Annotated in this window: 87 protein-coding genes; 51 read left to right on the top strand and 36 right to left on the bottom strand. The window is 40.1% G+C overall.

What is annotated here, in order from left to right; translation table 11 throughout:
* Positions 1–248 precede the first annotated feature (248 nt).
* From OO007_RS19765 to OO007_RS19715, 11 genes are all read right to left on the bottom strand, one after another.
* Positions 249–581 carry a hypothetical protein gene (locus tag OO007_RS19765; protein WP_325810120.1) on the bottom strand — a complete coding sequence of 111 codons (333 nt, stop codon included), beginning with the start codon at positions 579–581 and terminating at the stop codon, positions 249–251.
* 232 nt (positions 582–813) lie between these two features.
* The gene (locus OO007_RS19760) at positions 814–1,080 is read right to left on the bottom strand and encodes a hypothetical protein (RefSeq protein WP_325810117.1); all 267 of its coding nucleotides are present in this window, start codon (positions 1,078–1,080) and stop codon (positions 814–816) included.
* Between the two features lie 101 nt (positions 1,081–1,181).
* Positions 1,182–1,631, bottom strand: coding sequence for a DUF6985 domain-containing protein (locus OO007_RS19755; RefSeq protein WP_325810116.1), 450 nt, complete (start codon positions 1,629–1,631; stop codon positions 1,182–1,184).
* Between the two features lie 95 nt (positions 1,632–1,726).
* On the bottom strand, positions 1,727–2,005 hold the full coding sequence (locus OO007_RS19750) for a hypothetical protein (protein WP_325810119.1): 279 nt from the start codon (positions 2,003–2,005) through the stop codon (positions 1,727–1,729).
* A gap of 98 nt (positions 2,006–2,103) precedes the next feature.
* The gene (locus OO007_RS19745; RefSeq protein WP_325810118.1) at positions 2,104–2,484 is read right to left on the bottom strand and encodes a DUF3592 domain-containing protein; all 381 of its coding nucleotides are present in this window, start codon (positions 2,482–2,484) and stop codon (positions 2,104–2,106) included.
* Positions 2,485–3,207: 723 nt separating this feature from the next.
* Positions 3,208–3,474 carry a hypothetical protein gene (locus OO007_RS19740; RefSeq protein WP_325810117.1) on the bottom strand — a complete coding sequence of 89 codons (267 nt, stop codon included), beginning with the start codon at positions 3,472–3,474 and terminating at the stop codon, positions 3,208–3,210.
* Positions 3,475–3,575: 101 nt separating this feature from the next.
* Positions 3,576–4,025, bottom strand: a complete 450-nt coding sequence (locus OO007_RS19735; protein ID WP_325810116.1) for a DUF6985 domain-containing protein — start codon at positions 4,023–4,025, stop codon at positions 3,576–3,578.
* 433 nt (positions 4,026–4,458) lie between these two features.
* Complete coding sequence (locus OO007_RS19730; protein WP_325810115.1) at positions 4,459–5,709, bottom strand: hypothetical protein; 1,251 nt, start codon at positions 5,707–5,709, stop codon at positions 4,459–4,461.
* A gap of 275 nt (positions 5,710–5,984) precedes the next feature.
* Positions 5,985–7,217: an NADH:flavin oxidoreductase/NADH oxidase family protein gene (locus OO007_RS19725; protein ID WP_325810114.1), complete on the bottom strand. Its 1,233-nt coding sequence runs from the start codon at positions 7,215–7,217 to the stop codon at positions 5,985–5,987.
* A gap of 109 nt (positions 7,218–7,326) precedes the next feature.
* The gene (locus OO007_RS19720) at positions 7,327–7,713 is read right to left on the bottom strand and encodes a hypothetical protein (protein WP_325810113.1); all 387 of its coding nucleotides are present in this window, start codon (positions 7,711–7,713) and stop codon (positions 7,327–7,329) included.
* 299 nt (positions 7,714–8,012) lie between these two features.
* Entirely contained in the window at positions 8,013–8,909 is an 897-nt protein-coding gene (locus OO007_RS19715; RefSeq protein WP_325810112.1) for an EamA family transporter, read from the bottom strand.
* A 126-nt stretch (positions 8,910–9,035) separates the two neighbouring features.
* On the opposite strand from OO007_RS19715, the gene OO007_RS19710 reads away from it, so the two are divergent.
* The 5 genes from OO007_RS19710 to OO007_RS19690 all read left to right on the top strand — a co-directional run bounded on the left by OO007_RS19710 (position 9,036) and on the right by OO007_RS19690 (position 14,624).
* On the top strand, positions 9,036–10,466 hold the full coding sequence (locus tag OO007_RS19710; protein WP_325810111.1) for an aminotransferase-like domain-containing protein: 1,431 nt from the start codon (positions 9,036–9,038) through the stop codon (positions 10,464–10,466).
* A gap of 351 nt (positions 10,467–10,817) precedes the next feature.
* Positions 10,818–11,726, top strand: coding sequence for a glycine betaine ABC transporter substrate-binding protein OsmF (osmF, locus tag OO007_RS19705; RefSeq protein WP_325810110.1), 909 nt, complete (start codon positions 10,818–10,820; stop codon positions 11,724–11,726).
* Positions 11,727–11,734: 8 nt separating this feature from the next.
* Positions 11,735–12,937: an ABC transporter permease gene (locus OO007_RS19700; protein ID WP_325810109.1), complete on the top strand. Its 1,203-nt coding sequence runs from the start codon at positions 11,735–11,737 to the stop codon at positions 12,935–12,937.
* Positions 12,934–13,866: an ABC transporter ATP-binding protein gene (locus tag OO007_RS19695; protein ID WP_325810108.1), complete on the top strand. Its 933-nt coding sequence runs from the start codon at positions 12,934–12,936 to the stop codon at positions 13,864–13,866. The genes OO007_RS19700 and OO007_RS19695 overlap by 4 nt, the downstream gene beginning before the upstream one ends.
* A complete protein-coding gene (locus tag OO007_RS19690; RefSeq protein WP_325810107.1) occupies positions 13,866–14,624 on the top strand; it encodes an ABC transporter permease in 759 nt (252 codons plus the stop codon). The genes OO007_RS19695 and OO007_RS19690 overlap by 1 nt, the downstream gene beginning before the upstream one ends.
* A gap of 8 nt (positions 14,625–14,632) precedes the next feature.
* Here OO007_RS19690 and OO007_RS19685 read toward each other — a convergent pair whose 3' ends face one another.
* Positions 14,633–15,397, bottom strand: coding sequence for a hypothetical protein (locus OO007_RS19685; protein ID WP_325810106.1), 765 nt, complete (start codon positions 15,395–15,397; stop codon positions 14,633–14,635).
* 260 nt (positions 15,398–15,657) lie between these two features.
* Between OO007_RS19685 and OO007_RS19680 the strand changes: the two genes are divergently transcribed.
* Complete coding sequence (locus OO007_RS19680; RefSeq protein ID WP_325810105.1) at positions 15,658–16,203, top strand: cysteine hydrolase family protein; 546 nt, start codon at positions 15,658–15,660, stop codon at positions 16,201–16,203.
* A gap of 68 nt (positions 16,204–16,271) precedes the next feature.
* Here the strand turns inward: OO007_RS19680 and OO007_RS19675 are convergent, their stop codons facing one another.
* From OO007_RS19675 to OO007_RS19650, 6 genes are all read right to left on the bottom strand, one after another.
* Positions 16,272–16,706 carry a PaaI family thioesterase gene (locus OO007_RS19675; protein WP_131905778.1) on the bottom strand — a complete coding sequence of 145 codons (435 nt, stop codon included), beginning with the start codon at positions 16,704–16,706 and terminating at the stop codon, positions 16,272–16,274.
* 139 nt (positions 16,707–16,845) lie between these two features.
* Complete coding sequence (locus OO007_RS19670) at positions 16,846–18,042, bottom strand: dimethylsulfoniopropionate demethylase (protein WP_325810104.1); 1,197 nt, start codon at positions 18,040–18,042, stop codon at positions 16,846–16,848.
* 37 nt (positions 18,043–18,079) lie between these two features.
* Positions 18,080–19,765, bottom strand: a complete 1,686-nt coding sequence (locus OO007_RS19665) for an AMP-binding protein (RefSeq protein WP_325810103.1) — start codon at positions 19,763–19,765, stop codon at positions 18,080–18,082.
* A 9-nt stretch (positions 19,766–19,774) separates the two neighbouring features.
* Entirely contained in the window at positions 19,775–22,129 is a 2,355-nt protein-coding gene (locus OO007_RS19660) for a 3-hydroxyacyl-CoA dehydrogenase/enoyl-CoA hydratase family protein (protein WP_325810102.1), read from the bottom strand.
* Positions 22,130–22,168: 39 nt separating this feature from the next.
* Positions 22,169–22,960: an alpha/beta fold hydrolase gene (locus OO007_RS19655; protein WP_325810101.1), complete on the bottom strand. Its 792-nt coding sequence runs from the start codon at positions 22,958–22,960 to the stop codon at positions 22,169–22,171.
* Positions 22,961–22,963: 3 nt separating this feature from the next.
* Positions 22,964–24,289: an O-acetylhomoserine aminocarboxypropyltransferase/cysteine synthase family protein gene (locus OO007_RS19650; RefSeq protein WP_325810100.1), complete on the bottom strand. Its 1,326-nt coding sequence runs from the start codon at positions 24,287–24,289 to the stop codon at positions 22,964–22,966.
* Between the two features lie 389 nt (positions 24,290–24,678).
* Here OO007_RS19650 and OO007_RS19645 point away from each other — a divergent pair, with 389 nt between their 5' ends.
* A complete protein-coding gene (locus OO007_RS19645) occupies positions 24,679–25,113 on the top strand; it encodes a PaaI family thioesterase (RefSeq protein ID WP_325810099.1) in 435 nt (144 codons plus the stop codon).
* 41 nt (positions 25,114–25,154) lie between these two features.
* Positions 25,155–25,931: an enoyl-CoA hydratase gene (locus tag OO007_RS19640; RefSeq protein WP_325810098.1), complete on the top strand. Its 777-nt coding sequence runs from the start codon at positions 25,155–25,157 to the stop codon at positions 25,929–25,931.
* Between the two features lie 17 nt (positions 25,932–25,948).
* Here the strand turns inward: OO007_RS19640 and OO007_RS19635 are convergent, their stop codons facing one another.
* Positions 25,949–26,689, bottom strand: coding sequence for a Crp/Fnr family transcriptional regulator (locus OO007_RS19635; protein WP_325810097.1), 741 nt, complete (start codon positions 26,687–26,689; stop codon positions 25,949–25,951).
* A 358-nt stretch (positions 26,690–27,047) separates the two neighbouring features.
* Between OO007_RS19635 and tssB the strand changes: the two genes are divergently transcribed.
* The 22 genes from tssB (at position 27,048) to OO007_RS19525 (ending at position 57,793) form a co-directional block, all read left to right on the top strand.
* The gene (gene tssB, locus OO007_RS19630) at positions 27,048–27,575 is read left to right on the top strand and encodes a type VI secretion system contractile sheath small subunit (protein ID WP_131905769.1); all 528 of its coding nucleotides are present in this window, start codon (positions 27,048–27,050) and stop codon (positions 27,573–27,575) included.
* 2 nt (positions 27,576–27,577) lie between these two features.
* Positions 27,578–29,074: a type VI secretion system contractile sheath large subunit gene (tssC, locus tag OO007_RS19625; RefSeq protein WP_325810096.1), complete on the top strand. Its 1,497-nt coding sequence runs from the start codon at positions 27,578–27,580 to the stop codon at positions 29,072–29,074.
* Positions 29,075–29,132: 58 nt separating this feature from the next.
* Complete coding sequence (locus tag OO007_RS19620; RefSeq protein ID WP_325810095.1) at positions 29,133–29,615, top strand: Hcp family type VI secretion system effector; 483 nt, start codon at positions 29,133–29,135, stop codon at positions 29,613–29,615.
* A 69-nt stretch (positions 29,616–29,684) separates the two neighbouring features.
* Positions 29,685–30,491, top strand: coding sequence for a type VI secretion system accessory protein TagJ (locus OO007_RS19615; RefSeq protein WP_325810094.1), 807 nt, complete (start codon positions 29,685–29,687; stop codon positions 30,489–30,491).
* 5 nt (positions 30,492–30,496) lie between these two features.
* On the top strand, positions 30,497–31,129 hold the full coding sequence (gene tssE, locus OO007_RS19610) for a type VI secretion system baseplate subunit TssE (RefSeq protein WP_325810093.1): 633 nt from the start codon (positions 30,497–30,499) through the stop codon (positions 31,127–31,129).
* Between the two features lie 40 nt (positions 31,130–31,169).
* Positions 31,170–33,038, top strand: coding sequence for a type VI secretion system baseplate subunit TssF (gene tssF / locus OO007_RS19605; RefSeq protein WP_325810092.1), 1,869 nt, complete (start codon positions 31,170–31,172; stop codon positions 33,036–33,038).
* Entirely contained in the window at positions 33,035–34,024 is a 990-nt protein-coding gene (gene tssG, locus OO007_RS19600; RefSeq protein WP_325810091.1) for a type VI secretion system baseplate subunit TssG, read from the top strand. The genes tssF and tssG overlap by 4 nt, the downstream gene beginning before the upstream one ends.
* 54 nt (positions 34,025–34,078) lie before the next feature.
* Complete coding sequence (gene tssH, locus OO007_RS19595; protein ID WP_325810090.1) at positions 34,079–36,895, top strand: type VI secretion system ATPase TssH; 2,817 nt, start codon at positions 34,079–34,081, stop codon at positions 36,893–36,895.
* Positions 36,896–37,038: 143 nt separating this feature from the next.
* Positions 37,039–39,240, top strand: coding sequence for a type VI secretion system Vgr family protein (locus OO007_RS19590; protein WP_325810089.1), 2,202 nt, complete (start codon positions 37,039–37,041; stop codon positions 39,238–39,240).
* A 19-nt stretch (positions 39,241–39,259) separates the two neighbouring features.
* Positions 39,260–39,607 (top strand): hypothetical protein, encoded by a 348-nt coding sequence (locus OO007_RS19585; RefSeq protein WP_325810088.1) that lies wholly within the window; start codon positions 39,260–39,262, stop codon positions 39,605–39,607.
* Positions 39,608–39,650: 43 nt separating this feature from the next.
* Complete coding sequence (locus OO007_RS19580) at positions 39,651–42,317, top strand: DUF2169 family type VI secretion system accessory protein (RefSeq protein ID WP_325810087.1); 2,667 nt, start codon at positions 39,651–39,653, stop codon at positions 42,315–42,317.
* A gap of 1 nt (position 42,318) precedes the next feature.
* Positions 42,319–43,368 carry a pentapeptide repeat-containing protein gene (locus OO007_RS19575; RefSeq protein ID WP_325810086.1) on the top strand — a complete coding sequence of 350 codons (1,050 nt, stop codon included), beginning with the start codon at positions 42,319–42,321 and terminating at the stop codon, positions 43,366–43,368.
* Positions 43,369–43,396: 28 nt separating this feature from the next.
* Positions 43,397–44,062, top strand: a complete 666-nt coding sequence (locus OO007_RS19570; protein WP_325810085.1) for a DUF3540 domain-containing protein — start codon at positions 43,397–43,399, stop codon at positions 44,060–44,062.
* Between the two features lie 11 nt (positions 44,063–44,073).
* On the top strand, positions 44,074–44,463 hold the full coding sequence (locus OO007_RS19565) for a DUF4150 domain-containing protein (protein ID WP_325810084.1): 390 nt from the start codon (positions 44,074–44,076) through the stop codon (positions 44,461–44,463).
* 401 nt (positions 44,464–44,864) lie between these two features.
* Positions 44,865–47,273 (top strand): serine/threonine-protein kinase, encoded by a 2,409-nt coding sequence (locus OO007_RS19560; protein ID WP_325810083.1) that lies wholly within the window; start codon positions 44,865–44,867, stop codon positions 47,271–47,273.
* 211 nt (positions 47,274–47,484) lie between these two features.
* Positions 47,485–48,510: a type VI secretion system protein TssA gene (tssA, locus tag OO007_RS19555; RefSeq protein ID WP_325810082.1), complete on the top strand. Its 1,026-nt coding sequence runs from the start codon at positions 47,485–47,487 to the stop codon at positions 48,508–48,510.
* Positions 48,511–48,633: 123 nt separating this feature from the next.
* Complete coding sequence (gene tagH, locus OO007_RS19550; RefSeq protein WP_325810081.1) at positions 48,634–50,199, top strand: type VI secretion system-associated FHA domain protein TagH; 1,566 nt, start codon at positions 48,634–48,636, stop codon at positions 50,197–50,199.
* Positions 50,200–50,218: 19 nt separating this feature from the next.
* Positions 50,219–51,556, top strand: a complete 1,338-nt coding sequence (gene tssK, locus OO007_RS19545; protein WP_325810080.1) for a type VI secretion system baseplate subunit TssK — start codon at positions 50,219–50,221, stop codon at positions 51,554–51,556.
* 68 nt (positions 51,557–51,624) lie between these two features.
* A complete protein-coding gene (gene icmH, locus OO007_RS19540; protein ID WP_325810079.1) occupies positions 51,625–52,929 on the top strand; it encodes a type IVB secretion system protein IcmH/DotU in 1,305 nt (434 codons plus the stop codon).
* Positions 52,930–52,945: 16 nt separating this feature from the next.
* The gene (gene tssM, locus OO007_RS19535) at positions 52,946–56,338 is read left to right on the top strand and encodes a type VI secretion system membrane subunit TssM (protein ID WP_325810078.1); all 3,393 of its coding nucleotides are present in this window, start codon (positions 52,946–52,948) and stop codon (positions 56,336–56,338) included.
* Positions 56,335–57,069: a type VI secretion system-associated protein TagF gene (gene tagF / locus OO007_RS19530; protein WP_299873428.1), complete on the top strand. Its 735-nt coding sequence runs from the start codon at positions 56,335–56,337 to the stop codon at positions 57,067–57,069. The genes tssM and tagF overlap by 4 nt, the downstream gene beginning before the upstream one ends.
* Complete coding sequence (locus OO007_RS19525) at positions 57,050–57,793, top strand: PP2C family protein-serine/threonine phosphatase (RefSeq protein WP_165874672.1); 744 nt, start codon at positions 57,050–57,052, stop codon at positions 57,791–57,793. Before tagF ends, OO007_RS19525 begins: the two co-directional genes overlap by 20 nt.
* A gap of 32 nt (positions 57,794–57,825) precedes the next feature.
* Here OO007_RS19525 and OO007_RS19520 read toward each other — a convergent pair whose 3' ends face one another.
* Positions 57,826–59,049, bottom strand: a complete 1,224-nt coding sequence (locus OO007_RS19520) for a polyhydroxyalkanoate depolymerase (protein WP_131905746.1) — start codon at positions 59,047–59,049, stop codon at positions 57,826–57,828.
* Positions 59,050–59,542: 493 nt separating this feature from the next.
* On the opposite strand from OO007_RS19520, the gene OO007_RS19515 reads away from it, so the two are divergent.
* The 3 genes from OO007_RS19515 to phaC (OO007_RS19505) all read left to right on the top strand — a co-directional run bounded on the left by OO007_RS19515 (position 59,543) and on the right by phaC (OO007_RS19505) (position 63,195).
* Positions 59,543–59,959: a MaoC family dehydratase gene (locus OO007_RS19515; protein WP_325810077.1), complete on the top strand. Its 417-nt coding sequence runs from the start codon at positions 59,543–59,545 to the stop codon at positions 59,957–59,959.
* Positions 59,960–60,132: 173 nt separating this feature from the next.
* Positions 60,133–60,627 carry a phasin family protein gene (locus tag OO007_RS19510; RefSeq protein WP_131905744.1) on the top strand — a complete coding sequence of 165 codons (495 nt, stop codon included), beginning with the start codon at positions 60,133–60,135 and terminating at the stop codon, positions 60,625–60,627.
* 81 nt (positions 60,628–60,708) lie between these two features.
* Entirely contained in the window at positions 60,709–63,195 is a 2,487-nt protein-coding gene (gene phaC, locus OO007_RS19505) for a class I poly(R)-hydroxyalkanoic acid synthase (protein ID WP_325810076.1), read from the top strand.
* Between the two features lie 136 nt (positions 63,196–63,331).
* Here the strand turns inward: phaC (OO007_RS19505) and OO007_RS19500 are convergent, their stop codons facing one another.
* From OO007_RS19500 to phaR, 5 genes are all read right to left on the bottom strand, one after another.
* The gene (locus tag OO007_RS19500) at positions 63,332–64,429 is read right to left on the bottom strand and encodes a GNAT family N-acetyltransferase (protein ID WP_325810075.1); all 1,098 of its coding nucleotides are present in this window, start codon (positions 64,427–64,429) and stop codon (positions 63,332–63,334) included.
* A gap of 237 nt (positions 64,430–64,666) precedes the next feature.
* A complete protein-coding gene (locus OO007_RS19495) occupies positions 64,667–65,851 on the bottom strand; it encodes an acetyl-CoA C-acetyltransferase (protein WP_131905741.1) in 1,185 nt (394 codons plus the stop codon).
* Between the two features lie 332 nt (positions 65,852–66,183).
* Entirely contained in the window at positions 66,184–66,933 is a 750-nt protein-coding gene (phbB, locus tag OO007_RS19490; RefSeq protein WP_131905740.1) for an acetoacetyl-CoA reductase, read from the bottom strand.
* Between the two features lie 150 nt (positions 66,934–67,083).
* The gene (locus tag OO007_RS19485) at positions 67,084–67,500 is read right to left on the bottom strand and encodes a phasin family protein (protein WP_131905739.1); all 417 of its coding nucleotides are present in this window, start codon (positions 67,498–67,500) and stop codon (positions 67,084–67,086) included.
* 399 nt (positions 67,501–67,899) lie between these two features.
* Complete coding sequence (phaR, locus tag OO007_RS19480; protein ID WP_131905738.1) at positions 67,900–68,379, bottom strand: polyhydroxyalkanoate synthesis repressor PhaR; 480 nt, start codon at positions 68,377–68,379, stop codon at positions 67,900–67,902.
* Between the two features lie 191 nt (positions 68,380–68,570).
* On the opposite strand from phaR, the gene OO007_RS19475 reads away from it, so the two are divergent.
* The 10 genes from OO007_RS19475 (at position 68,571) to OO007_RS19430 (ending at position 80,578) form a co-directional block, all read left to right on the top strand.
* Positions 68,571–69,569 carry a poly(R)-hydroxyalkanoic acid synthase subunit PhaE gene (locus OO007_RS19475; protein ID WP_325810074.1) on the top strand — a complete coding sequence of 333 codons (999 nt, stop codon included), beginning with the start codon at positions 68,571–68,573 and terminating at the stop codon, positions 69,567–69,569.
* A gap of 4 nt (positions 69,570–69,573) precedes the next feature.
* Positions 69,574–70,674 (top strand): class III poly(R)-hydroxyalkanoic acid synthase subunit PhaC, encoded by a 1,101-nt coding sequence (gene phaC, locus OO007_RS19470; protein ID WP_325810073.1) that lies wholly within the window; start codon positions 69,574–69,576, stop codon positions 70,672–70,674.
* A 200-nt stretch (positions 70,675–70,874) separates the two neighbouring features.
* Positions 70,875–72,560 carry a formate--tetrahydrofolate ligase gene (locus OO007_RS19465; RefSeq protein WP_325810072.1) on the top strand — a complete coding sequence of 562 codons (1,686 nt, stop codon included), beginning with the start codon at positions 70,875–70,877 and terminating at the stop codon, positions 72,558–72,560.
* Positions 72,561–72,721: 161 nt separating this feature from the next.
* A complete protein-coding gene (locus tag OO007_RS19460; RefSeq protein WP_131905734.1) occupies positions 72,722–73,636 on the top strand; it encodes a LysR family transcriptional regulator in 915 nt (304 codons plus the stop codon).
* Positions 73,637–74,148: 512 nt separating this feature from the next.
* The gene (locus tag OO007_RS19455; RefSeq protein WP_325810071.1) at positions 74,149–75,186 is read left to right on the top strand and encodes an amino acid ABC transporter substrate-binding protein; all 1,038 of its coding nucleotides are present in this window, start codon (positions 74,149–74,151) and stop codon (positions 75,184–75,186) included.
* A gap of 79 nt (positions 75,187–75,265) precedes the next feature.
* Positions 75,266–76,522 (top strand): amino acid ABC transporter permease, encoded by a 1,257-nt coding sequence (locus tag OO007_RS19450; protein ID WP_325810070.1) that lies wholly within the window; start codon positions 75,266–75,268, stop codon positions 76,520–76,522.
* A 1-nt stretch (position 76,523) separates the two neighbouring features.
* Positions 76,524–77,852, top strand: coding sequence for an amino acid ABC transporter permease (locus OO007_RS19445; protein WP_325810069.1), 1,329 nt, complete (start codon positions 76,524–76,526; stop codon positions 77,850–77,852).
* A gap of 80 nt (positions 77,853–77,932) precedes the next feature.
* Positions 77,933–78,727 carry an amino acid ABC transporter ATP-binding protein gene (locus OO007_RS19440; protein ID WP_442784353.1) on the top strand — a complete coding sequence of 265 codons (795 nt, stop codon included), beginning with the start codon at positions 77,933–77,935 and terminating at the stop codon, positions 78,725–78,727.
* 115 nt (positions 78,728–78,842) lie between these two features.
* Complete coding sequence (locus OO007_RS19435) at positions 78,843–79,646, top strand: hypothetical protein (RefSeq protein WP_325810068.1); 804 nt, start codon at positions 78,843–78,845, stop codon at positions 79,644–79,646.
* 317 nt (positions 79,647–79,963) lie between these two features.
* Positions 79,964–80,578 (top strand): DUF2238 domain-containing protein, encoded by a 615-nt coding sequence (locus OO007_RS19430; RefSeq protein ID WP_325810067.1) that lies wholly within the window; start codon positions 79,964–79,966, stop codon positions 80,576–80,578.
* A 50-nt stretch (positions 80,579–80,628) separates the two neighbouring features.
* Here the strand turns inward: OO007_RS19430 and OO007_RS19425 are convergent, their stop codons facing one another.
* From OO007_RS19425 to OO007_RS19390, 8 genes are all read right to left on the bottom strand, one after another.
* Positions 80,629–80,970 carry a Fis family transcriptional regulator gene (locus OO007_RS19425; protein WP_131905728.1) on the bottom strand — a complete coding sequence of 114 codons (342 nt, stop codon included), beginning with the start codon at positions 80,968–80,970 and terminating at the stop codon, positions 80,629–80,631.
* A 279-nt stretch (positions 80,971–81,249) separates the two neighbouring features.
* Positions 81,250–81,519 (bottom strand): hypothetical protein, encoded by a 270-nt coding sequence (locus tag OO007_RS19420; RefSeq protein WP_131905727.1) that lies wholly within the window; start codon positions 81,517–81,519, stop codon positions 81,250–81,252.
* Between the two features lie 128 nt (positions 81,520–81,647).
* A complete protein-coding gene (locus tag OO007_RS19415) occupies positions 81,648–82,472 on the bottom strand; it encodes a sterol desaturase family protein (protein WP_325810066.1) in 825 nt (274 codons plus the stop codon).
* Positions 82,473–82,511: 39 nt separating this feature from the next.
* A complete protein-coding gene (locus OO007_RS19410) occupies positions 82,512–83,114 on the bottom strand; it encodes a midcut-by-XrtH protein (RefSeq protein WP_325810065.1) in 603 nt (200 codons plus the stop codon).
* A gap of 270 nt (positions 83,115–83,384) precedes the next feature.
* Positions 83,385–83,798, bottom strand: coding sequence for a hypothetical protein (locus OO007_RS19405; protein ID WP_325810064.1), 414 nt, complete (start codon positions 83,796–83,798; stop codon positions 83,385–83,387).
* A gap of 251 nt (positions 83,799–84,049) precedes the next feature.
* Positions 84,050–86,116, bottom strand: a complete 2,067-nt coding sequence (locus OO007_RS19400; protein WP_325810063.1) for a DNA topoisomerase III — start codon at positions 86,114–86,116, stop codon at positions 84,050–84,052.
* 227 nt (positions 86,117–86,343) lie between these two features.
* A complete protein-coding gene (locus tag OO007_RS19395) occupies positions 86,344–86,943 on the bottom strand; it encodes a hypothetical protein (RefSeq protein WP_131905724.1) in 600 nt (199 codons plus the stop codon).
* 6 nt (positions 86,944–86,949) lie between these two features.
* Positions 86,950–87,933: a hypothetical protein gene (locus OO007_RS19390; RefSeq protein ID WP_325810062.1), complete on the bottom strand. Its 984-nt coding sequence runs from the start codon at positions 87,931–87,933 to the stop codon at positions 86,950–86,952.
* Between the two features lie 145 nt (positions 87,934–88,078).
* Here OO007_RS19390 and OO007_RS19385 point away from each other — a divergent pair, with 145 nt between their 5' ends.
* The 8 genes from OO007_RS19385 to OO007_RS19350 all read left to right on the top strand — a co-directional run bounded on the left by OO007_RS19385 (position 88,079) and on the right by OO007_RS19350 (position 95,610).
* On the top strand, positions 88,079–89,008 hold the full coding sequence (locus tag OO007_RS19385; protein ID WP_325810061.1) for a LysR family transcriptional regulator: 930 nt from the start codon (positions 88,079–88,081) through the stop codon (positions 89,006–89,008).
* A 136-nt stretch (positions 89,009–89,144) separates the two neighbouring features.
* Positions 89,145–89,936 carry a putative hydro-lyase gene (locus OO007_RS19380; protein WP_325810060.1) on the top strand — a complete coding sequence of 264 codons (792 nt, stop codon included), beginning with the start codon at positions 89,145–89,147 and terminating at the stop codon, positions 89,934–89,936.
* A gap of 150 nt (positions 89,937–90,086) precedes the next feature.
* The gene (locus OO007_RS19375; protein ID WP_325810059.1) at positions 90,087–91,061 is read left to right on the top strand and encodes a TRAP transporter substrate-binding protein; all 975 of its coding nucleotides are present in this window, start codon (positions 90,087–90,089) and stop codon (positions 91,059–91,061) included.
* A 264-nt stretch (positions 91,062–91,325) separates the two neighbouring features.
* Entirely contained in the window at positions 91,326–91,823 is a 498-nt protein-coding gene (locus tag OO007_RS19370; protein WP_325810058.1) for a TRAP transporter small permease, read from the top strand.
* A gap of 10 nt (positions 91,824–91,833) precedes the next feature.
* Entirely contained in the window at positions 91,834–93,150 is a 1,317-nt protein-coding gene (locus OO007_RS19365) for a TRAP transporter large permease (protein ID WP_325810057.1), read from the top strand.
* A 1-nt stretch (position 93,151) separates the two neighbouring features.
* The gene (locus OO007_RS19360) at positions 93,152–93,901 is read left to right on the top strand and encodes a 5-oxoprolinase subunit PxpA (RefSeq protein WP_325810056.1); all 750 of its coding nucleotides are present in this window, start codon (positions 93,152–93,154) and stop codon (positions 93,899–93,901) included.
* A gap of 50 nt (positions 93,902–93,951) precedes the next feature.
* Positions 93,952–94,644 carry a 5-oxoprolinase subunit PxpB gene (gene pxpB, locus OO007_RS19355; RefSeq protein ID WP_325810055.1) on the top strand — a complete coding sequence of 231 codons (693 nt, stop codon included), beginning with the start codon at positions 93,952–93,954 and terminating at the stop codon, positions 94,642–94,644.
* The gene (locus OO007_RS19350) at positions 94,645–95,610 is read left to right on the top strand and encodes a biotin-dependent carboxyltransferase family protein (RefSeq protein WP_325810054.1); all 966 of its coding nucleotides are present in this window, start codon (positions 94,645–94,647) and stop codon (positions 95,608–95,610) included. It begins immediately after the preceding gene.
* Between the two features lie 170 nt (positions 95,611–95,780).
* On the opposite strand, the gene OO007_RS19345 is transcribed toward OO007_RS19350, so the two are convergent.
* From OO007_RS19345 to OO007_RS19335, 3 genes are all read right to left on the bottom strand, one after another.
* Entirely contained in the window at positions 95,781–96,077 is a 297-nt protein-coding gene (locus OO007_RS19345) for a hypothetical protein (protein ID WP_325810053.1), read from the bottom strand.
* A 109-nt stretch (positions 96,078–96,186) separates the two neighbouring features.
* On the bottom strand, positions 96,187–96,507 hold the full coding sequence (locus OO007_RS19340) for a hypothetical protein (protein WP_325810052.1): 321 nt from the start codon (positions 96,505–96,507) through the stop codon (positions 96,187–96,189).
* Between the two features lie 171 nt (positions 96,508–96,678).
* The gene (locus OO007_RS19335; protein ID WP_325810051.1) at positions 96,679–97,278 is read right to left on the bottom strand and encodes a hypothetical protein; all 600 of its coding nucleotides are present in this window, start codon (positions 97,276–97,278) and stop codon (positions 96,679–96,681) included.
* Positions 97,279–97,465: the final 187 nt, after the last annotated feature.

The raw sequence follows: 97,465 nt of genomic DNA, 5'->3' as shown, positions 1-97,465 counted from the left end.
TCCTCAGCCACCATGGCTTGAGTAATACCCGGTTTTTCGGAGCGCTTTACGGCTTCCTTACGGAATTCTTCAGTGTATGCGTGGTTCTTTTTTCTTCCCATCATAATTGTCCTCTATTTCAGTAAGTATAACTAATTTAGAGTGGCTATTTTTCGTGGGGAACACGGACACATAACGCCGCAATAAACGGCGAGCGTTAGCGAGTCCAGCACAACGTGTTTTTGTTGTGCGATTGTTTAATTGCCTTGTTATGCGCGACCAAGTTTACTTTTCCATTCTTCTAACCACAACTGCTCACCAACTGCATTTAGTGAATCTTTATTAGCTAGTTCTTGGACTATGTTGAAGCATTTATCTTCTACGTCTTTAGGCAGTGAGTGAAGCTCAACAAGCTGATGAGCAAGCCATTTTTTTGCTGCTGAATTTTCTAGTAACGTAATTAAACTCATAAGATCATCTTCGCCTGCATCCCGAACAATAGAATACATACTATTGACAGCAGAATTAGAGCCTTGCACTGATTTTGAATCTTCATAAACAACAGAATCAGCTAACTTTGCTAATTTTAAATATTGATCCAATTCTTAATCCTTTGCTTACGCATAACGCCGTAATAACGGGGCGCTGATTAATTAATTTGCACACAATCATAAGCTAAATTAAACCGAAACTGCAAACCTGCAATAGAAACCCAACGTAAGCGCTCCAAGTTAATTACCTTGTTATATTTTTATTTAAACAAGGGCTTAGATTGTCTTGAAGAATTTCAGAGAAGAAACCTAGAAAGAGCAGATATTGATCTAAATTTTCAAATTACGATGAGTTAGATTTTTTTAAATACTTACCAAGAAATAAAAATATTATTCCGAAACAGAAAGGCACAATGAAATAGTAGCTAAGACCTTGATCTGGAACTACTTTGTAATAAGTATAATGCAGCTTTTCAGTATCATTAGTAAATATAAACCATAGCTCATCTATTAAAGGTAAAAAATTTATAAAATAATCACCCAAAGGAGTAATAGCTATTAATGAAATTAGAATTAATAAGTATCCAATTCTAACAAACCACTTTCCCATAGTATTTCTCTTTTAGGGTTTGGAATATAACGCCTTAATAAAAGGCGAGCGTTAGCGAGTCCAGCACAACGTTTTTTGTTGTGCGATTTTTAATTAACTTGTTAGCCATTTTTTTTAGTAAAGCTATCAATCTCACTATCTTTAAAATGAACTGCAAAACCATGTTCATCCTCCCAAGGAATGTCAAAAAACACACTGCAATAACTAGTTTCAGTTTCAAAGTCATGAAAATAAACTTCAGTTAGTTTAGCTTTTTTATAAGTACACTCCTCATCAAAGCATCCAAAGTAAATTTGGTTTGCTTTTGTATTACCATGTTCTTCTATAAGCTCATCTGGTACACAGCCATAACCTATATTAACCATACAAGTATTGTAGTGCTTCCAAATTTCTGATTTGATAATTTGTAGATTGGAAGTATCAATTCGTAAAAAGGCATTAATACTTTCATCTATCCTTCTACTTACATCTTCATTGTTTTGGCTTTGATCTTGGTAAACTGATAGCGTAACTTCCTTATCAAAGAGTTTTGAATATATAGTTTTATTCATATTCTTAGCCCTTGGCTGGCTAACGCCTTGCACAGTGGAAAACGACGAGCGCCAGCGAGTTGGTTTTCCAATGCTGCAACTTGTTATGAGTATGATTAATAAAGAACATCAAAATTAAATTCACTATAAGACTCATGAGACATACCCAAAGTAAAACGACCATATTCAATTTGAGAGTTTTTTTCTTCTTTTATCCATATCCTTTCTGCTTCTAAGAGATCACAAAGGTTATAGGTGTCTCTTACGCCACTTAGCTTTACTTTGAAAGAGCCTTCCGTTGAAGTGAATTCAAAGTAAACAGAATATTCCTCTCCTTCACGTTTAAGGGTAAATTCGTTAATTTCTATATTTTGATATGTAGTACCAATTATCATATGTGCTTATGTTTAAGATTCATAACGCCTTGCACAGTGGAAAACGACGAGCGCCAGCGAGTTGGTTTTCCAATGCTGCAACTTGTTATATTTAATAGTCAAAGCCCATTATAGATACATGTCGTAGCAAATAGTAATAAAATGAGCACCATAAACCAACGATTCCAAGTTTTAATTACAGCATTTTGAGGGTTTGATTTTTCATACTCAATTGCAATAGTTTGGCCTTGTTTTAAATTATTTTTGTATGAACCCTCATTTTCAAATACCACTTTATTGTCAAACAGGTCATCAAATTCTATTTTGGGAATGAAAAGCTCGCTAGGGACATGACCATCTGAGTTCATATGTGACTCCTTACGAATTGATATAATTCGTCCGACTGTTTCTACTTTGTTTTTACTGAACTTTATTTCATCTATGGTTAATTTTACGCATAAGATAAGTAAAAAAAGTCCAATGAGTAAAGCAAATGACATTAAAATCCCTTTAATATAAAAGTACGCTACTAATAAGAAATATAACGCCTTGCTAAGCGGAAAAATGCGAGCGCCAGCGAGTAGTTTTTCCGATTAAGCAACTTGTTAGGTGATTAATTAATTTTAAATAATAGCAGATGCCAACCAAAAACTAACAAACAAAATAACAGCCAGCCAAAGCAACGTAAACCAAACCCAAGCAAGCACACTGTTAAAACCCAAACGCTATTTGAAAACAAAACCAATGTTAAAACAAACAAAAATCTAAATTTTCATTGCCCAAGTAATTCGCTGTTTTGTACTAGCAAATCTCACCAACAAAAACACAAATGACTCAAAAACGTAACCACATCAGTGCGGATTACTGTTTGAACTAGCGATACAAAGAACCCAAGTTATACACCGTTTTGTACTAGAAATTTTACTTAACCGAATGCAATGAAAACAGGTAATAAGTGGGGGGGGGTCTTTTTTAACTGATTAAACACCCAGAACCAATTCTTGGTGTACACATAACGCCGTAATAACGGGGCGCTGATTAATTAATTTGCACACAATCATAAGCTAAATTAAACCGAAACTGCAAACCTGCAATAGAAACCCAACGTAAGCGCTCCAAGTTAATTACCTTGTTATATTTTTATTTAAACAAGGGCTTAGATTGTCTTGAAGAATTTCAGAGAAGAAACCTAGAAAGAGCAGATATTGATCTAAATTTTCAAATTACGATGAGTTAGATTTTTTTAAATACTTACCAAGAAATAAAAATATTATTCCGAAACAGAAAGGCACAATGAAATAGTAGCTAAGACCTTGATCTGGAACTACTTTGTAATAAGTATAATGCAGCTTTTCAGTATCATTAGTAAATATAAACCATAGCTCATCTATTAAAGGTAAAAAATTTATAAAATAATCACCCAAAGGAGTAATAGCTATTAATGAAATTAGAATTAATAAGTATCCAATTCTAACAAACCACTTTCCCATAGTATTTCTCTTTTAGGGTTTGGAATATAACGCCTTAATAAAAGGCGAGCGTTAGCGAGTCCAGCACAACGTTTTTTGTTGTGCGATTTTTAATTAACTTGTTAGCCATTTTTTTTAGTAAAGCTATCAATCTCACTATCTTTAAAATGAACTGCAAAACCATGTTCATCCTCCCAAGGAATGTCAAAAAACACACTGCAATAACTAGTTTCAGTTTCAAAGTCATGAAAATAAACTTCAGTTAGTTTAGCTTTTTTATAAGTACACTCCTCATCAAAGCATCCAAAGTAAATTTGGTTTGCTTTTGTATTACCATGTTCTTCTATAAGCTCATCTGGTACACAGCCATAACCTATATTAACCATACAAGTATTGTAGTGCTTCCAAATTTCTGATTTGATAATTTGTAGATTGGAAGTATCAATTCGTAAAAAGGCATTAATACTTTCATCTATCCTTCTACTTACATCTTCATTGTTTTGGCTTTGATCTTGGTAAACTGATAGCGTAACTTCCTTATCAAAGAGTTTTGAATATATAGTTTTATTCATATTCTTAGCCCTTGGCTGGCTAACAGCTTATTATACAGACGCAAATAATATCTTACTATACGGATTAGCTCAATTTATGCGAGTTTACGGCGCTACAAGTGGATGTTTTAAATAGTTAGGCATTAATTATCTTACTATACAGAAACCAATGATTTTAAAGCAGAGCAGTCTATTGAGAGGTAATGTGGTCATTTTATATTATTAAGTCATTACCTGTTTTTAACAGTGGGGTGTATGCAAGAATTGTCTATAACTGATTTATTCAAGTAACATTAGTCAATATTCATGAGTATCTTACTTAAAAAAAATATATTGAAACGTAGCTGAAAATACTTTTATTTTTGCCTAAAAAAAACTGAAAAAAGCCTCTATAAGTGGGGGGGTGACTTATAAGTATCTTTTACACTTATCTTAGATAGGAAGCGTTTCAGTATTATTGAATCTCTCCATTCAGATAGATTGTTGATACGATTTCTGTTTCATCTTCAAAGGCTTCGCCTGCAAAACACATCTGTAGTGATTGATTAAAAAACTTATTGGCGTTTTCTTCGGAGACTTGTCCTTTGATTACAATTTTTGTAATCACTTTGTCGGCATAACCCGCCATTTTTGGCGTCATGAAATTCTCTGTTCTGTAGTTAATCTGCTGTTCTACGCGATAGTCTTCAATATGATGTTTAGAAAAGCTTTTGTTTATTATCCGAAAAAAATTGAAGTTTAAATCTAGCTGAGAGGTCAGGCAAAAAGCAGTTCCGGCGGTTAGGTAATCCAGGGATGTAGGTGCTTTATCCAAGCCGTCATAGCCATAGCTGTCATCTGCATAGAGCTCCCAAGATGCATAGTTTTTCTGAATAGCTCTGACTTTTATTTTTTGTAGATAAGGTCTTTGTGTATCGTTAGCCAATTCTGTGATTGCCACTACTGCGAATTTAATATCTTTCTTTAGCAATGATGTTGGGCCTATGCCGACATCTTCCCCAACTTCCAGAGTTTCAGGTTTTAGCATAGACGTTTTGGTGGTAAGTGTCAGATCATTATCGACTGAAACGTCGTCTGGGACACTGCCAGCCATTGAATGTTTGTTGTCCCAATGTTGTCCATTGATCACAAGCTCCGGTTCTATGTCCGTGTTATTCGCCAAGACATCACCAGCAGCCCAGGAACGCAGCGCTAGTTCTTTGAGTTCAGTTATTTTTTTTGCAGGTTCTTTGCTTACGATTAAAATATTAGCAACCACCTTATCCGTAAACCCAGCCCATTGTGTTGACATTGGGGCGTGAAACCTAAAGAAAACTTTTGCCTCAACCTTTAGGCTATCAACATCCAGATTGAGGATCTCTATGCCACGCTGCAGCTGAGTGTGTAGATTGGATGTGATTCCGGTTGTTAGATAGCTTAAGGGATTAGGGGAGGATTGTTCATAACTGATTCCGCCTTCATCGCAGGTCATCTGCCAAGCACTGAATTTATCTGTACCGATGGGTTGTACTGTGCCTTTCTTCAGCATCGAAGAGTCTTTATTTAAAACCCTTTCAACGACTACAGCGATATTTTCATTAACAGATCCCTCAGGGGATTCTGCTTTTGTGGGTTGTAATGCGGTTGGTTCAGGGCCTTTATTAGCTCTGATTTGAACATGGTATTCGTTGATAAGAGCATCTTTCACTTGGGTTTTTGTGTCCATTTTATCAATTCTTTGTTGGGTTGTTTTCTCGGTCTTTTCACGGTAAGTCCTTCAGCTATTATCTAACAGCCGTCAAATTTATTGCTTGAGATTGCTCAATAACCAAGACTTACTTAAGAATTTAAAATGGTAGAACTCTTCTTCTATTTTTATCTCTCTTCTTGTTTTTCTTCTGCTTTTTCTTTTGAGTAATAATTGGGCACTTTCAATTTATCTACATAATTAAATAAATAGATAGATAAATAAAACAGCGCTCTGTATTAGTAACAGTGTGCCTAAGCTCTTCTCTGCTTAAATGCCGACCACCCCGATGCCAGTAATGTATCAAAAACCGTTCTCCATGCTGAGAGATTTCCATCTGGGGATTTGCCTTTGGCGATGCGGTGAATTTGTGTTTCAAACCATGTAAGACCTAGCATGACCATGCGGTCTATCTTAGGTTTGCCTGTGGTGGGTTCAGGCAGTGTCATGCGATAGTTGGGGTCAGCAAGTACTCTGTTTGGCATATCCGGTACCACGGCGAGAGGCCGCGCTAGTCCCACCATATCTGTGGCACCGCTCGAAATAGCATCGCGCATGGCTGCGCTACTACGAAAGCCTCCTGTTACCACTAATGGCGTTTTTACTACTTCGCGTAAACTCTCTGCATAGCTTAAAAAATACGCCTCACGTTTGATCGTGCTTTCGGCAAGTTTGTGTCCCATCATCGAGGGGCTTTCATAGGTGCCACCCGAGACTTCTATCAAATCTATACCTAGTTGTTCCAACTCTTTAACTACAGCAGAGGATTCTTCTTCACTAAAACCATCTTTCATGAAATCTGCGGAATTGAGCTTGATGCCAACGGGGTAATCAGAGCCCACGGCGGCCCGCATCGCGGTGTAGACCTCACGTACAAAATTCATACGGCGATCGGCGTCACCACCCCAGTAATCATCGCGTTGATTGTGACGAGGTGACAGAAATTGGCTAACTAAATAACCATGCGCGCCGTGAATCTGGACACCATCAAAACCTGTTTGCTTAGCTAGTGAAGCTGCTTGTGCGAAGCGTTGCACAATGTCACGCACCTCGGCGTCTTCCAGTGCCCGAGGTTCGTTGAAGCCTTTTGCTAGTCCTCCGCCCAATGGGATAGCCGAAGGGGCAACAGGTTTTTTTACCAGGAAGTTTGGAATTTGTTTGCCGGGATGATTGAGCTGCGCCCAGATCGCGCAACCACCCGTTTTTCCCGCTGAACTCCAGCGACGAAAGGCTTCTAGATCACTCTGTTCGTCGAGCACCACATTGGCGGGCTCTCCAAGCGCAGAACGGTCGATCATGATGTTACCAGTGACTGCAATGCCTAAACCACCTTCGGCCCAGGTGCGGTAGAGTGTTTCCAGACCGGGTTTGGGATTGTGGTGTTTATCGCCAAGTTGTTCACTCATGGCTGATTTCATTAGTCGATTACGGATGATTGCTCCGCAGGGCAGAGTCAGTGATTGGTCAATCTCGACGTGCGTACTCATGGATGATTCCTGTGATAAAGATGGGTGATTAGTCTTCTTGATACTTCTAAGAACAAGTGGAGATAGTGATGACTATAAAATTGTGAAAGTACATATAGACCCCATAATTTTATACTTTACTAAACCAATAATACTCAGGCTTTGCGTCGAAACCTTTTTTGCCATAGAAAATAAACAAACCCTTACTATCCTTTGGCAGTTCTTTCGAGTTATTGCACCAGCCCACTTTAAATTTGAGGGCGTCGGGATAATCATGAGGGTTCTTTTTCCATGTCTCGATGTTTAAAACAAAACGGGATAAATTCTTATTGATAGGGTTACCAACTTGGTCATCAACTATTTGATTGATGCGACCAATCGCCACCCATTCAGACTTTTCCAAACAGACGTTTTGATTAAATTTTCCTTCAACAAAACAGGGGGAAGGAGGGCATGGCTTGGTTGCATAAGCCCCTAAACATAATACGAGGCAACTGATTAAAAATAACACTTTCATAGCTTTACCTTTTTTCTTGCTCTGTCTCTTGTTCTGTCGCTTATCTGCTTTTCATCTTACTGCAAAAGTACGCAGGCGTATTGATTCAAATTTATATTAACTGACGCCGTTGTAAAAAGCAGTTGTAAAAAGCCTTTGTTAAATGATTTCGTTAAATACAGTAATTTAACGATTAATCAATAAACGATAAACTAAAAAAAGTGCCCCAAAGCCGGGGGGTGTATAAAGGATTTTAAAAGGTTGTTAAAAATCACTTTTAAACCACCGATTACGGCTTTTTAGGTAAGGTAGCATTATCCTTATTTGTATTCGCTTTTTAATTTCGCGGATGTGATTTCCACTTTTTTTGGTCGCCATTGGCTAATAGCTAGACCGCTCAATATCAAAGCAAAAGCGAGTAGTTTCAATACGCTCACATCTTCATGGAAAAAGATGATACTTCCTATCAAACCGAAGATTGGCGTTAATAGCGTGAAGGGTGCCATGGTGGAAAGAGGGTATTTTATCGTCAGTCTATTCCACACCCAGTAACCCAGTAAGGTGGTCGGATAGGCTTGAAATAATATTGAAAACCAGACTTCAGAATTGAGCTGAGAAGGCAGGTCTATAAACGGTTGTGTTCCGTTGAATATAAACACAAATAGAATCAGCGGAAATAGGGCAAAGAACATCCCCCATACGCTAAAGGCAAACACGTGTTTTGTTTTCGATTGCTTGACCACGAATGACATTAAACTCCAGCTTAATGCAGCGATAAGTGTCAGTGGAAGCGCTTTTAATGGCACAGAACCATCTGTGATTGTAATACTGGCTAACAGACCGGCAATCGCCAGTGCCGCACCAAGAATTTTGTAGGGCGTTAAGTGTTCTTTTAGTAAAAAATAGCCAATCGCCAAGCTGGGTATGATGCTCATATTCATCAATAAGCCTGCCATGCCAGCAGACACGCCAAGGTTGATCGACCAAACCATCATGCCCCACACACCCAGACCAAATACGATGCCATAAGCGATCAGGTAACGAATCGCTTCGGGTGGTCTGCGTACAAAGAAAATTGCAGGGAATACGGCAAAGGTAAAACGTAATGCCGTAAGCAAAATAGGGTCTGTTTGCATGGCGCCGAGTTTGATTGCGGAGAAGTTAAATCCCCATAAGCACATTAGCGCCAAGCTGATGAATATATCTCTTTTTGTCATGGTATTAGTTTCCTGTCGAAAGACCTTGTCTGATGCTTATCTATTATCGTTTCATCTAAAACAAATAACAGATACAATATTTTTAAATAAAAAAGATACAGATGTAATAGGAGATTGAATGACGTTATGAAATATAAAGACATTGCAGAGCTGATTATTGTTGATATTCAACGTCATAAATTAACGCCTGGACAACGTTTGCCATCATTACGCCAGCTAACGAAACAGATGGGTGTGAGCATGACCACCGCGCTGAATAGTTACCACAATCTGGAACAAAGGGGCTGGGTTGTGGCGCATCCCAAGTCAGGATTTTTTGTATCAAAACCGGTGAGTCAGGGAGATATTCCCACACAACCGCAATTCAAAAGCAGTTCTCGGCAAGTATCAAAAAATCTGGAGCCAGGCGAATACCACAGAAGTAATTCGACATCAGGGCCATTCGGAATTACGCATTTGTGCCCTTCAAATGTTCCGCTACTTTCTTTACAGCGAAGTATCAAACGTAGTGTTCAACGAAATGATTCGTTGTTACACGCTTATTCAGACCCGCAGGGTATTCACGAATTGCGTCAAGCACTGGTAGATCATTTTGGGGGTAATGGATTTACCATGACGCCAGAGGATATTTTTATCAGTGGCGGCTGTATGGATGCGATACGCGTGGCGTTATTAGCCACCACTAAACCCGGAGATGCCGTCGCAATCAGTTCTCCCTGTTTTAATGGTTTACTCAAATTATTATCTAGCATGTCGCGTTTGGTGGTTGAAATTCCGAGCCATTCTGATGGTGTGGATTTGCAACAGCTTGAACAGAAATTTAAGAATAAAGAGATTCAAGCCGCCTTGTTTAGTAGTTCTTATATGAATCCTCATGGCATCAGCCTGTCTATTGAACAGAAGCAAAGTCTGGCGCAGATGGCGAATAAATATCGAATCCCAATCATTGAAGATGATGTGTACAGTGAATTAGGTTACGAGCATACCTTTCCGTTACCTATCAAGTATTGGGATACCGATGGCTATGTGCTTTGGTGTTCGTCTGTCTCGAAATCATTAGCCAATGGTTTACGCATAGGGTGGTGTTCGGCAGGTCGATACCTTGAGTCGTGCGTGGAGATGAATGCGACCGAACGGTTCTGTCAAAATGGCTTGCTGCAAGCGAGTCTGGCGGACTTTATGAATTCTGGTCAATACCGAAAACATCTGCAAAATATTCGTAAAATCATTTTTGCCAATGCCTGCGCCTTTCGTGATTTACTGTTACACCATTTACCCAAAGGTTCAGCCGTTAGTGCCCCGAGTGGAGGGCTTGCCCTGTGGATTCAGGTTCCCGATTTGCAGGATGTAAAACTGAAAGCATTTGCGGATGAAGCAAACATTGAGATTCGTTTGGGTTCTCAATTCACCACGAGAAAACTCTATCACGATTACTTCAGGCTCAATTTAGGATGGGGGCTTTCCGAGATGCATGATTCTAAACGAACCATTGAACAAGCCTTGATTGAGTTATCTACTGGGGTACATAAGGCACTGGGTAAAAGTAAGACATCCTAAAAATAAAAGCAGAGAAGCCGTCGCTATAACCACACAAATACTAACTATTCTCTAGCTGTTAGAAGACAAATTTATAGAATTTAATAGTTGACGCTTTGCTTGTCCTTATCTGTACGTCTGATGCGTTAGATTGCTGTAAACATAGGTAATTTTTGGAGGTAACTATGCTTCTTTTGGGATAATGAAAGAGTGAATTTGGCTACTTTGGTGATCACTGTTATTATGTTGTACGCTGTATATGTGCATCTACATCCTAATGTTCAGGCGGAGATTTTTCTCTAGTAAAAAGGCATTAATTATTGGATCACGTGTTCCACTTTTAACTTAATTTTATTCAGAGAGTACCTTAACATGAACATCAAATTTGCTTTTTTTGCAGCCAGTATAAGTCTTGCTTTTACCAGTGTTGCACAAGCTGACATCGTAGTCTCATCTAAAATCGATACAGAAGGTGGTTTACTTGGCAATGTTATTGCATTGGCTTTAGAAGATGCTGGTTTACCCGTTGAACGTCGATTACAACTCGGCGGAACACAAGTCGTGCGCGAAGCGTTGCTGGCTGATCAAATTGATATTTACCCTGAATACACGGGTAATGCTGCATACTTTTTCAACGAGGCCGATAGCCCAGTCTGGAAAGATGCAAAGGCGGCTTATGCACGTGCCGCTGAATTAGATGCGGAGAAAAATAAACTAACCTGGTTACAATCTGCACCTGCTAATAACACCTGGGCGATTGCCGTAACAGCAGCAGTAGCTGAAAAAAACAAGTTAAGCACAATGTCTGAATTTGGTGCATGGGTAGCAGGCGGTGGCGAAGTAAAGCTGGCAGCATCAACGGAGTTTGTTTCTTCTCCCGCGGTATTACCTGCGATGCAGGAAGCCTATAAATTTAAAATGACTCCTGATCAAACCGTGGTGCTTTCAGGTGGTGATACAGCTGCAACGATTCAAGCAGCTGCGCGTGGTACTTCGGGCGTAAATGCGGCGATGGCTTATGGCACTGATGGTGGTGTGGGCGCTGCCGGCTTAGTAGTGATGAGCGATGATAAAGGTGTACAACCAGTGTACGAACCTTCTCCTGTGGTTCGTGATGCGGTGTTAAAAAAGTACCCATCAATTGCGACCGTGCTTAACCCAATCTTCGCTGAACTCACAATGACAACGTTGCAAAAATTGAACGGTCGCATTCAAGTGGGTGGCGAACCTGCGGAAGCTGTGGCGCGTGAATACCTGAGTAAAACAGGCGTACTAGACTAATCTCAGCTGTGATTCCAGCGCGAGCAGGAAGGTTTGGTCTCTCTGCACCAGGCGTATTGCTCGCTTTATTCGGCTTTGCTTCACTGCTAGCGCCATTTATGACGCTAGCCGCCAATCGTATTGTCGAAGGCAAGGGGTTAACTGCATGGCAGTTGGCAGGGCCAGAAGTCATATATCCCGGATTGCTATCTATCATCACTGGTTTAATTCTCGGTCTGTTTGCATCATGGCCTCGCGTGCGTTTAGCGGGTGCAGTGCTTGGATTAGCGGGGCTGTTCTGGTTACTTTCTCAAAGTGCGCCGCAATTACTGCAAGGTGCAGGAGAATACGCCCGGGTTTCTCCCGGATTAGGTTTTTGGTGTCTGCTCGCGGTTTTAATCCTGTTAATGGCTGATGCTTTAACCCAGCTTTCTCCGGGACCTATGACGCGCTTAGGGCTGTTACTCACCATAGTCACTGTACTCTTTATATTGTTGGGTTCTGGCGCATTGTCCGATTTATCGATAATGAAAGAATATGCCAGTCGTCAGGGGGCTTTTTACAATGCAGCGCTGCGGCATCTTGGTCTTGCCTTTGGTTCATTAGCGGCGGCTACGGTCATAGGTATTCCGCTTGGCATACTGTGTTACCACCATGCTGGGCTACGCCGAATTGCACTTCCGGTTCTGAGCTTTCTACAAACCATTCCATCATTGGCGATGTTCGGTATTATGATTCCTTTGTTAGGCTGGATTGCAAGTACAGTCCCAGCCGCTAAAGCAATTGGTATTGCGGGAGTGGGTTTTGCTCCCGCTTTTTTAGCCTTATTGCTGTATTCACTGTTACCCGTTGTCGCGAATATGGTTAGCGGATTACAAAGTGCGCCAGAATCCGTTCGTGATGCAGCCAGAGGAATGGGTATGACGCTAATGCAACGCTTGTTTCGTGTTGAGTTACCCCTTGGATTGCCCGTTATTCTCGCAGGTCTTCGAATTGCCTTGGTACAAAATATTGGCTTGGCTGTAATCGCCGGATTAATTGGCGGCGGTGGTTTTGGCACATTTGTTTTTCAGGGACTCAATCAAACGGCTACAGACTTGATACTGTTAGGTGCATTACCTACTGTGGCATTAGCGCTAACCGCCGCTATCGTTATGGATGTGTTGGTCGAAGTGACTCAACCCTCACAATCCACACAACACACACAAGGGATGCCAAGGAAACCCTCATGATCGAGATAGATAAGATTAGCAAACTCTATGATGGTGTGGCTGCTGTAGATGAGGTCTCAATGACAGTCGATACCGCGACTATCACAGTAATCGTAGGTACTTCAGGTTCTGGTAAAACAACATTGCTGCGCATGATCAATCGCCTGGTTGAACCAACTTCCGGTGAGGTAAGGATTAACGGTAAATCGACCCATTCAGTTTCTAAAACAGATTTACGACGACGCATTGGCTACGCCATTCAAGGTCATGGCTTATTTCCGCATTACACGGTTGCACGTAATATCGCAATTGTCCCGACACTGTTAGGTTGGTCATCAGAAAAAATCGATGATCGCGTAGATGAGCTATTGAGTTTGTTTGCACTAGAGCCGGACCAGTATCGCGATCGTTTTCCTGCCGAATTATCGGGTGGACAATTGCAACGAGTGGGAGTGGCAAGGGCACTGGCTTCACGACCAGATTTATTATTGATGGACGAACCCTTCGGTGCACTTGATCCGATTATTCGCGCCCAAGCGCAAATAGATCTGCGCCGTATTCAGCAAACGCTGGGCTCCACTATTATGTTGGTGACGCATGATATGGAAGAGGCAATGCAACTGGGTGACCGGGTAGCAGTTATGGATCAAGGACGTCTGGTGCAATACGGAACACCTGCAGAAATCATCCAGAAACCTGCGACAGAATTTGTGGCAAATATGGTGGGTGGCGTGGATCGATCGTTACGACTTTTATCTCTGTTTCCTGTTTCAGAATTTATTGAAGATGGTTCAGCAGAAGGTGAATCTGTCGAAGCAAATACAAGTCTGAGAGATGCGCTTTCAATCTGTCTATGGACAGGTCGGGATGCATTGCCAGTGGTACAAGACGGCTCATTACTGGGTCGAGTAACATTGGATGCTATTCGTAAACGCGCTGCAATTTCTTGATGAAAAAAAACGCAATAAAGTGGTCGACGATAGTACGCGTATTACTTGTCGTCTTGTTAATAAGCCTAGTGGTAATGCCAACGTGGTTTAGCTGGGCGTTCCAGCCTTTTGCGCCAGAGAATGGCCCCATAATCTACGAGAGAGCCTCACTGTTATCACTATCGTTAAGTCATCTAGGGCTTGTAGCACTGGCTTCTATTGCGGCAACGCTGGTGGCTGTTTCATTAGCCATTCTTGTGACACGACCATCGGGGGCTGCTTTTTTACCTTTGTCACGCACCATTACCAATATGGGGCAAACGTTTCCACCTGTGGCCGTATTAGCATTAGCGGTGCCTGCTTTGGGGTTTGGCACTGGGCCAACACTGGTTGCACTTTTTCTGTATGGGCTATTACCGATTTTTGAAAATGCAATTACAGGGTTTTCAACCTTGCCCCCCGCCACCATGGAAGCCGCGAGAGGGCTAGGTTTGAGTCGTTGGCAAAGATTGATTCGCGTCGAAATTCCACTGGCCTTACCTGTCATACTTACAGGGGTTAGATTATCCGTAGTCATCGCTTTAGGTACCGCTACCATCGGTTCGACCGTTGCCGCAAAAACCTTAGGTGAAGTTATTATTGCGGGTTTGCTGACGAACAATACGGCTTATGTTTTACAGGGTGGTTTAATCGTTGGTTTGTTTGCGGTATTGATTTATGACGCTTTAGTGCAACTCGAAGCGTTACTCCTTGCCAAGTATTCAATATCAAATGACTAATTTTTCGTTTATTTCTCGATAAAACGTAGCTGATATTCACCGAGCCCATCATAAGTGACTGTTGTGGGTGCATCGAATTCGACTTCGACAATGCCACAAAAAGACCCTGTGATAATGGCTTCACCCGCATGAAAACTTACTCCACGCAGTGTCATGTAATTTATCAGCCAATAGACTGGACTATGCGCCGCCGCATTTGGGTGAACACCCGCAAAAGATTGTGTTTTATTTTCCTGTGTTACGGTAATGTCGATTTTGGCCGTATTGAAGGCTTTTTCTCGTTCTATTTCTGGGCCAATGAACAGTCCTTGGTTGACTAAGCCATCGGCGAGTTTCTCGTAGAATTCTATACCACTATCATCCGCAAAACGATCCTGCATTAATTCTAATGCCATGTGACATGAGACAATTGCTTCGTTAATTTGATCTTCACTGTAACCATCTGGATTGGCTGGTAAATCTTTGCCAAGTATAAATGTGATTTCCGGTTCGATACGTGCAACGCCATTATCTTTAAACAGGGTACAGTTTTCTCCGCGCTGTATGGTTTCTGAAAATATAGGTGCAACCACAAACTCATCATCAGAAAGCGGTAATAAACACTTCCAACCACCGACCTTGTCGCTGTGTTGTTCCATCATGGAGGATTGAATCTGCAAAGCTTCTTCCATATTGCGTGGACGCAGATGCTCGCTTAATCGGGCTGATTTAGTACCAGCTACGCGCAGGCTTAACAGTTTTTTGGCGGCTTCTTTAACATTTAAATCGGTCATATTATATTCACAGTGATTTGTATGCATTGATGATAGATTAATTTACTCAAAAATGTGCTTTAAAGTAGGGGGGTGACTTTAAATCTTCTACAATAGAGTGAATGACTATTTAACTAAGTATCTAACTAAGTATCTAACTAAGTATCTAACTAAGTATCTAACTAAGTATCTAACTAAGTATCTAACTAAGATGTTTAGTTAAGTACTAAAAATAAAACATTTTGAAAATAACATTTAACAAAAATTGATGAGGAGTAAGTATGACGCAGGGTTTAATTATTGTAGATGTACAAAATGACTACTTTACGGGTGGCACGATGGAGCTTGTTAACATGTCTGCTGCGTCTGAAAACTGTAAAGCATTGCTAGAGAATTTTCGAAATAAGAATGCACCACTGTTTCATATTCAACATCTTGCTGCCCGAGAAGGGGCTACTTTCTTTATTCCTGGAACAAAAGGTTGTGAAATTCATTCTGACGTTTCGCCAAATGATGACGAGCCTGTATTCGTAAAACACTTTCCGAGTGCTTTTAGAGGTACCGATCTAGAAAAAGAGCTTAAAAGTAGGGGGGTGACTGAGGTGATTATTTGTGGTGCGATGACGCACATGTGCATCGATACCACGACGCGTGCGGCGTTTGACCTTGGTTTTAAATGTCAGGTGATTCACGATGCGTGCGCCACCAAAGATTTGGAGTTCAATGGTGAGTTAGTCAAAGCTAAAGATGTACAAAATTCCTTTATGGCGGCGTTAAGCGTGCCATTTGCGCAGATAGTATCAACCAAGGAATATCTGGAAAGTTAAAAGCTATCTTTCTGCTGGCACCCCCCCTACTTACAGGCGTTTTTTTAAAGTAGAGGGGGACTATTTGTTTAACGAGTAGTCGGCGGAATAGAATAAGTCCCGGTCGAATGTGCAACGATTTCATTATCTGAACTGCTGTAAATACTGACTTCCATAATCGCCAAACGTTTCCCCAGTTTGATGATTTCACCTTCTGCGATTAAGTCGCTTTCCGACGGCTTTCTGAGAAAGTTGATATTGAAATTGGTGGTCACTGCTAATTGCACTTCACCAATCATGCTTAGTACCACGGCATACATGCAGGCATCGGATAGCATCATCATGTGTGGGCCGGAGATTGTGCCACCGGGTCTAGTCGATTTGTCGTGATAAGGCAGTCGCATAGTTGCGAAACCATCGTAGACGCTTTCTAAAATGATTCCTGTCTCGGCAGCCCAGGGTAATCCTTCAGCCAGTAAACTATTAAAGTCGTCTAGTGTGATTTTTGATGGTTGTTTTGACATAACGCTTTCTCCCAAAGTTGCCAATATTTCTGATGTTACTTTTACTATTGCTGTTGCTGCTGTTGTTGTTGATGAAGCTGTCAGGGCTTCCTTATCTTGTTGTAAGGTTTCTGATTTTTATTACTTATGTTTCCTGTATTTAAAGGTTTAACTCAGACTCAAGTTCCAATTCGAGTTCTAGCGCCAGCTCAGTAAAGTTAAAGGGTAAAGTTGCCAATGTCGCTTTCGCCTTGCCTGTGTCTGAGTTGGTATCTACCATGAATTCTGTTTTCCCTTCGATGCCAGAAAGTTGGCACATGGCAAATGCTAAATGGACTTGATAGCGTGGAGACCAGACCTGAGAGCGTAATTCTCCAACGAGTTTTTTATCGCTTTCATTATTTTCATTGTCTTCATTCGCTCCTTCATATAAGGAACCTCCCAAACTGGTTTTGGGATCGGCGTGGACGATCACTCCCATTAATTGTTGTTTAACGCCAGTTTCATTTTTTTGTTTTCTTAACGCTTCAATACTCAAACTTTCTATATCAGCATCTATATTGACGTATTTATCGAGCCCGCATTCCAGAGGGGTATTGCTGCTATCCACTTCGTTGCCATAAGACAGTAAGCTACTTTCCATTCTTTCGATTTGATTAGGACATCCCGGCCCTACGTTTAAATCTTCGCCCTGACTGAATAAGTCATCCCAGAGTTGCTGTCCGAGTTCAGCATCATTCACGTAAATTTCAAATCCGCCACGCTTGCTCCAGCCGGAACGGGCGACGAGCATTTCTTTTCCACGATAGTTGATATTCTGGTAGCGGAAGAACCTGATGTCTTTGGTCTCATCACCAAAAACGCGTGCGACTAATTCTTCGGCTTTAGGACCCTGGACTGCCAGTGGCCAAACATCAGGTTCGGTGATTTTTACATCTAAGCCATAACCGGTTGCTAGTCCTTTTGCCCATAAGATCACATCACTATCGGCAATTGAAAGCCACCAGTGATTATCGTCATGTTTTATGGCGATAGGATCGTTCAAAATTTTGCCGTCTTCGTCGCATACAGGTACATAGAAACACATGCCGAATTTAGCGTTACCTAAGTCGCGAGGTGTCATTAATTGAATCAGGCGAAACGCATCTGGTCCTTTGATTTCTACCTGACGTTCGCAGGATACATCCCAGACTTGTACATGGTTACAAAGGTGCCAGTAATCTTCCTCTAATGAACGAAAAGACGTTGGCAGTAACATGTGATTATATACGGTATAGGATTTTACCCCCGCTTCAGTGACATGACTGGTAAACGGGGTAGAACGTAATCTACGAGAGATTGAAATAGCGGGTGTCATAGATACCTCATGATGAAAGCGTCGATTTATCTGTAAATTAATCGGTTAATTTTTTTGCTTTATGGCGCAGCTCGTATTTTTGAATTTTACCGGTAGCGGTTTTGGGGATATCTCCAAAGACTACTTTGCTCGGTTTTTTAAAGCTGGCGATGTGTTCCTTACAATGCTCAATTATCTCTGCTTCATCAGCTTTGAATCCTTTTTTGAGTTCAATGAAAGCACAAGGTGTTTCTCCCCATTTTTCATCAGCCATGGCAACCACAGCAGCATCTCCTACAGCTTCGTGCTTATATAGGGCGTTTTCAATTTCAACCGATGAAATATTCTCGCCGCCAGAAATGATAATGTCTTTCGCACGATCTTTGACCTGAATGTAACCATCTGGATTTACAACGGCTAAGTCTCCACTCCAGAACCATCCATCGCGAAATGCCTCTTCGGATTCTTCAGGGTTTTTTAGGTAGCCTGTCATTACGGTATTTCCGCGGGTAATTATTTCACCCATTTCTTCACCGTCACTGTTAACCGGAACCCCCGTTTTAGGGTTAACTACTTGAACGGACTCAGACATGGGGAAACGAACACCTTGTCGTGCTTTTAATTCGGCAATGGTTGCGGCATCGGCTTCAACCCAATCGGGTTGTGGTGTGCCTTGTAAAATATGCCCATACGTTTCTGTTAAGCCATAAACGTGCATGACTTCGAAGCCCATGTTTTCCATTTTGCCTAATACCGCAGCAGGTGGTGGTGCGCCAGCAGTCATGCAATATATCGTTCTATCATCAGCAATTTTATCTGGGCAATCTTCAGAATTCGCCAGCATATTTAACACTATCGGTGCACCACCAAAATGCGTCACGCGGTGTTGTTTCATTAGCTCAAAGATTTGTTTTGGGACGATGCTACGAGTACAGATAATGGTCCCAGCCATGGCTGTCATGGTCCATGCGTGTCCCCAGCCGTTACAATGGAATAGGGGCACGGTATACAAATAAACAGGGTGTTTCGGTACCGCCCAGCCTGCGATTGTGCCGAGAGCCATCAGATAGGAACCACGATGATGATAGACAACGCCTTTAGGGTGACCAGATGTTCCTGATGTGAAGTTAATAGCTAGCGGTTGTAGCTCATTATCAACTTGTGTTTTCAGATAATCTTGTTTTGTGATTTGAGTGTTCGAAAGTAGCTCATCATATAAATGTATTTCAATATCATTGGGTAACTCTGGTTGAGTCAATGCCAATGGGTCATCGATAAGAATGACTGAAATCGTCTTACCTTGTTCTTTTAATGCTCTAATTCCTGGAACAGCGGCTGCGAGTAGTTCCCTATCAACAATCAGTATTCTGGTTTCAGCGAAATCAAGAATGTAGCTGATGGTGGCTTCATCAAGTCGTGTATTAATGGTATTCAATACGCCACCAGCCATCGCTACATAGTAGTGTGCTTCGAAGGTTTCGGGTGTATTAAACGCTAATACAGAGACAGTCTCATGAGCTTGCAAACCAAGATTCTTTAAAGCGTGAGCCATTTGCTGACAGCGGTATTCAGTTTGTGACCAGGTATATTGTTGATCGCCATAAATTAAACTGGGGTGATCAGGATAAACATCGGCTGTACGTGACAGGAAAGACATCGGCGTCAGCGGTACATAATTCGCGGCATTTCCGATGTGTTCCTTCAATGAGTCGTACATTGAAGGTAATTGTAAGTCAGTCTTCATTTGATACCTTTAATTTCTGAGTGTTTGCCCAAGATCTAGCATGCTATTGATGCGAGCTTGAGTGGCTTCAGTTTTAACTAAGGTCAAAAATGCTCGTCTTTCGGCATCATACAGGTCTTGTTCTGACCAGACTGTTCCCGCTTCGACATTTTCACCACCGGTTACGATACTGGCCACTGCTCGACCTACAACCGTATCATGAGGGGTGAACATTCCTTTGGCATGACCTTTATCCAGCCATTCAGCCATTGCTTGATAAACCTCTTTGCCAGGCATCGATAGTGCTGGTCGTTCGTAATGCTGGGCCTTTGCTCCACTATGAATATAGTCCAATGCTGAGGAAAGCAAGCGGTCACGATTCATTAAGAAGGTATCACTGTCGCGTAACATAGCGAGCTCTTTCGCAATCACAGGAGAGCTAGCTGTACGACCATAACCAATTGTCATGAAGGTTTTCCACGCCGCTTCATCAATATTGTCGGGGGTTAGATTGAGTTTATTCATCCAGCGATACAATAATTCTTTACAACCACCACCACTAGGGATGACGCCGACCATACTTTCGACTAAACCCATTACCGAGTTTGAATGAGCGATAACATGTTGCGCGTGCAACACCACTTCAAAACCTCCACCAATCGACATACCTGGCGTCGCTACAACGACTGGAAAATCAGCAACTGCCATTTTGTGTACGGTTTGCTGGAAGTGATTTAAAAATTCATCCAGACCTTCGTAGTCTTCTTCATTAAAATATTCACGGACTTTTTCGAGATTAACGCCGCAGGAAAAATGTTGTGCATCGTTGTGCACAATCAACCCTTTTAAGTTTTTAGCTTTAACGTTATCCAGTGCATCGCTGAGTATCGACATAGAATCGCCATCAAGCGCGTTCGCTTTGGTATGAAATTCAACCAAAGCGACATCTTGATAGTCAAACCAGCTCGCAGAATCATTGCTATTAACCGGGGTTAAAGTATTGCGGGTTTCCGTGAAGCGATTAACGCCTTCACCGTGATCAATGGTGTGCCATGTATCCGCAGTGGTATCAGTTGAATCATTTTGCCAGAAGCGACGTTGGTATTTATCGCCTTTTACTCTATAAAAACTAGATTCAGCAGAATCTGATTGAGCCTGACTCAAGAAGGCAGGTACCTCACGACCTTCATCTTGTAGTCGCTTTACCAAATAATCAACACCGATTTCATCGATTAATTCGAATGGCCCTGATATCCAGTTGTAGCCTAATTTCATGGCATCATCGATAGCAGCAGGGTCATTGCCAACTTCCGGAATTAGCGATGCGGCATAAACCAAAGTGTTAGATAAAACTGACCACGCATATTGACCATATTCGCTGTCATCATCGATAAGGCATTTAACACCTTGTTGTTCAGCTTGTAAGGCGATGTCGATATTGGGTCTGTCAAAATCTACATATTCATTCGTGTCAAAATCTAAAACCTGTTTACCGCCTTTTTCTGGCTGTAAATAGAAGCCTTTTCCACCTTTGTTACCAGTTTGACCATTAGCGATCATTTGGGTCATTAAGGGAATAGGTTGAGCTACTGCATGAAAAGCATCATTCTCAGGGAGAATACTTTCTAGGCTTTTAGCGACATCCGACATCAAGTCGATACCGATTAAATCGTATAGTCCGAAAACGCCTGTTTTGGGAATACCCATAGGACGGCCGAATAGGGCATCAGCAATTTGTGTTTTTATGCCGCGGTTGAATGCTTCATGCAGGGCAAACTGAATGGCGTAACAGCCCACACGATTAGCGAGAAAACCCGGTGTGTCTGAGCAATTAACCACACCTTTGCCCAATTTTTCTTCTGAGAAATCTTCAAACCGTTTCATGATCTCAGGATTTGTTTCTTCACCACTCACTAACTCCAGTAATCGCATAAAACGTACTGGGTTAAAGAAGTGGGTAATGGCAAAACGTTGTTTTAAATCATCCGTCATGCCTTCGGTTAACAACTTAATTGGAATGGTTGATGTATTCGATGTCAGTATTGCATCGTCTTGCATGTGTTCAGCAAGGTCGCGGTATAAATCATGTTTGATATTGAGCCTTTCTACCACGGCTTCTGCAATCCAGTCGCACTCAGACACACGATGTAAATCATCGCGAATATTACCCAGCTCGATACGTTCAGCGACGGTGTCATCAATGAGGCCAGGTTGTTCAGGATCACTGATACGATCCAAGCCTTTTCTGGCTACCGCATTGACGTCATCACCATCACTCGGTAGGTCTAAAAGTAATACTTCAACGCCTGCGTTTGCAACTTGACCCGCAATTCCTGCACCCATTGTACCTGCGCCTATAACGGCTACTTTTTTGAAAGTACTCATGTATTGATTATTTCCTATCTATTTTTCTATTTTATTTGGCTAAATATTTGTAATGAATGCTTGAAGCTCAGATAAACATTTCTCGGGTGCTTCTATGGGTATCATGTGACCGACTTTATCTAACTCAATGTGCGAGCTTACATTCTGTAATTGGACTGTTAGTCCCCGTCCCATTTTGATCGGTGTCATCCGGTCGTTCTCAGCTAAAATCAGTTGAGCGGGTGAAGTGATTTTTTGTGCCGCATTTTCACCATTACTGTATTTTTGACAGGCTGATAAATCAGCATGTAAGGGATTGTTGCACATGATCTGCCAGCCGATTCCCATTGGCGCTTGTCCGGGAACATGAGAGCGCCCGAATTGATAGGCTTCACCAAACCCCCAGGTTAGCATGGCATCGACTGACGCTGGTTGATCGTTTTCTGCTAATGCCAGTAAATGCTCATTGACTGGGATTGCCGCTGCACAGCCGATCAAACTGATTGATCGGACTCTGTCTGGGTGAGTTGCTGCCGCTTCGAGTGCCACTAAGCCACCTTGAGAATGCCCCACTAAGCTACATACTTTCACATCCATTTCATCCAGTAACTGCCATAACCAATCGGACATATCTTCGATGCTATCCAAGGCTTTACCTTTAGACAGGCTATGCCCCGGAAAATCAGGCGCAATCACACTGTAGCCGTGAAAAGCGAACCAACGAGTTTGCAGAGCCCAGCTTCTATGGTCTAGCCCACTTCCGTGCAGGAATACAACGGTAGGTAAGCTGTTATCGAATTCCTGACCGCCAGTAGCCACATAAATATTTTCATTATTCAGCGTTAGTTTCATCTCTTATTCTCCCTGCGCCGCAGCCGCAACTTTCTGAGCAGCTTTTAAGCCCCGTGAGAAATCACCTTTAATATCACGCAGTGATTCAATGCCGACAGAAACTCTGATGAGATCTTCACTGATGCCAGCCGCTTTCATAGCCTCTGCATCCATTCTTGAGTGCGTGGTAGAACCAGGATGAAGAACTAAGGTACGCGAATCTCCTACATTGGCTAAATTGGTCGCGAGTTGCAGTGCATCCATAAACGCGGCTCCTGCTTGTCGACCACCTTTAACACCAAAACTAAGGATTGAACCAGCACCATTTGGAAGTAGCTCTTTGGCTAAGTCTTTATTCGGGTGGCTATCTAGACTTGGGTGATTGACCCAATCTACCGCTTCATTTTTCAATAACCATTGTGCAAGGCTTTCGGCATTTTCAACATGCTTGGGCATGCGCAGTGATAGACTTTCCAATCCTTGAAGTAAATAGAAAGCATTTTGAGGGCTTAAGGTGGATCCGAAGTCACGCATCGATTCAGCACGAATTCGCATTGATAGGGCACTAGGACCAAACTCTTCGTAAAAATTAATGCCATGGAATGGGGTATAAGGTTCGCAAACGGTTGGGAATTGTCTGTCTTTATCCGGATCTCCCCATTCAAAATTTCCGCCATCTACAATAGCGCCACCGATTGAGTTTCCGCTTCCTCCAATCCACTTGGTTAGTGAATGTATTACGACGTTTGCGCCTTGAGAAATAGGGTTTTGTAATACCGGAGTTGAAAAGGTAGCGTCGACGACAAGGGGTAAATGGGCTTCTTTACCTATTTTGGCTAGTGCAGGAATATCAGCTACGTCTAAGCTTGGATTACCAATTGTTTCACAAAAGAGTAATTTGGTGTTTTCTTGAATGGCATCCTTAATACCTTCGTGATCATTAACGTCAACAAAGGTTGTTTCGATTCCAAAACGTCTGAGAGTGTGACCGAGTAAGGTGGCAGTAGAACCATAAATTTGTGCTGCAGATACAATATGATCACCTGCCGAACACAAGCTGGCAAATGTGGTGAAGAGGGCGCTCATACCAGAGGCTGTACAAACACACCCAACACCACCTTCAAGAGCCGCCATACGTTGTTCCAAAACGGCAACGGTTGGATTAGTCATACGACTATAAATGTGGCCGCCGCGTTCTACATTAAAAAGGGCTGCGCCATGCGATACATCCTGAAACGCATAACTGGTTGTTTGGTATATGGGAACCGCACGGCTACCGTGTTCTGAATCAGGTTGATAACCCGTATGAAGTGCAATGGTTTGTGGATCGAAGAAAGAAGATTTACTCATTAAAAATTACTCTAAGGGATCAGGTATTGTGTTCAAATTAGCATGGTTAACCGCTGATTAAAATGACATCTATTTATATTAAAAACACATATTTTGGATAATTATAGTTCGTCATTTTCAGAATGATTTATCTATATGGTTAACGTTTACGTAAACGTAATTCTAGGTTAGGATGTCTATTAGTCAAGTACATAGTCAATAATTAGTGGTTTTAAACAATCGTGCTTTCTATTTATGCCTATTTAAATATTTATGAAAATTAGAAAAAAGTGCCTATAAGTGGGGGGGTGACCTTCTAAATGCAACATCGTAATGTAACGACTAAACATTATAAATCGATGTAAAAGAGAAGTTTGAGCCAGTTCAGGAATGAGAAAAAAGGAGAGAAGATGAGTGCTGAATTTGATCTAGTGAGACAGAAAGTCACTGAAAGCTTTCTCAAACAAACAATCATGTCTACGATTGGTGCAACCATAGAAACGATTGAGCCTGGAGAGGTCACGATTAAATTGCCTTTCAAAGAAGGTTTAAGTCAGCAAGATGGTTTTATTCATGCTGGCGTAATCACAACCATCGTTGATAGTGCGTGCGGTTATGCGGCGATGACGTTAATGCCAGAGGATGCGAGAGTGTTGACGATAGAATTTAAGAGTAATTTTGCCTCTCCTGCGATTGGCGATTTTTTTATTGCCAAGGGAAAAGTCATCAAGCCCGGGCGAACAATTATGATTGCGAGTGGCGATGTACATGCGCACAAAAATATCGATAACGAAGCTAAACTGGTTTCCTTAATGCAAGCTTCGATGATGGTTATAAACCCATAAATATAGATAGTGAAAATACAATAATTTTAGAGGGAGTCAAAATGAGTTTTAATAATATCAAGAGTGAACAAAAGAATAACGTCGGTCTAATCACATTAGATCGTCCTTCTCATTACAATGCTTTGTGTCAGGAGTTGGCTGATGAGTTAAGCATTGCGTTGGATGATTTTGAAAGTAATCCTGAAATTGGTGCGATTGTGATTACTGGCAGTGGTAAAGCGTTTTCTGCCGGTGCAGATCTTACTGAAATTAAAAATAAAGACTTTGAAGCTATCTATAGAGAACAATTCATCACAGATGGTTGGGAGCGTATTACCACTTGCCGAAAGCCTGTCATTGCAGCGGTGGCAGGTTATGCATTAGGGGGTGGTTGTGAGATTTCGATGATGTGTGACTTTATTATCGCCGCTGATAATGCACAATTTGGACAACCTGAAATTAAAATAGGCACAATCCCAGGAGCAGGTGGAACGCAACGCTTAACGCGTCTTGTTGGAAAATCAAAAGCAATGGATATGTGTTTAACAGGACGTATGATGGGCGCTGAAGAAGCAGAGCGATCAGGTCTGGTATCTCGTATAGTGCCACTCGAAAACTTTTTGGAAGAAGTGCTAGAAATAGCTGAGACTATTGCCTCATATTCTCAACCCGTTGTTTGTCTGGCAAAAGAAGCCGTGGATGTAGCTTATGAAACGACCTTAACTCAGGGCGTTAAAACAGAGAGAAATCTATTCTATTCAACCTTTGCATTGCACGATCAAAAAGAGGGAATGAATGCGTTTATTGAAAAGAGAAAACCAGATTTTAAAAATAAATAGATAATTTACAACGACACTTATGAAATGGGCTTGGCAAATTCCTGGATTGATTTCTCATCAAAACGCATTTTGCCAGGCCCACTTTTGATCAGTATTTTTTTTCGTTTAAACTCTGAAAGTATCCGACTGACAGATTCTCTCGTTACACCTGTTAAAGCAGCCATATCATCAATATGAACCATATCTAGTTCTACATTAAGGTTATGGTTAGCTTCTTCAATTAGCATTAATAATACACAAGCAAGTCGTTGTTTGAGTGATCCCGTTGAGAATTCTACAATGACTCGATTACTTGCTTCTATTTGCTGGTGCCATTCTTTTAAAACAGATTTATAGAAATCAGGCTCTGATTTTAGAAGTGTTTCCACCACGTCATAGGGGATACGGCAGATTTCAGTATGTTGCAATGTTATTGCGGTTTGATCAAAACGTTGACCACTATCCAGAAAGGTTTCTAAACCTGCCACTCCACCGCGTTTAATAATTCTAACAATTCGCGGGTTACCATCACTTAATGTTTCTTCCAGTTTGATCATGCCTTTACGTACCACATACATGGCATCTGCAGGTGAGTTTTCGAGAAACAAAACAGATTTCTTAGGGTAGCAAAATTGCACAATTCGTTTTAGTAATTGCTCATATTTAGCGACTTCAATGTTAGCCAAAAAGTCATACTTGCGAATCGCGCAATGCTGGCAATCAGCGATTCCTTCCCTAGTTACATCGACACATTTTATGTATTCGTGTGTTTTTGTCATAACGCCTCATTTTTTAAAAGGTATCTTTTTAGTCTTTTCATTGCATCAATAATTTTCACCTTATTTGAAAGCTTTATAAAAAACACGTCCAAAGTGGGGGGGTGACATACCTAATTAGACACCTTTTTAGCCGATGAAAATATAACCACTAAGCAATATAAACAATAACAAAATCATTTTAGAGCCACAGAAATTGCTTGTTTTTGTTTTTGTGAAAAAAGTCACAGAACGCTAAAACGTATTAACTTAGTATTAATCGCACATATGGATATCTAAATGCATTTCATGAGCAAATCCACACTGTAATCACTATTAGAAGTCCCCCATCAATAGAACGTCTGTAATAGAGAGGAAGATCATGGCAAAACAAAGCAGTCAAAAATTTATTGCGAGGAATAGAGCTCCCCGCGTTCAAATAGAGTACGACGTAGAATTATATGGCGCTGAAAAGAAAGTACAGTTGCCTTTTGTCATGGGCGTAATGTCTGATTTATCGGGTAAACCAGCTGAACCTCTAGAGCCGGTAGCAGATAGAAAATTTTTGGAAATAGATGTTGATAATTTTGATGATCGATTAAAAGCGATGAAACCGAGAGTTGCTTTTCAGGTGCCGAATACATTAACAGGCGAAGGCAATATGAGTGTGGATTTGAGCTTCGAAAGTATGGATGATTTTTCTCCAGCTGCGATTGCCAAGAAAGTGGATTCGATCGACAAATTACTCCAGGCAAGAACACAGTTGTCTAATTTGCTGACTTATATGGATGGTAAATCAGGTGCAGAGGAACTGATCGCAAAAGCATTAAATGATCCTGCTTTACTTCAAGCGTTAAGTGCTGAGGCTAAACAAGCGGCTTCTGAAGAATCTACAGAAGAGGAGTCTTAATCATGGCCACATCAAAAGAAACACAAAGTAGCGCACAAGGAGAAGTAGAAACGCTTGAGTCGAGTGATTTTTCAAGTCTACTTGATAAGGAATTTAAGCCTAAAACAGAACGCGCCAAAGAAGCTGTCGAAAATGCCGTAAAGACTTTAGCTGAACAAGCTCTGGGGCAAACCGCTTTAATCTCTGATGATTCGATTCGTTCTATTGAGTCAATGATTGCAGAGTTAGACCGCAAAATGTCAGAACAAATAAACCTGATATTGCATCATGAAGATTATCAGCGTTTAGAGAGTAGTTGGAGAGGGTTGGATTATTTAATCAACAATACCGAAACCGATGAAATGCTCAAGATTCGAGTGATGAATATATCGAAAAAAGAATTACATAAAACACTTAAGAAATACAAAGGTGTTTCCTGGGATCAGAGTCCAATATTTAAACAAATATACGAACAAGAATATGGCCAACTCGGTGGCGAACCTTATGGCACATTAGTTGGTGATTATTACTTTGATCATTCTCCACCTGATGTTGAATTATTGGGACAAATTGCACAGATTTCTGCTGCATCTCATGCGCCATTCATAACAGCTCCAGCTCCTTCTTTGTTAAATATGGAGAGCTGGCAAGAGTTAAGTAACCCAAGAGATCTTACCAAGATATTTGGAACCCCCGAATATGCAGGTTGGAGATCATTACGCGAATCAGAAGATTCAAGATACTTAGCTATGGCTATGCCGAGATTTCTCTCTCGTCAGCCTTATGGCGCAAATACCAACCCAGTTGAAGAATTTGCTTTTGAAGAAGATGTTGAGGGTACCGATCACAGCAAATATGCCTGGTCGAATGCTTGTTATGCAATGGCAACCAATATTAATTCTTCATTCAAGCATTACGGTTGGTGTTCACGCATTCGAGGCGTTGAGTCTGGTGGAGCTGTTGAGGGGTTACCCACCCATACATTCCCAACAGATGATGGTGGTGTAGATATGAAATGCCCAACGGAAATCGCCATCAGCGATCGCCGTGAAGCAGAACTCGCAAAGAATGGTTTTATGCCATTAATACATAAGAAGAATAGTGATTTTGCTGCATTTATAGGCGCGCAATCTTTACAGAAACCAGCTGAATATGACGATGATGATGCTACCGCTAATGCAAATTTAGCAGCAAGACTTCCTTATTTATTTGCTACCTGTCGTTTTGCGCATTATCTCAAAGCAATTGTCCGTGACAAAGTTGGTTCATTCAAAGAGCGTAGCGATATGGAGTCTTGGTTAAATGACTGGATTCTTAATTACGTTGAGCCAGATCCAGCTAATGCTTCAGAAGGTGATAAAGCAAAAAGACCATTGGCTGCTGCTGAAGTAGTGGTGGAAGAAGTGGAAGGGAACCCTGGTTACTATTCGTCTAAATTCTTCCTACGACCTCATTATCAATTAGAGGGTTTGTCTGTTTCATTAAGGCTTGTTTCGCGTTTGCCATCAGACAAAGGATGATAACTATAGTTTTAGTTGAGGTTCTTTTAAATAATTTAAGTATATCAAGGAGTAAGTAATGGCTGCATTTTTAAAAATTGATGGTATTGGTGGTGAGGCGCACGAAGATAATCATAAAGATTGGATCGATATTTTATCTTTTTCTGCAGGAATAACTCAGCCTGTCTCTGCGGCAGGTAGAACAGGTGGTCGAACAAATTCTGTCGCTGAATTTCAACATGTTTGTATTAACAAAGTAATGGATAAATCCACTCCCAACCTAGCTTTGTATTGTTCTAATGGACAACATATACCTAAAGCAGAGATAGAATTTGTTCTTGATTCAGAAGAAAAGCATGTTTACATGAAGTACACATTAAGTGATGTAATAATTTCATCATACAATATTAATGCTTCATTTCCTGGTGATGATAGGCCTAGTGAAGGTATATGTTTAGCTTTCGGAAAAATAGAGCAAGAGTATAAACCAATAGACAAAACGGGTAAGGGTGGAGCGTCCTTCAAGTCTGGTTGGGATCTAGAAGCAGGCAAGAAAGTATAGTGTTTTTGTAGAAATATTCTTTTATGCGTGAAGTTACTGTTCAAATTGAAGCCTTTAGGAAAGATAAGAATGGAACATGAGCAACACTTACAACAAGGTAATCTTGATGCTTGCTTGGAAAGTATTCAGAATCAAATCCGTTCAGACGCATCCAATGTAAAACATCGAATATTTCTGTTCCAGCTATTAGTTGTTTTGGGTGATTGGGATCGAGCTTCAAAGCAGCTCGATGTCATTGCTAAAATGGATGTCAGTGCATTAGCAATGGTTGCTGAATATCGAGCAGCTATTCAATGTGAGCAGTTTAGAGAAGACGTTTTTTCTGGAAAACAAGCCCCGGTTTTTATGGGGGAACCACAAAAGTGGCAAGCTCTAATCTTGCAATCTCTTCGATCATTGTCTGAAGACAATGAGTCTGAGTCCACTAAGATTAGATTGGAAGCTTTGGAAATGGCTCCGACTTCAACAGGAACGATTAACGGTGATTCATTCGAATGGATAGCTGATGCAGATACTAGATTAGGCCCTTTATTAGAAGTTTTTGTTGAGGGGCAATATCGGTGGGTTCCATTTACAAACATAAAACGGATTGCAATTGAAGCTCCTGAGAATCTTCGTGATTTTATTTGGATGCCAGCACATATCCAATGGGAAACAGAAGGAGAGTCATTTGTTTTGATTCCTTCACGCTATCCTTTTTCTGCAGATCAAAATGCTGATTTGGCACTTTCCAGGAAAACAGAATGGGTTGAAAAAGGAGAGGGTAGTTTTATTGGTTTTGGGCAGAAAATATTCGCTACTGATAGCAGTGATTACTCTTTACTCGATGTGAGAGATATATTTTTTGAACAGAATGCAGATGATGATTCTCACTAATGGTTATGAGAAAAGGTGCAGGTAAATCTAGTAAATCACAATTTTTACCATCCCTATTAGATAGGATAACAAACGATGAGTTCATCAATCAAACTCTAGATCTTAGCCAACAAAGAGTTAAAGCTCTCGAAAAGAAATTATCTAAAAAAGATGAAGATGTAACCGAGCAAAAAAGGAAAGAATGGTTAGCTGAGTTAAAAACTCAACGAGCTCAACTCCTCTATTTACATCGGTCAATTGGTACGTTAGATAAGATTTCAGACTGTGTTAAACGCGATCTAACGTGGTTATTTAATTCACATAATATGTGTAAGGATGATTTGTTAGAAGAAAGTTATTCTGAAATAGAATCCTCTGTCTTGAATTATGGCTTGCCAGACCTAACGGGTAAAACGGCATCGAGTATCAATATCTTAGAATTAGAAGCCAGTATAAAACAAACCATTATACGGTTTGAACCCCGAATAATTCCTAAAACGCTTGAAGTGAAACTAAGCGAAGATAAAGAAGGTATAGGAAATAATTCTTTAGTTTTTGAAATTAGTGGTGATATTTGGATGGATCCCGTCCCAGTTCATTTACATTTAATGACTCATATGGACTTGGAAAGTGGAAATATAGAAGTAGAAGACTTGTAATTTTAATATCGGAAATAACAAAGGAATGAGAGAAAAATAAATGCATCCAGAAATGCTCAAATATTATGAAAAAGAACTCCAGTTCGTTAGAGGGATGGGTAAGGAGTTTGCTGAGCGATATCCTGGTGTAGCGGAACGGTTGGATCTTGGTGGTTTTGAATGTGCTGACCCATACGTAGAAAGACTTCTCGAAGGTTTTGCGTTTCTTTCAGCTCGTATACAACTTAAGTTAGATGCCGAATTTCCAAAGTTTACACAGAATCTGTTAGATATGGTTTATCCCCATTATCTAGCGCCCACTCCATCCATGGCTATTATGAACTTTGAGCCTGACTTAGAAGGAGGGGTTACTGAAGAAGGTTTTAGTATTCCTCGTGGAACTCGCTTACGTAGTGCATTGAGCGAAGGAATGCGCACCCGCTGTGATTATCGTACTTCACAAGAAATTAATTTATGGCCGTTAAGTATAGAAGAAGTTAAATATCTACGTGCCGGCGAAGCTGAAATACATAATAGCTCTAAAGACCCAGTTAAGTCGGCCATCAAAGTGCAATTAAAGGTGTCTTCTGGAATTGAATTTAAATCTCTAACCCTTGATAAATTGGAATTCTATTTAGATGGTGGTGGAGAAACGCCTTATAGAGTATACGAACTGCTATTAGCACATTGTTCTTCAATTATTATTCAACCCACTCAGAAGAACGCTAAAACCCCAGCATGGAAAGTTGAACTACCAGCAAGTAGTTTGTCTGAGATGGGGTTTGAAGAAGATCAGGCATTATTACCTTATACCGATGTTTCTTTTCAAGGTTATCGCTATCTTCAAGAGTATTTTGCTTTCCCGCAACGTTATTTATTTGTTGAATTAAGCGGATTAAAAGACTCAGTTCAAAGGTGTGATGAAGATACCTTAGAGCTAATATTTTTATTTAATGAGAAAAATGAATTACTAGAGGGTGCTTTAGATAAAACTAATTTAGCTTTGAATTGCACACCAGCTATAAATTTGTTTCCTAAACGTGCTGACCGAATTCATTTATCGCACAGGTCTAGTGAGCATCAAGTAATTATAGATCGCACTAACCCTTTGGATTACGAGGTTCATTCTATTACGGGTGTGAATGGGTTTGATTCTAGTTTGCAAGAAAAACAAAAGTTCAGTCCTTTCTATGCAAGTGACAATTACGATTCCAAATCTGGTCAAGCATATTACACGATCAGTCGTAAACCTCGTTTACAGTCTACAACTAACCGTTCGCACTCGGATTATGTTGGGACAGAAATTTTCCTATCGTTAGTTGATAGTTCAGAAACTCCATATGATGAAGATTTAAAGCAATTAGGTGTTTCCGCTTTATGCACTAATAGAGATCTGCCTTTACATATTTCTTCTAGAGGAGGCAAAACACCGTTCACCATGGAAGACAGTGCCCCAGTTTTACAGATAAGAAGTTTGGCAGGCCCAACAAAGCCCAAGCCACCTAATGTAGAAGGAGAAAATGCCTGGAGATTGATTAGCCACCTCTCTTTAAATTATTTATCTCTAGTTGATGAGGATGAAACAAAAGGAGCGGTTGCAATCCGAGAGTTGCTTACTCTTTATGGTGATATGCATAGATCAGAAACAATGAAGCAAATAAATGGTCTCTTATCAGTTAAAAGCAACTCTGCTGTTAGAAGAATTCCAGGGGCTGGTCCTATTACTTTTGGTCGCGGCTTAGAAATCTCTTTAAATTGTAAAGAAAGCGCTTTTGATGGAACAGGTGTCTACATGCTTGGAAGTGTTCTTGAGCATTTCTTTGCTAAATATGTTTCGTTGAATAGCTTTACTCAAACCAATTTAAGCACTGTTGAAAGAGGAGAAATTAAACAGTGGTCAGTAAGGACAGGAACAAGGCCTATCCTATGACTAAAATAACTAACGTCATACAAGAGATAAAAGACAACCCTCATGAGTTTGGTTTTTATGAAGCTTTGAGATTGATTGAGTGTTATTACAAAGACAGATCTCGTTTAGGGGAAACACTTAAGTCTGCTGATGACATGATTCGATTAGGTCAGACACCAACAGCTGCTTTTGCCCCATCCACATTATCTTCAGCGACAACAGAGAAAGACGACTTATTACATTTAAATGTATTTTTCTTTGGTCTGTTTGGTCCCAATGGTGCATTGCCGCTTCATTTGACCGAGTATGCAAATGAACGTGTAAGAACTGCTAGAGATGAATCATTTATTCATTTTCTTGATATGTTTCATCACCGTCTATTGTGCTTGTTTTATCGAGCATGGGCTAATAAAGAGCCGACTGTTCACTTCGATAGACCTAAACAAGACAAATTTCACAATTACACAGGTTCATTACTGGGTATAGGAACTTCTGGAGTTCAAGATAGAGATCAAATGCCTGACAGCAGTAAAATGCATTATGCAGGTCATATGAGTTCTCAAACCCATCATGCTGAAGGATTGTCTTCAGTACTTCAAGCTTTTTTCAAAGTCCCTGTAAGAATAAAAGAATATATTGGAGAGTGGCTAGAAATCCCTGAGCAGAGCCGCTGCTATTTAGGAATGAGTCTGGATGGTGGGAAATTAGGGGAAGATGCTGTTCTAGGGGACAAAAGTTGGCAACGACAATATAAATTTCGCGTGTTAATTGGTCCCATGGAGTTAGACGAATATGAAGGGTTACTTCCGGGCAAAGATAAAATAAAACAGGTATCAGCCATTCTCAAAAACTATGTAGGAATGGAAATGATTTGGGATGTAAATCTCATTTTAAAAAAAGAAGCCATACCGAAAACTGAGTTAGGAAGTTTTGGACAACTTGGGTGGTCTACATGGTTGCATAACTCTCCTATGCAAAAGGATGCAGATGATTTTTTGACAGTATAGTTAGAAAGTGAGTTGAAATTTACTTAAAGCAGTAATTATTTAAAGGAATAACCAATGTCAGATATAAGCAGAACGTCATTATTTAGAAAACTCAATCCAATCACTTACAAAGCTATTGAGAGCGCGACTGTGTTTTGTAAATTACGCGGTAATCCTTATGTTGAGCTTATTCATTGGTTACATCAAATATTGCAATTACAGGATTCTGACCTTCATAAAATCATTCAAACCTATGGTCTAAACCCATCCCACTTAAGTCGAGACATGACAGATGCCCTTGATAGACTACCTAGAGGAGCTTCATCAATATCAGACTTGTCATCTCACGTTGAAGAAGCGGTAGAACGTGGTTGGGTGTACAGCACTTTGATGTTTAACGATAGCAAGGTTCGTTCGGGGCATTTAATCGTAGGTATATTGAAAACTCCGAGCCTGAAAAATAGCCTTATTTCAATCTCTGATCAGTTTAATAAAATAAGTCTGGAAAACCTTACTGAACATTTTCATGATGTAGTGGCTAATTCACCAGAAGAAAATCTAGCAGCGACCGATGGTACAAGTTTAGATGGTGCAGAGCCGGGTGAGGCGAGTGGTGCACTTTCACCCGCGCAAATGGGTAAACAAGAAGCATTGCAGCAATATACTGTCGATCTGACAGAAAGAGCGAGAACAGGCGAATTAGATCCAATTGTTGGGCGTGATGATGAAATACGTCAGATGGTCGATATCTTAATGAGGCGTCGACAAAACAATCCTATTTTGACGGGTGAAGCAGGTGTTGGTAAGACAGCAGTTGTGGAAGGTTTAGCACAAAGAATCGCTTCTGGAGATATTCCTCCGAGTTTAAAAGACGTATCTATCAGAACACTTGATATGGGCTTGCTCCAGGCAGGGGCTAGTATGAAAGGTGAGTTTGAAAATCGTCTTAAAATGATTATCGAAGAAGTACAATCTTCAGAAAAACCTATTATTTTATTCATCGACGAAGCACATACTCTGATTGGCGCAGGTGGTGCGGAAGGAACTGGGGATGCGGCTAATCTGTTAAAACCTGCATTGGCAAGAGGTACTTTGAGAACAGTCGCAGCAACGACATGGGCTGAATACAAAAAATACTTTGAAAAAGACCCCGCGCTTACACGGCGTTTTCAAGTGGTTAATGTAGAGGAACCTACGGAAGAAAAAGCTACATTAATGCTGAGAAGTATGGCGTCAGTGATGGAAAAACATCATAAGGTTTTATTGCTTGATCAAGCCCTTGAAGATGCCGTCAAACTGTCACATCGATATATTCCTGCTAGACAATTACCCGATAAAGCGATAAGCGTATTAGACACTGCGTGTGCACGTGTGGCGGTTAGCCAACATGCGACTCCTGCAGAAGTTGAAGACCGTCAACGTAAACTCCAATCATTAGAAGTCGAAAGTAGAATCATTGCTCGTGAAGCAGCTGTCGGAATAGATGTGGGAGAACGTAAAGAAAACGTCGATACGCAAAAAGTAGAAGTAGAGGCAGAACTTGCGGAACTCGATAAACGCTGGCAACAAGAAATGAAATTGGTTACTGAGATTCTTCAATTAAGAAGTGAATTAAGGGGGGTTAGCAGTAAAGTCGAAGGGACTGGCTCAAAACTTGAGAAATCTATTGAAGAAACAATTGAAGAAACAGAACAAACTAGTGAATCAACTGGTGCAAATCTAGAAGAGGTAGCAGAGAACGCCACATCACCTCAAGTAACTCAAGAAAGCTCAGAATCAGTTGATGCATTAACGCCAGAGCAAAGAGAAGAAAGCCTCAAAAAGTTAAAAGGCTTACAAACTAAATTAGCAGAACTACAAGGTGAGACACCTCTGATATTGCCATCTGTAGATGGGCAAGCCATAGCTTCGGTAATCGCCGATTGGACAGGAATCCCTGTTGGCAAAATGGTTAGGGACGAAATGGGGGCAGTACTGAAACTGAGTGACACTTTGAATGAGCGCGTTGTCGGTCAAAAACATGCATTAGATACGATTGCAAAAAGAGTACAAACATCACGAGCAGAATTGGATAGTCCTGATAAACCAATCGGTGTCTTTATGCTTTGTGGTCCATCGGGTGTGGGTAAAACTGAAACAGGGTTGGCACTTGCCGAATCTTTATACGGTGGTGAAGAAAATATCATCACCATCAATATGAGTGAATTCCAGGAAGCTCACTCTGTATCAACGCTCAAAGGATCACCTCCAGGGTATATCGGTTACGGAGAAGGTGGAATATTAACCGAAGCCGTACGCAGAAGACCTTATAGCGTGGTTTTACTCGATGAAGTTGAAAAAGCGCATCCTGATGTGCATGAGATTTTCTTTCAGGTCTTCGATAAGGGGCGCATGGAAGATGCAGAAGGACGTTTGATAGATTTCAGAAATACATTGATTCTTTTAACCTCGAATGTGGGCACGGATATGGTCATGGATATGTGTGCCGATCCTGATTTAATGCCAGATGTAGAAGGCTTGGCCAAAGCATTACGTGATCCGCTCCTAAAGGTTTTTCCACCAGCATTGCTCGGGCGTTTAGTAACGATTCCGTATTATCCATTGAGCGATGAAATACTCGGTACGATCATCAAACTTAAGCTGGATAAAATAGTAAAACGCATTAAACAAAATCACGAAGCAGAAATGACATACGGTGATGATGTGATCAAATTGATATCAGAGCGTTGTAATGATTTAGACAGTGGCGCTCGAGTGGTAGATGCGATTTTGACCAACACTGTATTACCTCAAGTGAGTCAGGAATTTCTAGAGAGAATGATGGAAGGTGAAAAAATCAATAAGGTTGATATTTCGGTGAAAGATAGCGAGATGGTTTACAAATTCTCTTAAAAGAGTCTTGGTTAAGTAATTAGAACTGAAATTTAAGGGGTTAAATCACACCCCCCCACCTTTTAGATACTTTTTCAAAGAGTTTGATGCATCAATCGATAAAGAAAATGTGTTTTTTATAACTAAAACGTAAAGATATTAATATGCCAGCAGCTCAAAGTGAAAATGAAGCTAAAATCAAAACACCACTAGGTCCAGACGTGTTGTTGCTACGTGATATGTCTATGACTGAAGAGTTAGGGCGTTTGTTTAACATCAATCTTAATTTATTGAGTGAGCAAGATGATATAAATTTTGAAGCCATATTAGGTAAAAATGTAACAGTAGAGCTTAAGTTAGCCTCTGGTGATAAACGTTTTTTTAATGGTTATGTTACACGTTTTACTCAAACAGGTTATGAAGGAGTTTATGCTGCTTATCAGGCCACGGTTAAGCCTTGGTTTTGGTTTTTAACACGTACTGCTGATTGTAGAATTTTTCAGGAGATATCTGTCCCAGATATCGTTATGGGTATATTCCGTGATTTAGGTTATACAGACTTCGAGGATAAGTTAACCAGAAACTATAGGACATGGGAGTATTGTGTTCAATATCGCGAAACAGATTTTAATTTTGTAAGCCGGTTACTAGAACAAGAAGGTATCTACTACTATTTTACGCACGATGATGGTGTACATAAACTTGTGCTTTCAGATGGAGAAGCAGCTCATAGTAATTTACCCAGTGAGTCGACTATAGATTTTTACCCACCTGATAGTACTGTCGTAAGAAATAAAGATCATATTTTCAATTGGAACATTACTAAACAGGTACAGCCCGGAAAATATGAACTTAATGAGTTTGATTTTATAAAACCTAAAGCTAATTTAGAAACGAAATCAGAGATAGTAAGAGGACACGCTGTCGCAGATTATGAAATTTATGATTACCCTGGTGAATATAATAAAACGGATGATGGTGATGACTACGTACAAGCAAGAATAGAAGAATTGCACTGTCAATATGAACAAGCTCAAGGTAAAAGTGGCGTTCGTGAATTAACAACAGGATACAAATTTAAACTTAATGGTTATACCAGAGAGGATCAAAACCGAGAATATTTGATCACAAGTGCCACACATTTTATAAATTCACATGTATATGGTTCGGGGGGAGTAGGACGTGGTGATCCTTATAGTAATAGTTTTTCAGTAATTGAAAGTACCACTCCATTTAGAACCTCCAGAACAACTCCAAAACCCATCGTTCAAGGAACACAAACTGCAATTGTAGTCGGTCCCAGTGGAGAAGAGATTTACACGGATGAATATGGGCGAGTAAAAATTCAGTTTCATTGGGATAGGTATGGAAATAATGATGAGAACTCTTCTTGTTGGGTACGTGTAGCTCAGATTTGGGCAGGTAAAAGGTGGGGAGGGATACATATCCCGCGTATCGATCAGGAAGTTATTGTTGATTTTATGGAAGGAGACCCTGATCGACCAATTATAACTGGAAGAGTTTATAACGCTGAACAAATGCCACCTTATGATTTACCTGCAAATAAAACCCAAAGTGGTGTCAAAAGCCGAAGTTCGAAAGGTGGGTCTGCAGCTAACTTTAATGAAATTCGCATGGAAGATAAGAAAGGTAGCGAACAGATTTATATTCATGCTGAAAAAAACCAAGATAATATTGTTGAAAATAATGAGACGACAGATGTTGGTCACAACCGAACTGAAAAAGTTGGGAATGATGAAGATATAACAATTGGTAACAACCGAACTGAAACAGTTAAAGTGAATGAAGATATAACTATAGGAAATAATCGGACTGAGAAAGTTGCATCGAATGAAGATATCTCTATAGGTATTAATCGAACTGAAAATGTAGGAGCGAATGAAAGTATATCTATAGGCGCAAATCGTACAGAAAATGTTGGCGCTAATGAAACAATTACAATTGGTGCAAACCAAACACAAACAATAGGCGCAAATCAAACTCAAATAATATCAGGCACTCAAACAGAAATAATTGCTGGAACAATGTCGCAGATAGTTACAGGAAGCATGACTGTTGTTACGCCTGCTACTTATACTTTAATTGCAACTGGTGGATATACCTTAATAGCTCCTTCATCGGATAGCATATTTAAGGCCTTTGATTCTGCAGTTACTGGCGCCAAATTTGAAGTTGTTGGATCAGCAAATGGAGTAACAGGAAGTAAAATAGAGGCGACAGGTATGGCAGTAGCTTATACCGGAGCAAAAATTGAGAATGAGACAACAAAATTCAAGAATTCTGTTGTTGAGTTAAGTAACGGTGCTACAAAAATTGTTAATAAAGTAATAACTATTTTTAGTTAACCTTGTTGAAGACTATTTAATGAAAACTCTAATAATCGTACTTGTCTTAAGCGCCATCTTTATTGCAGGCGTCTTCTATAAGGTGTTTGGGCCATTTGTTAAACGTACCTCCAATGAGAAGGTCATATTGGATGAAGGTGTTATATATAAGGCTAAGGTTATAACTTTGGTTGACACTGGTGGCAGACAGGAGCGCCACCCAGAAGTAACTTTAAATTTAGAAATGCTACCTCAGTCAGGTATCCCATTCGAAGTTGAAATTACTACTTATGTTTCTGTCTATCAATTAAGTAAATTAGTACCTGGTTCGATTATTACCTTAAAGTATGATCCTAGATACCCAGATTCAGCTGTAATAATGAAGTAAATCAGGTTTTATTCATGAATGTTCTAATGATGGTCCATTGTAAATGAAGGTTATCAAACCTCTAAAACTTGGCGTTTTAACTCGTTGCTTTGAGTTTAATGGGAAATTTCATATGGGGGTGTCCATTCTTGCATTTATGCCATTAGCAGAAAAAAAACCATCTTTACTTTCTGAAACCAGCATGTGGAAGTTTACTTCTGAGCAACTGGGACAAGAAAGTGTACTTGAAGCAGGTATTCCAAAAGCTAGACCTGAGTTTTTAGTAACTGGTAAGGCGTTTACGCCAAACAAAGATCCTAAGCAGGGTTTACCAGTGAAAGTAAAATTAGGAAAACAAGAAAAAGAACTTTTAGTTTTTGGTGATCGTTTTTGGGATGGTGATTCGCCATCTGGAATTAAGCCTTTTACAGAAATGCAAATTGATTGGCAGCATGCATTTGGGGGAGATGAGTTTGGACAAAATCCGCTAGGTAAAGGTTACTCGCAAATTGAAGAAAATGGAGTGAAGGTAAAATGGATTCCAAATATTCAAAGTCGCCAGCAACAGATAACTTCATTTGATTCGAAGCCGGAGCCTGTAAGCTTTGGCCCTATAGATGTTCTGTGGCCACAACGGATGTCATTGCAAGGGACATATGATGAAGAGTGGACGAAAAAATACTATCCCGGCTTTCCTCCAGATATTGATTGGGGCTACTTTAACCTTGCTTCTCAAGATCAACAATTTACTGAAAAGTTAAATGGTGATGAACAATACTCGATAGAAAACATGAACGTTCAACAACCTTTGATTGAAGGTTTTTTACCTAACATTAAAGCTTGTTGTTTCGTTACTCAGAAAATTGAAAAGGATGAAGTATTTGAAGAGATTAAAACTAATCTACGTACAGTATGGTTTTTTCCTAATGATAATCGTGCAGTATTAGTATTTCAAGGCTCCATCGAGGTTATGGAAGAGGATGCTGCTGATATCCTTCATTTGATTGCTAGTGCAGAAAACCGTGGGGAACCAAGAAGTTTAGATCACTACCAAAAAGTTCTAAAGAAACGTTTAGATAAAAAGAAAGGTGGCCTCTACGCGCTACAGGATAGTGATTTATTGCCCGAAAATCTGAACACTCAAGACCCTGACGTTGAATTAGCGGAAAAACAATTAGAGCCAAGTGGTCACAGAGAGAATAATTTAAGAAGGAAAACTGAAGTTGAACATAAAGCTATTAGAAAAAAACTATTAGAGAGTAATTTAGATGTAGAGAAATATGGGCCTAAACCTTTTCCTAAAAAAGAGAAGAGGCCAACATTAGAGGAATTACCTAAGTTTCTTGAGGAAAAACAAAAAGCCGCTGATGAACAAAAGAAGAAACTTGATAAATTAAAACCCAAACAAGAAAAAGAATTAAAAGCTTTGTGTGAAGAACAAGGATTAGATTACAAAGAAGTACAAGAAAAAATAAAAAAATCGGGTTGGGAGCCCCCTAAACTAGTAGCCGAAGTACAATTAGAACAATATCAACAAAAAAAACAAGAGTTGGAATTAGAAGACGTTTCAAGCGAAGAGATCAAACAAAAAATTGGTGAAAGAAAGCCTTATGAAGATTATGTTCAAAAGGAAAGAGAAGTTGTAGATTTATATAGATTGAGTGCTCATTTAAGAGATAAGCCCCCTAGGCTCACTGATGAGCAATCTAAACAAATGCGACAACAATTAGCTGAACAGATAAAAGAAGGTAGAGGAGTACGAGAGCAAAATTATTTAGGGCTAGATCTGTCAGGAAGAAATCTAAATGGGCTTGATCTACAAGGAATCTATTTAGCAGGTGCTAATTTAGATGGAGCTGATCTCAGGGGAGCTAACTTGAGTGATGCAGTATTGGCCCACGCATCTATGAAAGGTGTTTATTTAGAAGGTGCTAATTTAAATAGAGCAAATCTAGGTAAAACTGAATTACAGCAAGCAAAGTTTCAGTCATGTTTATTAACTAATGAATTGATTTTGGCGGGTGCTAACCTGGAAGGGGCAGATTTAAGTAATACTAGACTAGAGGGTGTTGATTGTTTTGAAAGCATCTTTCTTCGTGCGAATTTAAATTCTGTAGTTGCGAATAGTATGACCTTTTTAGAAGCAGACCTTAGAGGGTGTTCTTTTGAAAGGGCAAAACTGAATGGCTGCAACTTTATAAAGGTAGATGTCAGTAATGCTAGTTTTTCTAATTCAGAGCTTTCTTCAGCAACTTTTCTAAAAAGTAAGGGAGTGGGTACAAACTTTTGGAAAGCCCAGATGAATAATCTTAGGTTTATAGATAAATGTGATTTTAGCTCCTCTAATTTTAGTTTTGGGGTTATGAATGAAGTGAATTTTAGAGGAAGCATTTTGAAGTGGTGCAATTTTCAGTCAGTAAATATGACTGGAGCTGACTTCAGCGAATGCAAATTAGAAGGTTCGTTGCTTGACCGATCTATTGCAATAGGAAGTATGTTTACCAAAACTGACTTAACCGATGCATCGATGATTGTAATGAATTTAATGTCTGCTGTTTTGACTTGGTCGAATCTTAGTGGGGCAGATTTATCTCAAGCTAATCTGTATCAAGCAGATTTAGCGCGAGTATATCTAGATTCTGAAACCATACTCAATGGCGCAAATTTAGGAAAAGCTCGCATAATCCCTAAGCATTTGAAATTGAAAAATCATAACTTTTTTGAGATATAAAATGACCTCTGAAGAATTGTTAAAGTTAGTAAAAGAAGGAGAAACTATCCATGAGTGTGACCTTTCTAATAGTGATTATTCTGGAATAGACCTTGCGGGAGGTCTTTTTATTAATGTCAATTTTAATAATTGCAACTTTTCAGGTGCTGATCTAAGAGAGACTGTTTTTAATAACTGTTCTTTGAATGGAGTATGTTTTAATAATGTAAATCTTCATTTATCTTGTTTAAATAATTGTTCAATCAGTAATGGAGACCTTTCAAATCTTCAGAGTATTTCTGTACAGTTTATTGAGTGCGACCTATCTGGTTGTGATTTTTCTGATTCAGATTTGACAATGGCCGCTATTGCAAACAGTAAATTGAATAATGCACGATTTATTGGAGCAAATATGGATCGTACATCTATTTTAGAAACTGAGACCGAAGGTTTAAATTTATCTAACACTTATTTTAAGCAGACAATTTTTCTAAAGGCTGATTTAAGAACTTCCAATTTGGAAAACTCCGAATTTGAACTTGTTATTTTTATTGAGGCAAATCTCTCAGGATTATCACTTAAGAATCAGAGTTTTGTTTTATGTCAATTCATGGATGCAGATTTAAGTGGAAGTGATTTATCAGATGCTGATTTAACAAAATGTAATTTTAAAGGATCAGTTCTAACACGAACTAATTTTGATAGGAGTATTGCAAATAACGCTCTTTTTGTAGAGGCGGAGCTTGCTAACTCTAGTATGAAAAACATGCAGCTTTATCAGTCTGTGTTTTTAAAGGCACAGGTAACAAATGTCGATTTTACAGGCTCAAAAATGCAACAGTGCAATTTTAAATCAGCAAATTGTACAGCAGCAATGTTTATGAATACGGATTTAACATATACCGATTTTTCACATGCCGTTTTACAAGAAGCAGATTTTTCCCGCGCTTCATTATTTCGCGTTAATTTTCATCAAGTGCTTGATAAAAATGCGCGTTATACAGACCGTGAATCCGCACTTTCACATGACGAGCCTTTAATCGAGGCTGAAAACTGGATGAACATTCATTGAAGTTAAATTTTCACAGGACGATTAGATTATGAAAATACAAGAACTACCTTTAAAACCTGAAAAAGAAAGTCAGATTTATCGTGTATTCGCAGAAATAGATTTTTGTGAGGATGATGGGACATATCAAGTTCTTTCGGAAGATGGGGTTATAAACAAAGTACAAAAAGCTATTGGCTGCGTAATCGAACCACTCAAAGGTGATAAAGTACTTATTGAAGCTGAAATTGGTGGAAAAGCTTATATCACAAATGTGTTAGAACGCTCTGTGAGTGAAATATCGACAATTAAAGTTCAGGGTGGATTAAAACTGAGAGTAGAAGGAGGAGGACTGCAAGTTCAATCTGAAAATGGTATTGATTTTACTACCTTAAAAACTATGAGCATAACGTCTGAACAGATGGATATCAGGGCAGAGGAGAGTAATATTTATTTCTCAAAATTATCATATATGGGTAAGAGCCTCATTAGTAAACTTGAAACTATGAGTATCTTTGGTGGGCTCATGAACTTCATAATGGATACTGTTGTACAAAAGTCAAAAACATCACACCGTGTTATTGAAGATTCTGAATATGTGAAAAGTCGACACATTAATTATCAAGCTCAGCATATTATGCAAATGCATGGTAAAAATACGTTATTAACTGCCGAAGAATTAGTTAAATTAGACGGCGATCAAATCCACTTAGGATAAGGAGAAGAAATATGTTTGCGAATAGTCAAATGATGGGACTTGATATTGCGTTTCCCGATGTGTGTTTAACACCTCCCGTACCGATTCCTGTTCCTTACCCTAATATCGCAGCAGGACCGATGGGGGTTCCTGCCGCATATAAAACGTTATTCATGTGCACGCCTGCTCATAATTTGAGTACTATAATTCCAATGACAAACGGGGATAATGCAGGCTTGGCTACAGGTGTGGCGTCGGCAACAGTCATGGGGCCATCTAGGCATATTACGGCAGCCTTTACAGTACTTGTAGGGGGCATACCGGCAACAAGAGTGACGAGCATGACGTTGCAAAACTCTACTAACATTGTGGGAGCAAGGATGGTTCCCAGTCAGCTTAAGGTTCTTTTATTAGCTCCTTAACTAATTATCTATTAAATAACATTTTTCATGAGTTGTATTTTTATTATGCCTCTCAATTAATAAAATTTATCAATACTTTAAGTCACTATTGAGAAAACCAGTTTACTAGGTTTTCTGTATATGTAAAAAAGTAATCTTTGATTACTAATTAAAATAAAAATATCTATCAACGGAATCTTCATTCTTTTTACTAAGTTTTTTCAAATTGTGGAATTTGTCACATTTCTTAAGAATCTTCGCTTATATACTTAATCAGGCCTAGTCATGGATACTGAATCTAAAAGCAATTCATCAGTAATAAGAACTAGTTAAGGAAAGTGCTTATAAGTAGGGGGGTGACAAGTAATAACCCCAAGTCCCCCTCAAGATAAACCATCAAACACGGAAACTAATATCTAACAATGATAGAAATTCCAAATTATACCGTTGATAGCGAGCTGGGTAGAGGCGGTATGGCTACAGTGTACTTAGCGGTTCAAGATATGCTGAGTCGTAACGTAGCCTTAAAAGTCATGCTCCCTGACATGGCCAGAGATGAAAACTTTCGTAAGAGTTTTTTAAGCGAAGGCAAGATCATAGCTAGCCTTGAGCATCGAAATATTGTTCGGATTTACGATGTTGGCGTGATTGATGATTCTATTCTTTACATGGCAATGGAGCACTTGGCTAATGGCACGCTCAAGACTAAATTAGAGAAGGGCAAACTCAGTTACGCAGAATCACTTAGAATCCTGGAACAAACATCAAGTGGACTAGATTACGCACACGTCAAAGGTTATATCCATCGAGATATAAAACCAGGAAATATTCTATTTCGAGAAGATGATACAGCCGTTATCACTGACTTTGGTATTGCCAAACTACAGGATACATCGGGTGAATTGACTCGTATGGGTTACACCATGGGGACAGTTCAATATATGAGCCCCGAACAGGCAGTTACCACTGATTTAGACAGCCGATCTGATATTTACAGTTTAGGTCTCGTTTTTTACGAGATGCTAACTGGAAAGAAAGCGTTTAAAGCTGAGTCTACGATTCAAGCTATTCATCAGCATACAACAGTTGCTCCCCCTGAGTTGCCCGCAGAATATAGTTTTTTACAGCCGACTATCGATAAGGTTTTAGCGAAAGAACCTAACGACCGCTATCAGACAGTGGGGGAATTTGTAGAAGCTGTTAAAAACGCAGTAAACGTTGATCAAACCGTTATTCATAAAATACCACCGCAGATTGATGATGATAGAACCCAGATACTTCAAACGGGCCATTATCCTGTTTCAGCCAAAGAGCCAAAAAGCAAAAAAGGTTTGTATGGGGGAATAACGGGTGCGCTAGTTCTTGTCGCCGGTTTAGCATTTGGTTTTACTAATTACGAGAAAGTTTCCAGTTGGATGGGGGTCGAAGAAACTGATAAAAAACAGGTAAATCAGCTTGAGGTTGATCCTCAACTTGAGGCAAATAGACTGGCTGCTATTGACAAAAAAGCTCAAGAAGATAGCTCCGTTGCTGATGAAGCTTCAAAACAGGAAAAAGCAAAAGAAGAGAAAGCACAACTAGAACAAGCGAAACTTGAGCAAGAACGACTAGAGCTAGAGGAAAAAGAAAAGCTCAAACAAGAACGTCTGGCTAAACTTCAACAGTTACAAGAAAAAGACCGCGCAGCTGAAATTGAAAGACAGATTGAAGAGGACAGAATAGCGGCAGAAGCTAAAAAAGCCGAAGAAGCCAGAATAGCGGCAGAAAATAAAAAAGCCGAAGAAGCCAGAATAGCAGCGGAAACTAAAAAAGCCGAAGAAGCCAGAATAGCGGCAGAAACTAAAAAAGCCGAAGAAGCCAGAATAGCAGCGGAAACAAAAAAAGCGGAAGAGGCCAGAATAGCCGCGGAAAATAAAAAAGCTGAAGATGAAAGGATAGCAGCAGAAAATAAAAAAGCGGAAGAGAAAAGAATAGCCGCGGAAAATAAAAAAGCAGAAGAGGAAAGAATAGCGGCGGAAAATAAAAAAGCGGAAGAGGAAAGAATAGCAGCAGAAAATAAAAGAGCCGAAGAGGAAAGAATAGCGGCAGAAAACAAAAGAGCCGAAGATGCCAGAATAGCAGCAGAAAAAAAACGTCAAGAAGAAATAAGAAAAGAAAAGCGCAAAGCAGAACAAAATAAAACAAGACGAGTCAGGCTGATCGCGACCCTTAATAAGAGACCTTTAAAAACATCATTTATAATTAAGCAAAATGGTAAAGAGGTTAGACGGGTCAATGGAAAGTCAACTGCGAACGTTAATCTCAAACCTGGTCGTTATCAGATAGCGACGAGTTATGCGGGTAAATGGAAAAGCAGCAACATCAATATAAGCAATAAAAATATTACAAGAACCTTTGAATTTTTCAAAAAAGCGGCACCAGCCAAAACAGTCAATGGTCAAATTAGAGCTTATGCAACACTCAATGGTCGTCCTTTAAATACCTCTTTTGTTGTCACCAAAAATGGTAAACGTGTAAAAGCGGTAAGTGGGAGATCGTCAGCCAATTTTGTTCTCCCCCCCGGTAATTATGTGATTACCACTCAGTTTGGTGGTCGAGTAAGTCGCGCGAATGTGAATTTAGCGGCTTACGATATTGCTGAACAACGTTTTGCGTTTAGAGGGAGTGCACCAAGACCCGTTCAACAAAAAGCACCACAAGCACAAAAAGATTGGACGCATACCCATAATGCTCCTCAACGACAAGCACCTGTCAAACAAGCCCCTCAGCCTAAAAAAAGATCCTGGCTTGATGAAGACCCAAATGCTGATAGTTCTGAAACAGGTAGTTGAGTATGCATGTTGAAGGGTTGAACAATGAATATCTCGATTGAAATCATCTTCGCTATCGTGATTGTGGTTTTACTCATCATGAGTGCCAGAGAATATTGGCTTAAGAAAATTGTTACCCCTGCCATAAAAACGAGATTAAGAGTGTCTTTAATTTTTTGTGTGGTAATGATTTTTAATTTTTTGATATCTAAATAATAAGTTGGAGTAATCCATGCTGGATGTAGAAGCGATATTAGTTGATCACGAAGGAGATACCGCATGCGGTGAAAACCTTGAGTACGATCCGCTTTTTTTAGAAGTTAGAAGTGCACTTGAAGGCAAGCCAGAACAGCGTATAGGCGAAGATGTAATCGAAGGCGAAGAGCCAGACTGGAAACTGGTTAAGAAAAACTGCCTGGAACTGTGTAAACAAACGCACAGCCTGGAAGTTGTTATCAGTTTGACGCAAGCGCTAATAAATCTTGAAGGTTATGCTGGGTTTGCTGATGGATCAAAATTACTATCTGGAATGGTCGAAAAATACTGGGGATGCGTACACCCAGAAATAGATCCTGATGATAATGATCCTACCGAGCGATTAAATATGCTCGCGTTATTTGAAGATTTTAACTTTCTATTGTCACTTCAAAAAATTGAATTATTAAGTGCAAAAGGTGTTGGAAAAGTCAGCCTCTACGATCTGCGTAACCCTAAATCTTCAGGCGATGATGAGAATGTAACAGGCGTTGATGCCTTATTGGCTGATGCTATTTTTAAAAGTAGCGATTTAGAACGTAGAGAAGCCGTCCATTCTGATTTAGAAAAGAGTATAGAAAACTTTCAAAAAATCTCTTCATTATTAAAACAAGAAGAGCATGTTGGTGATGGTAGAGCCCCTAATTTTGCAGAACTTCTTAAAATTTTGAAAGAGTCAAAATCTGCAATTGCGAAACATCTTGATAATGTTAGCGATAGTACCGAAGAAGAAAATTTAGCTACAGAAACAGATCATGCTAACGCTAGCGAAAACATCACTGCAAGTGTAAAACCGGTCGGTATTAACACAAGATCAGATGTTATTTCAGCGATAGAAAAGATAGAAGATTATTATCATAAAAACGAACCAGGTAGCCCGATTCCACTTATTTTGCAAAGAGCTAAAAGCTTGGTAGATAAAGACTTCCTGGCACTAATGGAGGATTTGGCGCCCGACAGTTTGCATCAGGTTCAGATGATTGTAGGAAGAACAGAGGAATGATCGTGATAGAAGAACATCATCAACAAAAATCTGTTTATAACGTTTTACTAAGTAGTTTACGGTATTTTTATGCAGCTAATGCTTAAGGTAATACAAACGAAAAATCAAACTCCAACAGCCTCTATGCAATATGAGTTTAAAGAAAGTGGGGGAACTATTGGGCGCAAGATATCAAATTCATGGGTATTACCGGATGAGCATAGACACCTTTCCGGAAGTCATTCAAAAATAGAGTATGACAAAGGTAGTTTCTACATCATAGATACCAGCACGAACGGTGTATTTATTAATGGTAATAATTCTCCGTTGGGCAAGGGAAATCGTCAGAAAGTTGGTCACGGGGATCAGCTGGTAATGGGAACATACAGTATTGAAGTTTCAATTATTGATGATGAATCCGTGGATAAAGAGATTCCAGCATCAACATCATCAGCGGGGATACCTACTGATGACTTATTTGCTGATCTTTTAGATGATCCCATTGAAATACAAAGTAATGTGGAAGAAAAAATATCAGCGACTTCTGAGGCTGTCGATAAAGACAGTCAATACATGGAGAATAGTATTGGTTCAGATGATCCTTTTTTTCAATCTGGTGAATTTACCTTAGATGATGACCAGGACATACCGATAAGTACTAAAGGCAATACTAAGGACAATCATGATGATATCCCTGATCTGGATAGTTTCTTTAAGCCGCCTAATGTCACCAAACAGGATGAGGGTAAAGATAAAGATCATGATTTCTTTAATGACATTAAACAAGACATCGAAATAGAGTCAGAAGATATTGATGCTGAAAGCAACGATTCTTCAGCAGTTATACCAGATGATTGGATTGCTACTGATGATGATAAAAGCTCCATTGATGATTTGCTGACAGGAATAGTAGACCCATTTTCAACAAGTAAAGATATCGATGAAGAACTACCTAAAACTGAGATAGAAGATATCCCAGAAATATCTGAGAAAGAAGTAGCAGATATTGCTCTGAAAGCGGACGTTGGGGTGATCGAGGATGAGGTTGAAATAAAGGATAAAACAGATATACCTAATGCTACAACATTCAATAATGTTGAAGATAACAATACTGATTTTCTTAATTACTTCTTTGAAGGAATGGGAGTTGAACGTAAGCCTCAAAGTGGTGAGTTTACAAAAGAAGATGCGTACCTGGCAGGGAGTTTATTTCGAAAATCGATAGAAGGCACTATGGAAGTACTCCAATCGCGTGCTGAAATTAAAAATGAGATGCGAATGGATATGACAACTATTCGTCCCATAGAAAATAATCCGATCAAGTTTTCTATCACTGCTGAAGAAGCGATTACTAAATTATTGTTAGAAAAAAGTAAATCTCAAATGGATTCAGCGAAAGCGATAGACGAAGCCTATGATGATATTAAGTCACATCAAGTAGCCGTGATATCGGGTATTCAAGCGTCTTTAACTTCAGTATTGAAAAGGTTTGAACCGGAAAATCTCATCGAACGGCTGGAGCGCCAAAGCCCCATAAGTGCCAGTATTCCAATACACAGAAAAGCAAAATTATGGGAGGCATTTGAGTTCCTTTATCAAACGATAGAGGGTGAAGCTGAAGATGACTTCAATCGTTTATTCGGTCAGGAATTTGCAAAAGCTTATGATGATCAAGTTGAAAAATTAAAAAATGCCAGAGGTGATAAATAATGTCTAACGAGGTTTATGGATGAATAAAGATAGAGTTGTCTGGCATGAAGGTTTATTCCTAAGACCTCAGCATCTACAGCAACAAGAACGTTTTATTCAAAATTGGGTAGAAGGTCGCTGTCAGGGAATAAGACCTTTTAACTGGGGTGTAACGAATCTTGAAATTGACCCTCAGTTATTAAAACTGGGAAAGATAGCGATTGTTCGTGCTCAGGGAATTTTTGCTGACGGGACACCGTTTGATATCCCGAATGATACACCTGCACCAGCTCCCTTTGAGGTGCCTAAGGATGATAAAAACTGTTTGATTTATCTCGCTGTGCCATTAATTCAGCCAAATGCTCTTTTGATGACCGAAGAGTCAGAAGGGAAAAACAAATTAACCCGATATCAAATCAATGACATACAAGTTGGAGATTTGCATACAGGAAAAATTCAAGGGGAAGCAGACTTACAAGTAGGTTGTTTAAATATAAGCATTCTCTCTGAAAATGACAAATTGAACGCATACAGTGTCATTCCAATAGCTCGAATTGTTGAAAGTACTAAAGATAAATTAGTGAAATTAGATGAATCCTATATTCCAGCAGTAATGCATTGCAATACATCTGAGCAAATAATGGGTTTTATCAAAGAAGTTCAAGCGCTTTTAAAACATCGTGGCGAGGCTTTGGCCAGCAGATTAGCAGCTCCTGGTTCTTCAGGAGTATCAGAGATTACTGATTTTCTGATGTTGCAACTCGTCAATAAATACGAGCCCTTGTTCAGACACCTACAGTTTAACAAAGATATCTTCCCTGAAGAGCTCTACCGAATTTTAATTGTTTTAGCGGGAGAATTAGCCACATTTACCAGTGAGACAAGGCGTCCAATCGAGTTTAAAGAATACATTCATGATCAACAGCAGTTCTCATTTGAATTTGTCATGAATGAAATTAGAAAAGCACTAAGTTCAGTTATAGAGCAAAAAGCCATAGGTCTGGATATTGAAGAACATAAGTATGGCATCTGGGTTGCCGTTATTAATGACAAGAGCTTACTGGATAGTTGTACATTTGTGTTAGCGGTTAAAGCTGATGTAGCCACTGAAAAAATAAGAAGCAAATTTCCAAGACAAAGTACGATTTCGAGTGTAGAAAAAATACGCGAATTAGTTAACTCACACATCCCTGGTATCGACTTGACTGCATTGGCTGTTGCCCCTCGACAAATTCCGTATCACTCAGGATTTTCATATTTTGAAATGAATTCTGCTCACGAATTTTGGGCGCAACTTTCAACTTCAGGAGGTCTAGCCGTGCATGTTGGTACGAAGCTAGAAAACCTGGAATTAGAGCTTTGGGCAATTAGAGACTGATATTGATTGTTAGTTGTAGTTTGTAGTGAATAGGTAGTTAAAAAGTAATTTTTTAATGAGGTATTGATATGTCTAATTCAGATGACCCATTCTTCTCTTCAGGTGGTTCAGATCATACTATTATCAGACCAGTGCCTGGTGGTAGAAGACAGGATATTGAAAGACAGGTCGAGTTCAATACGAGTTCAGAAGGTAGTGAAATACCATTACATAACCTGGGCAAAATTAATCCTCTTGAAAGTGCGGCTTCGGCGTTACTCGCTATCATTTCACGTTTATATAATAGTCCTTCGCATAACAATCCAGAGCAACTTAAACGGAAGTTGGTAGATGAAATTAAAGCTTTTAACTTAAGTGCAGAAAAAGAAGGTTATGACCAACAAACAATAGAAAACGCACGATATGCGCTATGCACAACAATAGATGAAGCGATATTTAATACGCCCTGGGGACATGAAAGTGGCTGGGGCGAAAACAGTTTACTCAGTATCTTTCATCAAGAAGTTTCAGGTGGTGATCAATTTTTTCATAGCTTGAAAGATATTGGACAAAACCCCTCTAAAAATATCGATTTACTAGAACTCAAATACGTCTGTCTGGCGTTAGGGTTTCAAGGCAGATATAGAATCGTCAATGCCGGAAAAGAAAAACTATTTCAAATTCGGAATTGGTTAAGTGAATTAATTCGCAAGCAGCGCGGTTCTAAGGAACCTCTCTTATCGCCTCATTGGCAAGGTGTTGAGACAGAAGCAAAAGGTTTGTCGAAAACGATACCCTTGTGGGTCTCCATTGCAGTTGCGTGCGCATTACTTTTAGCGTTGTTTTTAGGGTTATATTCTCTGCTCAATTCAAAAGCAGAACCCGTGAAGAGGGAGATCGTTAAGCTGGATGTTCCCGAGGTACCGATTCCACCAAAAATATCAGAAATAGAAGCCATAAGAGCGCAATTACCGATAGAAATAGGTAAAGAGTACGTAGATGTAAGGCCGAGAGAGAATGATGGCAGAACACTTATCGAATTAAGAGGTGATCGTGGTTTGTTTGCTTCGGGAAGCGATCGGATTACTGAGCAACGTGAGCCACTTATTAAGCGAATAGCAACGATAATAGCTGCTCCTGAATACAATGCGCATAGCATTAGAGTCATTGGCCATACGGATAATGTCCCGATAAGAAATTCGATTCGATTTGCCGATAACTTTGCTTTGTCTAAAGCGAGAGCAACGACCGTAAAAGAAATGCTGCAAGACTTTGCACCTAACCTGAGAAATAGAATAACGGTTCAAGGTAAGGGAGATATCGAACCACTTGATGCCCGATCAACTAAAGACGCAAGAGCTAAAAATCGACGCGTAGAAATCATACTCGATTGAGAGACGGGAATACTTGATGAAAAAAATATTTGGAATACTTAAACAGTCCTGGTTTCAATCACTTCAAGGTGTAATTGCTATATCCGCACTTATCTGGTTTCTGGGGCCGCTTTTAGGTTTTGGTGGAAGGTTACCGTTTGAATCCAGACAAAACAGGATGATTCTGATTCTTGCTATTGCTGTAATCTGGGCATTGTATTACTTGTGGAAGGCATTCAGAGCAAGACAAAAAAACAAGCAAATGCTCGATCAGATATCAGATGATTCACAGTCATCACTGTCTCCAGAAGATGAAGCTACCGATAACGAAATAGGTCATCTCGACAGTCGCTTAAAAGAAGCGGTGGAGGCACTCAAAGGAGTCCGTTTAGGTGACAAGCAGTCATCAGATAAGCAATACCTGTATCAACTACCCTGGTACATTATCATTGGTCCACCAGGGGCAGGAAAAACAACCTTACTAGCAAACTCCGAATTAGAGTTTCCCTTATCCGAGAAATATGGAAAAGAAGCCCTGCATGGCGTTGGCGGTACTCGAAATTGTGATTGGTGGTTTACTAACGATGCGGTTTTATTGGATACCGCTGGACGATATACCACGCAAGACAGCAATAAAAATGTAGATAAAGGATCTTGGTTAGGATTTCTGGATTTATTAAAAAAGTATCGAGGCAGACAACCCATAAATGGCGTGATTGTAGCAATCAGTCTGGTCGATATGATGAAACTCTCTGAAGATGCTTTGGAAAGCCACGCGAATTCTATTAAAGACAGAATCACGGAATTGTATGAGCAGTTAAATATCACAATCCCAGTCTATATGATGTTCACCAAAAGTGATCTTCTTGCCGGTTTTAGTGATTATTTTGATGATATAAATAGAGAAGATCGGAAGCAGGTTTGGGGCACGACTTTTCCATTAAATGAACCCTCCAGTGTGAATAACACCGAACTCTTTATTAAAGAGTTTGAATTACTGGAAGATAGAATTCATGGACAGGTATTAAGTAAACTTGAAAAAGAAAGAGATCTGGAAAGGCGTCAGGCGATCTATTTGTTTCCGCAACAATTCAGCTCATTAAAACTAAAGATGAATGATTTCCTGGGTAAGGTTTTTCAAGATTCACAATTTCATAAACCTATTATGTTCAGAGGCTACTATTTTACCAGTGCAACGCAGGAAGGCACGTCAATTGACAGAATAATGGGATCGCTCGCCAGTGGTTTTGGAATTGCCAGACAACAACTCTCTAACTTCTCAGGTCAGGGTAAAAGCTTCTTTATAAATGGCTTATTAAAAGATGTGATTTTTAAAGAATCTGGTCTTGCTGGTGTTAATCGTAAGTTTGTTAAAAAGATGCAATGGGTTCGTAACGGCTTGACGATCGTTATTGGTCTGGCGACTATTGCCTTAGCAGGCTTATGGTTTAACAGTTATCAACAAAATCAAAAATTGATTGATGAGTATGAGCAGCAGGTAAAAGTCATTGAAAACCAAATTGAAGCCGTGCCCTATAAAGGCACCTTGGAAGATCAACTACCTTTATTAAATCAACTTAAAAGATTAACGCAGAGCTACTCTGATATTACAGAAAACCCAAGTATCTTTGCCCGTCTTGGCTTATATCAAGGCGATTCTTTAAGGTTGATCATGGATGAAAGATATCGTGAGTTACTACGTAAAATTTTAAGGCCTCATGCGAAGGCAAATCTGGAAGAATTAATCAGTAAAAATATCGATAATCCAACCGCATTATTTGGCTTATTAAAAACCTACTTATACTTAGCAGGAGAAGCGCCAGCAGGTGCAACTTCGCCTTCAATAGGGAATGTAGATTGGGATGGTGACGGCAACAGCAATGATGATCAGGATGTGACTTTAAGTGGTCATTTTAATGCCTTGTTAAAAGAGCCTCCTAGTGATCCTATCACTGTAGATGAAGGCCTTGTATCACAAGCGCGAGAGTTATTATCAAATGACCCAGCTAAGCTAGCATATATTCAGTTGAAAAATGGAGCACTAAATAGCCCGATAGTACCTGATTTTAAAATTGCAGAGTTTGAAGGTTTAAGTTCGATAAGCAGTAGTTTTGAAAGAAAAAGTGGCAATCCATTTCTTGTCGGAATACCCAGTCTGTTTACCAAAGAAGGCTTTTCAAAACTCTTCCTGCCTAAATACAACGATATCGTTAAAAACCTGAAAGAAGACCGTTGGGTACTTGGCGATTCTCAGCAGATTTTGAGTGATACAGGCACGATAAAATCAACGATTCAGCAACTCTATCAAGATGATTACATTCAAACATGGAGCAATTTACTGTTAGATTTACAGATTCGCCCTCTCGAAAATACCAAACAGGCATCAGAAATTCTTCGGCCATTAACTGCTGATAGCGGCAACTTGTTTACTCATATTTTAAAAGCACTGCAAAGCGAAACCGACTTTAGTGACGACAATAAATTACCTTTAATAGGCGATGCGATTGAATTGAAAAAGACCTTGAAAGTCGTCGATAGTCATTTTAAGCCCCTGCATAAATTAGTCGCAGAAGATCAGCTAAAAGAGACCATGCAACTCATAGACGATTTATATAAAGGCCTGTATCAGGATATATCAGGGGGGAAGGGCACCTCAGATAAAGTAAAAACAACCTTGGCAGAATTAAATGCAGCTGTAGATAAACTCCCTGAAATAATGCGTATCTGGTTGAATAAACCGATTCTTGAAGCAAAGCAAATCATAGGAATAGAAGTAACCAAAGGGGCAACTAAGGAACTAATACAAGCAGCGGGTGCTGACTTATGTGAGCCTTGTGAAAAAGCCTTTAAAAATAAATTCCCATTCAATCAACGTTCAAAAAAAGGCGTTGATATTTCGGAATTTAATAACTTTTTTGCCATAGGCGGCGTGGCAGATACGTTTAAAAAATCCAACTTAAAAGAAACGGATGACTTCGACCCGAGTGTGGTCAATACCTTAGATAACATGCTAGCTGAATCAGAACGTTTGAGATCTGTTTTTTTTTCAGCAGGAAATCTTAATATCAATTTAACCTTGAAATTGATTAGTGCCAGCCCTGATGTTGAAAAGATACAGCTATCAATAGGTAGCACCAAGAATAATTTTTTTCCAGGTTCTGCAATTAGACCACAAGAAGTCTATTCGTGGCCTGCATCACCCATTACAGCAGTGGCAAACTTTAGAAACCCTGCCATTGCACCAAAGTTCATTACCTTAGCCGACGCAACTGATCAGTGGGGTTTATTTAAATTAGTCAGAAATGATCAGATAAGAATCCCTGCATTTGGCAATGCAGTTTTCGAAGTTAAAACGCCCACACTCAAAGAGAACCCATTTAAGTTTTTTAGCAAAATGAAAGCCCTTAAATCATGCAGGTGCCCAAAGTGACAGAAGAAACATCGATCATTGGTTATTACGGTAAAGTCCCTTCAAAAGGGGATTTTATAACAAAATCATTACCCAGAAATTTCACAGATCCATGGGATGCCTGGCTACGGGAAGTACTCGCCCACAGCAAGTCAGAATTAGGTGAAAGCTGGATGGAGTCCTACCTAACAACGCCCCTGTATCAATATGTGTTAGCTCCGGGAATATGCGGAAACCAGACCTGGTTAGGAGTAATGATGCCAAGTGTCGATAGTGTCGGTCGGTATTTTCCAATGACGATATGCAAGTCATTTCCCATGAATACAAATCCACTGCAACTCATCGAAACCAGTAGAGACTGGTTAAAGTCAGCTGAGGATATCCTGCTTTATTGTTTAGAAGATGACTTTTCGATAGAGCAATTTGATGAAAAACTATCAGTCTTAGGCAACCAGAATGGTGACGACAGTACCATTACCTTAAAGAAATCTACGATGAATCGCTATGAAGATTCGGCCTGGAATTTCCCTGTACATGAAAATGAAAGTTTAAGAGTCGTTTACCCAGAATTAGTCAACAGTATGTTGAACACTTTTTATCCTTCATACAGCGTCTGGAGGACATTCGGCTCAGAAAAAATACCGCCGAGTTTTGTCATAACTGAAGGCCTACCTCCACATAAAAGTGTCGCGACATTCATGGATGGAGAGTGGGATAAAAGAGGGTGGAGCGATGAACAGATTATTAGATAGTAAATTCACGTTTCAGTCCATTGGCATAACCAATCAGGGATGCGTAAGAGATCACAATGAAGATGCTTTTTTAGAATCGAGTGATAAAGGGTTCTGGGTCGTTGCCGATGGTGCCGGTGGTCATCAGTCTGGAGATGTTGCCAGTCAGTTAATCGTAGAAAAGCTCTCAAAAATTAAGAAAGGCCGCTTTTTTGGAAGTTTTGTTAATAAAATCAGCGATAGCTTACAAGAAACAAACGACGAACTTATCGAGAAAAGTGGTGGAGAAGAAACCAGAACACTTATTGCGAGTACGGTGTGTGTCTTAATCGCACAGAGAAATAGTGTTGTTTGTTTGTGGTCAGGTGACAGCCGTATCTATCAATTAAGAAATAATCAATTATCACAACTCACCAGAGACCATAATCGTGTTAATGAATTCATTGATGCGGGTTTTAGCCCTGAAGATGCTGAAAAGTATCCATTAGCGCAACACCTAACCGCAGCGGTAGGTGTGACATCTCCACTGTTTACAGAAACTCAAAGCTATGAAGTGGTGGAAGGGGATATCTACCTGCTTTGTAGTGATGGACTGTTTAAAGAACTCAGTGATAAGGATATAGAAGAAATTTTACAGCAAAATAGCCTTAAATATGCGGCACAAGAACTCATGGATTTAGCCTTAGCCAGAGGTGCCACTGATAACGTCACGGTGTTATTGGTTAAAACCGCTTTGAATCAGTAAGGCACCCCCGTACTTTGAGGGCTTTTTTTTCGCTATTTATTATTTTCTTGAATAAACGCCTTAATCTTAGGTGCAATCATTTCACGGAAACGACGACCATTAAAGATTCCATAATGACCCACACCTGGTTGTTCGTAATGGTGTTTTTTGTTTTTAGGAATACTGCTTAAGATTTCATGCGCAGCTTTTGTCTGACCTTTTCCTGTAATATCGTCATTTTCACCTTCGATGGTTAATAACGAAGTGTTAGCAACGACACTGGTGTCGATCTTCTTTTCTTCAAAATGCATTTCACCTTTAGGTAAACGATGTTCGATGAACACTTTGCGGATTGTTTCAAGATAGAAATCAGCCGGTAAATCCATAACAGCTAAGTATTCGTTGTAGAATTTTCTATGTGCCTCGGCGCTATCACCATCACCTTTGACTAAATCGCCGAAGAATTTGTAATGCTTTTGCACATGGCTATCCAGATTCATGCTCATAAAACCAGAAAGCTGAATAAAGCCTGGGTAGACTTTTTGTCCTGCACCAGGGAAATCGCGTGGTACGGTGTTGATGACTTTAGTTTCAAACCATTCTAGGTCTTTTCCTGTGGCAAAATCATTAATCTCTGTGGGGCTTAAACGGGTATCGATCGGCCCACCCATTAACGTTAATGATTTAGGTACATTCGGGTTATTGCGCTCAGTCATTACGGTAGTTGCAACAATAGCAGGAACACTCGGTTGGCAGACGGCAATCAGGTGCGTATTTGGGCCAAGATGATCCTGAAATTCGATCAGGTAACGGACATAGTCATCAAAGGTGAATCCACCTTTTTCGACAGGAACATCACGGGCATTTTTCCAGTCTGTAATATAAACCTCGTGGTCAGGAATAAACTGTTCTACCGTGCCTCTTAGCAAAGTGGCGTAATGACCTGACATTGGTGCGACCAGTAAAATCTTGGGGTGGTTATGTTCACCTTCGCGTTTAAAATGTAACAAGTCACAGAAGGGAAGTGCATGAACCACTTCTTCTGTTACTTTGGTTTCTTTTCCATCAACGTGAGTTATCGGCAAATCAAACTCAGGTTCTTCGTAGGTATTCGTTATGCGTTCTATTAATTCTAATTGGGCTATCGTCGGTCGCATAAAAAAGTCAAAGTTATAGGGCAGTGCTGATGTTAACGACAGTTGTGTTTTCCACGCCTGTGCCCAAAAATTCAAAGGTTTTAACGACTTATTAAACTTGTGTTGTAAGTGATATAACATGGTGATTGGTAGCCCCGATTATTATGTGTTATTAGAATGTGAATTATTAGTAATTCAATTTTGCGCTGCAGCAAGCGCAACATTTATACGCTTAAGATGAGTTAATGCAAGTTTTCCGTATTACTAGGGGGCTTTATGCTTATTTTTTGTTCATAAATGCGCGCATTATCTTTCTAGCAAATTATTTTTCTTTAACAATCACTTTAAGGCACCCCCCTACTTATGGGCGTTTTTTTAAAGAGTTGCTTATTTAAGGCTATTAAAAATAGTCTATTTGAATAATCGACTTCTGTGCTCATCACCAACCAAACTTCACTATCCGACCATCATTTTTCGCTATTCTTTTTTCGACCATTATTTTTCAAAGGAAAGGCTAATAAATACGACCTTTATCAAACAAGTCTCAGTTATTTTTACCTAAAGAATAAAATGCTACTAAAGTATAAGTTAAAGACTTATAAGAAAATGATTGTTAACCAGAAGAGGGAGAGTAATGGCAACTACGTTAAAGATTGGAGATAGCGCATCAATTACACGTTCATTCACAGAACAGGACGTGATCGATTATGCAGAATTATCGGGTGATAAAAATCCCGCGCATCTTGATGCAGCTTATGCAGCGGCTACACAATTCAAACACAGAATCGTTCATGGAATGCTTGTCGGAAGCTTGTTCTCTGCGTTATTAGGTGCGCACTTACCGGGTGAAGGCACTATCTACATGGGTCAGAACCTGCAATTTAAAGCACCGGTCTATTTTGATACAGAGATAGTGGCGAGTGTTGAAGTGATCAAAATACATGAAACTAAACCGATAGTGACTTTGAAAACAACGTGCATAGATGGTGACGGAAATATCCTCGTTGAAGGAGAAGCTGTTGTATTTGTACCGTGGTTAACACGCGACTAATTTGTTTTTTGAATATGTATGAATTAAGCCTGATATAGCTGGCTCAACGCCTGTTTTTTAAGTGTTGACTTTCTGTTTAAAGTCTCTATTATTAGAGATTGTGCAGTGCAGCAATTTATAAAGATGGTTTGCTGTACTAAAAATTATTTACACTATTTATTAAGGATTCTATTATGTCTACTAACAACCCATTTGATTTCACAAAAGCATTTGAGCAATTTGATCCAAGCAAATTAGCAGAGCAACTACAAAGTACCTTTAACATGGATGCTTTCAGTATGGATGCATTTAACGATACGCTTAAAGGTAAGTTTGATTTTGATGCAATCAAAGCATCACAAGAAAAAAACATGGCATTATTAATGGCGACTAACCAAACGTTTGCAGATAGCTCTAAAGTATTGCTAGAACGCCAGGCTGAAATGTTAAAGCAGGCTATGACAGAAGCTACAGATGCGATACAAGCACTTGCAAGTTCTGGTTCACCACAAGAAGCTGCAAGCAAGCAAGTTGAATTAATCCAGCACGCTTACGAAAAAGCTTTAGCTAACTCTACTGAAATCAGCGAAATGGCTAAAAAGACTCAAGAAGAAATTGCTGAAAAAGTAAGCAAGCGTCTTGAAGAAAGCATGGAAGAGTTCAAGAAAACATTATCTGACATTGCTTAATAGCCTGAATAAGATCTGTTAAGTTACATTAGTTACTAATTACGTATTTCAATTACACATCATTGAATTCTGGAGGATGATATGTCCGATTCTAAACAAGAAGATTTAAACGCACTGGGGTTTGGGTCTGCAGCTGAAGAAATGAGAAATAACTTCAAGCATGTAGAAGATCTCATGAAAGTATTTGCCGAAGCTCACGAAACTAAAGATATGGACCCGTTTAAGCTTAGTGAAGCTTATTCAAAATGGTTTACCGAAGCGGTTAAAAACCCAGGAAAAGTTATGCAAGACAGCATGAATTTCTGGACTAAATCCATGCAACTAGGTCAACAGGCTTTGACTGGTGCGTTCTCCGACAGTGATGAAGCTAAAGCTGACCCTGTGATCACTGAAGAAAAAGGTGATCGCCGTTTCAAGCATGATGATTGGACAGAAAAATCTGCCTTCAATTTAATCAAGCAGTCTTATCTTCTTACTTCAGAATACATGCGTAATTCAGTATCCGATGTTGAAGGTTTGGATGATAAAACCGCTGAAAAAGTAAAATTCTTCACCGAGCGTTACCTTGATTCGATGTCACCTACAAACTTCGCGGCTACGAACCCTGCAGTTTTAGAAAAAGTGATTGAAACAAAAGGCGCGAATCTTGTTCATGGTTTAAAGAACATGCTCGAAGATTTAGAAGAAGGCGAAGGCCAACTTAAAATCCGCATGACAGATACCTCAGCATTTACGCTGGGTGAGAATGTTGCGACAACGCCGGGTAAAGTTGTTTTCCAGAACAAAATGTTCCAGCTCATTCAATACACACCTTCAACGGATACTGTATTGAAGCGTCCTTTATTGATTGTTCCACCATGGATCAACAAGTTCTACATCATGGACTTACAGCCCAAAAACTCAATGCTGAAATGGATGGTCGATCAAGGTCACACCGTATTTGTCGTTTCATGGATTAACCCTGATGAAACCTACAAAGAGGTTGGTTTTGAAGATTATGTCACAGAAGGTGTGGTGACAGCTGTCGATGCAGTAGAGCAAGCTACCGGCGAAAGTGAAATCAATGCAATCGGGTATTGTATTGGTGGTACTTTATTATCGACTTCTTTGGCTTATATGAAAGCGAATGGCGATAACCGCGTTAAATCTGCGACCTTCTTCACCACCATGATTGATTTTGCCGATCCGGGTGAGTTAGGTGTGTTTATCGATGAAGGCCAAATTGCTAGCCTCGAAAAATCCATGGAAGAAGAGGGCTGTCTGAAAGGTTCCAAGATGTCAGGCGCGTTCAATATGTTACGTGCTAACGACTTGATCTGGTCATTCTATGTAAATAACTATTTACTGGGTAATGATCCACGTCCGTTTGATTTATTGTACTGGAACTCGGATTCAACACGTATGACGCCAACCATGCATTCATGGTATCTACGTAATATGTATAAAGATAACAATCTTTGTAAGCCTAATAAATTGAGTGTTAAAGGTACGCCAATCGATATTTCTAGTGTCGATATTCCTGTGTGCTTTATTTCTGCGGTAGAAGATCATATTGCTCCTTGGTTATCAACTTACTCAGGTGCGAAATTATTCTCAGGCGATACCCGTTTCATCCTTGGTGGATCAGGTCATATCGCTGGTATTATCAATCCGCCAGAAGCGAAAAAATACGGTTACAGAGTGACAGATACACTACCTGATGACCCACAGGCTTGGGCTGATGCAGCTGAAGTTAATGAAGGATCATGGTGGCCAAACTGGGACTCTTGGGTTCGTCCTTTAGATAACGAAACTGTTAAAGCACGTGCGGTAGGTAAAGGTGGTTTAAAAGCTATCGAAGATGCACCAGGTACATACGTTAAGTGTAAAGTCGATGATCCTTCACCGGTTGTTGAATACACCAAACTTGACCCTGCTAAAAAGCCAAAGCCCGCAACAGCTAAAAAAACAGCTGCTAAAAAACCAGCTACTAAGAAAGCTGAAGCCAAGAAAGCCGAAGCAAAAAAACCAGCAGCTAAGAAAGTTGAAGCGAAAAAACCGGAAGCTAAAAAGCCAGTAGCGAAGAAACCTGCTACCAAAAAGCCAGAAGTTAAGAAAGCTGAAGCGACAAAACCAGTATCAAAAAAAGCGGAAGTAAAGACTGCAGAAGTTAAAAAGCCAGCTGCCCCAAAAGCAGCACCGGCGGCGAAAGCTAAACCTGTTACTCAGTCAAAACCTGCGGCTAAAAACGCGAAACCTCAGGCGAGTCAGGCTCAGTTGGATTTAAAAGCAGAAGCGCCTAAGAAGCCAGCGGCTCCTAAAGCAGCACCTGTAGCCGAAGCTAAAAAAGCAGCTCCGACAGCCTCATCAGCAAAAGACGACTTAACGGCAATTAGTGGCGTTGGTCCTAAAGTTGCAGAAATGTTGAACTCTTTGGGTATCAATGCGTACTCAGAGATAGCGGCGATGACACCGAAGCAAATCCTGGAAAAAATGGATACGTTAGATGTTAAAAACCGACGTTTTGATACTAGCACTTGGCCCGCACAGGCTAAGGAGTTAGAAAGCAAAAACGCAAAGAAAAAGTAACGCTTCAATTAACCCTGAAAACGTACTTAAGGCCATTCATTGAATGGCCTTTTTGCTTTTTGGGTTTAGCCTAATTAATCCTATTTATTTAAGCCACCCCCCACCTTTGAATGATATTAGGTTTTTATTTGTTTGTTTATTGGCATAGTTTCTTTATTGTTCTGCTGATTGTTGATAGCAATTTGGCTTTAAACTCAGACTTTGTTTTTGTTTTCGCCTTTGTGTTTGCCATTGTTTTTGAATCGTCTTCTGGTTTTTTAACAAAGGTAAGCTCCCAACGTTCTCTGCGTTCAGACATCCAGTCTTGTTTATAACGTTCATTACCCGTCAAAAAATCAATCTCCTCAACCTTATCAGTATCAATCACATATTCCATTAAGTACGCCATTAGAATAGACCCGGGAGAATACTGTTGCCATGATTGATCATAAACCAGCCTGAAAATACTCGCTTTCCGGTTCACTACATACCAAAGGTGAGCCGCAACCGGGTGGTCGTCAAGGTATAAGATGGCAAGTCTTGTCCAACCAGAGTTGGATGCTTTATGTGTAAAGCCTTGAACAATCTGTTCGTATTGCTCATTTGCCTTCCAGCTCACTTTATAGATGTCGTGATACTCAGTTAAGGCTTTCTCGATATCATCGCTTATATGGAGTCGTATCTCATAACCATGCTCCCGTTCAAGTTTGCGTTGCTTGCGAACGATGGTATTGCGCACTTTAGAAGGTCGCTCTGCCACGTAATCGGTAAAGCTTTGTCCTTGTGTTCGATGAAACCAGTTATAAAAACGAAAGCGTCGATGGCATGAGAACCCGCAAGATTCCATCGTGAGTTGTAACTTTTGTATATTTTCATCATCTTCAGCAACAGGTTGAATGGTTAGATAGTCAAACGAGAGTGTTTTTAATCCCAGGCAGAGACAGTTAAGAGTCTCTTGTTGCTGGTTTTCTGCCAGTAACAGGGAGAAGAGAGCACTGTACGAATGGCAGAGTGAAGTCCATTCCTTATTTTCACGAGTAATCAAAGGTAAGATTGCGAGAACGCTAGATTCATTATCCGTGTTCTCATCAATTACACAGGCTAGCAGTAGTTTTTGCTTATCATCGAGTGCGGATACAACAATGTTTTCAAACCAGTGACGTGAGAAGAAAAGGCTGTGGTTCTCCGCTTGTGTAAAAAGCGCAGCGCTACTGCTGGAAAGCTGATTCCAGTTGTTGTAACAGATGAATTTCATTGATTCTAAAAAAGTGCCTCAAAGTAGGGGGGTGACCTAATGAATACTTATTTTAGCTTATCTAAGGTGTTGTTATCCCAATAAGGTTTTAGTGCTTTTTTAGTGGTTGTTTAAATAGCCCTTGAGTAGCCCTGTGCTGAAACAGAACAAATAAAAAGCCGTTCATAAGAACGGCTTTTTATTAAGCGACAGGTTTTAAATCTATTAAATATTCATTTAAAACATATCAGTCAGGAACTATGCACGCTCTACAGCAAGTGCGATTCCCATTCCGCCACCGATACATAAAGTCGCTAGACCTTTCTTTGCATCTTCGCGTTTCATTTCGTGGAGTAATGAAACCAATACGCGCGCTCCAGAAGCACCGATTGGGTGTCCGATTGCAATTGCGCCGCCGTTTACATTGATCTTGCTTAAATCCCACTCCATGTCTTTGTTAACTGACATTGCTTGTGCAGCGAATGCTTCGTTAGCTTCAACAAGGTCAAGATCGTCAACAGTCCAGCCTGCTTTTTTCAAGCATTTCTGACTTGCAGAAATAGGACCGGTACCCATGATTTTAGGGTCAACACCTGTTGATGCGCTTGCTACGATTTTAGCGAGTGGTTCAAGACCAAGCTTCTCTGCGTTTGAACGTGTCATTACAACAACCGCTGCTGCACCATCGTTGATACCAGAAGCATTACCCGCTGTAACGGTTCCTTCTTTAGTGAAAGCAGGACGTAATTTACCTAGGCTTTCTGCGGTTGTGCCAGGACGGATGAATTCGTCTTCAGCAAAAACAACTGGGTCACCACGACGTTGTGGAATTTCAACAGGAATGATTTCATCTTTAAACTTACCCGCTTTTTGCGCAGCTTCTGCTTTTTGCTGTGAACCAGCGGCAAAAGCATCTTGCTCTTCACGTGTAAAGCCGTATTGATTAGCGATATTCTCTGCCGTCATACCCATGTGGTAATCATTAAATGCACACCATAGACCATCTGTGATCATGGAATCTTTCATTGTCCAGTCCATCATCTTCTGACCGTTTCTTGAATGCGGTAGAACATGAGGTGCTGCAGTCATGTTTTCCTGACCACCTGCAATCACGATATCAGCATCGCCACAAGCGATCGCCTGATACGCAAGTACCACTGATTTTAAACCACTGCCACATACTTTGTTGATTGTCATAGCAGGCACTGATTCTGGAAGTCCAGCTTCGATTACTGCCTGACGTGCAGGGTTCTGGCCTAAACCAGCTGTTAATACGTCACCCATGATGACTTCGTCCACACTTGCAGGATCAATACCTGTTTGCGCAACGAGTCCTTTGATGACGTTTGCACCTAATGTTGATGCCGGAACAGAAGCCAGGCTTCCACTGAAATTACCGACTGCTGTACGACCCGCCGCAACGATTACTATGTCTTCGCTCATTTTTTATATCCTTTTATGTTTACTAAGAGATCCATATCTGGAGATCTATATCCAGAGACTCCTATTTAGAGACTCTTAATTAGAGATCAATAATTAGAAATCTGATATTTGGTATGTTTTAACATTGTTAGCGCTTGTTAGACTTAATTAAAGTCAATTAAAGTCAAACAAAGGATAAGTTATTTAAAATAATTTAAAACTACTCAATCTTAAGCAATATTAAACAACGTCAAATAGAGTATAGAACCCATATACAAAAATACCCTCAATAATCATCGATTAAAGAGGGTATTTATTACTTATTATTCACTGCTGTTAAAGCTGAAAACAATTTAGTGACTAACGAATAGTCCGCCGTTTACAGGAATACAAGCACCTGTTGTGTAGCTATTGTCTTCACTTGATAACCAAAGTACTGCAGATGCAATCTCAGCTGGCTGAGCCATACGACCCATAGGGATGCCACCGATGATTGAAGCTAGTACGTTTTCTGGCATTGCTTCTGTCATTGCTGTAGATACGTAGCCCGGAGCAACAGTGTTAACTGTAACGCCTTTGCGTGCGCCTTCATAAGCTGCAGACATCGTGAAACCATGAATACCTGCTTTAGCAGCAGAATAGTTAGGTTGACCGAATTGACCACGTTGGCCGTTTACAGAAGAGATGTTGATGATGCGGCCGTAACCACGCTCAGTCATTCCAAGAAGAACTGGCTTAGTAACGTTGAATGCGCTGGTAAGGTTAGTGTCGATAACTGCTTTCCATGCATCGATATCCATGTTTTTGATCGTTGCATCGCGAGTGATACCCGCACAGTTAACTAATACGTCGATTGGTCCAACATTGCTTTGAATATCAGCAATCATTGCGCCAGTCGCGTCAAAATCTGTTACATCACATGGAGCAAGTTCGATATCAAACCCTGCTTCTTTTTGAGCTGCTTGCCAGCTTTCTGCATTTTCTTTATCAGCAGGGAAGTAGTTTGCTACTACTTTGCAGCCTGTTGCTGCAAGTTGTCTACAAATCTCTTCACCAATTCCACCTGTACCACCCGTTACTAGGGCAACATTGTTTTTTCCCATCTTTTTTACTCTCCATCTTCTAGCGGTTATAACAAAAAGGCCGCACCACTTATTCTATTTTTCAAGAAAAGGTGGTGAGGCCCAGTGTATCTATATAGTGCGACTAATTATGACAATAGTCAAAACCAGCCGCCTCTATTTTTTTCAATACTATTTTGCAGCTTTAACTGCTTTTTTTGCAGCTTCAGTAGCTTCAGTTGTAGTCTTCTTTGCAGATTCAACAACTTTATCCATGTTGCCTTTAGCAGTCTTTAGAGACTTTTCAGAAAGCTTCTTGTATGCGTCACGGTTAGTTTCAACAGTAGACATTGCTTTCTTCCAGTTACCCATTGCAAAGTTAATTGAGTTTTGGAACATTTCGTTCTGCATCTCGAAGAAATCTTTAGGGTCTTTAGCAGCAGAAAGTTTTTCAATGTTCTGCTCTGTAGTTGAAGTTAAACCTTCAGTCATTTCTTTCTGTTGTGCGAAAAAAGCTTCAGTTGTTTTAACGTTTAGCTCGCCGAATTGCTTAAGAGTAGCTAGGCTGTCATTAGCAATTTTAGTGTTTAAATCGATCCATTGTTGCATGGTTATATCCTCATTAAGGTCAGTAAATTAAATTGTGCGGTGCAGCATTGCTGCGTTGCAACAAATATAGGAGAACGCCATAATCATGTCAAGTATTATTTTATAAATAATTGAAAATAAAACGCTGCAAATGAGCGTATATAAAGGATTGGGATCTTTTTAACTTGGCCTTGAGGCTATTTTTATAATGAAATTAATAAGCTATAAAAACAGCCCCAAAGTATGGGGGTGCCTTTCTTTGACTTATCAAAAATCAAGAATGATAAGTCAAATGAGTGAATTATCCGTTTCAAGCATCGAAACGGTAAGTTCACTAAAGTCCATCATGGATTCCGCAAGGAATCGTCGATGTAGAATGGTGCTACGATTACAGTTATTTTTGTTACTAGAATTTGTCGTTTACTTTTCTTTTTTATCGCTATCTGGACTCGTTTCACTACCAGGAGTCATAAAGTTCTCCTGCATCTTTTTCCAGATATCCATATTCTTTTTAGTACTGGTGGTCCAGAAATCCATCGGATTATAATCTGCAAATTCTTTAAAGCGTTCTTTCATGGTGTTTTGTTGCTCTTGAAAGAAGTTCAGGTTTTTATCCATGAAATGCATAAACCCTTCTCGAGAGGTTTCACCGTTATACCGGATAAAGTTGATTAGGTTATCGGTAGAAAATAACGGTTCTTTATTAGATTCTTGTTCGAGAATTATCTGCAATAGAATGCTACGTGTAATTTCTTCCTCGGTATTACTGTCGATGACTTTGATCGGAATACCGCGTTCAATCATATCTTTAATTTCTAGTAACTTGATGTAACAACTGTCTTCGGTGTCATAAAGTCTTCTATTGGGATATTTTTTTATAATTCTAACGTCAGATTCCATACTTCAATCTCTTTACCTAATTTAAAATAACTGTCACTTAGAAAGCTTCTAAGTGGTATAAAATGCAGTCTATTATCAGAGACTGCTATTCTTCATAGTTTTGTTCTATTACAATATCAAAATCACAAAGTTCTTAACTATACATTATCACCTGATTCTCATCCTCATATCTTTATAGAAATATTAACACCATGGTGGAAAATACCTCATTTAACGACGAATGGAATAAGCTACAAAAAAGGTTTTGGGATAATGTAGGCTCAAGTTTTACACCTTCTGTTGCTAATGGTGACGATATTACTCCGTCACCGCAACATTCATTATTTAATCAATGGTTAAACACTGTCGATAAATGCTGGCAGGATCATGCCGAAGTGAGCTCGGGTGATATCGATGCGTTGTATAATAAAGTTTACTCCTCCAGTCGATTTTTTATTAATTTTAGCGAAACTTTACACAAGAACCCAAAAGGTGAAACCGCAGATGTTCTAATGGTTAACTACCTAAAGGAATTTACTGAAAATGCTTCTGTTAGTGCTACTGGTTTCGCTACGGCTGTGGATACTTCTACAAAAAATAATATTGATGGCAACTCCGAGAGCACTTTAGATAGCTCTTTGGATAGTTCTTTAGTTAACACCTCTGATTCCGTTTCAGAAGAGAGTAAAGCCAAAACGAATCACCATACTCAGCAAGAATCGAAGCAGGCCGATTTTTCCGCAATGCATCAGCTCTGGCAACTGCCGATGGCTAACTGGCAGCAACAAGCCACTTTTTTCACATCACAAAATCAGTCTTTAAAAGCGTTGGCTGATTACGTCGGAGATGCCGCAAAAAATCCAGAATTCTCGGCTGCATTGGAAGCGTATTTAGTCGCTCTGCAAGAACTCCAGCAGCTATTCTTTAAGCTAATGATCAATGTCGCCAAACTAACCGTTGAAGCGTTGCAGAAAAATACCGAACAACCGTTGAGCGCAAAACAGATCTTGTCACTTTGGTTGGAGTATTTCGATACTCAGTACTTGGATGTGATTGCTACAGAAAGTTACTCTCTCATCTATGCCAAGGTGATTAATAGCTGGTTACTCGTCATCGATAAATCAGATAAAACTTTCGCTGAGTTTATGCAAGATACTGTGCCGTCATCACCTGTGTCATCGTCATCTTCGTCTAACAACCCTCATCAATAACTGAATGAATAATCAAAAGTCATTCGATGAATTAAAGGACTATGGCGAAAAGTTCGGCCAGCTGCTGCAAGGTTTAAAGCAACACGATGGCCTTCTGCAGGAACAGTATTCAGAACGTGAACTTGTGCTGGAACACGATAAATTAAAACTGTATCACTATGTGCCTGACCAACACATACAAAAAAGGGAAGCAGACACAGTACAAACTGATCAAGTACAAACACCCGTTTTAATCGTTTATGCATTGGTAAATCGTCCCAGTATTTTAGATTTGCAACAAGGCCATTCTGCGATTGCACAAATGCTCAAATCTGGACTCGACGTTTATCTCATTGATTGGGGGTATCCCGATGCTTCTGATAAACACTTGGATCTGGATTACTACATCAATACTCAGATCGATGCCTGTGTCGATCTCATCTGTGACACAACTGATCATAAACAAGTAAGCCTGATGGGGATCTGTCAGGGCGGGGTGCTTGGCTTGTGTTACAGCAGTTTGCATCCTCAGCGTGTTAAGAGCTTGGTGACATTGGTGACCCCCGTTGATTTTCATACCGAGCCGGATACCTTGAGTAATCTTGTGAGACATGTCGATATCGATTTAATGGTCAAAACCATGGGAAATATCCCGGGTGATATGCTCAGTAGTACCTTTCTTTCATTGCGCCCGTATTATCTACAGCTGAAGAAATATTTGAATCTGGTTGAATCGACAGCACAGCTTGACGAGAAAACCAAAGAACGTATCGCAAATTTTATTTTGATGGAACGCTGGATATTCGATAGCCCAGACCAAGCCGGAGAAGCCTTTCGTGAGTTTGTGCAGGGGTGTTATCAACAAAACCGATTGATAAAAAACACGCTCAAAGTAGGGGGGTGCCAAATTGATCTTTCTACGTTAAACATACCTGTTCTGAATATCTATGCAGATCAGGATCATCTGGTGCCACCTGCATCATCTAAAGCACTGGAAAAATTAATCCCCGCTAATCAATATCAAGAGATGTCTGTTAACGGCGGACACATCGGTATTTTTGTCAGCCCTAAATCTGTTAAAGCTATTTTCCCCGCTATCGCGGATTGGTTAAGAAAGCATTCTTAATTGACGTTTTAAAGACTTTCCATGGCGCATTCTGTGCATTGAAAATCCATTTCAGAGGTTATTGTTGATTCATAGTTATTATTCGTACATAAGAAATTTGAGTCCTGTTGATCAATGTATAAATTAAGAAAATAACTGGTTTTACTCGAAAACATTAGTAAATCAAAAGCTAAAAAATTAACAAGGTGGATACCGTTAACATGTCAAAAAATACACAACCCTTATCAGACATAGAAATTGCTCGCAATGCAACCATGCAACCGATTCAGGATATCGCTGACAAGCTTGAAATTCCCAGTGATCACATTTTAAATTACGGTAAGCATCGCGCAAAAATCAGCCGCGAATACGTCGAAGCCCAATCTGATCGGCCTAATGGAAAACTGATTCTTGTGGCAGGTATCACGCCGACCGCAGCCGGCGAAGGTAAAACAACAACCTCAGTAGGCATGGGCGATGGCTTGAGTCGCATTGGTAAAAAAGTGGCGATCTGTCTACGCGAGCCTTCTCTAGGGCCGTGTTTCGGCATGAAAGGTGGCGCAGCAGGTGGTGGTTATTCTCAAGTCGTACCGATGGAAGAAATCAATCTGCATTTTAATGGCGACTTCCATGCGATTGGCGCGGCACATAATTTGTTATCAGCGATGATTGATAATCACATCTATTGGGGTAATGAACTCGAATTAGATTGTCGAAAAGTCACCTGGGGCAGGGTGATGGATATGAATGATCGTTCATTGCGTCAGCTAACCGTTGGTTTAGGTGGGGTGTTTAATGGTTATCCACGTACTGATCATTTCGATATTACGGTTGCCTCCGAAGTAATGGCGATTTTCTGTCTGGCGAATGACCTCAAAGATTTACAAGAACGGCTGGGCAATATCATTGTCGGTACAACGCGTGATGGTAAAGACATTTATGCCCGAGATATAAAAGCAGTCGGCGCAATGACAGCCTTATTAAAAGATGCGATTCAACCGAATCTGGTTCAAACCATGGAAGGCACACCGTGCTTTATCCACGGCGGGCCATTTGCCAATATCGCACACGGTTGTAATTCGGTAATCGCGACTAAAACAGCGCTTAAACACGCAGATTATGTGATTACTGAAGCCGGTTTCGGGGCAGATTTGGGCGCAGAGAAGTTCTTCGACATTAAAATGCGTAAATCAGGTTTGAAGCCAGATGCCGCCGTTATCGTCGCAACTATTCGTGCCTTGAAAATTCATGGCGGTGCAGAGCAAGATAAGCTTGGTGAGGAAAATCTCAAAGCGCTCGAAGATGGTTTTGTTAACCTTAAACGACATGTTAGTAATACGCGCAAATTTGGTATTCCTGTGATGGTTGCGTTAAATAGCTTTAGTGCAGATACACAAGCGGAACGAGACTTACTCTTGGGTTTATGCGAACAAGCAGGCATCAGCGCGGTGGAATCAGATCACTGGGCACGCGGTGGCGAAGGTGCAGAGGCATTGAGTCAGGCGGTGGTCGATATGATCGATAATGAGCCAGCTAATTTCGAGTTTTTGTATAACGCACAACTTTCACTTTGGGGTAAAACACGCACTATCGCTCAAGAACTTTACGGAGCAGAGGACATCATCGCCGATAAAAAAGTGCGTAACCAGTTCGAAGCATTGGAAGCGAAACACGGTGATTTACCCATTTGTATCGCAAAAACACCGTTGTCATTCAGTACCGATCCATTATTGAAAGGCGCCCCAAGTGGACATGTTGTACCGATTCGTGAAGTGCGATTATCGGCTGGCGCAGGTTTCGTCGTGGTTGTCTGTGGTGACATCATGACAATGCCAGGTTTACCAAGAAAACCTGCAGCAGAAAGTATTTACGTTAGAGAAGACGGAGAAATTGAAGGTCTATTCTAAAAACGATACTAAGCACGACCTTAAATAGATTTTAGGGTCGTGTTTTCCATTACCTGAGCCCACACAATTTCTAAATCATTCTCCTAATTATTTATTATTACACTAAGTTGAGTCTCAACCTGTTATGGTTTAGTGCTTTAAGGTAAGAAGTAATAATTATAATGAATCTTAACTGGATAGAAGATTTTCTTACCCTTTCTAATTGTGGAAATTTTCGCATAGCTTCGGAGCAGAGGTTTGTCTCTCAGCCTGCATTTAGCCGACGTATTCTCTCACTCGAAACCTGGGTAGGCGCCACACTGATAGATCGTAGTAGACAACCTGTGTATTTAACTGAAGCAGGCGAACTTTTTAAGCCAGTTGCGCAAGAGATAGTGCGTCTGGCATATCTCTCAAGAAATGATATTCAGGTAAAAAAGAGAGAGAAAGAAGAAAAAATTCGTTTTGCTACCTTAAGTACGCTGGCTCAATACTTTATACCTTCCTGGTTAAAGAGCATTCAGGAAAATATCGAATCAGAATTATTCAGTGTAAGAACGGATTTTGCGAATGTAGAAGATTACTTAGGTGCGTTGGATGAAGGGGAGGCAGATTTTTTTATTTGCTATGAAGATCCAACAGAATTGTTGCTGAATGACATGAAAAAGTATTCATCATTACAATTAGGCGTTGAAGTGTTGGTGCCGGTGGTAAGCCCAGATAGTAACGGAGAACCGAGGTGGTGGTTGCCATCAAACCCTCAAAAGGTTATCCCTTATCTTCAGACTCAATACACTTCATCTCTTTTGCCGGTAAAGCATCATCTTGATAGTCGCTACCGTAATCTCAAGTTTTTATCTGTTTATCAATCGACTATTGCAGCTTCATTGTGTGCGATGGCTCGTGAAGGATATGGCGTAGCATGGGTCCCATTATCAATTGCAATTAATGATTTAGACAAAGGATTGTTAGTTCGTGCAGGTGATGAAAACGACGAAATCAAACTGGTTATAAAAATTTATAGAAACGCCAATATCATCCCACCCCAGGCAGAAAAAATATGGCAGATGTTACTGCACAAAGACTCCCGATTCTAAAACTCCTGATACTAACAACACTCTCAATGCACGCTGACTGTCGGTCAGGCTTTTCAATTCAAGTTCGAGATTCTGCCCTTTACTCTGAATCACTAGCGTAACGTCATCAATAATCAAGATTTAATAGGCACTCAACGCCAAGTGATGCGTTTTTTGCATGAGTGGCACCATTAAAGGCATTAGACAGAAGTAACCTTTCATTTTACATTCTTTAAGAGCAAGAGAACGTTATTGATGAGGCTAGTTACACGATTACGATTTATGTATTCGAACACTATCTCGATATACGTACTTATTTATTTACAAAACAAAAAATGAATTAAATTTTATAAGTATCAGTTTATTTTTAAATTCATTAAAGAGTCATATAAGTCCACTAGTATCGTTTAACACTATTTACTTTTTTCAAATATATAAAAGGAATATTGAATAGGTCTGGTTGCTGAATGAAAATTATCATTTCGGTCATCATTTCAATATAAGTATTTAACTATAAATCAGGAAATGAATTAATGAAACTCACTACATTTTTCACATCAGTTGCCGCAGTTACTGGAATATTAGTTAGTGGTATGACAACCGCTTCAGCAGAAAGTACCTTGGAAATAGTAAAAAAACGCGATCATCTGCGCTGTCAGATAGGTAAGCCTTCCCCGGGCTTCTATACCATTGATGCCAAGGGTGATTGGGATGGCTTTTATGTAGCTAATTGCCAAGCAATTGCCGCCGCTATTTTCGGTGACAAGTCAAAAGTAAAATATCAATCGGTTGGTAGCCAGGTAAGATTCACGGCACTTGCAAATGGCGAGTCAGATCTTTTATCACAATCAGCTACCATGACTATGTCACGTGACTCTCAATTAGGTTTGGATTTTCTACAAACCAATTTTTATGACGGTCAGGGTTTTATGGTTCGAAAGGACAGCGGCATAACAAGCGCGCTTCAACTAAAAGGTGCCAAGGTATGTGTAAAGACTGGTTCGACTTCTGAACTTAATTTAGCCGATTTTAGCCGTAAGCATAATCTAAAAATTAGTGCGGTTACTTTTGAAGACTTCAATGTTCGAGATGAGACATACGTAAAGGGTGGCTGTGACGCACTCACCAATGACAAATCATCGTTGGCTGCAAATAGTGCTGCTTTCCCAAAGCCTAAGGATCATTTGATTCTGCCTGAAACGCTATCTAAAGAACCTCTTGGGCTTGTAGTACGACAGGGTGACAGCGACTGGGCAAATCTTGTCAGATGGTCTTTAAATGCCATGGTTAATGCTGAAGAGCTAGGTGTCAACAGTCAAAATGTTGATGAAATGCGTAAGTCAGATAATCCATCTATACGCCGACTCTTAGGTGTTGAAGGGAATCTTCATGATGGCATAGGCTTAGACAAAGACTGGGCATATAACATCATTAAACAAATTGGTAACTATGGCGAGAACTATGAGCGCTATCTTGGAAATGGTGAAAAGGCTCTTGGAATCACTCGTGCAGGTACACTCAACGCACTTTGGACAAATGGCGGATTACTGTATTCACCTCCTATGCGATAAATGACGCGATAAATCTTGTTTCAACATGCACTGGCGCACGACCATTTGTTTACTGGTCGTAGGGGGGTGATGCCGGTGTATGTTGTTCTCAATAAACGAATACCAAAGAGAAATTATTGTTGTGGCCAATGATAGTAATACCAAATCGCAACGCATAAAACCGAAAGAAAAGTTTAACTTTTTCCATGATGAGCGCGTTCGCGGCATCCTCTATCAAATATTGACAGTAGTAATTATTGGTTGTTTTTTTTGGTATTTGATCAGTAATACTGCACACAATCTTGAATTAAGGGGGATGAACTCTGGTTTTGGCTTTTTAAATGTAGCGGCAGGATTTGACCCTGGTTTCAAGCTGATCTCTTATACGCCGGGGATTGGAACGTATGGTCGTATCTTTTTGATCGGCATACTTAACACGCTGTATGTCTCTTTTTTGGCGATTATTGCGTGTACCGTCTTAGGGTTTTTTATAGGCATATTAAGACTTTCAAACAACTGGTTGATTTCAAAAGTTGCGTTAACATTCATCGAGATATTTCGTAACACCCCATTATTGATTCAATTAATTTTCTGGTATGTGGGTGTTTTTAGCATACTGCCTCAAATAAAAAATAGCTTGGATCTTTCTGCAGGTGCAGAAGTGGTATTGCTCAATAACCGAGGCTTATATACCGCTTGGCCAGTACCAGGGGAGCAATTCTGGATAACGGGTTTGGCATTTATGGTTGCGCTTATCTGTGTCTATTTACTCAAGAAATGGGCCAATAAACATCAAGACAAAACGGGGAAAAGGGTAGCTGTTTTGTTGCCATCGCTGGCGATACTTTTAATCTTACCTGGTTTCGTTTTTTTACTGACAGGGTCTCCACTTAGCTGGGATATCCCGAAAATTGAAGGTTTTAATTTTGTAGGAGGCGCCAGTCTCCCGCCCGCTTTTATTGCCTTATTAGTGGCATTGGTTGTTTATGGTGCTGCACACATGGCTGAAATTGTTCGAGCCGGCATACAGTCGATTAATAAAGGGCAGAATGATGCTGCTCTTGCCATAGGTTTACGGCAGAACAAGGCCTTGCGCCTCATCATAATCCCTCAGGCAATGCCTGCCATTATCCCGCCGATGATTAGTTTGTGGCTGAGTACGGTTAAAAACTCATCACTCGCAGTGGCGATTGGTTATTCAGATATTGTTTCACTGTTTATGCAGACGTCGTTAAATCAAGCAGGGTATGCCATAGAAATCGTCGCCATGACCATGGGGTTTTATATGTTCGTGAGTCTGATTATTTCAGGGCTGCTCAATATCTATAATAAGAAAGTACAGCTGGTGGAGCGTTGAGATGGCCTTTGTAAAAAAAGAAATAACCCACGCTAGACCTGCACCGTTATCTGAACGATCAGTAATTGGCTGGATGCATAAACATCTATTTAGCTCTTTCTACAATAGTATTCTCACCATAGTGACGCTGTATATTATTTACATAACAACTAAAGGTTTATGGGTCTGGGGCATAGCCGATGCTGTCTGGATCGCTGAGAGTAGACGTGAGTGTTTTGATATCAGTATTGATGGCGCATGTTGGGCAGGTGTGATTGCGTGGATGGACAATATTTTTTACGGTCGTTATCCGAAAGACGAGCTGTGGCGAGTTAACGTTGGTATTTTATTATTAATCGTCTGGATGCTGCCGCTGTGGTTACCGCGTGTTAAAGGCAAAATATTTATAGCCATTACCTTGATTAGTTTTTACCCTTTTTTAGCAAATTATATATTCCTTGGTGGTGAAAGTAGTTTTTTTAGCCAGTTTATGGTTTCAGCTGCGATCGTTTCTTTCGTCGTTATCATGTTGAATGCGATTATCGGTGTAATTCAGGGTCAAAGCATTTCAACATTTATTGCTACCCGTTTAGGCAGTTCACTGAAATCTGAAAAGAGCCAACGGAATCTAAACTTAGCGCTTCTAATCATTACTTTTATCATTGCATTTTTATGGCAACAAAGCTGGGTACTAGGCGAAGTACCCTGGACTAAATGGGGAGGACTATTCCTAACCTTAGTCATTTCAGGGATTGGTATTGCCACCGCTTTACCTGGCGGAATTATTCTGGCACTGGGTCGTCGTTCAAAATTACCTGTCATCAAGGTACTTAGTACCACCTTTATCGAGGTGTTTCGCTCGGTGCCACTCATTACCGTGCTGTTTATGGCGACGACCATGTTTCCGTTGTTTTTACCCGAAGGCTTCGTGCTCAATAAACTCGCTCAGGTCATCATTGCAGTGTGCCTATTTAATGCGGCTTACATGGCTGAAACGGTTCGTGGTGGGTTGCAAACTATTCCCAAAGGGCAGTATGAAGGGGCACATACCATTGGCTTGGGTTACTGGGGAACCATGGGTTTAATTGTGATGCCGCAAGCTTTAAAAAATATGATTCCAAATATTGTAGGCAATTTTATTAGCATCTTAAAAGGCACTACATTGGTCTCAATTATCGGTTTATTCGATATTTTAGGGATGTTAAGTAGCGTGAGTCGAGATTTGTCATGGATCGGTTTACATAAGGAACCACTATTATTTGGCGCGATGATATTTTTTATACTTTGCGCGCTGATGTCAAAATACAGTCGTCATCTAGAATCTAAGTTGTCCACTAATCGTAAAACGTAGTTCTTAGAAAACTAAGAAGTAGATACTAAGAAATAGACACTAAAAAATAGACACTAAAAAAGAAAACACCAAGGAATAAAATGAATTCGAATACACCTATGGACAACAATGCTGCAGAAGAAAAGTTGGTATCAGCAGCGTCCTCTGAAGTCATCATTAATATTGAAAAAGTTAACAAGTGGTACGATGATTTTCATGTTTTGAAGGACATCGATCTGGTAGTAAAAAAAGGTGAACGAATCGTTGTCTGTGGTCCTTCTGGATCAGGGAAATCAACACTTATTCGCTGTATCAATAATCTGGAAGAACATCAGGAAGGCAGTATCGTCGTTGATGGAATAACGCTAAACAAAAACCTCAAAAATATTGATCATATCCGCACTGAAGTGGGCATGGTATTTCAGAATTTCAATCTATTTCCTCATCTGTCGATACTCGATAACCTTATGTTGGGTCCGATCTGGGTACGTAAAATGCCCAAGGCCGAAGCCCGGGCTACTGCACTAGAATATCTAGAACGCGTCAAAATACCGGAACAAGCCGATAAATTTCCAGGGCAACTTTCAGGTGGGCAGCAACAGCGTGTAGCAATAGCGCGATCACTATGTATGAACCCCAAGATCATGCTGTTTGACGAGCCGACGTCAGCACTTGATCCAGAGATGATTAAAGAAGTGTTGGATGTCATGGTCGAGTTGGCTGAAACAGGTATGACTATGATTGTGGTCACTCACGAAATGAATTTTGCAAAAACCATTGCCGATCGTGTCATCTTTATGGACGAGGGGGATATTGTCGAGGAAAACGAGCCTCTCCAGTTTTTTAACAACCCCCAACACGATAGAACCAAGTTGTTTCTTAGTCAGATACTTTGATGTTTTTAATCTCAATTAGCTGACACAAAAAATTCATCAAAATGGCTCTGACAGGCAACACAAATTCCCAAAGCTTGAATAACATTCTTTTTAGAAAAAATATTAGGTGTATCAAATGAAATTTCCTCCTCATCACGGTTCTATAGCGTCATTAACTCCAACGATATGCCATCTTCTGGGCATCAGCCCTCCCGAGGTCTCAGCGGAACCCGCGTTAGATATGGTTATCTCTACACTTGAAGAGAGCAGCCTTCCTTTCGAAAAATGTTTAATTATTGCTCAGGATGCTATTGGCGCTCATTTATGGAAGTCGCACGAGAGTGATCTCAATAAAATATTACCTCTGGTTCCGTTACGTGTTCCTCTGCGTGCTGCTTTTCCTCCGGTAACGCCGGTTTGTTTTGCCTCTATTTTTAGCGGAGCGCAGCCCGAAGTTCATGGTATTCAAAGCTTTATAAAACCTGTATTAAGCTGCGACACACTTTTCGATGCACTTGCTCGCGCAAATAAGAAAGTTGCTATCGTCGCTGTCGTAGATAGCTGTATTGATTTGATATTTAGAAACCGTGACGTAACGTATTTCTCAGAAAAGGATGATAAATCTGTCAAAGAGAAAGTTCTGGAAGTTATTGAAGGCGATGAATACGACGTTATCATCACCTATCAAGCCGATTACGATGATAATCTACATAAAACCGAGCCTTACTCGCCGGTTTGTATTGAGTCTCTTAGACAGCATATTAAAGACTTCACAGAAATGACAAAAGCCGCAAATCAACACTGGGGGGATAAACGTCACGTTATCGCATTTACGCCTGATCATGGTGCACATGTTAATGACGCAGGAAAAGGTGATCATGGCATAGATATCCCTGAAGATATGGATATTTACCATTGCTATGGTATTTATACGCCTTAGTATTTTCCGTAGGTGATTCTAGCGAACATATTGTAGTGATATCTGAAGTTCGATTATCAGCAGAAAGCATATATGCAAGAGATGACGCTGAGGTGAAAGGCTTGTTCTAAGCCGCTTAAAAAAACTGCCCGTAAGTGGGGAGGTGGCTTTTCGTTTTATCGACAACCAGAAAAGCTATCTCCCTTTTTTATTTGGTTAGCTGAAATATGATATTTCACCAAAATTCGTGATCTAAGCCATGAAATACAGCCAGCTTAAGCGATATAGTTTTGAATATTCTGATGTTTTATTCGACATAACGATATCTAGGTGTACACATGCGCTGGCTGGTCATTTTTAGTGTTTTCTTTTTTGCCGTGTGGGCAGACTCATTCATAGGAACAACAGACATTGCCAATTGGCGTATTGAAAATACTCTAACGGCGATAACGGTACTTTGCTTAATTTTTACGTTTAAGTGGTATCGGTTTAGTACTTTGAGTTATTTCTTAATCTGTGCATTTCTGTGTTTGCATGTTTACGGATCTAAATATACCTATGCCGAAAATCCCTTTGGTTATTGGCTACAAGATATTCTACAAACCTCAAGAAACCCTTATGACCGACTTGTACATACGAGTTTTGGTTTGCTCTTGTATTATCCATTTTACGAGATTCTTTTAAACGGCTTAAAACTCAGAAAGCGCGAAGCGTTGATCATACCGGTGTTAATCGTGCTGTCTGCCAGTGCCATCTATGAAATGATAGAGTGGCTGGTTGCTGATAAATTCTTTGTAGAGCAGGGCATTTCTTACCTTGGTACGCAAGGCGATGTGTGGGATTCGCAAGAAGATATGTTTGTGGCGTTTATAGGAAGTTTATTAGCCGCTTTGATATTTTATGTATATAGACTGAGCTTTGGCAAGCGAGCTCATAAAATGCTTAAGTCGTAAAAAAGTCCTTTAAAGTAGGGGGGTGGGTATATTTTTAAATGACTTAGCGGTTACGAATATTTTCTGCACCATTTCATATTATCAACGTCGGCACCCATTTCTTCGGTATCAAAATATACCGCTTTATCAATACGTTTAACCGTAACACTCTCTCTTTTAAGACGAGATTCAGTTAACACAAAGATCGTTTTAAACAAATCATCATTCATTGCGTTTTCTAACGATATTTTTGTATCAAAGACGAAAACCAGTTTTAAACTTTGAGGAAAGTTTGCGTAATCTACAAAATGAGTGAGCCAGAGAAAGCCGGTGTATTTCTCTTTCAAGGTTTCACAAACGTCGGTTAATGCTATTACGATTGAAGATTCAATCTTCTTTTGATTTCTTTTCATTGTTTGTACGTTTTGATTTTTCGTGTCTTACGGAATATTAGCTGAATGATCAGTGTATTCAGTGATGAAGTAAACGTATTAAACGTATTAAACCAAGAAAAGCGCTGCTCTAAATAGGTGAGTCATAAGAAAGTAAAAAGTCAGTCTCCAATAATTTAAAGACACTGTTATCTATTTTCCATTTTCCAGAATGCAAAACACCTCAGAAGATTAACTCTCCTGAGGTGTATAAAGTCTAAATGTCCTGACATAGCCCCTATGTTGAGACATCTACATACTTTATTTCGGGCGTTTACCTGCAGGTACACAGGCTAATTCGCCTTCACCTTTAGGTGGCGCTTTACATGTACCTGACATTTCACCGCGTGAAGATGACACAGTACAACTTTGACCTTCGCTTTTACTCGCACACGCTTCAAACGCTTCAGCAGGTGGTTTGCCTCCTGATCCACCTCTTTTTCCACCTCGTTGATTATCTGAGCTACAAGCCGAGATAGATAACGCTGCCATTACAACGAATAAAGTTGATGCGATTGTTTTAGATTTCATTAATTTCCATACCTTAAATTATGTATTCGTTTTGTGAGTCACTTGATGTGATATGGAATAATAAAAAGCAATCGTGAAGAGAATGAGGAAAAAATAAGGAAGTTAGTTTTTGTTTTTAACTAATATGTTTATAAAGATCGTTTTATCGGATTTCTGTTATAGGTAAAAGGGCGCATGATTAATTGATCAATGCGTTGATCTTCGTTACTCCGTAATTGTTCTAAGCCAATTTGCATATTGGGTATTTCTTCATAAGGTTTTTTTGTCGCTGTACCGAACACATAATCAAAGATTGGGAATACGATACAAAAATTACTATCGGTATAGCGCCTATCACTGGAGTGATGCATGCGATGATAATCGGGGGTGGTGACGAAGAGGCGCAGTACTTTATCAAGCCTTTTTGGAATAATCAGATTGCTATGGCTGGTTAAAACGATAATGGTGCGTACAAAATTAAAGAGAATAATTGAAATGACAGGTGCGCCTAACAACATAACCATTGGAGTAATGATAATTGTATTAATAATTAAAGGCTCAAAAGGATGGTGCCTAACGCCTGTGGTCACATCAATTTCGGTATCTGAATGATGTACTGAATGAATCCGCCAGAGTATTGGAAATTTATGAAAAGCACGATGAGACCAATAGGAAGTGAATTCAAACGCAAACAATAAAACGAAAAGTGAGGCAATATCTGAAAAACCAAAGTGCCTTAATAAAGGCGAGTCTGGTTGAAATTGATTAAGAATAAGTGCCAGATTGAAGGTATAAAAAAGTATTAAAAAATGATTAAAAATAGCAAGGCTAATATTACTCACCCAGCGATTGGTTTGGTTGGTATCACTTCTGCGTCTTGGGAAATAACCTTCTAAAATATATACAAGAAAAATGCCGCCAAATAAGGCGGCAAATTGTATTTCAAAATAGTTATTTTTAATAAAGTTAATCACTTTAAAATTTTTTTGTTGTTAGAGCTGATGATATTAAAGTTATTCTACTAATGAACCAGTGCAATAAAGTTCACAACCATCTAAATTGTTTATTTGTAAACCAACAGAACAAGTTTCAGAGCTAACAGGAGGCGGTGCAGCCGCTGTTGTGAGCTTTTCTGCGGGTTTAGTTATAGCGGGAACTGGACCACAAGTTTCTCCTGATGGGGGCGTAATCATATTAATTGTCGTAATAGCTCCATTTTCGTTAGTGAAACGATTGTAGCCAGGATACAACTCAGCTGCACCTGAAGTACTACTGGTGTTTAGTGGCAAGCCCGGGAACCAGCCTGCGTCTGCTTCAGATACTATTTGAGCTCCACCTGTTATTAGTGATATTGAACCAGCTCCTAACAACGTGACAAACATTTTATTAACACCCGAGTTTTTTTGTTTTGCTACACGAACTGCCACTGCAAACAAAAGTAAACTGAGTACGATTAACATGGTACTACTTAAAGTCGGTATGCTGGTTGCGCCTCCAATGGAATAGGTCATTGTGCCTGTTGGGGGAGTAACACTTCCTGCTAATGCAGTGCTAAATGAACTAAAAAAGCTGATAAAGATACCTAGTTTTATAACTAGCGTTTTGTTAAATGACATGCCGATTCCCCTTTTGAAATTGATAATATGAATGAAAAGTCTCTGTATTTTTGGGTGTGTTAAAAACCAATAGTAAGCCGAAGATAAAATTTACTATTTGAATGATCAAAAATATCATGAAAGGTTTTTTCGGTGTATTACCCAAATATACTATAGACAAAATCAGTTTCGTGAAAACTGACGTTAAAAATCACCTGTTATAATTTCACGCACAAAAAAGCCCGAATATGTTCGGGCTTTTTTGTGCGTGAAATTTAAAAGTGTTTGGCTTTAAGCAAACTTCTGATCTATCTGCAAAAAGGTGTCTTCTTTGCGGAATAAAAATAACATCACACAGGCTGCTAACATCGGCCACGCAGCAAAGAACAATAAGTGATTCCCTTCAAAAGGTGATAGGTATTGACCGAAAGAAGACAAGGTTGATGCCGCATGTAATAGCAATACTGCGCCATAGGTAATAGTTTTCTTGAAGCCAATAAAAAACAGGGCTAATAGAATAAGCTCTAAAACGCCTATGATTGTGAAAATAGAGCTGGCTAAGCCAGAGATCGAATAGAATTTATTAAAGATCGCGGCGGTGTGACCTGGGTTGACAAATTTATCTACCGTCCACATGAGTATGACGAGAAAAACACTCGCGCGAAGAAAAAACATTGAATACTTAAATTTGTTATCGGTGGTCACTTTCTATTTCCTTATGAGTTATAACTATTAATAGTTGAATTAGGGGAATTGATTTTTAATGTTGTAAAGTAAAGTGACAGCTTAAACCATCACTTCTTGCCTCTATACGAGTGACCTTTTTATTTAGATACAGAATTTACAAAGATTAACAAAAGTTAATGTTAGGTAGAAAAACGGCCTTAAAGTAGGGGGGTGCCAATAAAAATTTATGTGCTGTTTTGCATGAGTTCGTTGAGATTAAATACAAGTAATCAGCCACGTTTTTTTACAGTACCTTTTTTGCTCATAGTGTTCGTCGCCGTGGTTTTCTTGGCAGTACTCTTCTTTTTAGTAAACTTTCTTTTCTTGCCCCATTTTTTAGGTGTTTTACCTAAACCTTGCAACCCTGAAAACTCAACGGCCCCCACATCATTGATTAGTTGTTGTAAGTTTTGTGTCATGGGTTGCATGAAATTCCCATAACTCATCTCGCGCTGGCAAATCGCTTCTAGTTGCGATTCCCAATGTGCTGTCATATCAGGGTAGCCCATACTCTCAGGTAGGCTGGTAATGAGTTGGAGGCCAACCTTTGTCGCCCGAATTTCCTTACCTTTGCGCTGTAGATATTCTCGCGTAAATAATAATTCGATAATCCCGGCTCGCGTTGCTTCTGTGCCGATCCCGTCTGTTTCTCGTAAGACCTTTTTGATCTCGGGATCGGTCACATAGCGGGCGATACCCGTCATCGCGCTTAGCAGGGTTGCATCGGTAAAATGCTTGGGTGGTGTGGTCTGTTTTTCAACCACATTGGCATCGGTGCATGTAACGGGGTCATCTTTTTTTACCAGCGGTAATTGTTTTGCCGAAAACGCTTCACTCTCATTGTTGGTATTTGTTTTTTTGCTTTGTGGGAATAATTCTTTCCAACCCTGCGCGAGTACATCTTTCTGCTTGGCGATAAACAGTCCACCACTCACTTCGCTTTCGATGCTTTTATCTGCGTATTCAAAAGGCGGATAAAACTGGATCAAATACTGCCGAGCGATGAGTTCGTACAGGTTCGATTCATCACGGGATAATCGACCGCCATCCATGGACTTCATCGTAGGAATAATCGCATGGTGAGCGCTGACTTTACTGTCATTCCAGGCTTTGCTTTTCAGTTTAAGGTTTGCCTGTGCAACCGCATCACTGAGTTTGTTGCAAGTCTTGGCGATAGCATCTGTCACGCGATCAACTTCACGTAAATGCTCCGTCGGCAGGTAGCGACTGTCAGAACGAGGATAGGTGATCAGATTGTGTCTCTCATAAAGGTTTTGACAGGTATCTAACACCTGTTTGGCACTCATGCTGAATCGTTTTGCCGCATCGATTTGTAAGGCCGAAAGGTTATACGGCAGTGGTGGCGCCTGTTTCTTTTTTTGTTCGGTTACTTTGGTGATTTTTCCGGGTTGGTTAGTGACTTTAGCCACTACTGTTTCTGCGAGTTTCTTCGACAGTACGCGACCTTCGTCATCCCTATAGTCATCGCAAGACGTACTGGGCTTCCACTTTGCTTGAAAGCTTTCCTGTTTTGAAGTTTCAAGCGTTACCACCACTTCATAAAAGGGTTTTGAAACGAAATTCATGATTTCTAAATCACGATGTACCACCAAACCAAGTAGCGGCGTTTGTACTCTACCCACAGAGAGTACGCCCTGGTAGCCAGACTTTTGCCCTTTAATGGTACATAAACGTGTCATGTTTATACCGTACAACCAATCTGCACGTGCTCTGGCTAATGCAGAAGTCGCCAAGGGGATAAAGTCGGTATTTTTCTTCAGATTGTTTAATGATTTTTTCACGGCGTTAGCGTTGAGATCATTAATCAGACAGCGTTGCGTTGCTAACTTTTTAGCTTTAGACACACCACAGTGATTAATCACCTCATCAATCAGAATCTGACCTTCGCGATCAGGGTCTCCCACATTGACCAGCGTATCGGCTTTTTTAATCAGCTTTTTGAGAACAGTAAATTGCTTTCTGGTATTAGGTTTTACCTGAAGTTTCCAAACATCCGGCACAATCGGCAAATGAGCAATCACCCATTTTTTATACTCAGGGTCGTAGGCTTCGGGTTGTGCCTGTTCGAGTAAATGACCAATACACCAACTCACGATATCGCCATTGCCCACCTCAATATAGCCATCACCTTTTTTATGCGGTCTGGGTAGCGCATCGGCAACAGCGCGCCCAAGACTAGGTTTTTCAGCGATATAAAGAATCATGAGATTGAATGAAACATAGCGTGAGTATGATGAAAAAGTAGGGACTATAACTGACAGTTTCTGCAATTTCATTTTTATTATGAATCGCACAACGGCAATTTTGTCATCTATCATTGATAGAGCAAAAGCTGAATAATTATAGTTGGGAAAAAGTGCCTTAAAGTAGGGGGGTGACTAAAACAATTGTTGAAATAAAAAACCAACATCGATCAACGCAAATGCATTGATCGATGCTGGAATTATATCAGCCCAGTCTCACTACTTAGAAAAACCAAGAGGCAGTTGTAAACTGTTTTGATTTATTCATAGTTAGTTCGCCTCTGCGCCACAGGTCGTTTCTTTCTCATGGTTAATGCATAAACAATTATAGATATAGAGAATAAGTAGATGGGGTATAGAGATTGCGAAATTTCCCAGTTAGACAATGCTATTAAATTCAGTGTATTCCCAACCAGAAAGAATCCCCATGCCATTTGACTTTCGGACTCTGGCTCATGGTATGTCTTCTTGATGGTTGGCATTGCTCCAAACATATCTATCGTAATATTCATCAACAACGCTATCAGTGCCGAACCTGATATCCACCAAAATAGTAGACTGATAACGGCGGCTAACAGACAGCTTCGATCAAACTTATCCAGAGTTCCATAACCATATTTCAAAGATAATAGGGCTATGCTCAATGGACCTATCACATACGAAATAGGCACCCAGATAGCTTCAACTCCACCAGAAGACCAGTAACTTGCACACAATAAGGCACCAATCACTGTCCAGATCCACCAGGTCACGCGATTGGGTTTAGTCTTCCCTTGTAAAATTGAAATGATGTAAGGAATAAAACCTGCAAGGGCGATAACTCCGGCTACTTTACTAATTATTTCATAAAATTCAGACATGATTGATTACCTCATCGATAAGTTGTGAATGGTTGCAAGGGTGTCGTAACAACGTAAAAAACGACCATTTAATTCGGAAGTTAACATCATGTAGTAATGATTTTTATTGGCAGCAAATGCAGAGTATTCTTCCGAGATACGCTTGCCAATGGCTCTTCGAATAACCAGATCACAAAAAGCTTGTTCCTTACCCAGAGTTTGCAGAGAATCCTGCTTGTTATAAAAATTCTCGACCCAATTGATGTCACTGCTTAATCTGGTATTTGGAGGCAGTGTGCTTTTGGCAGACATGACTTCATGATTGCAATCATGAAAATCAGAAGGTGAAGTCACTTTTCCCGTAGGAAAATCTATTTCGGTATTTACTGGTATTAATTCAGCATCTTGCCAGCCTTTATTGATCAACGCTTTTTTTACATCTAAGCTTTGTTCTTGGTAAATTGAATCTAACGTTGGTTGATCCAGACTTTGAGCTTCGTTGAGGTATTCCCAGCGAACCATGAAGAATTTCAAGTCAATATTGAATCCATACTTTTTATAGATATTGGCATAGTTGATAAAGTAAGGAAGCTCTTTAAGTGCTGTAGGGCTTGCTAACACAGCCCTTATACTAATACTGTTAGATGAGGGTTTGGTTGCTGCCGAATCCAGGAATTCAGCCAGTGAACGATATCGCTTTTTAGGAAAAATTTTCGAACGTAAACACTCATAGACCTCTTCAATTAAGTTTGCGTATTTTTCAAGATAATATTTATTTTTATCTTCAAGATTGGATGAGAGATCATTTAAAATGTCGAATATAGATTTTTGCTCGTTGTTGAGAGATATCTGAAAATGATCAACAGCCTCTTGAGGGTTTTTAAATTTTAAGTTTATTTTTTTATTAGGGTAGGGAAGCTGTGGTTCACCTGAAAGGTTGATTAATCCACATTCTAAATTTGTCTTGCCTACAGAATGAATTTTCTTTTGTTTGTAATGTAAATCTTCCATGATTTTTCTCCATAATAACTATTAATGTATTTAATTGCGCACAATAAGTTTGTGCGCAACTGAAAATATAGTAGTTGGAGATTTTCTGTCATCTTATTTTTAAATAGGGTCCATAATATTTGATAAATTCAACTAAACTAATATTGTGAATTTTAAACAAATCGAAACATTCCTCTGGGTATCGAAACTACTAAGTTTCAGTAAAACGGCGCAACAGCAATGCACCACCCAGCCCGCGATATCCTCAAGAATAGCTGCCTTAGAAGCCGAGCTAGGCGTGACCTTGTTTGAGCGAGATAGAAACAACAAAGTCATTCTCACCACGAAAGGGCATGAGCTATTGCCTTATGCCGAGAAAATAATCTATAACACCAAAGAGTTCACCGATAAAGCAAACCAGTCAGCCAGTTTTTCCGGGGTGTTACGTATCGGAGTTTCAGAAACAGTGGCTTATACCTGGCTGTCTGAATTCATGGAGCGCTTTCAAAAAAATCTCCCCGATGTATTGATTGAATTAACGGTTGATGTCTCTACTGGCTTATCGCAACAACTGACTGAAGGTTTGATTGATATTGCATTTTTACTGGGGCCCTTATCTATCTCGATGATGGTCAATGAAGAGTTAACTTCGGTGCCATTGGTTTGGGTAGCGAGCCCGGATTTAGACATCAATAAAAAAGGCGAGAAGCAACAATCGCTGGAAGAATTATCATCAAAATTACCGGTGATTACGTATGCCAAAAACACACTGCCTTATAACGAAATATCTCGTCAATTAAAAAAGAATTCAAAAGAAGTCCCGAGGATATTTTCGTCTACATCTTTAGGTGTTTGCCGACAGCTAGTGTTAGATGGAAGAGGGATTGGCGCACTGCCAACAGAAATCGTTAAAGACGATGTGGAAGCCGGTAAGTTAGATATATTAGAGCTGAACTGGACGCCTTCAAATTTGAATTTTACCGCATCCTTCCCGATGACGCCGCATAAACCCCAATTACAAACCGTCATTGATTTAGCAAAGAGGGTAATCGCCGATCGTCATGGGCAAAAAGATATCATAGATACAAACACATAGCGGATTAAAGCAGAGTAATTTATTCGCCGCTTATATTTTGATAACTTATTTTTTTCAAATCATACAAATATATATAATTTGAATTTATATCCCTTGTTTTCTAATATTAAACCAATGCTTACTATTAAACAGAATAATGGAATCTAATACACACACTCTCAGCCAGATACGCCAGTTAATAAGGTCAGGTGAATTCACCCGTACTACCAGTGGCATCATGCCCGATTTAGTGCAGGGAAATGTTGTCATTTTACCTAAGCAAGACGCTGACAGATTTGTCGAATTCTGTGATCTAAATCCCACACCATGCCCGATTTTGGGAGTATCCGAACCCGGCGAATACAGCATCCCTAGTTTAGGAAATGCTTTGGATATACGCCATGATATCCCGCAATACAATTGTTTCGAAGATGGTGAGCTAGTCGCCAAGCCGACAAATATCGAAGCCTTCTGGCAAGATGATTCGGTAGCTATTGTCTTAGGATGCTCATTCTCTTTTGAAGATGCGTTGCAACGTCAGGGATTCAGAATTAAAAACATCGATTTGAATACCAATATTTCGATGTATGAAACGTCGATTGAAACCAATCAAACAGAACACTTTAAAGGGAATATGGTGGTTACCATGCGTCCCTTTAAACAACATGAAATTGAAGATGTGATAGAAATCACACGCGGTTTCGATAAAGCACACGGTGCGCCGGTACACATTGGCGATCCTGCGCAAATTGGCATTAATAATCTCGATGATCCCGACTACGGTTCCGCTGTTGAACTGGCAGAAGATGATATCCCTGTTTTTTGGGGCTGTGGTGTCACCACACAAAGCATCTTGAGAAGCGCAAAATTACCCAGAGTGATTACTCATGCACCAGGAAAAATGCTGATTACTGACCACAATTATGAAACTCTGGTCGGCCGTCTCTAATGGCTGTTTATTTTTCCACCTATGTTGTTATTTCTAGTGTTACTTAGGTTCTGACTGTTGTTGTTACCTATACTTAAACTGGATTTACCAACAGAAAAACCAACTAACGTTTATTTTAACTATTTTACATTGACCCAAAGAGAAAAAAACATGAATAAAAAACTGATTTTAGGCACATTAATTTCTGTAGGACTGACACTCGGCCTTACATCTTCGGCGTTTGCAGATAAGTGGGATATGCCTACACCTTACGGTGATGGGGTACATCACACTATCAATGTTAAGCAGTTTGCAAAAGAAGTGAATGAAGCAACAGCTGGTGATTTAAACATTGTTGTGCACTCAGGTGCTTCATTGATTAAACACCCGGAAATTCATCGTGCAGTGCGTACAGGCCAGGTTCCTATTGGTGAGATGTTCATGGGATTACTCGGTAATGATGACCCGCTATTTAAAGCAGACAATATTCCGTTTTTAGCGTCTGATTTTGATTCAGCTAAAAAATTATGGACAGCGTCTCGTGCCGCTATTGAAAAGTCGCTAAAGAAAGACGGCATCAAATTACTATATGCAGTGCCTTGGCCTCCACAGGGAATTTACTCGAAAAAACCGATAAATTCTGTGGCTGATCTAAAAGGCGCAAAAATGCGCGCATACAGTCCAACAACGTCACGTCTTGCGGTGTTATTAGAAGCAACACCTACAACGGTTCAGACGCCTGAAATTCCACAAGCATTCTCAACCGGAATCATTGATGCAATGGTTACTTCTCCAAGTACGGGTGTGAGTAGTCAATCATGGGATTACATTTCAGATTACACGGACACACAAGCGTGGATTCCGAAGAACATGGTTATCGTCAATGCTAAATCATTCAAACGTCTGGACAAGAAAGTGCAAAAGGCCGTTGAAGAAGCAGCAGCGGCTGCTGAAGCTCGTGGTTGGGAGATGGCGATAGAAGAAACAAAAGCAAAAACAGCTATTCTGGCCGAAAAAGGTATCAACGTTGCGACACCATCTGCGGAGTTGAAAACAGGTTTTCAGGCAATTGGTAAAACAATGGGTGAAGAATGGGCAAAAGAAGCAGGCGCTGATGGCGTTGCGATTATAAAAGCACTTCAATAATCGCCTTCTTTTTGATGCATCGTTTTTAGATGCTTTGTTTATAGATACTTAGTTATTAGATGCATAGCCATTAGAGGCTTTGATCAATAAAAAAGCCTCTATAAGTGGGGGGGGGTGTACTCAGGATTTTTAGTTAATCAGGTTTTCCAATAAATCATGATTTCCAGTTAATCCGTACACCCTCTGACTTACTTAGTTACATATTCTTACTCACTTTCAATTTTCGTTTTTTTTAATCAGCACAGATAATCTGAGGTCATAGTTTTGAGACGTTTTCTTGATACGCTTTATCTAGGTTCAGGCATGTTAGCTGGCTTGTTCATCATTTTAATCACCATCATGATACTGGCACAGATCGTTGGGCGCTGGTTCAATATCATCATTCCATCTACCGAAGATTTTGCCGGGTTTTTTCTCGCCGCTGCAACATTTTTGGCATTGGCGTATACCTTTAGAATGGGTGGACATATTCGCATCACCATTCTGGTTCATCTACTCAAGGGTAAGGTCAGTCGCTTTGCCCTGACGGCGACACTCAGTGTTTTCATTCTGATGATTGCCTACGGGGTTTATTACACCGCCGCATTTGTCTATGAATCCTGGTCATTCGATGAGTTGTCTCAGGGGTATATCGCCGTGCCTTTGTGGATTCCTCAATTGGGTATGGTAATAGGGCTGCTTGTTTTCCTGATTGCTTTAATCGACGATCTGGTGTTGTTGATTTCTGGTGGGACTCCCACCTTCGTTGGCTTAGAAGAGTAGGGGAAATCACATGGAAATGACTCACTTAATTATTGTCCTTGGCGCTGTATTATTAGTGTCATTACTCAGTGGTATCTGGGTTGCGGCCTCACTGTTTCTGGTTGGTTTCGTTGCCTTAATGCTAAACGACAACAGTAATATTGGACTGGTGATGGCAACCACCACCTGGGGTGCATCTGCCACCTGGACGCTCGCCGCTTTACCCCTGTTTATCTGGATGGGGGAAATACTGTTTCGAACCAAACTCTCGCAGGATTTATTTCATGGTCTCGCACCATGGCTAAATAAAGTGCCGGGACGTTTATTACACGTAAACATATTGGGCTGTACTATTTTTGCCGCAGTGTCCGGCTCATCCGCCGCGACCGCTGCAACCATAGGTAAAATCACCATACCCGAATTAGAAAAACGCGGTTACCCGATGAAGATGATGCTAGGTACCTTAGCTGGCTCGGGTACTTTAGGATTTCTCATTCCACCTTCCATTATTTTGATTGTGTATGGAGTGTCTGCCGAAGTTTCTATCTCGCGTTTATTTATCGCAGGCGTATTACCCGGAGCCATGTTGGTGGTGCTGTTTATGGGTTACACCATGATTTGGTCAATGCTGAATAAAGATAAATTCCCAGAGGAAGATGACGAAGAGTTAACCAATATGACCTTCGGACAAAAACTCTACGCGACACGTCGATTATTTCCGGTAATGGGATTAATTCTATTCGTTCTCGGTTCTATCTATGCAGGTTTTGCTACCGCAACCGAAGCCGCAGCACTGGGTGTATTTGGCGCCCTGATTTTGTCTTTGGTAACGGGTAACCTTTCGTTACAAACGTTCAAAGAAAGCTTATTAGGCGCAACCAGAACCTCATGCATGATTACCTTTATCATCGCGGGTGCTGCCTTCCTAAGCCTTGCAATGGGTTTCACCGGCATTCCCAGGGCACTGGCAGAAAGTATCTCGGTGATGGGCTTAACGCCCACACAACTCATCATCGTCTTAACCTTATTCTTCATGGTACTCGGCTTTTTCCTCGATGGCATATCGATGGTGGTGTTAACCACGTCTATTGTATTACCGATGGTAGAAAGCAGCGGAATCAATCTTTTATGGTTCGGTATCTATGTGGTATTAGTGGTTGAGATGTCGCAGATTACCCCACCAGTTGGTTTTAATCTGTTTGTAATGCAAGGGTTAACCAAAATCAATATATTGAAAATAGCAGCCTATGCGTTGCCATTTTTCTTCTTATTACTCACCGCAATCGTGCTGCTCACTGTTTTCCCAGGGATAGCGACATGGTTGCCTCAATTGATGACACAGAAATAATATGATTAAACTAAATTGTGATTTAGGCGAAAGCTACGGCGCTTGGAAAATGGGCACAGACGAACAAATTATGCCGTATATTGATATGGCAAATATCGCCTGTGGATTTCATGCCTCTGACCCATTCATTATGGATAAAACGGTCAAGTTGGCAGTACAAAACAACGTCACCATCGGTGCGCATCCGGGTTACCCCGATCTGCTCGGATTCGGACGTCGGGACATGTCGTTTAATGCAGATGAAATAAGACAACTGGTGCTCTATCAGGTAGGTGCCTTACAGGCGATTTGCGAAGCCAATGGCACCAAGATCGGCTACGTAAAACCGCATGGCGCGTTATACAACACCATGATGAAAAGCCAATCGCAATTAACCGCGATTATGGAAGCAGTCGCGTCTCTAAAAGACCCTGTGCCATTGATGATACTGGCCAATGCCGATGCCGAAGAAAACAAACAACTGGCAGAAAAGCATTCTGTATCGCTGTTGTTTGAAGCCTTTGCCGATAGACGTTACGCCGATGATGGAAACCTAACTTCGCGCGCTCTGGAAGGCTCGGTTCTGGAAAATGAAAATGACATCCAGGATCAAATCAAATCGTTGATTACAGACAAACAAGCCATCAGTATTTCGGGTAACACGCTATCAGTCCATGCCGATACCCTGTGTGTGCATGGTGATAATGTGCAAGCGCTGGAATCGGTTAAAAGCATTAGAAAATTTATTGATGCTAATTTTACGAAGTCTTAAACCATTGTGATATTTCTGATAAATACGATGTTGATAGTTTCCATAAAGCCATGAACGTAGTTTCTGTATCCGAGAACACCGTTGTCGTGCTGTTCGAGCAAAAGATATCGCAGCAGGTTGCCGCTCAAGTGCTCAAGTTAAAACAACTTATCGATGCTGAACTTGCAGACTATGTAATTGATATCGTGCCTTCCTATGCTTCGATACATTTAAGCTTTAACTTACGCAAAATAAACCATCAGGGCTTTGTCGATAAGCTGGAAACGCTAACCGATATCGTATTAAACGCAGCTGAAGATGACACCCTTGATGGCCAACAGAAACTCATAGAAATCCCCGTTTATTATGGTGAAGAAGTCGGGCTGGATCTGCATGAAATGACAGAAACAACGGGTTTATCAATCGAACAAATCATTCAGATGCACCACCAGAAAACCTATCGTGTGTTTGCCCTTGGTTTTTCTCCCGGCTTTGCATTCTTAGGCTCTGTTGATCAGCCGATTGCAGTGCCGAGAAAAGAAACCCCAAGGCTTTCAGTACCCAAAGGCAGTTTAGGCATTGCCGGCGAACAAACCGCTATCTATCCATTCGATTCACCGGGTGGCTGGAATATCATCGGTCGCACCCCAATGAATCTTGTTGATTACAATCAACACCCACCGTGCGAATTTGAAGTGGGGGATAGCATCAAATTTAATCCCATCAGCAAACAAGCGTACCTTGATTTAGGCGGGGAGTTTTAAATGTCGCTAGACGATTTATTACCGCCTACCTTGCAAATAGTAAAACCCGGCGTCATCAGTTTACTACAAGACTATGGACGCTATGGAATGCAACATTATGGCATTACCAATAGTGGCCCGATGGATGAACACGCTTATCTATGGGCGAATCGTTTATTACAAAACAACTTCAACGCACCGCAGATAGAAATTTGTCTGGGCGGGTTCGAAGCACGTTTTACCAAACCCACCAGAATCGCCATTTGCGGTGCGCACTTACACCCAACACTCAATCATAAACCACTGAAAACATGGCACAGTTACGCGATAAAAGCAGGTGATGTACTTCGCTTTGGTGGCGCACATCATGGGCTATATGCCTATCTGGCGATTGCCGGTGGTTTTGATGTTAAACCGCAGTTATCCAGTTGCAGTACCGTAATGCGAGAGCATTTGGGGGGTATCCATCAAAATGGCGAGAAATTAGTCGCAGGAGATTCACTGGATTACCCGCATTACAACGAACGACACATAAAGGGTACGGGGCCATTTTCAACCGTGGTGCCAGAAGCATATATCCCAGCATACCCAGATAAAATCAGCATACGTTTTATCCCGAATTATTCAGAAAATGGTTGTGGTGAAGCGACCTTGAATAAATTTACCGAGCAAAGCTATCGCGTCAGCAATGAAATTAATCGCATGGGGTATCGCTTGAAGGGTGAGGCGCTGCCTCATGATGGTAAAAGTATTATCTCGCAGGGGATTAGTACGGGGTTTATTCAATTACCCAAAGATGGGCAGCCGATTGTGTTAATGAAGGATCGGCAGACCATTGGTGGGTATCCGTTATTGGGGTGTGTGGCGCATTTGGATGTGGCGAAGTTGAGTCAGAGTAAGCCGGGGGTGGAGGTGGAGTTTGTTCCGGTTGAGATTGCGGATTTGGAAGGGGAGTTGGGGGAGTATTTTGGGTTTTTGCTTTCTTAGGCTTACCGGAAGCCTAGAAAGTATGTTGTAGATTCTGTAGGAATCTTAGACGTACAGGGATTGGGCTGGGTTTGGTGTCCGTTTTATCGGGGGAGGTTCCGAGAGCGAGTAGTTTTTCCGATGATGTAACTTGTTATGCATTTTTTGACTACTTGGTATAAATTTAGTATTTATTTAACAAACTCTTGTATTTCCTTGTAAGTACCAGGTGGGCTAGTAATACATTCAAAGTCTGTCCATCCGGAGTCCATTATTTCAGGGTCACCCCCTCCGCCAATAACTTTTATTGAACAATTTTTGCTAAAACGGCATTTATCAAAATTTTCACTAATTGAAAAATCTGTTGTAGTGCCAGAATAAATATTACACTCATCTTTATTTGAATATTTTAAATACAAAAAAACAGCTGTAATTGAAAATAGTATAATAATAAATATAAGCTTTGTTTTTGAGAATTTATAATTCATATTTGATTATTGTCTTTGCATAACGCCTACATCAGCCGACTGCAAAAGTGGGGTGACGAAGGAACCCTGCTTTTGTTGGTCGGATGCATGTACTTGTTAGGCTTGTACATTAAAAAACTTCCATAACTATTGATTCACCTTTAGGTGGAAACTCAATAATTACAGATTCATATTGTCCTTCAGCTGTCTCAATATCTAAGTAGTCTCCACTTTCAAATTGAATACAAAGAATTTTTGGGCTTTTTAGAAAAGCATTTATAGCAAGCTGGCGTAATAGTAGACCCCACGGACCATTATTGGGATTGGGGTCGTCACAATCCCATGTGTGTTTTTTATTAGAAACTGATAATAAACTTCGTTCATTACATGTTATTTGTAGAGAAATGAAATTAATTGATAATCCAGAAGACATCAAAGTTACTGAAGACACAGATTCCTCTCTTTTGGAGAAGTAGCTATTTAGTATTTCAATTATGCTCTCGTTAAATAAAATCATCAGTCCAATACCAGCCTAACGCCTTGCTCAGCGGAAAAATGCGAGCGCGAGCGAGTAGTTTTTCCGATGAAGTAACTTGTTATGTGTTTTAAATGATACAATTGGTTATTTTTCAGGAGGAAGTTCTAAAGACACTGATTCTTTCAAATCACCATTAGAGCGATAAACATTTCTTTTGTTGTTTACATAATCATAGGTCATAAAATAATCAAGCTGATTCATATTATTAAATACAATCATTTTACTTATTAAGTTATTTTTATAAATTGATTCTGACATGAAATCTCTTTTCCCGTTTCCTTTATAAAAGCACTCTTTCTTCTTACGTTGCTTATTATCGTTATAGAAAAACTTACAACTCTGACCTACACTATTAAATGCAATTTTTCTGCCTTTTGCATCGAATATAATTTCTTTTTTTACGATACCTTTCTTATCAATACCCTCAGCTTTGAGCGGCTTAGAATTTTTACTATAAAAAACTTTATAATAAAATATATATTTATTTAGATTTTTTTTATCTATTAAACCACGAAATTTTTCACCATCGTCATACTCATAACTAATACCCCCACCAAAGTTGGAATAATATTTAATTACAGATTCAGTAGGCTCAATAGAACTACATGAACTTGCATTAGCAAAACTAAAACAGAACATAAGAACTATAAAATTCTTTAAATTGATTTGAATATTATAAATCACTCGGTATTTGCCCTATAGGTTTCGATCATTAGCGATTTAGCGTCTCGGACACATAACGCCTTGCTCAGCGGAAAAATGCGAGCGCGAGCGAGTAGTTTTTCCGATGAAGAAACTTGTATGGTTACTAAAGTTAAAGAACGGGTAAACTGAGACCCACCTTTAGTTAGCTGCTAAAGGCCATTATGTA

Source organism: Cocleimonas sp. KMM 6892 (assembly GCF_035798195.1).
GTDB classification, from domain to species: domain Bacteria; phylum Pseudomonadota; class Gammaproteobacteria; order Thiotrichales; family Thiotrichaceae; genus Cocleimonas; species Cocleimonas flava.
Note: the sequence above shows the minus strand (reverse complement) of the source record. Positions and strands in the feature narration are given on the sequence as shown.

Excerpts from the sequence above, each read along its gene's own strand:
- OO007_RS19760 (WP_325810117.1), bottom strand. The coding sequence starts at position 1,080 with ATGGGAAAGTGGTTTGTTAGAATTGGATACTTATTAATTCTAATTTCA.
- OO007_RS19755 (WP_325810116.1), bottom strand. The coding sequence starts at position 1,631 with ATGAATAAAACTATATATTCAAAACTCTTTGATAAGGAAGTTACGCTA.
- OO007_RS19750 (WP_325810119.1), bottom strand. The coding sequence starts at position 2,005 with ATGATAATTGGTACTACATATCAAAATATAGAAATTAACGAATTTACC.
- OO007_RS19745 (WP_325810118.1), bottom strand. The coding sequence starts at position 2,484 with ATGTCATTTGCTTTACTCATTGGACTTTTTTTACTTATCTTATGCGTA.
- OO007_RS19740 (WP_325810117.1), bottom strand. The coding sequence starts at position 3,474 with ATGGGAAAGTGGTTTGTTAGAATTGGATACTTATTAATTCTAATTTCA.
- OO007_RS19735 (WP_325810116.1), bottom strand. The coding sequence starts at position 4,025 with ATGAATAAAACTATATATTCAAAACTCTTTGATAAGGAAGTTACGCTA.
- OO007_RS19730 (WP_325810115.1), bottom strand. The coding sequence starts at position 5,709 with ATGGACACAAAAACCCAAGTGAAAGATGCTCTTATCAACGAATACCAT.
- OO007_RS19725 (WP_325810114.1), bottom strand. The coding sequence starts at position 7,217 with ATGAGTACGCACGTCGAGATTGACCAATCACTGACTCTGCCCTGCGGA.
- OO007_RS19720 (WP_325810113.1), bottom strand. The coding sequence starts at position 7,713 with ATGAAAGTGTTATTTTTAATCAGTTGCCTCGTATTATGTTTAGGGGCT.
- OO007_RS19715 (WP_325810112.1), bottom strand. The coding sequence starts at position 8,909 with ATGACAAAAAGAGATATATTCATCAGCTTGGCGCTAATGTGCTTATGG.
- OO007_RS19710 (WP_325810111.1), top strand. The coding sequence starts at position 9,036 with ATGAAATATAAAGACATTGCAGAGCTGATTATTGTTGATATTCAACGT.
- osmF (WP_325810110.1), top strand. The coding sequence starts at position 10,818 with ATGAACATCAAATTTGCTTTTTTTGCAGCCAGTATAAGTCTTGCTTTT.
- OO007_RS19695 (WP_325810108.1), top strand. The coding sequence starts at position 12,934 with ATGATCGAGATAGATAAGATTAGCAAACTCTATGATGGTGTGGCTGCT.
- OO007_RS19690 (WP_325810107.1), top strand. The coding sequence starts at position 13,866 with ATGAAAAAAAACGCAATAAAGTGGTCGACGATAGTACGCGTATTACTT.
- OO007_RS19685 (WP_325810106.1), bottom strand. The coding sequence starts at position 15,397 with ATGACCGATTTAAATGTTAAAGAAGCCGCCAAAAAACTGTTAAGCCTG.
- OO007_RS19680 (WP_325810105.1), top strand. The coding sequence starts at position 15,658 with ATGACGCAGGGTTTAATTATTGTAGATGTACAAAATGACTACTTTACG.
- OO007_RS19675 (WP_131905778.1), bottom strand. The coding sequence starts at position 16,706 with ATGTCAAAACAACCATCAAAAATCACACTAGACGACTTTAATAGTTTA.
- OO007_RS19670 (WP_325810104.1), bottom strand. The coding sequence starts at position 18,042 with ATGACACCCGCTATTTCAATCTCTCGTAGATTACGTTCTACCCCGTTT.
- OO007_RS19665 (WP_325810103.1), bottom strand. The coding sequence starts at position 19,765 with ATGAAGACTGACTTACAATTACCTTCAATGTACGACTCATTGAAGGAA.
- OO007_RS19660 (WP_325810102.1), bottom strand. The coding sequence starts at position 22,129 with ATGAGTACTTTCAAAAAAGTAGCCGTTATAGGCGCAGGTACAATGGGT.
- OO007_RS19655 (WP_325810101.1), bottom strand. The coding sequence starts at position 22,960 with ATGAAACTAACGCTGAATAATGAAAATATTTATGTGGCTACTGGCGGT.
- OO007_RS19650 (WP_325810100.1), bottom strand. The coding sequence starts at position 24,289 with ATGAGTAAATCTTCTTTCTTCGATCCACAAACCATTGCACTTCATACG.
- OO007_RS19645 (WP_325810099.1), top strand. The coding sequence starts at position 24,679 with ATGAGTGCTGAATTTGATCTAGTGAGACAGAAAGTCACTGAAAGCTTT.
- OO007_RS19640 (WP_325810098.1), top strand. The coding sequence starts at position 25,155 with ATGAGTTTTAATAATATCAAGAGTGAACAAAAGAATAACGTCGGTCTA.
- OO007_RS19635 (WP_325810097.1), bottom strand. The coding sequence starts at position 26,689 with ATGACAAAAACACACGAATACATAAAATGTGTCGATGTAACTAGGGAA.
- tssB (WP_131905769.1), top strand. The coding sequence starts at position 27,048 with ATGGCAAAACAAAGCAGTCAAAAATTTATTGCGAGGAATAGAGCTCCC.
- tssC (WP_325810096.1), top strand. The coding sequence starts at position 27,578 with ATGGCCACATCAAAAGAAACACAAAGTAGCGCACAAGGAGAAGTAGAA.
- OO007_RS19620 (WP_325810095.1), top strand. The coding sequence starts at position 29,133 with ATGGCTGCATTTTTAAAAATTGATGGTATTGGTGGTGAGGCGCACGAA.
- OO007_RS19615 (WP_325810094.1), top strand. The coding sequence starts at position 29,685 with ATGGAACATGAGCAACACTTACAACAAGGTAATCTTGATGCTTGCTTG.
- tssE (WP_325810093.1), top strand. The coding sequence starts at position 30,497 with ATGAGAAAAGGTGCAGGTAAATCTAGTAAATCACAATTTTTACCATCC.
- tssF (WP_325810092.1), top strand. The coding sequence starts at position 31,170 with ATGCATCCAGAAATGCTCAAATATTATGAAAAAGAACTCCAGTTCGTT.
- tssG (WP_325810091.1), top strand. The coding sequence starts at position 33,035 with ATGACTAAAATAACTAACGTCATACAAGAGATAAAAGACAACCCTCAT.
- tssH (WP_325810090.1), top strand. The coding sequence starts at position 34,079 with ATGTCAGATATAAGCAGAACGTCATTATTTAGAAAACTCAATCCAATC.
- OO007_RS19590 (WP_325810089.1), top strand. The coding sequence starts at position 37,039 with ATGCCAGCAGCTCAAAGTGAAAATGAAGCTAAAATCAAAACACCACTA.
- OO007_RS19585 (WP_325810088.1), top strand. The coding sequence starts at position 39,260 with ATGAAAACTCTAATAATCGTACTTGTCTTAAGCGCCATCTTTATTGCA.
- OO007_RS19580 (WP_325810087.1), top strand. The coding sequence starts at position 39,651 with ATGAAGGTTATCAAACCTCTAAAACTTGGCGTTTTAACTCGTTGCTTT.
- OO007_RS19575 (WP_325810086.1), top strand. The coding sequence starts at position 42,319 with ATGACCTCTGAAGAATTGTTAAAGTTAGTAAAAGAAGGAGAAACTATC.
- OO007_RS19570 (WP_325810085.1), top strand. The coding sequence starts at position 43,397 with ATGAAAATACAAGAACTACCTTTAAAACCTGAAAAAGAAAGTCAGATT.
- OO007_RS19565 (WP_325810084.1), top strand. The coding sequence starts at position 44,074 with ATGTTTGCGAATAGTCAAATGATGGGACTTGATATTGCGTTTCCCGAT.
- OO007_RS19560 (WP_325810083.1), top strand. The coding sequence starts at position 44,865 with ATGATAGAAATTCCAAATTATACCGTTGATAGCGAGCTGGGTAGAGGC.
- tssA (WP_325810082.1), top strand. The coding sequence starts at position 47,485 with ATGCTGGATGTAGAAGCGATATTAGTTGATCACGAAGGAGATACCGCA.
- tagH (WP_325810081.1), top strand. The coding sequence starts at position 48,634 with ATGCAATATGAGTTTAAAGAAAGTGGGGGAACTATTGGGCGCAAGATA.
- tssK (WP_325810080.1), top strand. The coding sequence starts at position 50,219 with ATGAATAAAGATAGAGTTGTCTGGCATGAAGGTTTATTCCTAAGACCT.
- icmH (WP_325810079.1), top strand. The coding sequence starts at position 51,625 with ATGTCTAATTCAGATGACCCATTCTTCTCTTCAGGTGGTTCAGATCAT.
- tssM (WP_325810078.1), top strand. The coding sequence starts at position 52,946 with ATGAAAAAAATATTTGGAATACTTAAACAGTCCTGGTTTCAATCACTT.
- OO007_RS19525 (WP_165874672.1), top strand. The coding sequence starts at position 57,050 with ATGAACAGATTATTAGATAGTAAATTCACGTTTCAGTCCATTGGCATA.
- OO007_RS19520 (WP_131905746.1), bottom strand. The coding sequence starts at position 59,049 with ATGTTATATCACTTACAACACAAGTTTAATAAGTCGTTAAAACCTTTG.
- OO007_RS19515 (WP_325810077.1), top strand. The coding sequence starts at position 59,543 with ATGGCAACTACGTTAAAGATTGGAGATAGCGCATCAATTACACGTTCA.
- OO007_RS19510 (WP_131905744.1), top strand. The coding sequence starts at position 60,133 with ATGTCTACTAACAACCCATTTGATTTCACAAAAGCATTTGAGCAATTT.
- phaC (WP_325810076.1), top strand. The coding sequence starts at position 60,709 with ATGTCCGATTCTAAACAAGAAGATTTAAACGCACTGGGGTTTGGGTCT.
- OO007_RS19500 (WP_325810075.1), bottom strand. The coding sequence starts at position 64,429 with ATGAAATTCATCTGTTACAACAACTGGAATCAGCTTTCCAGCAGTAGC.
- OO007_RS19495 (WP_131905741.1), bottom strand. The coding sequence starts at position 65,851 with ATGAGCGAAGACATAGTAATCGTTGCGGCGGGTCGTACAGCAGTCGGT.
- phbB (WP_131905740.1), bottom strand. The coding sequence starts at position 66,933 with ATGGGAAAAAACAATGTTGCCCTAGTAACGGGTGGTACAGGTGGAATT.
- OO007_RS19485 (WP_131905739.1), bottom strand. The coding sequence starts at position 67,500 with ATGCAACAATGGATCGATTTAAACACTAAAATTGCTAATGACAGCCTA.
- phaR (WP_131905738.1), bottom strand. The coding sequence starts at position 68,379 with ATGGAATCTGACGTTAGAATTATAAAAAAATATCCCAATAGAAGACTT.
- OO007_RS19475 (WP_325810074.1), top strand. The coding sequence starts at position 68,571 with ATGGTGGAAAATACCTCATTTAACGACGAATGGAATAAGCTACAAAAA.
- phaC (WP_325810073.1), top strand. The coding sequence starts at position 69,574 with ATGAATAATCAAAAGTCATTCGATGAATTAAAGGACTATGGCGAAAAG.
- OO007_RS19465 (WP_325810072.1), top strand. The coding sequence starts at position 70,875 with ATGTCAAAAAATACACAACCCTTATCAGACATAGAAATTGCTCGCAAT.
- OO007_RS19460 (WP_131905734.1), top strand. The coding sequence starts at position 72,722 with ATGAATCTTAACTGGATAGAAGATTTTCTTACCCTTTCTAATTGTGGA.
- OO007_RS19455 (WP_325810071.1), top strand. The coding sequence starts at position 74,149 with ATGAAACTCACTACATTTTTCACATCAGTTGCCGCAGTTACTGGAATA.
- OO007_RS19450 (WP_325810070.1), top strand. The coding sequence starts at position 75,266 with ATGTTGTTCTCAATAAACGAATACCAAAGAGAAATTATTGTTGTGGCC.
- OO007_RS19445 (WP_325810069.1), top strand. The coding sequence starts at position 76,524 with ATGGCCTTTGTAAAAAAAGAAATAACCCACGCTAGACCTGCACCGTTA.
- OO007_RS19440 (WP_442784353.1), top strand. The coding sequence starts at position 77,933 with ATGAATTCGAATACACCTATGGACAACAATGCTGCAGAAGAAAAGTTG.
- OO007_RS19435 (WP_325810068.1), top strand. The coding sequence starts at position 78,843 with ATGAAATTTCCTCCTCATCACGGTTCTATAGCGTCATTAACTCCAACG.
- OO007_RS19430 (WP_325810067.1), top strand. The coding sequence starts at position 79,964 with ATGCGCTGGCTGGTCATTTTTAGTGTTTTCTTTTTTGCCGTGTGGGCA.
- OO007_RS19425 (WP_131905728.1), bottom strand. The coding sequence starts at position 80,970 with ATGAAAAGAAATCAAAAGAAGATTGAATCTTCAATCGTAATAGCATTA.
- OO007_RS19420 (WP_131905727.1), bottom strand. The coding sequence starts at position 81,519 with ATGAAATCTAAAACAATCGCATCAACTTTATTCGTTGTAATGGCAGCG.
- OO007_RS19410 (WP_325810065.1), bottom strand. The coding sequence starts at position 83,114 with ATGTCATTTAACAAAACGCTAGTTATAAAACTAGGTATCTTTATCAGC.
- OO007_RS19400 (WP_325810063.1), bottom strand. The coding sequence starts at position 86,116 with ATGAAATTGCAGAAACTGTCAGTTATAGTCCCTACTTTTTCATCATAC.
- OO007_RS19395 (WP_131905724.1), bottom strand. The coding sequence starts at position 86,943 with ATGTCTGAATTTTATGAAATAATTAGTAAAGTAGCCGGAGTTATCGCC.
- OO007_RS19390 (WP_325810062.1), bottom strand. The coding sequence starts at position 87,933 with ATGGAAGATTTACATTACAAACAAAAGAAAATTCATTCTGTAGGCAAG.
- OO007_RS19380 (WP_325810060.1), top strand. The coding sequence starts at position 89,145 with ATGGAATCTAATACACACACTCTCAGCCAGATACGCCAGTTAATAAGG.
- OO007_RS19375 (WP_325810059.1), top strand. The coding sequence starts at position 90,087 with ATGAATAAAAAACTGATTTTAGGCACATTAATTTCTGTAGGACTGACA.
- OO007_RS19365 (WP_325810057.1), top strand. The coding sequence starts at position 91,834 with ATGGAAATGACTCACTTAATTATTGTCCTTGGCGCTGTATTATTAGTG.
- OO007_RS19360 (WP_325810056.1), top strand. The coding sequence starts at position 93,152 with ATGATTAAACTAAATTGTGATTTAGGCGAAAGCTACGGCGCTTGGAAA.
- pxpB (WP_325810055.1), top strand. The coding sequence starts at position 93,952 with ATGAACGTAGTTTCTGTATCCGAGAACACCGTTGTCGTGCTGTTCGAG.
- OO007_RS19350 (WP_325810054.1), top strand. The coding sequence starts at position 94,645 with ATGTCGCTAGACGATTTATTACCGCCTACCTTGCAAATAGTAAAACCC.
- OO007_RS19345 (WP_325810053.1), bottom strand. The coding sequence starts at position 96,077 with ATGAATTATAAATTCTCAAAAACAAAGCTTATATTTATTATTATACTA.